General features: G+C 52.2%; 104 protein-coding genes and 1 tRNA gene (1 of these 105 only partly in view). 47 read left to right on the top strand and 58 right to left on the bottom strand.

The window, feature by feature from the left end; translation table 11 throughout:
- The first annotated feature begins 165 nt into the window (after positions 1-165).
- The gene (locus BD749_RS07510; protein WP_101443794.1) at positions 166-2,676 is read left to right on the top strand and encodes a S9 family peptidase; all 2,511 of its coding nucleotides are present in this window, start codon (positions 166-168) and stop codon (positions 2,674-2,676) included.
- 333 nt (positions 2,677-3,009) lie between these two features.
- Here BD749_RS07510 and BD749_RS07515 read toward each other — a convergent pair whose 3' ends face one another.
- A complete protein-coding gene (locus tag BD749_RS07515; RefSeq protein WP_101443795.1) occupies positions 3,010-3,246 on the bottom strand; it encodes a hypothetical protein in 237 nt (78 codons plus the stop codon).
- Positions 3,247-3,818: 572 nt separating this feature from the next.
- Here BD749_RS07515 and BD749_RS07520 point away from each other — a divergent pair.
- The 6 genes from BD749_RS07520 (at position 3,819) to BD749_RS07545 (ending at position 8,281) form a co-directional block, all read left to right on the top strand.
- Positions 3,819-3,891: transfer RNA gene (locus BD749_RS07520), tRNA-Gln, on the top strand.
- 161 nt (positions 3,892-4,052) lie between these two features.
- Positions 4,053-4,982, top strand: a complete 930-nt coding sequence (locus BD749_RS07525) for a ribose-phosphate pyrophosphokinase (RefSeq protein ID WP_101443796.1) — start codon at positions 4,053-4,055, stop codon at positions 4,980-4,982.
- Between the two features lie 206 nt (positions 4,983-5,188).
- The gene (locus BD749_RS07530; protein WP_101443797.1) at positions 5,189-5,776 is read left to right on the top strand and encodes a 50S ribosomal protein L25/general stress protein Ctc; all 588 of its coding nucleotides are present in this window, start codon (positions 5,189-5,191) and stop codon (positions 5,774-5,776) included.
- Positions 5,777-6,048: 272 nt separating this feature from the next.
- Entirely contained in the window at positions 6,049-6,612 is a 564-nt protein-coding gene (gene pth / locus BD749_RS07535; protein WP_101443798.1) for an aminoacyl-tRNA hydrolase, read from the top strand.
- A 9-nt stretch (positions 6,613-6,621) separates the two neighbouring features.
- Complete coding sequence (locus BD749_RS07540; RefSeq protein WP_101443799.1) at positions 6,622-6,927, top strand: hypothetical protein; 306 nt, start codon at positions 6,622-6,624, stop codon at positions 6,925-6,927.
- Between the two features lie 70 nt (positions 6,928-6,997).
- Positions 6,998-8,281, top strand: coding sequence for an MFS transporter (locus BD749_RS07545; RefSeq protein ID WP_101443800.1), 1,284 nt, complete (start codon positions 6,998-7,000; stop codon positions 8,279-8,281).
- A 121-nt stretch (positions 8,282-8,402) separates the two neighbouring features.
- On the opposite strand, the gene metG is transcribed toward BD749_RS07545, so the two are convergent.
- Positions 8,403-10,442, bottom strand: a complete 2,040-nt coding sequence (gene metG, locus BD749_RS07550) for a methionine--tRNA ligase (RefSeq protein WP_101443801.1) — start codon at positions 10,440-10,442, stop codon at positions 8,403-8,405.
- A 282-nt stretch (positions 10,443-10,724) separates the two neighbouring features.
- Between metG and BD749_RS07555 the strand changes: the two genes are divergently transcribed.
- Positions 10,725-10,979 (top strand): hypothetical protein, encoded by a 255-nt coding sequence (locus tag BD749_RS07555; protein WP_101443802.1) that lies wholly within the window; start codon positions 10,725-10,727, stop codon positions 10,977-10,979.
- A 43-nt stretch (positions 10,980-11,022) separates the two neighbouring features.
- On the opposite strand, the gene BD749_RS07560 is transcribed toward BD749_RS07555, so the two are convergent.
- The 3 genes from BD749_RS07560 to msrB all read right to left on the bottom strand — a co-directional run bounded on the left by BD749_RS07560 (position 11,023) and on the right by msrB (position 12,497).
- Positions 11,023-11,355, bottom strand: a complete 333-nt coding sequence (locus tag BD749_RS07560; RefSeq protein WP_143741242.1) for a hypothetical protein — start codon at positions 11,353-11,355, stop codon at positions 11,023-11,025.
- 89 nt (positions 11,356-11,444) lie between these two features.
- A complete protein-coding gene (locus tag BD749_RS07565; RefSeq protein ID WP_245868908.1) occupies positions 11,445-11,708 on the bottom strand; it encodes a hypothetical protein in 264 nt (87 codons plus the stop codon).
- Positions 11,709-11,948: 240 nt separating this feature from the next.
- Positions 11,949-12,497, bottom strand: coding sequence for a peptide-methionine (R)-S-oxide reductase MsrB (gene msrB / locus BD749_RS07570; RefSeq protein WP_101443804.1), 549 nt, complete (start codon positions 12,495-12,497; stop codon positions 11,949-11,951).
- 213 nt (positions 12,498-12,710) lie between these two features.
- Here msrB and typA point away from each other — a divergent pair, with 213 nt between their 5' ends.
- The 5 genes from typA (at position 12,711) to BD749_RS07595 (ending at position 20,728) form a co-directional block, all read left to right on the top strand.
- A complete protein-coding gene (typA, locus tag BD749_RS07575; protein ID WP_101443805.1) occupies positions 12,711-14,522 on the top strand; it encodes a translational GTPase TypA in 1,812 nt (603 codons plus the stop codon).
- A 385-nt stretch (positions 14,523-14,907) separates the two neighbouring features.
- Entirely contained in the window at positions 14,908-15,591 is a 684-nt protein-coding gene (locus BD749_RS07580) for a DUF4349 domain-containing protein (protein WP_180336348.1), read from the top strand.
- Positions 15,592-16,007: 416 nt separating this feature from the next.
- Positions 16,008-17,222, top strand: a complete 1,215-nt coding sequence (locus tag BD749_RS07585; protein WP_101443807.1) for an OmpA family protein — start codon at positions 16,008-16,010, stop codon at positions 17,220-17,222.
- Between the two features lie 241 nt (positions 17,223-17,463).
- Positions 17,464-19,062 (top strand): hypothetical protein, encoded by a 1,599-nt coding sequence (locus BD749_RS07590; RefSeq protein ID WP_101443808.1) that lies wholly within the window; start codon positions 17,464-17,466, stop codon positions 19,060-19,062.
- A gap of 40 nt (positions 19,063-19,102) precedes the next feature.
- Positions 19,103-20,728 carry a hypothetical protein gene (locus tag BD749_RS07595; protein ID WP_101443809.1) on the top strand — a complete coding sequence of 542 codons (1,626 nt, stop codon included), beginning with the start codon at positions 19,103-19,105 and terminating at the stop codon, positions 20,726-20,728.
- 73 nt (positions 20,729-20,801) lie between these two features.
- Here the strand turns inward: BD749_RS07595 and BD749_RS07600 are convergent, their stop codons facing one another.
- The 5 genes from BD749_RS07600 to BD749_RS07620 form a co-directional block, all read right to left on the bottom strand.
- On the bottom strand, positions 20,802-21,020 hold the full coding sequence (locus tag BD749_RS07600; RefSeq protein WP_101443810.1) for a hypothetical protein: 219 nt from the start codon (positions 21,018-21,020) through the stop codon (positions 20,802-20,804).
- A gap of 97 nt (positions 21,021-21,117) precedes the next feature.
- The gene (locus tag BD749_RS07605) at positions 21,118-21,870 is read right to left on the bottom strand and encodes an SDR family NAD(P)-dependent oxidoreductase (RefSeq protein WP_101443811.1); all 753 of its coding nucleotides are present in this window, start codon (positions 21,868-21,870) and stop codon (positions 21,118-21,120) included.
- 1 nt (position 21,871) lies between these two features.
- Positions 21,872-22,630 (bottom strand): type IX secretion/gliding motility protein PorT/SprT, encoded by a 759-nt coding sequence (gene porT, locus BD749_RS07610; protein ID WP_101443812.1) that lies wholly within the window; start codon positions 22,628-22,630, stop codon positions 21,872-21,874.
- Positions 22,579-23,301 (bottom strand): bifunctional demethylmenaquinone methyltransferase/2-methoxy-6-polyprenyl-1,4-benzoquinol methylase UbiE, encoded by a 723-nt coding sequence (gene ubiE, locus BD749_RS07615; RefSeq protein WP_101443813.1) that lies wholly within the window; start codon positions 23,299-23,301, stop codon positions 22,579-22,581. The genes porT and ubiE overlap by 52 nt, the downstream gene beginning before the upstream one ends.
- A gap of 136 nt (positions 23,302-23,437) precedes the next feature.
- Complete coding sequence (locus BD749_RS07620; protein WP_101443814.1) at positions 23,438-25,450, bottom strand: OmpA family protein; 2,013 nt, start codon at positions 25,448-25,450, stop codon at positions 23,438-23,440.
- 492 nt (positions 25,451-25,942) lie between these two features.
- Between BD749_RS07620 and yihA the strand changes: the two genes are divergently transcribed.
- From yihA to BD749_RS07640, 4 genes are all read left to right on the top strand, one after another.
- Positions 25,943-26,545 carry a ribosome biogenesis GTP-binding protein YihA/YsxC gene (gene yihA / locus BD749_RS07625; protein ID WP_101443815.1) on the top strand — a complete coding sequence of 201 codons (603 nt, stop codon included), beginning with the start codon at positions 25,943-25,945 and terminating at the stop codon, positions 26,543-26,545.
- Between the two features lie 74 nt (positions 26,546-26,619).
- Complete coding sequence (locus BD749_RS07630; RefSeq protein WP_101443816.1) at positions 26,620-27,018, top strand: energy transducer TonB; 399 nt, start codon at positions 26,620-26,622, stop codon at positions 27,016-27,018.
- A gap of 22 nt (positions 27,019-27,040) precedes the next feature.
- Entirely contained in the window at positions 27,041-27,520 is a 480-nt protein-coding gene (locus tag BD749_RS07635; RefSeq protein ID WP_101443817.1) for a DUF5606 family protein, read from the top strand.
- A 70-nt stretch (positions 27,521-27,590) separates the two neighbouring features.
- Complete coding sequence (locus BD749_RS07640) at positions 27,591-27,899, top strand: hypothetical protein (protein WP_101443818.1); 309 nt, start codon at positions 27,591-27,593, stop codon at positions 27,897-27,899.
- On the opposite strand, the gene fbp is transcribed toward BD749_RS07640, so the two are convergent.
- Complete coding sequence (gene fbp, locus BD749_RS07645) at positions 27,896-28,921, bottom strand: class 1 fructose-bisphosphatase (RefSeq protein WP_101443819.1); 1,026 nt, start codon at positions 28,919-28,921, stop codon at positions 27,896-27,898. The genes BD749_RS07640 and fbp overlap by 4 nt on opposite strands.
- Before the next feature lie 92 nt (positions 28,922-29,013).
- Between fbp and BD749_RS07650 the strand changes: the two genes are divergently transcribed.
- The 4 genes from BD749_RS07650 (at position 29,014) to BD749_RS07665 (ending at position 32,761) form a co-directional block, all read left to right on the top strand.
- Positions 29,014-30,279: an aspartate kinase gene (locus BD749_RS07650; RefSeq protein WP_101443820.1), complete on the top strand. Its 1,266-nt coding sequence runs from the start codon at positions 29,014-29,016 to the stop codon at positions 30,277-30,279.
- A 69-nt stretch (positions 30,280-30,348) separates the two neighbouring features.
- Positions 30,349-31,122: an enoyl-CoA hydratase-related protein gene (locus BD749_RS07655; RefSeq protein WP_101443821.1), complete on the top strand. Its 774-nt coding sequence runs from the start codon at positions 30,349-30,351 to the stop codon at positions 31,120-31,122.
- 513 nt (positions 31,123-31,635) lie between these two features.
- The gene (locus tag BD749_RS07660; RefSeq protein ID WP_101443822.1) at positions 31,636-32,100 is read left to right on the top strand and encodes a Fur family transcriptional regulator; all 465 of its coding nucleotides are present in this window, start codon (positions 31,636-31,638) and stop codon (positions 32,098-32,100) included.
- A gap of 31 nt (positions 32,101-32,131) precedes the next feature.
- Entirely contained in the window at positions 32,132-32,761 is a 630-nt protein-coding gene (locus BD749_RS07665) for a peroxiredoxin (protein ID WP_101443823.1), read from the top strand.
- A 78-nt stretch (positions 32,762-32,839) separates the two neighbouring features.
- Here BD749_RS07665 and BD749_RS07670 read toward each other — a convergent pair whose 3' ends face one another.
- Positions 32,840-33,751, bottom strand: a complete 912-nt coding sequence (locus tag BD749_RS07670) for a ClpXP adapter SpxH family protein (protein ID WP_101443824.1) — start codon at positions 33,749-33,751, stop codon at positions 32,840-32,842.
- A 122-nt stretch (positions 33,752-33,873) separates the two neighbouring features.
- Between BD749_RS07670 and BD749_RS07675 the strand changes: the two genes are divergently transcribed.
- Complete coding sequence (locus tag BD749_RS07675; protein WP_101443825.1) at positions 33,874-34,188, top strand: winged helix-turn-helix transcriptional regulator; 315 nt, start codon at positions 33,874-33,876, stop codon at positions 34,186-34,188.
- 64 nt (positions 34,189-34,252) lie between these two features.
- On the opposite strand, the gene crcB is transcribed toward BD749_RS07675, so the two are convergent.
- From crcB to BD749_RS07705, 6 genes are all read right to left on the bottom strand, one after another.
- The gene (gene crcB, locus BD749_RS07680) at positions 34,253-34,624 is read right to left on the bottom strand and encodes a fluoride efflux transporter CrcB (protein WP_101443826.1); all 372 of its coding nucleotides are present in this window, start codon (positions 34,622-34,624) and stop codon (positions 34,253-34,255) included.
- Between the two features lie 70 nt (positions 34,625-34,694).
- Positions 34,695-35,078 (bottom strand): VOC family protein, encoded by a 384-nt coding sequence (locus BD749_RS07685; RefSeq protein WP_317046349.1) that lies wholly within the window; start codon positions 35,076-35,078, stop codon positions 34,695-34,697.
- Positions 35,079-35,191: 113 nt separating this feature from the next.
- On the bottom strand, positions 35,192-35,818 hold the full coding sequence (locus BD749_RS07690) for an HAD-IB family phosphatase (RefSeq protein ID WP_101443827.1): 627 nt from the start codon (positions 35,816-35,818) through the stop codon (positions 35,192-35,194).
- 166 nt (positions 35,819-35,984) lie between these two features.
- Entirely contained in the window at positions 35,985-36,611 is a 627-nt protein-coding gene (locus BD749_RS07695; RefSeq protein ID WP_101443828.1) for a class I SAM-dependent DNA methyltransferase, read from the bottom strand.
- Positions 36,608-37,090, bottom strand: coding sequence for a GNAT family N-acetyltransferase (locus tag BD749_RS07700; RefSeq protein WP_101443829.1), 483 nt, complete (start codon positions 37,088-37,090; stop codon positions 36,608-36,610). The genes BD749_RS07695 and BD749_RS07700 overlap by 4 nt, the downstream gene beginning before the upstream one ends.
- Before the next feature lie 133 nt (positions 37,091-37,223).
- Positions 37,224-37,808: a hypothetical protein gene (locus tag BD749_RS07705; RefSeq protein WP_180336349.1), complete on the bottom strand. Its 585-nt coding sequence runs from the start codon at positions 37,806-37,808 to the stop codon at positions 37,224-37,226.
- A 225-nt stretch (positions 37,809-38,033) separates the two neighbouring features.
- On the opposite strand from BD749_RS07705, the gene BD749_RS07710 reads away from it, so the two are divergent.
- The 3 genes from BD749_RS07710 (at position 38,034) to BD749_RS07725 (ending at position 41,602) form a co-directional block, all read left to right on the top strand.
- Entirely contained in the window at positions 38,034-39,275 is a 1,242-nt protein-coding gene (locus tag BD749_RS07710; protein ID WP_101443830.1) for a 3-deoxy-D-manno-octulosonic acid transferase, read from the top strand.
- 5 nt (positions 39,276-39,280) lie between these two features.
- On the top strand, positions 39,281-40,204 hold the full coding sequence (gene rsgA, locus BD749_RS07715) for a ribosome small subunit-dependent GTPase A (protein ID WP_101443831.1): 924 nt from the start codon (positions 39,281-39,283) through the stop codon (positions 40,202-40,204).
- Between the two features lie 696 nt (positions 40,205-40,900).
- Complete coding sequence (locus BD749_RS07725; RefSeq protein WP_101443833.1) at positions 40,901-41,602, top strand: SDR family oxidoreductase; 702 nt, start codon at positions 40,901-40,903, stop codon at positions 41,600-41,602.
- Position 41,603: 1 nt separating this feature from the next.
- Here the strand turns inward: BD749_RS07725 and BD749_RS07730 are convergent, their stop codons facing one another.
- Positions 41,604-42,233, bottom strand: a complete 630-nt coding sequence (locus tag BD749_RS07730) for a fasciclin domain-containing protein (protein ID WP_101443834.1) — start codon at positions 42,231-42,233, stop codon at positions 41,604-41,606.
- 191 nt (positions 42,234-42,424) lie between these two features.
- On the opposite strand from BD749_RS07730, the gene BD749_RS07735 reads away from it, so the two are divergent.
- The 8 genes from BD749_RS07735 to BD749_RS07770 all read left to right on the top strand — a co-directional run bounded on the left by BD749_RS07735 (position 42,425) and on the right by BD749_RS07770 (position 49,251).
- Positions 42,425-42,883: a peptidylprolyl isomerase gene (locus tag BD749_RS07735; RefSeq protein WP_101443835.1), complete on the top strand. Its 459-nt coding sequence runs from the start codon at positions 42,425-42,427 to the stop codon at positions 42,881-42,883.
- A gap of 268 nt (positions 42,884-43,151) precedes the next feature.
- Positions 43,152-44,465 carry a dicarboxylate/amino acid:cation symporter gene (locus BD749_RS07740; RefSeq protein WP_101443836.1) on the top strand — a complete coding sequence of 438 codons (1,314 nt, stop codon included), beginning with the start codon at positions 43,152-43,154 and terminating at the stop codon, positions 44,463-44,465.
- A gap of 123 nt (positions 44,466-44,588) precedes the next feature.
- Positions 44,589-45,323 carry a 5-oxoprolinase subunit PxpB gene (gene pxpB, locus BD749_RS07745; protein WP_101443837.1) on the top strand — a complete coding sequence of 245 codons (735 nt, stop codon included), beginning with the start codon at positions 44,589-44,591 and terminating at the stop codon, positions 45,321-45,323.
- Positions 45,313-46,320 (top strand): 5-oxoprolinase subunit C family protein, encoded by a 1,008-nt coding sequence (locus tag BD749_RS07750; RefSeq protein ID WP_101443838.1) that lies wholly within the window; start codon positions 45,313-45,315, stop codon positions 46,318-46,320. The genes pxpB and BD749_RS07750 overlap by 11 nt, the downstream gene beginning before the upstream one ends.
- A complete protein-coding gene (gene pxpA, locus BD749_RS07755; protein WP_101443839.1) occupies positions 46,317-47,096 on the top strand; it encodes a 5-oxoprolinase subunit PxpA in 780 nt (259 codons plus the stop codon). The genes BD749_RS07750 and pxpA overlap by 4 nt, the downstream gene beginning before the upstream one ends.
- Complete coding sequence (locus BD749_RS07760; protein WP_101443840.1) at positions 47,093-48,283, top strand: NRAMP family divalent metal transporter; 1,191 nt, start codon at positions 47,093-47,095, stop codon at positions 48,281-48,283. Before pxpA ends, BD749_RS07760 begins: the two co-directional genes overlap by 4 nt.
- Positions 48,284-48,319: 36 nt before the next feature.
- Positions 48,320-48,904, top strand: a complete 585-nt coding sequence (locus BD749_RS07765; RefSeq protein ID WP_101443841.1) for a hypothetical protein — start codon at positions 48,320-48,322, stop codon at positions 48,902-48,904.
- Positions 48,905-48,960: 56 nt separating this feature from the next.
- Positions 48,961-49,251, top strand: a complete 291-nt coding sequence (locus tag BD749_RS07770) for a hypothetical protein (protein ID WP_101443842.1) — start codon at positions 48,961-48,963, stop codon at positions 49,249-49,251.
- A 109-nt stretch (positions 49,252-49,360) separates the two neighbouring features.
- On the opposite strand, the gene BD749_RS07775 is transcribed toward BD749_RS07770, so the two are convergent.
- From BD749_RS07775 to BD749_RS07800, 6 genes are all read right to left on the bottom strand, one after another.
- Positions 49,361-50,881: a sigma 54-interacting transcriptional regulator gene (locus BD749_RS07775; protein ID WP_101443843.1), complete on the bottom strand. Its 1,521-nt coding sequence runs from the start codon at positions 50,879-50,881 to the stop codon at positions 49,361-49,363.
- Positions 50,882-51,587: 706 nt separating this feature from the next.
- Positions 51,588-52,688, bottom strand: a complete 1,101-nt coding sequence (locus tag BD749_RS07780; RefSeq protein WP_101443844.1) for a vWA domain-containing protein — start codon at positions 52,686-52,688, stop codon at positions 51,588-51,590.
- A 195-nt stretch (positions 52,689-52,883) separates the two neighbouring features.
- Positions 52,884-53,861, bottom strand: a complete 978-nt coding sequence (locus BD749_RS07785) for an acyl-ACP desaturase (protein ID WP_101443845.1) — start codon at positions 53,859-53,861, stop codon at positions 52,884-52,886.
- Between the two features lie 250 nt (positions 53,862-54,111).
- Positions 54,112-55,080, bottom strand: a complete 969-nt coding sequence (locus BD749_RS07790) for a glycosyltransferase (protein WP_101443846.1) — start codon at positions 55,078-55,080, stop codon at positions 54,112-54,114.
- Positions 55,073-56,194, bottom strand: coding sequence for a DegT/DnrJ/EryC1/StrS family aminotransferase (locus BD749_RS07795; RefSeq protein WP_101443847.1), 1,122 nt, complete (start codon positions 56,192-56,194; stop codon positions 55,073-55,075). Before BD749_RS07795 ends, BD749_RS07790 begins: the two co-directional genes overlap by 8 nt.
- A 13-nt stretch (positions 56,195-56,207) precedes the next feature.
- Complete coding sequence (locus tag BD749_RS07800; protein WP_101443848.1) at positions 56,208-56,621, bottom strand: sugar 3,4-ketoisomerase; 414 nt, start codon at positions 56,619-56,621, stop codon at positions 56,208-56,210.
- A gap of 183 nt (positions 56,622-56,804) precedes the next feature.
- Here BD749_RS07800 and BD749_RS07805 point away from each other — a divergent pair, with 183 nt between their 5' ends.
- Entirely contained in the window at positions 56,805-57,404 is a 600-nt protein-coding gene (locus BD749_RS07805) for an IMPACT family protein (protein WP_101444693.1), read from the top strand.
- A 502-nt stretch (positions 57,405-57,906) separates the two neighbouring features.
- A complete protein-coding gene (gene corA, locus BD749_RS07810) occupies positions 57,907-59,034 on the top strand; it encodes a magnesium/cobalt transporter CorA (RefSeq protein ID WP_101443849.1) in 1,128 nt (375 codons plus the stop codon).
- Here corA and BD749_RS07815 read toward each other — a convergent pair.
- On the bottom strand, positions 59,031-61,745 hold the full coding sequence (locus tag BD749_RS07815) for a PQQ-like beta-propeller repeat protein (RefSeq protein WP_101443850.1): 2,715 nt from the start codon (positions 61,743-61,745) through the stop codon (positions 59,031-59,033). The genes corA and BD749_RS07815 overlap by 4 nt on opposite strands.
- Positions 61,746-61,918: 173 nt before the next feature.
- On the opposite strand from BD749_RS07815, the gene BD749_RS07820 reads away from it, so the two are divergent.
- Positions 61,919-62,794 (top strand): universal stress protein, encoded by an 876-nt coding sequence (locus BD749_RS07820; protein ID WP_101443851.1) that lies wholly within the window; start codon positions 61,919-61,921, stop codon positions 62,792-62,794.
- 1 nt (position 62,795) lies between these two features.
- Here BD749_RS07820 and BD749_RS07825 read toward each other — a convergent pair whose 3' ends face one another.
- Entirely contained in the window at positions 62,796-63,695 is a 900-nt protein-coding gene (locus BD749_RS07825; protein ID WP_245868911.1) for an ATP-grasp domain-containing protein, read from the bottom strand.
- Between the two features lie 138 nt (positions 63,696-63,833).
- On the opposite strand from BD749_RS07825, the gene BD749_RS07830 reads away from it, so the two are divergent.
- The 4 genes from BD749_RS07830 to BD749_RS07845 all read left to right on the top strand — a co-directional run bounded on the left by BD749_RS07830 (position 63,834) and on the right by BD749_RS07845 (position 66,365).
- Positions 63,834-64,481 (top strand): hypothetical protein, encoded by a 648-nt coding sequence (locus tag BD749_RS07830; RefSeq protein ID WP_101443853.1) that lies wholly within the window; start codon positions 63,834-63,836, stop codon positions 64,479-64,481.
- A gap of 68 nt (positions 64,482-64,549) precedes the next feature.
- Positions 64,550-65,002: a D-aminoacyl-tRNA deacylase gene (dtd, locus tag BD749_RS07835; RefSeq protein WP_101443854.1), complete on the top strand. Its 453-nt coding sequence runs from the start codon at positions 64,550-64,552 to the stop codon at positions 65,000-65,002.
- A gap of 92 nt (positions 65,003-65,094) precedes the next feature.
- Positions 65,095-66,021 carry a hypothetical protein gene (locus BD749_RS07840; protein WP_101443855.1) on the top strand — a complete coding sequence of 309 codons (927 nt, stop codon included), beginning with the start codon at positions 65,095-65,097 and terminating at the stop codon, positions 66,019-66,021.
- A 17-nt stretch (positions 66,022-66,038) separates the two neighbouring features.
- Positions 66,039-66,365, top strand: coding sequence for a nucleotide pyrophosphohydrolase (locus BD749_RS07845; RefSeq protein ID WP_101443856.1), 327 nt, complete (start codon positions 66,039-66,041; stop codon positions 66,363-66,365).
- 164 nt (positions 66,366-66,529) lie between these two features.
- On the opposite strand, the gene BD749_RS07850 is transcribed toward BD749_RS07845, so the two are convergent.
- Positions 66,530-67,258, bottom strand: coding sequence for a 2-phosphosulfolactate phosphatase (locus tag BD749_RS07850; RefSeq protein ID WP_101443857.1), 729 nt, complete (start codon positions 67,256-67,258; stop codon positions 66,530-66,532).
- A gap of 87 nt (positions 67,259-67,345) precedes the next feature.
- Entirely contained in the window at positions 67,346-68,434 is a 1,089-nt protein-coding gene (gene gcvT, locus BD749_RS07855) for a glycine cleavage system aminomethyltransferase GcvT (RefSeq protein WP_101443858.1), read from the bottom strand.
- 407 nt (positions 68,435-68,841) lie between these two features.
- On the opposite strand from gcvT, the gene BD749_RS07860 reads away from it, so the two are divergent.
- Together BD749_RS07860 and BD749_RS07865 are read left to right on the top strand one after the other, a co-directional pair.
- Positions 68,842-70,311: a sensor histidine kinase gene (locus BD749_RS07860; RefSeq protein WP_101443859.1), complete on the top strand. Its 1,470-nt coding sequence runs from the start codon at positions 68,842-68,844 to the stop codon at positions 70,309-70,311.
- Between the two features lie 46 nt (positions 70,312-70,357).
- The gene (locus BD749_RS07865; protein WP_101443860.1) at positions 70,358-70,792 is read left to right on the top strand and encodes a response regulator; all 435 of its coding nucleotides are present in this window, start codon (positions 70,358-70,360) and stop codon (positions 70,790-70,792) included.
- Between the two features lie 6 nt (positions 70,793-70,798).
- Here BD749_RS07865 and BD749_RS07870 read toward each other — a convergent pair whose 3' ends face one another.
- The 3 genes from BD749_RS07870 to BD749_RS07880 all read right to left on the bottom strand — a co-directional run bounded on the left by BD749_RS07870 (position 70,799) and on the right by BD749_RS07880 (position 76,235).
- Positions 70,799-71,416, bottom strand: a complete 618-nt coding sequence (locus tag BD749_RS07870) for a ribonuclease HII (protein ID WP_101443861.1) — start codon at positions 71,414-71,416, stop codon at positions 70,799-70,801.
- 94 nt (positions 71,417-71,510) lie between these two features.
- The gene (locus BD749_RS07875; RefSeq protein ID WP_180336350.1) at positions 71,511-73,091 is read right to left on the bottom strand and encodes a RagB/SusD family nutrient uptake outer membrane protein; all 1,581 of its coding nucleotides are present in this window, start codon (positions 73,089-73,091) and stop codon (positions 71,511-71,513) included.
- 18 nt (positions 73,092-73,109) lie between these two features.
- Positions 73,110-76,235 carry a SusC/RagA family TonB-linked outer membrane protein gene (locus BD749_RS07880; protein ID WP_245868914.1) on the bottom strand — a complete coding sequence of 1,042 codons (3,126 nt, stop codon included), beginning with the start codon at positions 76,233-76,235 and terminating at the stop codon, positions 73,110-73,112.
- A 1,045-nt stretch (positions 76,236-77,280) separates the two neighbouring features.
- Here BD749_RS07880 and BD749_RS07885 point away from each other — a divergent pair.
- Genes BD749_RS07885 through BD749_RS07895 form a run of 3 tightly spaced genes read left to right on the top strand, consistent with a single transcriptional unit; the run spans position 77,281 to position 82,623 of the window.
- Positions 77,281-80,442, top strand: coding sequence for a SusC/RagA family TonB-linked outer membrane protein (locus BD749_RS07885; RefSeq protein ID WP_101443862.1), 3,162 nt, complete (start codon positions 77,281-77,283; stop codon positions 80,440-80,442).
- Positions 80,443-80,460: 18 nt separating this feature from the next.
- On the top strand, positions 80,461-81,960 hold the full coding sequence (locus tag BD749_RS07890; RefSeq protein ID WP_101443863.1) for a SusD/RagB family nutrient-binding outer membrane lipoprotein: 1,500 nt from the start codon (positions 80,461-80,463) through the stop codon (positions 81,958-81,960).
- A gap of 27 nt (positions 81,961-81,987) precedes the next feature.
- The gene (locus tag BD749_RS07895) at positions 81,988-82,623 is read left to right on the top strand and encodes a hypothetical protein (protein WP_101443864.1); all 636 of its coding nucleotides are present in this window, start codon (positions 81,988-81,990) and stop codon (positions 82,621-82,623) included.
- Between the two features lie 79 nt (positions 82,624-82,702).
- Here BD749_RS07895 and prfB read toward each other — a convergent pair.
- From prfB to BD749_RS08020, 24 genes are all read right to left on the bottom strand, one after another.
- A protein-coding gene (prfB, locus tag BD749_RS07900) for a peptide chain release factor 2 (RefSeq protein WP_101443865.1) occupies positions 82,703-83,780 on the bottom strand; the annotation gives its coding sequence in 2 pieces (ribosomal slippage) (positions 82,703-83,719 and positions 83,721-83,780; 1,077 coding nt in all).
- A gap of 85 nt (positions 83,781-83,865) precedes the next feature.
- A complete protein-coding gene (locus BD749_RS07905; RefSeq protein ID WP_101443866.1) occupies positions 83,866-84,939 on the bottom strand; it encodes a branched-chain amino acid aminotransferase in 1,074 nt (357 codons plus the stop codon).
- Positions 84,940-84,971: 32 nt separating this feature from the next.
- The gene (locus BD749_RS07910; RefSeq protein ID WP_101443867.1) at positions 84,972-85,523 is read right to left on the bottom strand and encodes a cob(I)yrinic acid a,c-diamide adenosyltransferase; all 552 of its coding nucleotides are present in this window, start codon (positions 85,521-85,523) and stop codon (positions 84,972-84,974) included.
- 3 nt (positions 85,524-85,526) lie between these two features.
- Positions 85,527-86,252 (bottom strand): ABC transporter ATP-binding protein, encoded by a 726-nt coding sequence (locus BD749_RS07915; RefSeq protein WP_101443868.1) that lies wholly within the window; start codon positions 86,250-86,252, stop codon positions 85,527-85,529.
- Positions 86,253-86,262: 10 nt separating this feature from the next.
- A complete protein-coding gene (locus BD749_RS07920) occupies positions 86,263-89,307 on the bottom strand; it encodes a tetratricopeptide repeat protein (RefSeq protein WP_101443869.1) in 3,045 nt (1,014 codons plus the stop codon).
- Positions 89,308-89,322: 15 nt separating this feature from the next.
- The gene (gene gatC, locus BD749_RS07925) at positions 89,323-89,610 is read right to left on the bottom strand and encodes an Asp-tRNA(Asn)/Glu-tRNA(Gln) amidotransferase subunit GatC (protein WP_101443870.1); all 288 of its coding nucleotides are present in this window, start codon (positions 89,608-89,610) and stop codon (positions 89,323-89,325) included.
- Positions 89,585-90,358, bottom strand: a complete 774-nt coding sequence (locus BD749_RS07930; protein WP_245868915.1) for a lysophospholipid acyltransferase family protein — start codon at positions 90,356-90,358, stop codon at positions 89,585-89,587. The genes gatC and BD749_RS07930 overlap by 26 nt, the downstream gene beginning before the upstream one ends.
- Positions 90,359-90,428: 70 nt before the next feature.
- Positions 90,429-90,986 carry an NUDIX domain-containing protein gene (locus BD749_RS07935; protein WP_101443872.1) on the bottom strand — a complete coding sequence of 186 codons (558 nt, stop codon included), beginning with the start codon at positions 90,984-90,986 and terminating at the stop codon, positions 90,429-90,431.
- 240 nt (positions 90,987-91,226) lie between these two features.
- The gene (locus tag BD749_RS07940; RefSeq protein ID WP_101443873.1) at positions 91,227-91,829 is read right to left on the bottom strand and encodes a hypothetical protein; all 603 of its coding nucleotides are present in this window, start codon (positions 91,827-91,829) and stop codon (positions 91,227-91,229) included.
- Between the two features lie 11 nt (positions 91,830-91,840).
- Positions 91,841-92,044, bottom strand: a complete 204-nt coding sequence (locus tag BD749_RS07945; RefSeq protein ID WP_101443874.1) for a hypothetical protein — start codon at positions 92,042-92,044, stop codon at positions 91,841-91,843.
- A gap of 100 nt (positions 92,045-92,144) precedes the next feature.
- The gene (locus tag BD749_RS07950; protein ID WP_180336351.1) at positions 92,145-92,966 is read right to left on the bottom strand and encodes a retropepsin-like aspartic protease; all 822 of its coding nucleotides are present in this window, start codon (positions 92,964-92,966) and stop codon (positions 92,145-92,147) included.
- A 105-nt stretch (positions 92,967-93,071) separates the two neighbouring features.
- On the bottom strand, positions 93,072-93,590 hold the full coding sequence (locus tag BD749_RS07955) for a 2'-5' RNA ligase family protein (RefSeq protein ID WP_101443876.1): 519 nt from the start codon (positions 93,588-93,590) through the stop codon (positions 93,072-93,074).
- A gap of 195 nt (positions 93,591-93,785) precedes the next feature.
- Positions 93,786-94,481 carry a 3'-5' exonuclease gene (locus BD749_RS07965; protein WP_101443878.1) on the bottom strand — a complete coding sequence of 232 codons (696 nt, stop codon included), beginning with the start codon at positions 94,479-94,481 and terminating at the stop codon, positions 93,786-93,788.
- A complete protein-coding gene (locus tag BD749_RS07970) occupies positions 94,481-96,418 on the bottom strand; it encodes a DUF294 nucleotidyltransferase-like domain-containing protein (protein ID WP_101443879.1) in 1,938 nt (645 codons plus the stop codon). Before BD749_RS07970 ends, BD749_RS07965 begins: the two co-directional genes overlap by 1 nt.
- 127 nt (positions 96,419-96,545) lie before the next feature.
- Positions 96,546-98,444, bottom strand: a complete 1,899-nt coding sequence (gene acs / locus BD749_RS07975; protein WP_101443880.1) for an acetate--CoA ligase — start codon at positions 98,442-98,444, stop codon at positions 96,546-96,548.
- Positions 98,445-98,533: 89 nt separating this feature from the next.
- Complete coding sequence (locus BD749_RS07980; protein WP_101443881.1) at positions 98,534-100,456, bottom strand: propionyl-CoA synthetase; 1,923 nt, start codon at positions 100,454-100,456, stop codon at positions 98,534-98,536.
- Between the two features lie 135 nt (positions 100,457-100,591).
- Entirely contained in the window at positions 100,592-100,972 is a 381-nt protein-coding gene (locus tag BD749_RS07985; RefSeq protein WP_101443882.1) for a response regulator transcription factor, read from the bottom strand.
- A gap of 4 nt (positions 100,973-100,976) precedes the next feature.
- Positions 100,977-103,703, bottom strand: a complete 2,727-nt coding sequence (locus tag BD749_RS07990) for a sensor histidine kinase (protein ID WP_101443883.1) — start codon at positions 103,701-103,703, stop codon at positions 100,977-100,979.
- 3 nt (positions 103,704-103,706) lie between these two features.
- On the bottom strand, positions 103,707-103,919 hold the full coding sequence (locus BD749_RS07995) for a hypothetical protein (RefSeq protein WP_101443884.1): 213 nt from the start codon (positions 103,917-103,919) through the stop codon (positions 103,707-103,709).
- A gap of 147 nt (positions 103,920-104,066) precedes the next feature.
- Positions 104,067-105,755: a sodium:solute symporter family protein gene (locus BD749_RS08000; protein ID WP_101443885.1), complete on the bottom strand. Its 1,689-nt coding sequence runs from the start codon at positions 105,753-105,755 to the stop codon at positions 104,067-104,069.
- Positions 105,756-105,781: 26 nt separating this feature from the next.
- Complete coding sequence (locus BD749_RS08005) at positions 105,782-106,045, bottom strand: DUF4212 domain-containing protein (RefSeq protein ID WP_101443886.1); 264 nt, start codon at positions 106,043-106,045, stop codon at positions 105,782-105,784.
- 30 nt (positions 106,046-106,075) lie between these two features.
- The gene (locus tag BD749_RS08010; protein WP_101443887.1) at positions 106,076-107,416 is read right to left on the bottom strand and encodes a hypothetical protein; all 1,341 of its coding nucleotides are present in this window, start codon (positions 107,414-107,416) and stop codon (positions 106,076-106,078) included.
- Positions 107,417-107,538: 122 nt separating this feature from the next.
- Positions 107,539-107,958, bottom strand: coding sequence for an IS1/IS1595 family N-terminal zinc-binding domain-containing protein (locus BD749_RS08015; RefSeq protein WP_101443888.1), 420 nt, complete (start codon positions 107,956-107,958; stop codon positions 107,539-107,541).
- Positions 107,959-108,166: 208 nt separating this feature from the next.
- Entirely contained in the window at positions 108,167-108,895 is a 729-nt protein-coding gene (locus BD749_RS08020; protein WP_101443889.1) for an SDR family NAD(P)-dependent oxidoreductase, read from the bottom strand.
- A gap of 62 nt (positions 108,896-108,957) precedes the next feature.
- Between BD749_RS08020 and BD749_RS19675 the strand changes: the two genes are divergently transcribed.
- On the top strand, positions 108,958-109,083 hold the full coding sequence (locus BD749_RS19675; RefSeq protein ID WP_262502991.1) for a hypothetical protein: 126 nt from the start codon (positions 108,958-108,960) through the stop codon (positions 109,081-109,083).
- Positions 109,084-109,208: 125 nt separating this feature from the next.
- Here the strand turns inward: BD749_RS19675 and hslU are convergent, their stop codons facing one another.
- Both hslU and lon read right to left on the bottom strand, forming a co-directional pair.
- Complete coding sequence (hslU, locus tag BD749_RS08025; protein ID WP_101443890.1) at positions 109,209-110,600, bottom strand: ATP-dependent protease ATPase subunit HslU; 1,392 nt, start codon at positions 110,598-110,600, stop codon at positions 109,209-109,211.
- 53 nt (positions 110,601-110,653) lie between these two features.
- Positions 110,654-113,140 carry an endopeptidase La gene (gene lon / locus BD749_RS08030; protein WP_101444696.1) on the bottom strand — a complete coding sequence of 829 codons (2,487 nt, stop codon included), beginning with the start codon at positions 113,138-113,140 and terminating at the stop codon, positions 110,654-110,656.
- 226 nt (positions 113,141-113,366) lie between these two features.
- Here lon and BD749_RS08035 point away from each other — a divergent pair, with 226 nt between their 5' ends.
- On the top strand, positions 113,367-115,343 hold the 5' portion of the coding sequence (locus BD749_RS08035) for an OmpA family protein (RefSeq protein ID WP_101444697.1). The gene runs 9 nt beyond the window's last position; the window shows 1,977 of its 1,986 coding nt (coding positions 1-1,977); it begins with the start codon at positions 113,367-113,369; its stop codon lies beyond the right edge, outside the window.

Here is a 115,343-nt window from a genome sequence, read left to right on the forward strand (position 1 = left end):
AGGGCCAGCAGTAACCACCAGGCTCTTTGCTACTCCAATATGGCAGCTAGCAGCTATCGCTATTTTAGTATAACACTTTTTAAACTATCACACTCTTTCATAGTCTATACCTACCGAGCGGCTTATACCTGTTCACCTGATCTATTCAACCAAACTAACCTTTTCATGAAGAAAATTTACCTTCTCGCTATGCTGCTGCTAGTGGGGATTGGTGTACAGGCACAGCAGCCTGCCACTCCGACAAAGGGAAACTACCAGCTGGCTTCCCGCTTCTCACCCAAAAAGCTGGAGAAACTTATTTTCACCACCAACCTCGACCCGCACTGGCTCAAAAACTCCGACCGCTTCTGGTACGAGTACGAGACGAGCAATGGCAAGAACTGGTACATTGTTGACCCGGCCACTAAGTCAAAAAAGCTGCTGTTCGATAATGCCAGGGTAGCCTCTGCTGTGACCATGGTCGTGCAGGATCCTTTTGATGCACAGAACCTGCCTATCCAGAACCTGAAATTCACCGAAGACGAGAAGAGCGTGCAGTTCGAGATCAAGAGCTCAATCGACCAGGTGAAGAAAGACCGCCTCGACAAGAAAGCAGCCGACTCGCTCGAGAAGAAAACATTCTATTTCCGTTACAATCTGTCTACCGGGCAAGTAGTGGAGCTGAAGGATTTCGAAAAGCCGAAGTCCAAGCCACGCTGGGCCTCGATCTCGCCTGACCAGCAGGTGGTGATTTTCGCAAAGGAGCACAACCTCTACTGGATGGACCGCGCCAACTACGAAAAGGCCCTCAAGAACGAGAAAGACACGACCATAGTCGAACACAAGCTCACCACCGACGGCGTAGAGTACTATACCTATGGCGACTCCCGCGGCGAGACCAACGTGGAACGTGAGAAAAACAAGAAGAACCGCAAGCCGGCCTTCGTTCTGTGGTCACCGGACTCGAAGCAGTTTGCCATGATCCGTACGGACGAGCGCAAGGTGAAAGACCTGTGGGTGCTGCACCACACCGCCCAGGGCAGACCAGCGCTGGAAACCTATAAGTACCAGATGCCAGGCGAGAAGGAAGCCCCGAAAAGAGAGCTGCTGATCTTTGACTTCGCCAACAAAACGCAAAAGCGCATCAACACGGCCGCTTTCAAAGACCAGGAACTTTCGCTGTGGTCTGCGCCGGCCTTGCAGAAGCAGCGCGACGACGAGCACCGCCCGATTACGTGGCATGGCACCAAAGACAAGCTGTACTTCACCCGCACCAGCCGTGACCTGAAAAAGATCGACGTGTGCGAACTGGATATCGCCTCTGGCAAAGTAACACCTGTGATTGAAGAGCGCTTCAACACCTACATCGACATGAACCGCATTGGCCTGGTAGGCGGCGGCAAGGAGATCATCCACTGGTCGGAGCGCGACGGCTGGGGCCACTTTTACCTGTACGACGGCAAAGGCAATCTGAAAAACCGCATTACCAGCGGTTCTTTCCACACCGAGGATCTGGTAGGTATAGATGAGAAGAACCGCGTGCTTTACTTCACAGCCAATGGCCGCGAAAATGGCGAAGACCCGTACCTGATGCACCTGTACCGCGTGAACTTCGACGGCAGCGGCCTGACCTTGCTCAACAAAGGAAACTTTGACAATAGCATCAGCCTGAACGACAACAACACCTACTTTGTGAACACGGCATCGCGCGTGAACACAGTGCCGGTATCGGTGCTGTACGACACAAAAGGACGCAAAGTGATGGACCTGGAGAAAGCCGATCTGGGCCGCCTGATGACAACGGGTTATAAATTCCCGGAGCCGTTCACTGTAAAGGCTGACGATGGCATTACCGACCTGTATGGTGTAATGTACAAGCCTTTTGACTTCGACTCGACCAAGACATATCCGGTCATCGCCTATGTATACCCTGGCCCGCAGACCGAAGCTGTAAACAAATCATTCGGCCGCAGCATGGACCGCATCGACCGTCTTTCGCAGTTGGGTTTTGTGGTGATAACGGTAGGTAACCGCGGCGGCCACCCGGCACGCTCGAAGTGGTACCATACCTATGGCTACGGCAACCTCCGCGACTACGGCCTGGCCGACAAGAAAGCCGCTATTGAGCAGTTGGCCGATCGCCACCGCTTCATCGACATCGACCGTGTAGGTATAACGGGGCACTCTGGTGGTGGCTTTATGTCCACGGCAGCCATGCTCGTATACCCTGATTTCTTTAAAGTAGCCGTATCTGGCGCCGGTAACCACGAGAACAACATCTACAACCGTTGGTGGAGCGAGAAGCACCATGGCGTGAAGGAAGTGATCTCGCCAAAAGGAGACACCTCTTTTGTGTATGCCATTGAGAAAAATCCGGACCTGGCCCGTAACCTGAAAGGGCACCTGCTACTGGCCACCGGCGACGTAGACAACAATGTGCACCCAGCCGGCACCATCCGCATGGCCCAGGCGCTCATCAAAGCCAACAAGCGCTTCGATTTTGTGATGCTGCCTGGCCAGCGCCACGCCTTCGGCGACATGACCGAGTATTTCTTCTGGACGATGGGCGATTATTTTGTGAAGCACCTGTTAGGCGATTTCTCCCAGCCAGTAGATATTAAAGAAATGAACCGGGAGGTTGAAAACGTGGGCAACAAGCGTCGCAGTGGCGCAGTTACAGCCCCCGAAGAAGACTAGGTATAAACCATCCTGAAACACACAGAACATCCGCAGTGAGACGCCTCTCGCTGCGGCCGTTCTGTTTATGGGCTATACCATGCTCCAGGCAGAGCTACACCTAAGATAACAGATCGATGCGGGGCACAAGGCTAAAAACAATCTCCGCCATGCGCAGCTTGCTAACAAACGGTGCACGGCGGAGACAGCCCTTTATTTTGAAGTGGTTATTTAGATTAGAGAATCTGAGCCCAGATGGCCCGGAATAAGCGGAAGGCTAAAAATTTGAACATAATTGTAAGCGTAATCTTAAATTATAATGTACTTCTTAGAACCCTGTATTCGAGACGAAGGCTATAAATGTTTCAGCATTTCGATCTGCTCGTCGTTGAGCAGGATGTAGCGGTTATTAAAAGGATTGGCATAGAACTTCTCTGCAATCACATATTCCCCGGTGTCCATTTTGTGGATGTTGTAACTAAAAAGGCTGTTGGAACGCTCAATAACCAGTTCCGTTCGGCTTAGATCAAGCTCGCGACCACAGGTCGTCGTAATGATGTCAGTGTTGGCCGTCATGGCAGATGCATACATAATTGGAAGATTTAGCAAAGTTCTTTACGCAGTACTTGCCAGATAGTGACACAGATAAGCCATAAAAATCAGTTAAACTTTTCCACATTATCCCCCAAAGCCTTGAGCTATACCTCAGCCCCGGTTAAAAGCACATTCTAAATAAAGATGATCAGGCACACACCCAAGGCCTAGAGCTGCGTGAACACCAAAATCCACTGCTATTTTTTTGTTTAGGCGGGCCTCCTGCCCTATTCTTTTTCAGATTAACACAGAGCATCCTTCTTTTTTTCATCCAGCTGCAATCTTTTTCTCGCATTCGGTCGCATTATAAAAAGTGGCCTTGTTCCGAAAAACAGGTTCAGAATAAGGCGATGAATTTCACTCGGTTATACTCAAAAACACCCTGCTTCCTTGCCCAGTTTGGCCACCTTTTGCATCATCAAAAAGCACGAGGGAATGGCCCTAAAGCAGATTTTGGACGAATATTTTCAAAAAAATTTGAGGCAAATGTTTGCAGTTTAAAATAGCCTCCCTATCTTTGCATCACTGAACGACGAAGGGGCTTCCACTCTGAAATCTAGTAGGTAGCTTGTCCGATGGTGTAACTGGCAACACGTCTGATTTTGGTTCAGAAGAGTCCAGGTTCGAAACCTGGTCGGACAACGTAAAAAGGCAACCCACAGCAATGCGGGTTGCCTTTTTTGCTTTTCACCCTCCTCCCTAACTAATTAAAAATCAGAAATATCAGGTAGCATATTTGCGGAATTTCGTAGCTTTGCAGGCATAATAACCTAAACCAAACCCTACTAACATTTAGCATTATTATGCCACAGGTAAAAATTTTCGCTGGCTCCGCCTCCAAGTACTTAGCCGAAAAGATAGCCGCCGCATACGGCACGCAACTCGGCGACCTTGAGCTTCTACGTTTTAGCGACGGGGAGATGGCACCACACTTCAACGAGTCAGTTCGCGGCGCAGAGGTATTTCTGGTGCAGTCCACGTTTCCGCCAGCCGACAACCTGATGGAACTGATGCTGATGGTAGACGCTGCCAAGCGTGCCTCAGCCCACAAAGTAATTGTAGTGATGCCTTACTACGGTTATGCCCGCCAGGACAGAAAAGACAAGCCACGTGTTTCCATCGGCTCTAAAGTGGTAGCCAATGCCATCCAGTCGGTAGGCGCTGACCGCCTCATGACCTGCGACCTGCATGCCGGCCAGATTCAGGGCTTCTTCGACATTCCAGTGGATCATCTGGATGGTTCGGCCATATTTGTACCCTACCTGCGCAGCCTCAACCTAGGCAACGACCTCATCTTCGCATCACCTGACGTGGGGGGCGTGGTACGTACAAGAGCCTTCGCCAAAAACTTCGGTGCTGAAATGGTTGTCTGCGACAAACACCGCAAACGTGCTAATGAGATTGCCTCGATGCAGGTGATCGGTGACGTGGAGGGTATGGACGTGGTACTGGTGGACGACATGGTAGACACAGCCGGTACAATCACACAGGCTGCCAAACTTTTGAAAGACAAAGGTGCCAAGACAGTAAGAGCCATCGCAACGCACCCTGTGTTGTCGGGCCCGGCCTACGAGCGCATCGAGAACTCCGTGCTGGAAGAACTGGTAGTATCTGACACCATTCCATTGCGCCAGGAGTGCTCCAAAATCAAGGTGCTTTCCTTCTCCGAGCTGTTTGCCCGCGCCATTAACAACGTGGTAACGCACGAGTCAATCAGCTCGCTGTTTATATAATTGATGGTTAATTGATGGTTGTTAATTGTTGTTCGCAGTAATTAACAACCAGCAATTCGCTATAACAAAAAGAAAGACCTAGGAGGTAGTTGAGAGGTTGATTTTTGAATTGGTTGTATAATACAAGAAAAAAACAATCAACAATTTAACAATCAACAATTAAATACATACCTTTGTGCCTTCAAAAATTTAACAAATTCATTTTTATGAAAACTTTAGAGATTATAGGGTTTAAAAGAGCAAATCTCGGTAAAGCACAGACGAAAGAGCTGCGCAATGAGTCTTATGTACCAGGAGTACTTTATGGCGGCGCTGAGCAGGTTCACTTCTACGCTCCAGCCATCCTGTTCAGAGACTTAGTTTATTCTCCAGAAGTATACGAAGTTGATCTGAATATCGAAGGTACGCACTACAGAGCGATCCTTCAGGACGTACAGTTCCACCCAGTAAACGAAATGCTGTTGCACGTTGACTTCCTGGAGCTGCAGGAAGACAAAGAAGTGAAGATCGAGGTTCCTGTTAAGTTTGTAGGTAACTCACCTGGTGTAATGGTAGGTGGTAAGCTTGTGACAAAACTGCGTAAGCTGAAGATCAAAGCCCTTCCAGCTAACCTGCCAGACTACATCGAGGTAAACATATCTGATCTGGAACTTGGTAAGTCAATCAAAGTAAGCAAGATTGCGAAAGGTGACTACGAGATCCTGACCAACCCGCTTGCTCCGGTTGCAACCGTTACTATTCCACGTGCTCTTAAGAGTGCGCAGGCTGAAGAAGCTCGCGGCGGTAAGAAATAATTATCGTTGCTTTCATAGCATCCAAGATCCTGTCCTGCTCCGAGCGGGGCAGGATTTTTTGTTTCCACTTGAAGGTTAAATTGATTAATGGTTAAATTGATACATTGTTGAATTGTTATACAATTATCAAAAATGATTTTCCGGATTTGCAATTGATCCATTCAACAATTTAACCACCTATCAGACCACCATTGAGCAATTCAATAATAGATAAGCTAAAACACTGGCTGGGGTTTATACCTGAAACTTCGGCTATACCTGAAGATACGAGCATGAAATACCTGATCGTGGGCCTTGGCAACATTGGCCCGGAGTACGCAGAGACGCGTCATAATATTGGTTTTATGGTGCTGGACTACCTGGCCCAGAAGTTTGACGCGAAGTTTGACACAGGCCGACATTCCTTTGTGACCGAGATCAAAAGCAAAGGGCGCACCTATGTGCTGGTAAAACCCACCACCTACATGAACCTGAGCGGCAAGGCCGTGAGCCACTGGCTGGGCAGCCTGAAGCTGACACCGGACCAGATGATGGTGATCACCGATGATATCGCCCTGCCCTTCGGGAAGCTGCGCATCCGGGCCAAGGGCAGCGCCGGCGGGCACAATGGCCTCAAGCACATCGAGCAGACGTTGGGCCACAACAACTACCCTCGCCTGCGCTTCGGTGTCGGCGACTCTTTCCACAAAGGCAAGCAGGTGGACTACGTGCTGAGCACGTTTAGCGACGACGAGAAAATAGACCTGCCCGGCATTATTGAAAAGGCAGCTGACTCTGTGATCGCCTTTGGCAGCATTGGTTTGGAGCGCACCATGAACCAGTACAATACCAAATAAGCCCACCACATGGTCGACTTCCTGCTCAGCCGCAAAACTGACTTTTACTTCTGGACAGGTATAGCCATGGGCCTGGCTGTGACAGGAAATTTCGGGCTGGGGTATGCAGCGATATGGTATACGGAATCGTTTTTCCCGTTTAGCACCGTTCTGCTGTTGCTGCTCACCGGACTTCTGGCTTTTGGCTACTTCCAGAGCCAAAGCAAGGCCGAGAGTAAACTGGAGGCTGGCTGCTTTGGTGGAATCACTTCCATGATTGTCCTCTTCAATGCCGGGTATAGCTTTATCCTGGTTCTTTTACTTTTAATGGCTTAGGCCCGGCTTCTTTGCCAGAGCTTCTCTAGCGACTAATTAGCTTCATAACTTATCAAATTAACTCCGTGAAATGAAACGCCTGTTCCTGCTATACCGCAACGCTTTTGGAGGGCTCTCCCGCCCTGCCTGGATGCTTTCGCTGGTGATGTTCATCAACCGAAGCGGCGCTATGGTGATCCCATTTTTGGGCGTGTACCTGACAGAGGCGCTTGGGTTTAGCTTGAAAGAAGCAGGTATCATTCTGAGCATTTACGGGCTTGGTGCCGTGTGCGGCGGCTTTTTGGGCGGTTGGCTTACGGATAAGATCGGGCATTTCAAGGTACAGTCGTTTAGCCTGACGGTGGGCGGCAGTCTATACCTGATGTTCCTGTTTTTGGAGAAGTTTGAGCACATCGCGGTTGGTGTGTTTATATTGAGTCTGGTCAACGACATGCTGCGCCCTGCCAACTCAGCTTCCATCGCGCATTATGCCAAACCCGAAAACGTGACCAGAGCCTTCTCACTCAACCGCATGGCGCTGAACCTGGGCTTCTCGATCGGTCCGGCGCTGGGCGGTATGGTAGCGGCTATTTCCTATAAATTCCTGTTTATAGGCGATGCGCTGGGCTGTACGATGGCCGGTGTGTTCTTCTACATTTACTTCCGGAAAAAGCAAGGGCACCGACCAAAGCAGAAAGCCAAGGCAGAGGCAATCTCGCCTGAAGCCAAAATTGAAACAACCGAGAAAGTCCGCTCCCCCTATACCGATAAGCTATACCTGCTGTTTGTGGTGCTGAACGCGGGTTTTGCCATGCTGTTCTTCCAGCTCCTCTCCACCTTGCCGCTGTATTACCGACAGGTATATGCGCTGCCGGAGCAGGGCATTGGTGGACTATTGGCACTGAACGGCCTTATTGTGTTTATGATCGAGATGATCTTTGTATACCTGATCGGGGATAAAGTGAAGAAATCGTGGCTGATACCGACGGGTATTCTGATACTGGGCTTTTCCTTTGTGATCCTGAACCTGGGGCACCACCTTTTCCTGCTCTACATTGCGATGACACTGCTGAGTTTCTCGGAGATCCTGGTGATGCCTTTTATGGCCACAATTTCGGTGGAGCGCTCCAACAACAGCAACCGAGGCTCTTACATGGGCTTGTATACTATTTCGTATGCCGCTGCCCATGTGGTAGCGCCCTATATGGGCACCACCATTGCCGCCCGCCATGGCTTTGACACCCTGTGGTGGGTACTCGGCGCTTTTGCTGTTGTGGTAAGTATCGGGCTATACTTTGTGGTAAAGAAAATAGACGTTGCTGCGCCCAAAATGTCTGTAGCAGCAGGAGAGGCCAAAGGTATAGCTGCGGGCTAAGCTGCAGAATAACCCGGGCAACCGGACTCCTACTTATACCTGTCTCAGAAGCCACCGTCTAACAAAAAGCCCTTGCCTATCGAAACAGGCAAGGGCTTTTTATATAGTTGGCAGGTATAGCTTATCGTACACCTCCGCCGTTCTTGATCGGCTTGCTCGGTTGCACGAAGGCCAGTGATCCATCCGGATTCTCCGCCATCAGAATCATGCCCTGGCTGGTGATGCCTTTGATCTCACGTGGCGCCAGGTTCACCAGAATGCTCACCTGCTGCCCGATTATCTCCTCTGGGTTGAAGAACTCGGCGATGCCGCTCACCACGGTGCGCTGGTCTATACCTGTGTCGATCTTCAGCTTCAGGAGCTTCTTGGTCTTGGCCACTTTTTCGGCTTCTATGATGGTACCAATGCGGATGTCCATTTTAGAGAAGTCCTCAAAAGAGATGTTCTCCTTGGCTGGCTCTACCACAGCATTGGCCGCTTCATTTGCTTTCTTAGTGTCAAGCAGTTTTTGTACCTGCGCTTCTACGGCAGCGTCTTCAACCTTCTCAAACATGAGCTCTGGCGTACCGATCACATGGCCTACTGGCAGCAAGTCCGCGGCACCGGCCTCTGCCCAGGTACCTACTGACTTGTTGAGCATAGCGGCCAATTTTTGGGCAGAAGTCGGCAGGAACGGCTCCATCAGGATGCTTAGACTAGCTGATATCTGCAGCGCAATATTCATGATGGTTTTCACACGCTCCTCGTCCGTCTTGATCAGTTTCCAGGGCTCAGTATCGGCCAGGTACTTGTTCCCCAGTCGGGCCAGGTTCATGAGTTCGCTCAGGGCATCGCGGAAACGGTAGCGCTCAATGTAAGTGGCGATCACCATTGGCATACCTTCCAGCACACCCAGTACCTCCTTATCGTAGTCCTGCAGCTCGCCACGGGCCGGCACTTCGCCGTTGTAGTACTTCTGGGTGAGCACCACCGCACGGTTTATGAAGTTACCCAGAATGGCCAGCAACTCGTTGTTATTGCGGGCCTGGTAGTCTTTCCACGTGAAATCGTTATCCTTGCTCTCCGGTGCGTTGGCGCACAAGGTATAGCGCAGCACATCGCCTTTGCCCGGGAACTCCTCGAGGTACTCGTGCAGCCACACCGCCCAGTTGCGGGAAGTTGAGATCTTGTCGCCCTCCAGGTTCAGGAACTCGTTGGCCGGCACATTGTCTGGAAGCACGTAATCGCCGTGCGCCTTGAGCATGCTCGGGAAAATAATGCAGTGGAAAACGATGTTGTCTTTGCCGATGAAGTGCACCAGCTTCGACTCCGGATCTTTCCAGTAGGTTTCCCAGTCCGGCGTGAGGTCTTTGGTGGCGGAGATATAGCCGATCGGCGCATCAAACCACACATAGAGCACCTTGCCTTCTGCGCCTTCTACCGGCACTGGCACGCCCCAGTCGAGGTCGCGGGTAACGGCACGCGGCTGCAGCCCCTGGTCGATCCAGCTCTTGCACTGGCCGTACACGTTGGGCTTCCAGTCGCCTTTGTGCCCTTCCACAATCCACTCGCGCAGCCATGCCTCGTACTCGTTCAGCGGCAGGTACCAGTGCTTGGTCTCACGCATTACCGGCACGGCGCCGCTCAGCGTGCTTTTCGGGTTGATCAGGTCGGTTGCATTTAGGGAAGTACCGCAGCTCTCGCACTGGTCGCCGTAAGCGTTCTCGTTGCCGCACTTGGGGCAGGTGCCCACGATGTAGCGGTCGGCCAGGAATTGCTGGGCCTTCTCGTCGTAGTACTGCTGCGTGGTCTGCTCAATAAACTTACCGTCGTTGTAGAGTTTCAGGAAGAAGTCAGAAGCCGTTTCGTGGTGCGTTTGTGACGAGGTGCGCGAATAAATGTCAAAGGACACGTTGAAGTCCTCGAACGACTTCTTGATCAGTTCGTGGTACTTGTCCACGGCCTGCTGCGGTGTGATGCCCTCTTTCTTGGCGCGGATGGTGATCGGCACGCCGTGCTCGTCGGAGCCACAGATAAATTTCACGTCCCTGCCCTGTGAGCGCAGGTAGCGCACGTAAATATCGGCAGGCAGGTATACGCCCGCTAGGTGCCCAATGTGCACGGGTCCGTTGGCGTAAGGCAATGCCGCCGTTACAGTATATCGTTTATAGTTTTCAGCCATAGTTCTCGTAAAAACGCAAATATACGAATAGCCGTTGGATTGAGCGTCTATACGTTTCCCATTCAGAAAAAATGGCAGGTATAAGCTGACCTGGCCGCAGCTTTTCCGTAAACGGTAGACCGGTTATGCAGCTAAGGCAAAGGCAGCAGAGTATCAGTTTGACTAAACGATAGGTATAGCAAAGATTGAAAACCTCCCTGGTATAGCTAATCTGTGGCCTGCGTATACCTGAAACCAAGGTATGCTATACCTGAATCATCAAGAACCCAATCATCTGACAATATGAAGCAAAAAGATAATTTCCACGAGAAGAAGAGCGAGAGCGGCCACTTGGGTAAAGAAGGCGAAAAGAAAAAAATCAGTGACAAGCCTTCGCCCAAAAGCGCCGACCGCGAATCGGATACCACCCCACCCGACCATGAAGTGTATGTAGACCTCGAGCCGGATGAACTGCACATCGGCGACGAAGAGATCGAAATTGAAGACGTAAGCGACTTGCGCGAAAAGGACGAAACGAAAAACAAGAAGAAAAAATAAAAGAGAAGCGCTACCTGAAAGGGTAGCGCTTCTCTTTTATGCCTTAATTGTTCCCAACTGGTGGTTTGGTGGGAAGTATACGCAACACGCGGTGCCTTGTAGAGTCTACCGGAGCGTTGGGCAGCTGTTGTGGCCGCACTTCGGGTGGCAGGTTAACGGGCGCATTGCGGTCATACTCCTCAATGTTGCGCTTGCGGTTTATGTCGCTTGCCTGCTCATACATACGGTTGCGCACCTGGTTGCCATCTCTATACCTGACTCGCTGCGTATGATCCGGGTTGGGTGGCAATGTACCTCCTCCGCCCTCGGACAGCGAGGTGCAACCCAACATCCCCAGCAGCAGCAGTCCCCCCATCCGGTTTATATACCTTTTCATCTTGCTTCATCTTAAAATAGTAAAATCAAGGCCCTGAATAAGATGCCTTATACCATGTATACGGATGAAAAAGTATAAAAGCACATGTTCTAGTCCTCGGTCTTCATGTTTTCTTGCCCTACCTGCGTCAGCATCAGGCCTTCCGGCGCTGGGGTCACCCAAGCTAACTTGGCCAAGTGATGCTCCGCCTCTTTCTGCACATCCTTATACTTCGGGTAGCGCTCCTGCAGGTAAGGGTATAGCTCCTGATAGGCTAACACCTCCCCTGCCTGTAAATTGTTCTCCTTAAAGGCACCCATGATGCACTGCGCCACATTTTCTATATTCTCTGCTTCGGAGTGTAGTTCGTTCATGTCTGTTTTCTCGTTAGTGTTGGATAGGAAATACGGGGATAGAAGTTTGGGAGTTTAGGAGTTGGGGAGTTTAAGAGTTGAGGAATGGTTAAATGGTTAAATGGTTAAATGGTTAATATGTTTGGAATATGAAAAAGAAATTCAAGGTATAGGTCGGGCCCCATCCGACACGTGTACCCAGCATCTGTCCAATCGTGGACGAGCAACAATTTAACAATTCAACCATCAGCAGTTTAAAGGCTACTCCCTTTTCTTAAACCCAAGCGCTACGGAGTTAAGGCAATAGCGCAGGCCGGTCGGTTTAGGTCCGTCATCGAAAACGTGGCCCAGGTGACCGCCGCAGCGTCCGCACACAACTTCAGTACGCACCATACCCATGCTTCGGTCGGTCAGTTCTCTCACCTGCTTGCTGGAAATGGGCTTGAAGTAGCTGGGCCAGCCGGTGCCCGAGTCAAACTTGGTGTCGGAAGCGAACAGTTCGTTGCCACATGCGGCACAGGTATAGACGCCCTTCTCTTTATGATCATTGTACTTGCCGCTAAAGGCAGGTTCGGTTCCTTTCTGGCGCAGCACATAGTACTGCTCTGGTGTGAGCTGCCTTTTCCACTCAGCATCCGTCTTGGTGATCTCGTAGGATTGCTTTGATTTATTGGTATTGCCGTTCTGGGTGGCTTCTACCCCGGCCGAGGTCAACATTGTGCCGTCGGCTTCGGTGGTGGGCTGGTCCTGCTGGCCGCAGGCGGGCAAACTCAGCAACACCAGCAAGGTATAGACATAAAACATTTTCATACAGTTGTTTACGAAATTATAGAACAAAAAACAGGCCTCCTTTGATTATTTTATACCTCATTGAACAAAGGACGGCTGTATAATGTTTGCCACATAACCTGAGCCATTGTGCTGAGAGAGAAGAATTAATCATTACCTAACCTGTTTATTTCGAGCGGACTACTAAAAATACGAAGGCTTTTTCTTACCTTTGCACCTCGAAAAATCTATTCAATGCAAAATATTCGAAATATCGCGATTATCGCACACGTAGACCACGGCAAAACAACGCTCGTGGACAAGATCATCCACGCTTCAAAGCTATTCGCTGATCACCAGCAGTTTGACGACCTTATTCTCGACAACAACGACCTGGAACGCGAGCGCGGTATCACGATCGTTTCCAAGAACGTATCGGTTCGTTACAAAGGCGTTAAAATTAACGTGATCGACACCCCTGGTCACGCCGACTTCGGTGGTGAGGTAGAGCGTGTACTGAAAATGGCCGACGGTGTACTCCTGCTGGTGGATGCCTTCGAAGGTGCCATGCCACAGACCCGTTTCGTACTGGGCAAAGCGATTCAGCTGGGCCTGAAACCGATCGTAGTAGTAAACAAAGTAGACAAAGAAAACTGCCGTCCGGATGAGGTACACGAGCAGGTGTTCGACCTGATGTTCAACCTCGAGGCCACTGAAGACCAGCTGGACTTCACCACGCTTTACGGTTCTTCTAAGCAAGGTTGGATGAGCACCGACTGGACGCAGCCAACGACAGATATTACCCCACTTTTAGACGCCATCATTGATGTGATCCCTGCTGCTCCGTTCCGTGAAGGTACACCGCAAATGCAGATCACGTCGCTTGACTATTCTTCTTTCGTGGGTCGTATCGCCATCGGTCGTGTGCACCGTGGTACCCTCAAAGAAGGTATGCCAATCAGCTTGATGAAAGCCGACGGTTCTGTAAAGAAAGGTCGCATCAAGGAGCTTCAGGTATTCGAAGGCCTTGGCAAGAAAACGGTACAGGAAGTATCTGCCGGCGAAATCTGCGCTGTGACCGGTATTGAAGGCTTCGACATCGGCGATACGATTGCCGACGCGGAGAACCCGGAGGCAATGGAGCGTATCTCTATCGACGAGCCAACCATGAACATGCTCTTCACGATCAACAACTCTCCTTTCTTCGGCAAAGAGGGCAAGTTCGTGACGTCACGTCACCTGCGTGACCGCCTGTTCAAAGAAACTGAGAAAAACCTGGCCCTGCGCGTACAGGAGACCGACCGTGAAGATACTTTCCTGGTATTCGGTCGTGGTATCCTGCACTTGTCAGTTCTGATCGAGACGATGCGTCGCGAAGGTTACGAACTGCAGGTAGGTCAGCCACAGGTAATCTATAAAGAAATCGACGGCCAGCGCCATGAGCCAATCGAGCACCTGGTAGTGGACGTGCCGGAAGAGACTGCCGGTAAGGTTATCGAGCTGGTATCGATGCGTAAAGGCGAACTGACGATCATGGAGCCGAAAGGCGACCTGCAGCACCTGGAGTTCAACATCCCAGCCCGCGGTCTGATCGGTCTGCGTAACAACGTACTGACTGCCACTGCCGGTGAGGCGATCATGAACCACCGCTTCCTGGCCTACGAGCCATACAAAGGCGCTATACCTGGCCGTAACAACGGTTCTATCATTTCGATGGAAACAGGTCCGGGCACAGCTTACTCGATTGACAAGCTGCAGGATCGTGGCGTGTTCTTCGTTGATCCGGGTGTAGATGTGTATATGGGTCAGGTAATCGGTGAGCACAACCGCCAGAACGATATCACGGTGAACATCCAGAAGGGCAAGAAGCTGACGAACATGCGTGCTTCCGGTTCTGATGACAACACTAAGATCGCACCGGCCAAGAACTTCTCGCTGGAAGAAGCCATGGAATACATCCAGAAGGATGAATACCTGGAAGTGACGCCAAAGAGCCTGCGTATGCGCAAGATCTACCTCGACGAGAACGAGCGTAACCGCATGAGCAAGAAAGAAGAAGTAGCGTAAGCTATACCTCTATAAAGTAAAAATCCCTGGCTGGTGAAAACTGGCCGGGGATTTTTGTTTATGGAAGTTGGCTAGGCACATCTTTTCACACCTCCCATTTTCTCAGAAGAAACTCAAATTATTTTCGGGAGGCTCGTGTGGAATTTAGGGGTTAGCTGTATCTATAAATTGCCATAAGGCTCGGCTTTAATGATTCGCCATGTCCCGAAAAACTTTCTTACAAGACGGTTTGCTTCCAGCCGTTTGCCACGTTTATAAACTGGCAACAGGAGAAACCCAATCCCCCCTGCCAGTCATTGCCCTTATTATTGCATTCTCATTGCTATTTACTATTTCCGGTTGTCAGTCCCGAAATAGGGGCGCTGAATACGAAGCGGCTGAATTGATGATGGCACCACCGCCACCTGATGCGCCGGCCATAGAACCGCAGCGCAAGCTGATCAAAGAAGGCAGGGTGGAATACGAGACGGCCCGGATTGAAGAAACCCGTCAGAAAGTATTTGCTGCAGTAGAAAAGCACAAAGGGTATATATCTTCTGACGAGGAGTATACTGCACCAGGAAGGACCAGCAACACACTTATCATCAGGGTGCCTGCCGACAACTTCGATAACTTGCTGCGGGAAGCCACTACAGGCGTGAAAAAGTTTGACGCCCGGGAAATTAACGTGAAGGATGTCACAGAGGAGTTTCTTGACGTGAAAGCTCGCCTGAAGACTAAAAAGGAGCTTGAAGCCCGGTTTCTGCAGCTATTGAAACAGGCAAAAAATGTAACAGAGGTACTGGAAATCGAAAAACAGCTTGCCACGCTGCGTTACGACATTGAATCAGTTGAAGGACGCCTGAAATACCTGGAAAGCCAAGTGGCACTTTCTATCCTGACCATGACATTTTACGAGACCACACCCGTTTACACCGGGTTCTCTGGTGAATTTAAAAACGGCTTCCAAAACGGCTGGGACAACCTGATCCGGTTTTTTGTGCTACTTACGAACATCTGGCCATTCCTCCTTTTTGGTCTTCTGCTTGTAGTCGGACTAAGCAGGTATAGGAGGCGAAAAATTAAATAATGCCTTATTGCTAGTTCAATAAAATCTGAGAACTATTTAATATCATAATGCTGCTCAGTCAAAGAGCAAAGTCAACTGAGACAGCGTGCCGATAACCTAAACACTACTCTTGGTAGCATCTAAAGATGATATTGATTGAAGCATGGCAGAACCCAAATACAACGGAATTGTACCGGATGTATAAATCAGCTTGTCTTCTGAACATTTCAAGACCAGCAAAGACATTGCGTTACAGCGGGCCATTAAGACCGTCGAAAAGTAAACCGGCGCTTTAGGTATAGCAAAATAGCTGATGTTCACCCTTTTAGATAGCATGTTTACCCACAACTAAAATACCTTTGTCAAAAATATAACTATACGCATTTAAAATATAATTATTAACTATACCTTTCTTATAGTACCAAACTAATTGTATTATGAGAACACGCGCTTTCTTTACCGGACTTCTTGCACTGGTTCTGTTGAGTTTTACACCAGTTGCTGCACAGATCAACGTGGGTAAAAACCTTAGGAATAAGATTAACAGCAAGATAAACCAGAAAGTAGACCAACAGGTTGACAAGTCGATTGACGAAACGCTGGAGGGCAAAAAAGAGGCTTCGGCTGATAATAGCGACTCCAAACGCAGCAATGCCAAGGCGAGCAGTACAGGATCTGAGGAAGTAAAAATGAAAGCCTGGAGCAAGTACGATTTCGTGCCAGGGGACAAAGTACTGTTTTCAGATAATCTTGCCGGTGAAGAGAACGGCGAATTTCCATCGCGCTGGGACCTGAACAAGGGGAACGCCGAAGTAGCCGATTTTGGTGGCGAACCTGTCATCAACCTGGTGGCTTCCGGCACGAGCATCAAGCCGCTGATGAAACGGGAAAACTGGCTGCCCGAAACATTCACCATCGAAATGGACCTGTACTTTGACAGTGATAACGGGAATGTTGCCTATGACATATTCCTGGTGGACGACATAAAGGATTACAAGGAGGCGGTTAACGGCCATTTCTGGGACCCCATCGATGTACGGGCCAATGGTGTGAGGTTCAAGACCTATGGTTCGGAGTCGCAGGAACTGAAGGAGAAGGGCGTAAACAATCAGTGGCGCCACCTCTCCATCGCCTTCAACAAACGCAGCATGAAGGTATACCTGGACGAAGAGCGCCTGATCAACATCCCGAATGTAACCGGTACGCCAACCGGCCTGCGCATAGAGGTTGACAAGCGCATTGATGCCAACACCATGGTGAAAAATGTGCTGATAGCCGAAGGCGGCAAGAAACTGTACGATCAGATAACGGCCGACGGCAAAATAGTAACCTACGGCATCAAGTTCGATGTAAACAAAGCCGATATCCGTCCTGAGTCGGCAGGTACGCTGCAAAGTATTGCCAAACTTATGCAAGAGCAGCCAAACCTCAGGTTCACTGTAGAAGGCCACACCGACAGCGACGGTGACGAAAATGTCAACCTGAAACTCAGTCAGCAACGGGCCGAATCTGTAAGAACATACCTGGTGGGACAGGGAATTGCGGCCGATCGCCTGGAGCCCAAGGGCTGGGGGGAATCCAAACCGATAGACAAGAACCCCACCGCCCAGGCCAAGTCCAACAACCGGCGGGTAGAATTTGTGAAAAGATAATAAAGGAGATATACCTGCCTGCCATGAAAGGGCGGCCGTAACACACGGCCGCCCTTTTTCATTAAAACCCAAACCCACAGTATAGGTATAGCCCCCTCCGCTCCACGCTACACTTAAACTGCCTGCTGTGTACTGCCAAGCTGTGCCTTTAGGACCGAAAATACAATAGACCAAAGCTCCCTTGTAAACATTAACGCTGATTTACGTTAGATAGGCAGATAAAATTGATAACACACTTTGCATGAAAAGCTACCACCTGCACGTCCTATCACTCGCGTGCGTCCTGCTATTTTCTTCGGGTTGCGCCCGCAAGAATTTCTACTCCAAAACCCCCGTAGTTGACCAATCACGCTATCAGCAGCTAAAAACCGCCTCACCTGCCGAGGTAGACAGTGTTACCGTAATGGCTGGCCAGCATTATAAACGTACCGGTTTCCATAACCTCTTCTGGGGAAAGCATTACCGCGATATATGGGCCACAGCCGTTACAGTTGGCGTATTTGACATGAAAACGGCAAAGGGCGGACTGTCGGTCGAGAAGCTGGGGGGAGGTATGCAGACCACTAGCCTCACCCTGATCGACGGGAACGGCTTTACCTACGCGCTGCGATCCATTGACAAAGACCCGGCCGGTATACTGCCCAAATTCTGGCGCAACACCTTTGTGGCCGATGTGCTCCGCGACCAGACCTCGGCCATCAACCCATACGGTGCTTTCGTGCTGCCCCCCATGGCCGCAGCAGCAGGTATACCACACTCAAAACCCGAGCTGGTATATGTGCTTCCTTCAGACACCACCTTCGGGGAGTATAGCGACAGGTTTCAGGACCGTGTATTCATGATCGAGGAGAAATACAACGACGACCGTACCCTCACCCCCATGCTGGGCAATGCCGTGGATATCGCCAGCTCCAAGAAAATGCTCAAGAAACGCTTTGGAGACGATGACCACTTCATCGACCAGCGCGAGTTCGCCCGCGCCCGCCTCTTCGACCTCTTCATAAATGACTGGGACCGCCACGAGGGCCAGTGGGAATGGGCTGTGTATGACGACGGCGAAAACAAGCTCTACCGGGCTATACCCAAAGACCGCGACAACGTCTTCTATAAGTTCGATGATGGCCTTATCCCTTGGCTCTTCAGCCGCAAATGGGCCATCCGGAAATTCGAGACCTTCGGCCCCAGGTATAAGGATGTGTACGCCCTGATGATGAACGCCAGCTTTATTGACCAGCGCGCGCTCACAGAACTCACCGCCCAGGACTACCAGCAACTGGCCAAGGAACTGCAGGCGGCGCTGACTGATGATGTCATCGAACAGGCTATCCGGCAGTTTCCGCCTAAGGTATATGACCAGCTGGGTGAGCAGACCATCCGTTTACTGAAAAGCCGTCGCGATCTGTTGCCGCAGGCCGCACAGGAGTTTTACCTGCACCTGGCCAAAAACCCGCTGGTGATAGGCACTGATCTGGAGGAACGATTTGAGGTAGAGCGCCTGAACGATGAGGAAACTGCTGTGAAAGTGATCCGACTGTCTGACAACAAACAGGTATACCACCGGGTGTTCAAACGCAGCGAAACCAAGCAGATTACCCTACACGGCCTGGCCGAAGACGATGAATTTGAGATTAGCGGGGAAGTGGGTAAAGGTATACGCGTTGTGATTGTAGGCGGGCGTGGCGAGGACGAGATCAAAGACAGCTCAAAAGTGAAAGGCTGGCGCCGTAAAACCGTGGTATACGACACGAAGCGTGGTACCGAAATTAAGGCCGGCCCCGAAACCATTGACAAGACGTCCCATAACGTAAAAGTACACGCTTTCGACAGGGAGGGCTACTAGCTAGCTTCCACATAAAAACACCAACCAACACCACCATACCATGTTCCGCACCCACTCCTGCCTAAGCTCCCTTGTCCTTTTGCTGATTTTATTCCTGACAGGGTGCATCGGCAACAAATACACGCATAGCCTGCAACAGGTGTCAACGCCACCTCAGTCTGCCCTCGCTAATGCTTCCTACAGCGACAGCACCATCACAGTAGCCGTTGGCGAGCACTACGGACGTAGCAGGCTGCACACGTTCTTCTATGGCAAACACTACCGCACCGCCTGGACCACACCCGTTGCGTTCAGGGTGCTCGATCTGGGCACACAAAAAGGAGGCCTGAAGCCAACCCAGCAGGGCGGCAGCCGTCAGACGATGAACCTGCGTCTGGAAGATGCCGAAGGCAAGGAATACGTGCTGCGCTCGGTTGACAAAGATCCCGCCACGGCATTGCCTGAGAAATGGCAACAAAGCTATGCAGCCAACATCATACGCGATGCAACATCAGCCACACACCCATATGCAGCCCTGGTACTGCCTACTATGGCCGAAGCCATTGGCGTTCACCACACCAAACCAGAGCTTGTTTACATTCCCCACGACCCGCGCCTGGGAAACTACCTGGCGGATTTTGGAGGCATGGTTGCCCTGCTGGAGATCAGGCCAAACGATGACCTGTCCGATGAGCCCGGCATGGGCAGCTCTGAGAACATCAAAAGCACCCGCGCCATGCTCAAGGACAGGTTCTTCGAAAACGACAGTCACATAGATGCCCGCTACTACTTGCGCGCCCGCTTGTTCGATATGCTGATTGGTGACTGGAGCCGGCACGAAGACAACTGGCGCTGGGCGCAGTACAAGCAGAACAGCGTGAAGGTATATCAGGCTGTGCCGCGTGACCGTGACAATGTTTTCTACAAACTCAACGATGCCATCATTCCCTGGCTCTTCATGCGCACCGGACTAAAGAAGCACTTCCAGACCTACAGCGACAACCTATCGAACCTGGAGGACCTGAACAGAAGCGGCCGCAACCTGGACGAAACCATACTTGTCGGCCTAACCTTTCAGGATTGGACCGAAGTAGCGGACAGTGTCAGCAAAGCCCTCACCAATGACGTGATCGAACAGTCTTTCCGCCAAATGCCTGACAATATTTACCAACTCACAGCCTCCCCTATTATGAACCAGCTGAAGTCCCGGCGTGACAAACTGGGCAGATCCATTCAAAAATACTATAAGAATCTAATGCGGGAAGCGGTCGTGGTAGGATCAGAAAAGCACGAGCGATTTGAAGTTGAAGTGCTGTCGGCAAACGAGGTGCGGGTGCAGGTATACAAGATCAATAAGGACGGTGAAGAGAGAAGACAGCTTTTTGACCGGGTATTCCAGGCGGCCGATACAAAGGAGATTCACCTCTATGGCCTGAACGGAGGCGATGAGTTTGTAGTGAAGGGAGAAGACCGGCCAAAGATCCGCATCAGGATATGGGGCGGGGCAGGCGAAGACAGCTATACTGTAAAAGGACCTAAGCCAATGGCCCGGCGCATCCGGATAGAAGACACCGAATACCGTAACACGTATGACCTGAGTAAGGGTACCCGCCAAAAAACCGAACAGAGCCCAAAGGCCAACCAGTTTGACGCAGAGGGCTGGTTGTTGCACTACTACCTGGATTAGGTAACTTAATTACATAAAAAAGAGAGAGCCGGCTACTGTAGTCAACTCTCTCTTTTTTATGTAGGTATACAGACTATTTGTTTTTGCCCTGATCATTGGAGTCTTTTGCTCTCCAGGAGCCTTGTCCTTGCTGTTGGCTGGCGGTTGCTTTTGTCCCCTCTGTGCCTAGGTCTGTAGCACCTTTGTGATTTGCCTCATTTGAGTAGTTCTCAGGCATGGGCTGTGAGTTTGCGCCCTTCTCAGGTTTTTGTCTGTTCTTGTTCTCTTCTGAATTTTGCTTGTTAGTAGCCATATCGTTGATTTTTTAGATCGTCCCAGGTCCGCAATTGTTACGGACGTTCCCCCTTAGGTACGGCCAGCCCAAAGGGTGGGTTGTCAGCAAAGACTGGCTATACCTGCTTGTTCACTACAGTTGACGAAGCTTGCGCGGCCGGCAGAATCATCACTTCCGCAATGTTAACGTGGGCAGGACGCGTCACCATAAAGGCAATCAGATCCGCTATGTCTTCTGCCCGCAACGGCTCATAGCCCTTGTAAACAGTAGCGGCGCGTTCCTTGTCGCCCTTAAAGCGCACTTCCGAGAATTCTGTCTCCACCAGGCCCGGGTTCACTTCCGACACTTTTATACCTTCCTGCACCAGGTCGATGCGCATACCTTTGGAGAGGGCGTCCACTGCAAACTTGGAGGCGCAGTACACGTTGCCATTGGCGTATACCTCTTTGCCAGCAATGGAGCCAATGTTGATGATGTGGCCCTTCTTGCGGCGGAGCATCAGCGGGAGCACGGCATGTGTCACGTACAGTAACCCTTTCACATTGATGTCCAGCATAGCATCCCAGTCGTTCAGGTTGCCGCTTTGCACCGGCGCCAGGCCATGGGCGTTTCCCGCGTTATTCACCAGCACGTCTATACCTTGCCACTCCTCAGGCAGGCTGCTGATGGCTGCCTGCACGGCTTCCCGGTCACGCACATCAAAAGCCAGCGTATGCACCGGCACTTCTGTTATCTGCTGCTGCAATTCCTGCAGGCGCTCCAACCTGCGCCCGGTAGCAATGATCTGATAACCTGCTTTGGCCAGGGCAAATGCCGTGGCGCGGCCTATCCCTGAAGTGGCTCCTGTTACAAGTGCAATGCGTGCCATATTATTCAAAATGGAAGATTAACGATAGGTTGCGGGTAGTCATTCTGTCGATCAGCGGGCTGTACTCGCCTCCGGAATGGCTTTTCTGGTTCGTCAGCCCGTGTGAGAAGCGTAGCTCCGGCGCAAACTTGAAGTACGGGTAAAAGATGTCCAGCCCGACGCCGTACTCTATCGACAAGTCGTTGCGATTAATGCGCAGCAGGTCGCGGTTTTGCGTGTGGGTCGTGTTACCCAGCACCCGGCTTGCCTTCACACCGCCTACCATGTACATCCTGAAGTTGCCACGGCGCTTTGCTCTGTACTTTAGCAGCACAGGCAATTCAATCACCGGGGAAGCAAAGGTCGTGTTGTCAAAGCTTCCGCCTTCCCCTTCAGGCGTATCATTTCTTTCAAAGTCGATGCTTCGTCCATAAAAGCCCACGCCAGGCACAAAGCGGGCATCCAGGTATTCCAGCAGACGCACGTTCAATACCAGACCCGGGTAAAAGCCCAGCTCGTTCATGGTGTTCACCTGTGTACCAGTGGCTGCCTGGTCTGCATAGGCCTGAGAGTGCTCAATGTGGTACTTGGAGTACGACATACCCAGGTAGAAGCCGTAGTGAATGCGCTTTTCGTCGTAGCCTGGTTTATTCTCGGCTTTAACTTTCTGCGTCTGGGCCTGTACCTGCACGGCGCTTGCCAGAAAAATCAGGAAAAATACCGCAAAGCCTATTTTTTGCCGGTGTAGATAGAGCTGATGCCAAATGTGAGTGAATGCCATTTTGTTTGTTTAAAGCCAACTTCTTCAAAGATGTTCAGGAAGTCCCTGCCGTCCGGGAACGCCTGCACCGACTCGGGCAGGTAGGTATAGGCAGCACGGTCCTTTGAAACGAATTTACCTACCATCGGTAGTATATTCTTAAAATAAAATTGATACAGCTGCTTCATCGGGAAGCTCTGCGGTTTGGAGAACTCCAGTACCACGGCTGTGCCGCCCGGCTTAAGTACACGGCGCATTTCGGATAGGCCCTGCTTCAGGTTCTCGAAGTTGCGCACCCCGAAAGCCACTGTAATGGCGTCAAAGCTATTGTCCTCAAAAGGCAGTTTCTCCGAATCGCCATACCTGAGCTCAATCTTATGGCTCAGCCCTTTGCGCTTCAGCTTTTCACGACCCACTGCCAGCATCCCTTCCGAAATGTCAACGCCCGTGATCTTATCGGGGTTGAGACTTAGGGCCTCGATGGCAAAGTCTGCGGTGCCGGTGGCTATGTCGAGCATTTGCTTTGGCTTTTCGGCTTTGAGCAGGCTTACCGCCTTCTTGCGCCAAATGATGTCAATACCGGCGCTCAGGAAGTGGTTGAGAAAGTCGTATTTGCCTGCAATGTTGTCGAACATCTGCGCAACCTGCGATTTCTTATCGTTATTCTGGTCTTTGTAGGGTACTACCGCCATGGGTTATGCTTTTGTAATAAAAGAACAAAAATACTCTACCTGTAACTATTATGCACAGTATATGTTCCATTATTATAAAAAAACAGGCTGAGCGAATGCCCAGCCTGTTTTTATTTATACAATGTGGTCAGGCGACTTATTTTACAGGTACTTCCTGCTGCGTGTCCTGACGCTGAATAATCTTAAACTCTGTTCTTCTGTTCAACTGCATGTTAGCAGCGGAGTTGTTCGTAGCAACCGGACGACGCTCGCCGTAGCTTACAGTTACCAGTCTGCGTGGAGAGATGCCCTGCTGCACCAGATAGTCGTAGGCAGCATTAGCGCGGTTCTCACCCAGTGTCATGTTGTACTGCTCGCTGGCGCGTGAGTCGGTGTGGCCTTCGATGCTCACGTTCACGTTCGGGTTGGCTTTCATGTAAGCAGCCACAGCATCCAGCTCACGGATCGACTCAGCACGTAGCTCGTACTTGTCGGTATCGTAGTAGATGTTTTTGAACTCCATGGTGGCTGCACCCTTGTCTCTAGGCTTACCGTCAGCAGCCAGCACTGGCGCGGTAGTTACGCGGGTTGGGTCATCACCGAAGTCGATGTAGAAGTTCTGCTCTACAGTGGTCGTGTCGTTGAGAACCATAGGCATCTCGAAAGACTCCGTCGTCAACACCTGACCGTCTTTTGTGATCTCCACCTGGTAAGTACGGCCAGACAGGATGCGCAGGTCATACAGACCGTCTTCCTGCTTGGTCACGTCACGGTAAGAGATCGGGCGCTTGTCAGCTTGCTGACCGTTGAAAACCAACTCCAGGCCAGGTATAGCCAGGCTATCGTTTGTTGCAAACACACGACCCATTACACGGGCTGCGCGGATGTAGTTGATCGTGTAGATATCTTTCTCGCCGTAGCCACCGATGCGGTAAGAAGACAGGTAAGCGTAGCTTCCGTCCGGGCTCAGGCGGTAGTATGTGTCGTCGTCTGGCGTGTTAACCGGGTAGCCCAGGTTTTCAGGACGGGCGAAACGCTTAGCCACTGAATCGTATCTGGCCACGAAAATGTCGTAACCACCCATCGTGTTGTGACCGCGTGAGGCAAAGTACAGCGAACCGTCAGCCGCCATGTATGGGCTATCGTCGTCAAACTTGGTGTTGATAGCGGCACCTACGCTGCGAGGCTTACCCCACTCACCGTTACGCTGACGCTGCGATACGTAAATATCCAGGTCGCCGTCTTCGGAGTAGTGGCTGGTAGAGAAATACAGGCGCTGGTTGTCTGGGGTAATAAAGGCATCAGACTCGAAATCGGCTGTGTTAATGTTTGAACCAATGCTCTTGGCATCGCCCCACGAACCGTCGGCCTGACGCTCAGAGTACATGATGTCACCGTTGTTCACAGAGCGGTACAACAGCATCTTGGTATCGTTGTCGAACAGCTGGATAGAGGCGTCGTGGCCAGAGCTCTTCAGGTTACCGGCAATAGAGCGCGGCTGCTCCCACTCGTCGCCCTGGATGCGGCGTGTCTCGTAGATATCTTCGAAATACTCACCGTCAGCGGCTTTAGAGCTGTTTTGGTTGTTACCGGCACTGCGCGAAGTAAATAGCAGGTAATTATCGTCAGACGAAATTACCGGGCTGTGCTCCGAATACTCCGTGTTTACCACGCCACCCAGGTTCTTCACGAAAATATCTTTCGGGTTGGCTACTTCCTTCTGGGCGTTGCGGCTATGCTGGATCAGCATGGCTACCTCCTCACGGCGCCAGTCGTCACGCTTGCGCACATTTGGAATATACGCCTGGTAGTGCTTGATAGCGTCATCGAAGCGGTAGTTGATGTGATTGATACGGCCCAGCCAGTATTCGATATCACGGTCTACGTTAGGCTTTACAGACTGTGCTTTGTTGATGTACTCTGCTGCTTTCTCTTTATCAAAAGTCATGTAGCTGATACCCGCAAAGTAGAGGGCTTCAGCGTTGTTTGGGTCATTGGCCAGCACCTGCTCGTAGTAAGGCAGGGCAGCGCGGTAGTTTTCACGGTCAAAAAATTTGTTTCCAGTCCGTACCAGCTTTCTGTTGCTCTGCGCGTCTGCTGTGTAGGCACTCACACAGGTAACCGCCAGCGCTAAGGAAAGCCGTGAAAATAATTTGGCTAAATTATTCATGCTGTAAAGGGTTTGTTATACTTATTGTTTGTATGGAAATATGTGTTAATTCTTTTTGAAGAGTTCTATCCGCCTATCGACAAGGTATACTGTCACCCGACGTCTCACTCCTGCTGTTATGCACTAGTCCTTCCCTACTTCCAACAACATCCCCCTTACGTTTACAAGGCAGCAATAGATACACAAATACCTATTTTTATATACTACTGTTGCAACCCAACTTCAGCTCAGAAAGCAAATATATTAAAATATACATATAAACTATATAGGATTATGGATTATTTAGTAAAACATTTTTGATATTTCAAAATAGAATCACCTTCAGCCCAACTTGCCCTCCCTGTAGTTTAATCAAACCATGTTTGCTAAAATAATAGTAATTTTGACAAATCGGCTGCAAGCTCCTGTCTTAGGGCGCAGCACATACCGTAAATATTAAAATACCACACCAACACAGGCTGCCGGCCTGGTGGTTTAAGCTAGCGACAGCACATGGTGATCAAAGAAGCAAAATTCTTAGTAAGTAACACCCGGGTAGACCTGTGCCCGGAACCGAACAAACCAGAGTATGCCTTCATCGGCCGCTCCAACGTGGGCAAGTCCTCGCTCATCAACATGCTTACCGAGCAGAAAGGCCTGGCCAAGACCTCACAGTCTCCGGGCAAGACACAGCTTATCAACCATTTCCTGATAAACGACCAATGGTATCTGGTTGACTTGCCGGGCTACGGCTACGCAAAGGTGAGCAAGGAGTCGCGGGAGCAGTGGCGCAAGATGATTAACTACTACATGCAGAAACGTGAGAACCTGACCTGTGTGTTTGTCCTCATCGACTCACGGCACGAGCCCATGAAGGTGGATCTCGACTTTATACACTATCTGGGCAATCTGGGCGTTCCATTTGTGATCGTGTTCACCAAAACCGACAAGCAGTCGGCCGCCAAGACCGACTCAACCATAGCCGCCTACTCCCGTAAGATGCAGGAAACCTGGGACGAACTACCCCGCATGTTCAAAACCTCCGCTGTAGACAGAGCCGGGCGCGACGAGATCCTCCGATTTATAGACGAGGTAAACGCACAGGCGCAGTACTAACAGGCACAGGGTTTGCGGTTTAGGTGGTAGAGGTACCAGGTGTGCACCAACATAAACTTAAATTGTTTACCCTTATGAAAAGTAAAATCTCGTTTTTGTTTCTTTTATTTGCCTTTGTGAGCTTTGTCGCCACTGCTCAGTCAGCTGATACGGCTAAGGAGAAAGAGGTATGGATGCCGTCGAAGTCTATTGCGGTAGCGGAGTACTACAAAGGTGGCCAGGAGGCCATGTACCAGTTTATCGACAAACAGATTAAGTATCCGGCGCTGGCTCGCCGCAACCGGGTACAGGGCGAGTGCATCGTCAGCTTCACGCTGAACGAGGACGGCTCTACCTCGGGCTTCAAAGTACTCAAAAACGCAGGGGCGGGTACCGGAGAGGAGGCCTTGCGAATTGCCAAGTTACTGAAATTCAAAGCACCCGGGCCTGGCTTCGGCATGGTGGCCAGCGTGCCAATAATGTTCAAACTATAACCAACAGTTTTTATACCTGATTATGCCTATTGATTTAAGACAAGTTTCAGCCATTGCCGGCATGAGCGGACTTTACCGCATTGTAAAGCCTACACGCAATGGCGTGATCGTAGAGAGCCTTTCGGACAAACCTACCCGTATGGTAGCCCAGGCGCGCCACCGCATGTCGCTGCTGGACGAGATCTCGATCTACACCACCGACGAGGAAGCAACCGTGCCACTGGCCGACGTAATGGACCGCATTCACCAAAAATACAACGGTGAGCTGCCTTTCGGCGAGAAGCCTTCTGATGAAGAGCTCAAAAGCTTTATGGCGGATGTGCTGCCTGACTACGACGAGGACCGCGTGTATGTATCGGACATGCGCAAACTGGCCAGCTGGTACAGCATCGTGAACAAGCACGTTGGCTTCACAGCAGGCGAAGAGGCTGCCCCGGAAGAGAAAGTGGAAGAAGGCTCCGAAGAAAAGGCCGAATCAAAGGCAAAGAAAGCCAAGAAATAAGAAACTGCCCTATAGAAAAGCCCTCCGGACAGGAGGGCTTTTTTTATCGCTATACCTTACGCTTATACCTATGACTTACTCCCCTGCCCTTCTGTCCAGCGTTGCGCGGCAGCTCCAGCGGGTTTTTGAGGCCGACCATCAGCTACCCTCTGATCAGGAGGAACTGATAAGGCAGGTGGCACGCATGGTCCTATACCTGCTACGGCACAACATGAATCAGTTCCTGCATATCCTCTACCGCATCGATGTGGAGGAGCACAAAGTAAAACGGGCCATGCTTGCGGCCTCCGAAGAAGAGGTGGCCGACAACATAGCCCGTTTGATTGTGGAGCGGGAACTGCTTAAAGCGCAGATCCGCTTCCGGTATAGTCAGAATTAGTTGGCTGCAACCGCCGCCGCTTCTTTCACTTCAGCTTTCATAAACTCCTCTACCTTGTCCACCATTTCGGCGGAACCGATGATGAGCGGGGAGCGCTGGTGCAGTTCAGTAGGCTCCATTTCCATGATGCGGCCTTTTCCGTTAGAGGCCTTACCACCAGCCTGCTCCGCAATAAAGGCCAGCGCGTTGCACTCATACAGCAGGCGCAGCTTGCCATTTGGCGCTTTGGCCGTAGCCGGGTAGATGTATACCCCGCCTTTGATCAGGTTACGGTGGAAATCAGATACCAGCGAACCGATGTAGCGGCCTGAGTAGCCATTCTCTTTGCAATAGCTCAGATAATCTTTGATACCCTGCGGGAAGCTGTTGTAGCCACCTTCGTTGCAAGAGTAGATCGTGCCTGTTTTTGGGGTACACATGTTTGGGTGAGAAAGGAAAAACTCGCCCAGCGATGGTTCATACGTAAAGCCGTTCACACCGTGGCCCGTGGTATACACAAGCATGGTCGAAGAGCCGTACACCACATAGCCGGCTGCGATCTGGTGCGTGCCGTTCTGCATGCAGTCCTCCAGCGTACCTTCAGTGCCTGCCTCAGACACGCGGCGGTAAATCGAGAAAATAGTGCCGATCGATACGTTCACATCAATGTTGGAAGAACCGTCGAGGGGGTCGATGGCCACAATGTATTTGCCTTTCAGGTTGCCTGTCTGGATAATCTCGTCTTCTTCCTCTGAGATGATGGCACACACCTCGCCTCCGTTACGAAGGGCGCGTATGAAGCGGATGTTGGCGATCACGTCGAGTTTCTGTTGTTCTTCTCCCTGCACGTTCTGCTGACCGTAGGCTCCGGTCACATCAATCAGGCCGGCACGGTTGATTTCGCGGTTCACGATCTTGGCTGCCAGGGCGATATCACGCAGCAACTGCGATAGTTCTCCGGTTGCAAAGGGGAAGTCCTCCTGCTTTCTCATGATAAACCTGTCAAGCGTAGTACCGACAGGAAGCGCTAGTTTGTCATTCATTATGGTGAAATTTAAATATATAGCTACAAAAATATGACATTTTGAAACATAACCGAAGGATACTTACATTTACGCAGCAATAGCCTTAATTGATGAAAGTATTTAAGTTTGGCGGCGCCTCCGTGAAGGACGCCAGCGCACTGCAGAATCTGTCGCAAATCGTTTCCGCGCAAGGCGGCAATAAAGAATTGCTCCTGGTGGTATCGGCCATGGGCAAAACGACCAATGCCCTCGAACAGGTATACGACCTGGCTACCGCCGGGCAAGATTTCAGCGAAGCCCTGCAGCAGAGCCGCCAGTATCATTTAGCTATTGTTCATGAGCTTTTCCCGAACCGGGAACACCCTGTATACGAACGCCTCGAACATCTGTTCGCCCAATTACAGCAAGTGTTACAAACCTCTAAAAGTCAGTTAATTACTAATCACGATAGAGGCTACGACCAGGTCGTAAGCTTTGGCGAGCTGCTGTCTTCTGTTATTGTGCACTATTTTCTGCAGGAGCAAGGTATAGCCAATGCATGGGTCGATAGCCGCAAGTACATCCAAACCGATACTACCTGGCGCGAGGCCCGCGTAGACTGGGCCTGGACCGAGCGGGTGATTAAACGCGACCTGCCTGCCTTACTGGAAAACCAGCTAATTGTAACGCAAGGCTTCCTGGGCGGCACCAACAATGGCCTCACCACCACGCTGGGCCGCGAGGGCTCCGACTTCAGTGCGGCCATCTTCGCCTACTGCCTCGATGCCAAGGGGCTTTATATCTGGAAAGACGTAGCCGGCCTGCTCAACGCAGACCCGAAGCGCTTTGCCCACACCGTGCGCTACCGCGAGTTGGATTACCAGGAAACGGTAGAGATGGCCTACTACGGCGCCTCCGTGATTCACCCGAAGACGATCAAGCCACTAGCCAATAAATCGATTCCGCTTTATGTAAAGTCGTTTCTGGACCCAACCGCCGAGGGCACCAAGATCTGCGACTGCCGCTTCGAGAAACTGAGTCCGGCCTATATCGTGAAGGATAACCAGTGCCTGGTGTCGTTCAGCGCCAAGGACTTTACTTTCATCAGCGAGAAGAACCTGGGCACCATCTTCAATGCCTTGTCGGAGCTGCGGCTCAAGATCAACCTGATGCAGAATTCGGCCATCTCCTTTTCGATCTGTACTGACTATAATGAAGAACGCCTTCAGAAGCTGCTTGATACTTTGAAGGATCAGTTTACGATCCACTACAACACCGCTTTGCAGCTTTTCACGATCAAGAACTACGACAACGAAAGTATACAGGAGATTACCAAAGGCAAAGAATTATTGCTGGAGCAGCGGACCAGAACGACCTTTCAGGTAGTGTGCCGTTGACCTTCCTCCTGCCTTTTTCCCAATTCCTGCAAAAGCCGTAACTTAGTCCGAAACTAATTCGACTAAACTATGGAATTTATACTCGTTACCCCACAGGCCCGTCCGCACGTGGCCCTGATCCAACTTAACCGCCCGAAAGAACTCAACGCCCTGAACCTGCAGCTGATGGGCGAACTGCGCGACGCCCTGAAAGAGCTAGACGAGAATGACGAGGTGCGGGCCATCATCATCACGGGCAACGAACGTGCCTTTGCCGCGGGTGCCGACATCAAGCAAATGGCTGGCAAAACAGCCATCGACATGCTTAACATCGACCAGTTTTCCACTTGGGACCAGATCCGAAAGACCAAGAAGCCAATCATAGCAGCCGTATCAGGTTTTGCACTGGGCGGCGGCTGCGAACTGGCCATGACCTGCGACATGATCGTGGCTTCGGAGACAGCACAGTTCGGTCAGCCGGAAATTAAGATTGGGGTGATGCCGGGTGCGGGTGGTACGCAGCGCCTCACCAAAGCCATTGGCAAAGCCAAAGCTATGGAAATGGTGCTGACCGGCAAATTCATGAGCGCCGACGAAGCTGAGAAACATGGCTTAATCAACCGTGTGGTGCCGGTGGAGCTATACCTGGAAGAAGCCTTTAAACTGGCCGGCGATGTGGCTCAAATGTCGCCAGTAGCTGCCAAGTTGGCTAAAGAATCTGTGAACCGCTCTTTTGAGACCAACCTGGATGAGGGTCTGCACTTCGAGCGCAAAAACTTCTACCTCTGCTTCGCCTCCGAAGATCAAACAGAAGGTATGAACGCCTTTGTAGAGAAGCGTAAGCCGGAGTTTAAAGGGCGGTAGAGTTAAGTTTAGGAGTTTAGGAGTTTGAAAGTTTAGGATCGAAACTCCACTTGTCATTTCGAACGCAGTAAGAAATCTGATAAAGCATCGACACACTTCAGATTTCTCTGAGCTACGCTTGCCCCCTTCGACTCACGTTTCGGGCGTGTTCGAAATGACAATTTCATTGCTCTCACTCTCATCCTGGAAGCATGCGTGATTTGGTGAGGTGCCAGTGGTACGAACACCAGCAGCCAGTCTCAGATCCTGAACGCTTTCGGAAAGTTCGCCCTATAGCTCACACTCGCGAGACGCGAGCGAGGAACAGGTATAGCCTGTGCACGATTCGGACAGGTCGCGACCTGTCCCTACCATCATACCTCCCAAACTCTTTAACTCCTCAACTCTCTAACTTCCTCCACCCCCAAAGTTCCCCCATTCACGCACAACTTTTATTGCTTCACTTTTTATTCTTAGCAAGAAGCTTTACCTTTGCGGAACTATTCCTAGTTAAGAATCATTCTTATCTGAAGTATGCAATACCTGACCCGAGACGAGATACGACAAAGCCTGACGGAGTGCGGCCTGAAAGCCACGCACCAGCGCATTGTGGTGCTCGAAGCGGTGGCGGAGTTGCATGGCTCGCACCCCACGGCAGAGGATGTTTTTCAGCGCTTAAAACCTGCTAATCCAACCATTTCACTCGGCACGGTTTACAAGACCCTCGATACCTTTACCGAAACAGGTATGCTGCGGCGGGTGGTGTCGGAAGGAGGCAGCAAGCGTTACGACGCCAATACCATGACGCACAGCCACATCTACTGCAGCAAAACGAAGGAGATCGTTGATTTTGAGGATAAGGAGCTGGAGCAGTTGCTGCTCAATTTCTTTAGCAAGCGAAAGCTGGAAAACTTCGAGATCAAAGGCTTCTCGATACAGCTGACTGGTTGTAAAGTGGAGCCCGATAAAAAAATAAGCATTACAAGAGTTTCTAAATAGATTATTTCAAAACCCAATAAAACAAAACAAAATGGCAGTATTAGTAGGTAAAAAAGCACCTTCTTTCAAAGCTACAGCTGTAGTAAACGGCGAATTCGTAGAGAACTTCTCTCTTGACCAGTACATCGGCAAGAAGCACGTGATTTTCTATTTCTACCCAATGGACTTCACTTTCGTTTGCCCTACCGAGATCATCGCGTTCCAGGACAGAATGGAAGAGTTTGACCGTAAGAACGTAGCCGTAGTTGGTTGCTCTACCGACACGCATTTTTCTCACTTTGCCTGGTTGAACACACCACGCAACCAGGGCGGTATCGAGGGTGTTGAGTACCCGCTGGTAGCTGACGCTGCCAAGACAATCGCGCAGAACTTCGACGTGCTGGCTGGTCACTACGACTACAACGAAGAAGGCGAAGCGATCTTCGTAGGTGAGCCGGTTGCTTACCGCGGTCTGTTCCTGATCGACAAAGAAGGCGTGGTTCGTCACCAGGTGGTAAACGATCTTCCGCTTGGCCGCTCTATCGACGAGGCCCTGCGCATGGTAGACGCCCTGCAGTATTTCGAGCAGAAAGGTGAAGTTTGCCCAGCCAACTGGTCTGAAGGCAAAGAAGCCATGAGCGCTACAAAAGAAGGCGTATCGAACTACCTGGCAAAGCACTAAGCTACACCTAGCTTAAAGCATAGAAAAAGCCCCGGCATATGCCGGGGCTTTTTGTTTTTTATGAAATGGGCTATCCACTTAAAAACTCTTCCAAAGGGGACCGTTCTTGGAAGCATAATTTCCGATCTTGCCCTGCGCCTGCAGTTGCTGCAGGTGGGCTTCGGCCTCAGTGGTTTTCATACCTGAAAGCACCGCGAACTCTTTTGTAGTCAGTGTGCTATACTTACCGAAAAGCGAGGTATAGCTAGTATCATACTGCTGCTTAGCGGCTTCAGGGTGCAGTTGGAGCAGTGCCTGCTCGTACTGCGCATATGGGCGGGAGCCGTAAACCAGGATGCGGTTATCTTTTTCGTCTGTCACAAAGATAGTCGGGAAGCCGCGCACGCCCAGTTGCCGCCCCAGCGTCAGGTCCTGCTGGAACAACTCGACGGCTTTGCCTTCGAAGTCGGCCTTGAGCTGGGCCACATCCAGGCCTGTCTGCTCAGCAGCCAGCGCCAGGTTATCCCAGCGGGCAATGTTTTTCTTCTCCAGGAAGATCATCTCCTTTATCCTTCTCAGGAAGGCTCCAGCCTTCTCCTCGCCCTGCAGCTGGGCTGCCTTAAAGGCAATGGACGGAGGGTAAGAGGATGGCAGCGGGTCTTCCAGCCACAGGTCGCCGTCGATCGGCATCTCGTAGTGGGCGCCGGCCTCTTCCCAGTGCTGGGCCACGCTGGCAGGTCCGTTCACGTCGCGGCCGCCGTAGGCTTCCCAGCTTGGCAGCAGGCCGCCCATGCGGTACTCTACTTCAAAGTAGGGCCCGTACTCCAGCGCCAGTTTCTTCAGTTGCGGATCGATGCCCCAGCACGACGAGCAGATCGGGTCGGTGAAATAGAGCAGCTTGATTGGTTTCTGGGCTGCGGCAATGTTCGTATCTTCTGTCGTGGCCTGCGCTCCCGGAATTTCGCACATACCGGTCTCAATATCGCAAAGCATCGTTGGTTTCGTCTCCATAATCTTTTATCTTGTATTAAACTTTATAAAATCAACTTGTTAACCAGTAATCAGCAGGCTTTGCTGAACTACTGATACAAAGGTCGGACTAAACCTTTGGAGAGTCAATTAGTCAAAAAAACATGACTACCAACAATTTACCACAAGAGGAAGCGAGCTGCCCTGCCGAAAGTATATTGAAGCAGTTGTCCGGAAAATGGAAGCCGCAGATTTTCCGGCTGGCCCTGGACGGACCAGTGCGTTTTAACGGTCTGCTGCGTCAGCTGCCGGGCTCCAACAAGCAGTCGGTGGCAACGGCGCTCAAAGAGATGGAGGAGGCGGAGATCTTGGTGAAGACTGTGGTACAGGAAAAGCCCCTGCACATAGAGTATACCTTATCAGAGAAAGGCCAGGCGATGGTATCAGTTTTCAGAAGTATGGAAGGCTTCCTGAGCTAAACCATAACAAAAAAGTCCTGGTTACCGCCAGGACTTTTTTGTATCTCCGCTTTCATGGTATAGACTACACCAGCTTCGCGAGCCAGAAACCAAGAAAGGTGGCCAATAAGCCCAGCAGCACGCTTGCCAGCACATAAGCCATGGCACTGCTCATTTGCCCGTTTTGCAGCATATGCACTGTTTCGTAGGAGAAAGCTGAAAACGTGGTGAATCCGCCTAGTATACCTGTTGCCAGGAATAAACGCCACTCCGGGGTTATTCCACCTTTAGCGCCGAGGCCAAACACTAGCCCGATCAGCAGGCAACCGATAATATTTATGGTCAGCGTAGCAAAAGGAAACGGAATAGTCGACCTTGCCTGGATAAACTGTGACAACAGATACCTGCAAGTACCGCCAATAAAACTGCCAGCTCCTATTGCTAAAAGTATCTTCATGTACCAGAATTCAGAATAATATTAGTGCTTCTGCTCGTAGTCGTAGTTCACCATCCACTGGATGCCAAACTTATCGGTGAACATGCCAAACAGCGCCCCCCCAGAAAGTTTTGTTCAGCGGCATGGTTACCTTACCGCCTTCCGACAAGCCATCGAACAGGCGCTTGGCTTCGTCTTCATTCTCGGCGTTGATGGAGATGGAAAAGTTATTGCCCATCACCGTCGCGTGACCAAAGGCCTCCGAAGAGTCGCTGCCCATCAGGGTCGTTTCCTTGCTGATTGGCAGGGATATGTGCATGATCTTATTTCTTTCTGATTCCGGAAGCGGGTTTTCGGAGGGCATGTCTTTAAAACGGCCCACGTACGGGAAATCGCCGCCGAAAACAGATCTGTAAAAGTTGAACGCTTCTTCGCAGTTGCCTGCGAAAGTGAGGTAAGGGCTAATGGATGCCATTTCTGCTAATTTTTGATGGATGCCAGATAAATTCCCTCTAATATAGTATAAAGAGCATATAAGTCGGGTATCGATGCTTAAAGTTTACAGGCTTTGTTACTGGCATACCTGGCTTAGTTTTCGTATGGCACCAACTTACCGCTGTCCTTTACCAGCCAGGCCCTTTCAGCATGGTCCAGTATGTCTTCTTTTGCGTCCGAAAAAGCTTCAACAATCTTGTAGGACTTGCCTTTGAAATGCTTGTCGAGCCGCTTTATCTTTTCTTCGTCTTTGCAGGCCTTGCCTTCCACGATGTAGGTCGTGCCGTTATACCTGGCCTGTGTGCCGAAAACCGTATCGATCGGGTATAGCTCGAACAAGGGTTTCACATATACCTCCAGCGCGCCTGTGGCGCAGATCACCTGCACGCCCTCCTGCCTGTACCTGTCCAGCTTGGCCTTAACCGCTTCGTTAAACTGCTCCGGGAACTCCTCTTTCCAGAACGCACGGGCATATTTTTCTACTTGTTCGGGCGGTATATTGTCGAGGTAGTTGAAGAAGTTCTCCTTGAACTCGGTCATCCGGATCTGGTTCATTTTGAGGAGCGCCTTGTAGTAGAGCATCTGGAAATAATAACCCAGCTTATGCGGTTTCTTTTTGCTGATGAACTTGAAAAACTCCTCTTTAGAGCTCTTGGTATAGAACGTTCCATTCAGGTCGAACACGACAACTTTTATTTCCTCTTGTTTATTTTCCGTCATACGTTGGTGCTTTATACCTGCCGTGGCAGGTATGGAGTTTACGGAAAACGGGTGGGTTGCGCTGATTAAAACAAGAGAGAAATACGCCAAGCCTTCACACCCTTCTGATTCTTTCAGGAAGCTATTATCAGCGCCGTCTACTTTTCAGAGTTAGTACTCACTAAGGCTATATCTTCTGCAAGAGCAAGGTCAGGATGCGCGGTATACCTGACTTCTCGGGGTCATCAAAAAATTCGTTCAGGTCGACGAGCTTCAGGCCATATTGTTTGGCCGTCTGCACAAACTCGGACACATGATGGGTATAGCACTCTACCTCCTGCCTGCCTTCTTCGGTGTCGAAGCGGGCTTTGGTACCCGTGTACTGCTTGAAAGGATGCAGCTCGCCGATGTAGACGTAGCCTCCCGTTTTGAGAGCGGCTGCGGCCTGTTCAAAGATGAAGTCCAGTTGTTGAATATGCTCCAGCACCAGGCTGAAGGTAACGAGGTCGTATCCTTGTGTTGTAAATTGCCAGGGCTGGGTGATATCGGCCTGCAGGAAGGCAGCCTTGTTCGAGCTCACTTTCTTGCGGGCCCGCTCCAGCATCTCCCCTGACAAATCCACAGCGGTCACGTGCATGGCTTTGCGCACAAGCCACTCGGTGTTCTTGCCCGTGCCACAGCCAATTTCCAGACACGTCTCGAAAGGCACATCGGCTAGTGTGGTGCGCAAGGCTGTGGCTTCCTGGTCGCGGGTTCGGTTCTTGTTGGTGTCGTATTGCGCGGCCCAACTGTTATAGGCTTCTTCTACGGTCATAGGTCTTTCAGCATCCAGATGTTGCAGGCGTAGTGGCCTGAGTTTCCCAGCGCATGCGGTATGGGCCTGAAGCCTGCTTTCTCATACATCGATACGGCTTTGGCCAGTTCGGGGAACGACTCCAGGTATAGCTGGGTATAGCCGAACTCTCGGGCTGCCGCTATACTCTGCTGCATCAGTTGGTTGCCAATTCCCATGCCTCTGGCTTCGGCGGCCAGGTAGAATTTCACTAGCTCCGCGCAGCCTTCGGGCAGGCCTTCGGTTGGGTATACGCCGCAGCCACCCAGGATGGTACCATTTTCCTCTGCCACAAAGTAGGCGCTGCGCGGCTGACGGAAGAGTTCGTACAAGGCGTCGGTTGTCGGGTCGGTATACACGGTGCCGGGCTTGTCGATCTTGAACTCCCGGAAAACCTTTCGGATTAAAGTCGCCAGTGGCTCGGTATCGGAAGGTTGGATGGGGCGGATGGTGAGGGGCATAGGCTAATTTGTTGTACTCATATTAAACGTACATAATTTACTACTCTTAAGGCTTACTAGGTAAAGCGAATCTCCTTTGCTCAGCTTTTTAAAAAGTGGCTTTGGCTGACAATATCAGCTTATAGCAAGGATATTATTGTGCATGAGGAGCTACTGTATCTTTCTTTTTAGAAAACAGGTGGTTTTTGACCAAAATAACCACTAGTACGAGCAAGAACACATAGTACAAGGAAGTGGCTGCACTTTTAATCACCGAAAAACCAGAGGCTATGCTAACGCTATTTGCTATGATGGCAGGATATGACTTTAGGAAGTAAATGATAAAGAGATTCTCCACATAGTCCGCTGCTCCCGCAAGGAGAGGCAGGTAAGAAACATAAAAGTACTTCGTATCGAGTTTATTGATTTTTTTGAGCAAGTAAGCGAAGAGTAAAGAATAGGTAATGGCAAAGAAAGCCGGGTATAAAAAATCAAGTGGTAGCTGCCTTGTCAGGTAGTAATCCCGGCCACTCACACCAAGCTTGCTTAAAAGCGCGATGACGTATTCCGGGTTATAGCCCAGAGGCAACATGTCCAGGGGTTTATACCCATCTGCCAGAAAAACTAGGTGCTCTATTGTAAAGAAGAGCATAGTTATGTAGATGGCAGAAGCCAGGATAAAAAATATAGCTATTTTTTTACCAGACAGATTATTGATAATCAGCTTCTTTACTGTCATTTTTCTTATCAGAAGAATTTTAAATGTAGTTACTGTTCACCCTTTCCCAATCAACAACCAAATATACCAGATCGGCACAACCACACAAGCAATTCTCTTACCTTTCACAAAGTAAGGCCCCTTTACCACTATCCCTTCAGAATACCCTATATTTGCAGCTTGAAACCAATGCCATGATACTCATAGGTATAAAATACAGTGAGGTCATTGTCAGCACTACAGATTTTGAAACTACTCTACGATATCGGACTGAAAGCTTACCAGGCGGCAATTGCGGTAACGGCGCCTTTTCACCAGAAGGCGAAGCTGATGCAGACTGGCCGTGAAAGGCAGTTCGAGCGGATGGCGCAGCAGCTGCAGGGCAACACAGCGCCAGTGGTGTGGTTTCATTGCGCCTCGCTGGGGGAGTTTGAACAAGGGCGACCGGTTATCGAAGCTTTCAAACAGGTGTTTCCAGGGTATAAGGTGGTGCTGACCTTCTTCTCCCCTTCGGGCTACGAGGTGCGCAAAAACTATACGGGTGCCGATTACATTTTCTACCTGCCACTCGACAGCCACAGCAATGCCAACCGCTTTCTGGACATCGTACAGCCTAAGCTGGCGGTGTTTGTGAAGTACGAGTTCTGGCACTACTACCTGCAGGCACTGCAGGAACGGGCTATACCTGTGCTCTCCATCTCTGCCATCTTCCGCCCCGACCAGGTGTTCTTCAAACCCTACGGCGGCTTCAACCGGAGCATGCTGCAGCGCTTCACGCATATCTATACCCAAAACGAGGCTTCCCTAAAGCTCCTGCAAGGTATAGGCATCACCAAAGCCAGCATTGCCGGCGACACCCGCTTCGACCGTGTGTTACAGACAGCTGCCAGCGTGAAGGCTATACCTGTGGTGGAGGCCTTTGCGCTGGGCAAGGAGGTGTTTATGGTCGGCAGCAGCTGGCCCGCGGATATCGAGGTGCTATTGCCGCTGATTCAGAAGCACCGCCAATGTATACCCTTCATCATCGCCCCGCACGAAATACACGAAAGCGGCATCAGCCAACTCATGCAACAGCTGGGCGAGGGCGCGGTACGGTTCTCGCAGGTAAGCGAGGCGGAGGCAGGCAGGTATAACGTGCTGGTGATCGACAACATTGGCATGCTTTCGTCGCTCTACAGCTATGGCACTTATGCTTACATCGGAGGGGCTTTCGGCAAGGGGCTGCACAACACATTAGAGGCAGCGGTGTTTGGGCTGCCGCTGTTCTTCGGGCCGAAGTTTGAGAAGTTTCAGGAAGCGAAGGATCTGGTACAGCTGGGTTGCGCCTTCCCGATAAACAATGCAGAGGAGCTGATGCAGGCATTTGAGCGGGTGCATACCACGCCCGGACTGCGCCAGGGTATAACCGACAAAGAAAAAACTTACGTACACGAACAGGCAGGTGCCACAGCCAAGATCATGGCCGATGTGCGCCAACTGTTGAAATAAAGCGAATGAAAGGAGTTGTAGTAAAATCGACGGGGTCGTGGTACCTGGTGCGCGACGGGGAAGGCAAGTTGCACCGGGCCCGTCTGCGTGGCAAGTTCAAGCTCAAGGGCATGAAGGTAAGCAACCCGCTTGCCGTGGGCGACCGTGTAGAGTTCGATGTGGAAACGACCGGCGAAGACACGGCCGTGATTCACAAGATCGAAGACCGCGAAAACTACATCATCCGGAAATCCACACACAAGGCCGAGCACGCCCACATCATCGCCGCCAACCTCGACCAGGCATTGCTCATTGCTACGCTGGTATCGCCCCGCACCTCTTTCGGCTTTATCGACCGCTTCCTTGTAACGGCCGAGGCCTACGGTATACCTACCGTTATCGTGTACAACAAAACGGACCTCTACGACGAGGATATGCAGGAATACCAGCGGCAGATCGCTTACCTGTATGAGCGCATCGGCTACAAAGTGTTGGGCGTTTCGGCACACGCCAACGAAGGTATAGACACGCTGAAAGAATTGCTGCACGGTAAAACCACTCTATTCTCAGGTCATTCAGGCGTAGGCAAATCTACGCTTATCAACCTCATCGTGCCCGATCTCGACCTAAAAACCTCCGAAATCTCTGATTTCTCTGACAAAGGCGTGCACACCACCACTTTCGCCGAGATGTTCGAGATCGATCCCGAGACCTTCATCATCGACACGCCCGGCATCAAAGAGCTCGGCATCGTCGATATCCCGAAACAAGAGCTCGGCCACTTCTTCCCCGAAATGCGCGAGCGCCTCAACCAGTGCCGCTTCAACAATTGCTCCCACTTCAATGAACCCGGCTGCGCCGTAGTAGACGCCGTACGCAAGAACGAAATCGCCCTGACCCGGTACGAGAGCTACCTGAGCATGCTGCAGGGGGAGGATAACAGGAAATGAGTGAGTTAGTGAATGGTGAGGTTTGTAGTGAAAGGTCGTGACCTGTTCGAATCGTGCACCTATATAACCTGTCTGAATCAGGATTTAATGATTTACAGGATTCTCTTGCACGATTAACATCCCCCTGCCCCCTTCGAAGGGGGACTTTTCTGCTACTGCTACTTTACAGGTATAGCTTCTTAGTTGCGGCAGTACCTTTGCAGGCCCGAATCCAACTACCCCTAACCCCTCCTTATCCAAGGCGGGGAGACTGTAATTGCCATTCCAAGGTACAAGCGTTGTGGCACACATTCCTGGCAGGTATAGCAAGACTTACTTGCACGTGAACTACAAAGCAAATTTCCTCTGCCAGGTGCACTTTTCGGCGCTCCACTGTTGGGGGTGAAGGGGTCCCCCTGTCAAGAGCGTTCAGCGAGTGGGGGTAGGGGCCCTCGATTTGTGTCAAGACAAAAAGTGAGTGCCCGCCGCACAGGCGAAAAGCCAACTATGAAATAGCAAAACCGCTATACCTGTAACAGCCGTAGCTATATCTATACCTGGGCCAGATGCACCACCATAGCAATCACGATCGAGGACGCTCGCGCCATTAAACTATACCTGCAAACCAGCCCCGCCGGCCAGGCGAAAAGCCAGAAGCAACCTCAACTACAAGCTCCCCCACCCCGTTATGAAAGAATGAACCTCACCACGACCACTATGAAAATTGAAAACGCAAACATTCTGATCACAGGCGGCACACTTGGCATCGGGTACGCCACCGCCAGAATACTCATAGAGCACGGCGCTAACGTAGCCATAACAGGCCGCGACGAGAAACGGACACACAAAGCGGCAAGAGAACTGGGCGCCCTGCCCATTACGGCAGACGTGGCCAACCCGGAGGACGTGAAGCGCACCTTTCAGCTATTCATGGAAGAATATGGCCGGCTTGATGCGCTGATCAATAATGCAGGAATAGGATTCTCAAAAAAACTGGAGGAGGTGAAGCTAGAGGATTTTCAGCAGATCTACAGTGTAAATGTGTTTGGGGCAGCGCTAATGGGAAAGCGGGCAGCAGAAATTTTCAAAAAGCAGAACTACGGCAACATCATCAACATCGGCTCCACAGCGGCGACTAAAGGCTATGAAGGCGGAACGGTATACGCTTCGTCAAAGTTTGCTTTGCGCGGCATGACGCAGTGCTGGCAGGCCGAACTCCGGAAGTACAATGTGCGGGTGATGTTGCTCAACCCAAGTGAAGTGACCACCGCCTTTGGCCGCGAAGAAAGAGAAGAACGCGACAGCCAGCCAAACAAACTGCGTGGCCGCGAAATTGCGCGGGCAATAAAAGGCGCACTGGAGCTGGATGACCGGGGTTTTATACCTGAGATGGCCGTATGGGCAACTAACCCGTTTTAAATTAAAGCGCCGTTTCCTTTACAGGAACCAACACCCTGTTCACAACATGCAGCACGCCGTTGCCGCACATTACATCGGGGTCCTCTATCAGAGCATTCCCGATCTGTACCTTGTCGTTGTGCTTTGCCACCTTCAGCTGGTGTCCGGCCACTGTCTTCAGGATAGCTCCGTCCTGCAGGTCGCTTGTGGTTAATTTGCCTGCAATGATGTGGTTGTTGAGCAGTTGCTGCAGCAGATCACGGTTCTCAGCACTCTCAAGATGATCGCGCAGGCTGTCGGGCAATGCCTGGAAAGCGGCCTGCGAGGGGGCCAGCACAGTATAGGGCCCGGTGCCGCGCAGATTTTTAGCAATGCCCGCTTTTTTTAGCATTTCATTGAACGTACTCAGATCGTCGTTGCTGGCTATATTCTCCAGCAGGCTACGGGAGGAGACACTGGCTGCGTCGGCACTGCCCGAAAGCTGGCGTTCGGTGCTGGCTTGTGGCGCAACACTGCCATTTGTCTGTAAGGCATTCACCCCCTCCTGCAGTGCAGCCTCGTTGCTGGTTTGGGTAGTTTCAGGCTGGTCGCAGGCAGTGAGCAGCAGGGTAGTAAGTCCAACCAAAGTCAGGTAGTAGGGCAGCGTTTTCATAGTGGCTCAGATTTATTCTGTTTCGAGTGTCGTGCTATAATACAATTACTGTTTTGGAGCGCCACAAGTTTTGGCAAATACCGGGCCAGTTGCCGGCTCCATCAAATCGCGGTGCCGGTGCCTGGCTGTCAATTAATATTTTGCGTACTTTTGTACTTGTTCGTATTACGTTATACCAAACAATTAAAATTATGAGAACCGCAGAAATCCATACCGGAAAAGGCGTCATGAAAGTAGAGTTCTATGAAAAAGACGCGCCAAAGACGGTAGAAAATTTTATAAAGCTTGCCAAAGAGGGCTTTTACGATGGCCTGACCTTCCACCGCGTTATTCCTGACTTCGTAATTCAGGGCGGGTGCCCGAACACCCGCGAGGGCGCCAAGGGCGTGCCAGGCACTGGCGGACCAGGCTACAAAATCGACTGCGAGCTGACCGGTGAAAACCAGTACCATGACCGCGGTGTGCTGAGCATGGCGCATGCCGGCCGTAACACAGGTGGGTCACAGTTCTTTATCGTGCACAATCGTAAAAACACTGCCCACCTCGACCGTAACCATACCTGCTTCGGCAAAGTGGTAGAAGGGGTAGATGTGATCGACCAGATCAGGGCCAACGACAGAATCGAGAAAATTGTGGTGAACGAGGAATAAACTCTCCATACCCAGCATGTTGGAAAGACCGCACCTGTTGCGGTCTTTTTGCTTTATACCCTGCCTCAACAGGGTTCATAGCGCTTTTCATAGCAGAATTAGGATATCCTCCTTTATTCTAAAGGATTTTGTTTAATTTTACCTGACGCGGGCATGCTTTCCGGACTCATTGGCAGCGCCATACCTGGTTCTTTGCCTGCACCTCGTAAATCTAAACCTTACACCAAACACCGGCGGCCGATGCGTTGCGCCCGCCACACACCTGTTTATGAAGAAATTAGCTCTGCACTGGCAGATCCTGATCGGTCTGACCCTTGGGGTAGTCTGGGGATTTGTAGCCAGCTCTTACGGTCTGATCGAATTCACCACCGATTGGATCAAACCATTCGGCACCATCTTTATCAACCTGCTCAAACTGATCGCGGTGCCGCTGGTGTTCGTATCGCTTATAACAGGTGTGGCCAGTCTGAGTGATGTAAGCAAACTCTCCCGCATTGGCACCAAAACCATCGGCTTATACCTGATGACCACCGTGCTGGCTGTGGTATTGGGCTTGGTGATCGTAAATGTGGTGGAGCCGGGCAAGGCCTTTTCCCCAGAGAAGCGTGAGGAATTCAAATCGCAGTTTGCAGCCACCACCGAGCAGCGGTCATCGGCCGCAGCCGCCGTTGATCAGCAGGGCCCGCTACAGGCGCTCATCGATATTGTGCCGGACAACATCTTCGGAGCCATGACCAGCAACAGCAGTATGCTGCAGGTCATTTTCTTTGCGCTGTTATTCGGCATTGCCCTGATCATGATTCCGAAAGACAAATCCTCCCCGGTCAATGCCTTTTTTGAGGGCGTCAACCTTGTTGTGCTCAAAATGGTGGACATCATCATGATGGCGGCTCCATATGGTGTGTTCGCCCTGCTGGCCGGCCTGGTAGTTGACTTTGCCGGCGACGACCCGGCCGCGGCCGTGGAACTACTCCTGGTGCTGGGCTACTATGGCATTGTCGTGACGGCAGGCCTGGCCATTATGATGCTGGTTGTTTACCCAATCCTCGTGACCACTATCGGCAAGACCAAATACACCGACTTCTTCAAAGGTATATTTCCGGCGCAGATGCTGGCGCTTTCCACCTCTTCGAGTGCGGCCACACTGCCTGTTACCATGGAGCGCTGCGAAGAGCGACTGGGCATCAACCGCGAGATCACCAGTTTTGTGCTGCCGCTGGGCGCCACCATCAACATGGACGGCACCAGCCTGTACCAGTCCGTGGCTGCCGTATTTATTGCGCAAGCCTACGGCATGGACCTGGACCTGATGACGCAGCTCGGGATTGTGATGACAGCAACACTGGCCTCCATCGGGGCAGCTGCCGTGCCGGGTGCCGGCGTGGTAATGCTTGTAATCGTGCTGCAGCAGGCAGGTATACCGATCGAAGGCATCGCCCTCATCCTGGCGCCTGACCGTATTCTGGATATGTTCCGCACCGTGGTGAACGTAACCGGCGATGCGACCGTGGCCATGGTGGTAGCCCAAACCGAAGGGCAACTGCACCCACCTGTGCTGGAAGACGTCGGTTTGCACGACTAATTAATTCTGATAATTCAAGCAAAACACAAGGCTGCTTCCCTGCGGTCTTGTGTTTTTTTATGTACCTTGGTTAACTATACCTGCTACCCACAGGTATACAGAGTCACACTAGTCAGCGCAGGTATGAAGCAAAAAGACATGCAGCTATTCCGGCTATACCCACTCGGCGACAGCGCCATTACGGTGCAGTTCGGCGACAGCATCGACAAAGCGACCCATACAAAAGTGCGCGCCTTCAGTGCCTACCTCGACCGCCATCCATTCACCGGATTCGTAGAGCAGGTGCCTGCCTTCAATTCTGTAACCGTCTATTACGACCCCTGGCAGGCAAGTGAGCAAGGCTTCTACAACCCCTATACCCACGTAACTGAGCAGCTGCAGTATATGCTCAAAGTGGCCCGCGAGAACGACAAAGCCGCTGCTCCCCGCATAGTGGAGATTCCGGTTTGTTACAACGGCTCTTTTGGGCCCGACCTGGAGTATGTGGCCCGGCATACCAAACTCAGTCCGCAGGAGGTTATAGCCAGTCACACGCGCGGCAAGTACCAGGTATACATGATCGGTTTTGCGCCCGGCTTCCCCTACCTGGGTGGCATGGCCAAGAAGCTGGCTACCCCCCGCAAGCAAAACCCAAGGCCTGCTATACCTGCCGGCTCGGTAGGTATAGCAGGCAACCAGACAGGCATCTACCCCATTGAGACGCCTGGTGGCTGGCAATTGATCGGCCGTACGCCGCTTCGCCTTTTTGACCCAAACCGGGAGCAGCCCAGCCTGTTACAGGCCGGCGACCAGATCAGGTTCGTGGCTATTTCAGAAAAGGAATACTGGAAGTTAAAGGACAAGGCGCATGGGGCTTGAGATCGTAAAACCGGGCCTGCTGACCACCTTGCAGGACAGGGGCAGGTATGGCCATCAGAAAGAAGGCATCATCACCAGCGGCGCCATGGATGCTTTTGCCTACCGCGTAGCCAACATGCTGGCAGGAAATAATGAAGAGGAAGCCGCCCTGGAAATAACCCTGATCGGACCCACTATCCATTTTACCGAAGATCAGCTAATCGCCCTGACCGGAGCTGATCTGTCAGCGGAGCTTAACGGAGAGAAAGTCCGGCTATGGCGGCCCGTTTTTGTGAAGAGCGGAAGTACATTAACCTTTGGAGCTCCTATATCAGGCTGCCGTGCTTACCTGGCAGTATCAGGAGGCTTTGCGATACCGCAGGTGATGGGTAGTTACGCCACTTACCTGCAGGCAGGTATAGGTGGGTACCAGGGCAGGGCGTTGCAGGCCGGCGACTTTATACCTTGCCCTGGTCCATCGGATACAGGTATAGCGCTGTTCGCACAGGCATCAGCCAACACCGAGGGCCACGACTACACTGTCGCCAGTTGGACTCCCGACCCGCAGTATTTTCCCACCTATGCCCCCAATCCGATCCTTCGGGCTATCAAAGGCCCTGAGTTCGAACTCTTTTCGGAAACCAGCAGAGAGCAGGTATGGACAGAGCGCTTTCAGGTATCGGCACAGTCGGACCGTATGGGCTACCGGCTGCAGGGCGTTTCGCTGTACCTGAGTGAGCCGACCGAGCTTATCTCGACTGCCGTTACGTTTGGCACCGTGCAGGTACCACCCGAAGGCAAGCCGATCGTGCTGATGGCCGACCACCAGACCACCGGCGGCTATCCGCGCATGCTGCAGGTTGTTAGCGTCGATTTGCCTATCTTGGCGCAGGTCGTGCCGGGCCAGACGATCTCGTTTGAGGAAGTGTCGCTGGAAGAAGCGCAACAGCTCTACATCCGGCAGGAGCAAAATCTGTCGCAGCTGGCACATGCCATTCACCTAAAACACACCCAATGAAAAAACCCCTTTCTGTTGACCTGAACTGCGATCTGGGCGAGAGTTTTGGCGCCTATCGTATGGGAAACGACGAGCAGATCCTCCCTTTTGTCACCTCGGCCAACATTGCCTGCGGGTTTCATGCCGGCGACCCGGGCGTGATGCGCAGGACCGTACAGCTTTGCCTGCAGCACCACGTGGCCATCGGCGCTCACCCCGGCCTGCCCGATCTAGTGGGCTTTGGCCGGCGCAACATGGCTGTTTCGGCGGAGGAGGTATGCGACATGGTGGTGTATCAAATTGGCGCACTGCAGGCTTTCGTGCAGGCTGAGGGCAGCACGCTGCACCACGTGAAACCGCATGGGGCGCTCTACAACATGGCCGCTACCGATACCAATCTGGCCGAAGCCATCGCTGAGGCAATTTATAAGGTAAACCCTGAAGCGCTGCTGTACGGCCTGGCTGGAAGTGAGCTGATCAAAGCTGCCAACCGGCTTCAACTAGGAGCTGCTCACGAAGTGTTTGCGGACCGCACCTACCAGCATGATGGCACGCTCACCTCCCGCCGCCAACCTGATGCGCTCATTCCTGACCCGGACAAAGCGGCTAGCCAGGTGCTGCGCATGGTGCGCGAAGGCAAGGTGCAGTCGCAGCAGGGAGTTGAGGTAGGTATAGAGGCTGATACGGTTTGCATACACGGCGATGGCCCGCATGCCCTGGAATTTGCCCGCCACATCAACGAAACTCTGCAACGGGAAGGTATAGCACTCGCCCCACCAAACAAGCTCCGCACATGAAGCAGAAACGCAACTGGAGCGTGCTGCTCGGGGCCGCCTTTCTGATGGCAACTTCGGCCGTCGGCCCGGGCTTCCTTACCCAAACTACTGTCTTCACGCAATCGTTGGCGGCGAGCTTTGGCTTTGTCATTCTGGCCTCCATCATCCTCGACATTGGCGTGCAGCTGAATGTGTGGCGGGTGATTGCCGTGTCGGAGAAGCGGGCGCAGGACATTGCCAACCTGGTGCTGCCCGGCCTAGGCCTGTTTGTGGCGGTACTGATCGTGCTCGGCGGTTTTGCCTTTAACATCGGCAATGTGGGTGGCGCCGGACTCGGCTTTAATGTGCTTTTCGGGATTACGCCAGAACTAGGGGCCATTATAGCAGCGGCCGTTGCCATAGGCATTTTCCTGGTGCGGGAGGCCAAGAAAGTGATGGACCGCTTCGCCCAGTTCATGGGGCTGCTCATGATTTTGCTGATCGTTTATGTAGCCATCACCTCCTCTCCTCCCCTGGCTGAGGCAGCGGTCAAAACCTTCGTGCCAGATCAGATCGATCTCATTGCCATCATCACCCTGGTGGGTGGCACCGTGGGCGGCTACATTACCTTTGCGGGCGGCCACCGGCTACTCGATGCTGGCGTGAAAGGGGAAGCAGCTCTACCAGAAGTGAACGCCAGCGCGGTGTCAGGTATAACCGTGGCTTCCATTATCCGCATTTTCCTTTTTCTGGCGGCGCTGGGTGTGGTTAGCAAGGGATTGATTCTGGACGAAAGCAATCCGCCTGCCTCCGTGTTCCAACTGGCGGCCGGAAATATCGGGTATAAGCTGTTTGGCATTGTAATGGTGTCGGCAGCCATTACCTCGGTGATCGGCTCGGCCTATACCTCGGTTTCCTTTATCAAATCGTTTCACAAGAGCATCGAGCAACACGAGAACTGGTTCATCATCGGTTTTATCGCCATCTCCACAGTCATTTTTGTAACCATCGGCCGACCGGTGCACCTGCTCATCCTGGCGGGCGCCCTCAACGGACTCATCCTCCCGATCACACTTGGCACCATCCTGATTGCTGCCCATAAAACAAAGATCATCGGCAGGTATAAGCACCCGCTGTGGCTGACGATTTTTGGCATACTGGTGGTGCTGGTGATGGCGTGGATGGGTGGCTATACCTTGGTGAAGCAGTTGCCGGTTTTGTTTGGGTAAGTTGCTTTTAAAAAACTAAACGCTTTAGCTAAGCAAATGAAAATACAAAACCCGAGTGTCAACCTCTATGCATACCTCCTGGTACTTACATTAACTTTATCCTATGCGCTTTATCTCATTGAGGTAAGTGACATTTTGCTATTATATGAAATATTTATTTCCATACCCATTGCTATTACACTGATCTGGAGCATTGGCCTGGTCGTTTTAATCGTAATCAAAATAAAGGAGACCGGGCAACAGCCTAGCTGGTTGCCTGTGCTTTTGTCTGTGACTGTTTTACTTGCTTACTCGCTGCACTTTGGCTCCCGAAATGGCCTTTTCGATGGCGAGAAAGTTTTAGATGGCGCTTTCCTTGACGATAGGAGCAGAATGGATTTAACTCTGTACAGCAATGGGAAGTATACAATTTACTCGAACTGGCTGTTTGGAGAAGAGAGGTTAGAAGGACAGTACGAGCTGAAGGGAGACACCATCCTTTTTAAAAACTATCCTGTAGTTGGGACTGACTTTATAGCCCAGAAGATTATCATTAACAAAGAGGAAGGCAGAATATACTTCCGGAAATTATCTGATGGGACCTATGATAAGGATTTCTATTTTTCTCGGATTGGTTTTTAAGTTCAACACAGTCACTTGATTCACAACTGATAACAAACGCTAAACTGGTTGAACCCATGAACCTCCCCACCTTCAAAGCCAGTCTCGCAGTTGATGCACCTCCACCAAAGGCGTCGGTATACCTGCAGGCGCTGTGGCACGAAGCGAAAGGCGACTGGGACAAGGCGCATGTGCTCATACAGGACCTGCCGGATAAAACCGCTGCCTGGATTCACGCCTACTTGCACCGCCAGGAAGGCGACAACTGGAACGCAGACTACTGGTATAGCCGGGCCGGTAAAAAGCGGCCTAATACATCGCTTGAGGATGAGTGGGAAAGCCTCGTCACTACCTTGCTTCAGGTATAGCTTATCCTAAAGTCCATATCCTTCCTTCTTCCAAGAAAACAAAAAGCCAGAAGCGATATATGCACCGCTTCTGGCTTTTTCACTTTCTACCTTCTCAACTTTCTAACTCCTAAAAATCGTCTTCGTCCTCTTCCTCACCAAAACTTGGCATGGTAAACATACCGCTGAGGAGGTCTTTGAACTGCAGGCCGGTGCTGAGTCGGTTTTTGCTGAGCTGACTGTGCTCGGCCAAACCATGCAGGGCAAATTCCATCAAGAAAAGCTTCTCCTCTCCTTTCGCATCAGAACGGAATTTCTCGACCAGCTCGCTCAGGCCAGGTATAGCCTGCAGGGCTTTTTTGTATTCCGAAGCGGTGGCGTCATTCAGAATATCCACCGTGTTGCCGTCTCCGAACCAGTCGGTTACTTTCTTATAAGGGTTGCCTTCTTTCGACTTTTTGGCTTTGTCGGGGTCAGGGAAATACTTGAGGAACTGGGCACGGATGGCCTTGCCCATGAGCACCTGTGCCACGTGCCCGGCTCCTTCCTGCTCGCCCTCGTACACCAGTTCTACTTTGCCCGTCACGGCAGGTATGGTGTTCAGAAAATCCGATACCCGCACGTAGGTTTTGTTCTCGCCATTCAGCAAAGCCCGACGTTCGGCGGCACTCAGCAGGTTCTCAAAAGCCGAAATAGTCAGGCGGGCCGATACGCCGCTCTTTGCATCCACATACTCACTCTCCCGCGCCTCAAACGCTACTTGCTCAATCAGGTCGCTGATGATGTCGTTGGTCGTTACGAGCTGCTCCTGCTCGTCTTTGACGTGCGCCTCCTGCTGCGTGATCTTCTTGCCAATCTCGATGGACTTCGGATAGTGCGTGATGATCTGGGAGTCGATGCGGTCTTTGAGCGGCGTTACAATAGAGCCTCGGTTGGTATAATCCTCAGGGTTGGCCGTGAACACAAACTGAATGTCGAGTGGCAAGCGCACCTTAAAACCCCGGATCTGGATGTCGCCTTCCTGCAGAATGTTGAACAGCGCCACCTGGATGCGTGCCTGCAAATCGGGTAATTCGTTTATGACAAAAATGCCACGATGAGAACGCGGAATCAGACCGAAGTGAATCACCCGCTCATCTGAGTAAGGCAGTTTCAGCGTTGCGGCTTTGATCGGGTCGGCATCACCTATGAGATCAGCTACCGACACGTCGGGTGTGGCCAGCTTCTCGGTATACCTATCGGACCGGTGCAGCCAGCTGATGGGCGTGTCGTCGCCGTTCTCGTGCACCAGGTCTTTGGCGTAGCGTGAAAGCGGCTGCAGCGGATCATCGTTCAGCTCGGAGCCCTGCACCATCGGTATGTACTCGTCCAGCAGGTCCACCATCAGGCGGGCAATCCGTGTCTTGGCCTGTCCGCGCAAACCGAGCAGGTTAATATGATGCATGGAAAGGATGGCACGCTGCAGGTCCGGCACCACCGTTTCTTCGTAGCCCCATATACCTGGAAACACCTGCTCTTTGCTCTGTAGCTTCCGGATCAGGTTCCGGCGCAGTTCCTGCTTTACAGTCTGCGGCTCGTACCCGGCCGCACGCAACTGGCCCAGGGTTTTTATCTTCAGTAAGTTCTCTGCTTTAATGTCTTCGTATTGCATTCTATTTCGGTTGAATGACTGTTAAACGGTTAAATTTTCGGAGATCATTTCGAAAAAAGTATCTTGGTTTTACAAGAAAGATCCCGCTCTATAAACAATTGGAAATCATTGGCCTATTTCTGTTTTGGTCGCCTTCGTTTCCAGCATATATTTTGAACTGAGCACTACCTACTACTATACTGCCTTGGGAGCCTTGCTCCTTTTGTTTCTGTATGTTTGTTCATTTAAAAAAACAGTCGTAAGTGATTTCAACTGGTGCCAATTTCGGCTGGTATGTCTTTATCGTTCATTCCTGCTAGATCGAATTCTAACTGAAATATTTACAGTGTGATTTGTTTTTCTTTGTTAAAACTATATATTTAGTTCATGAAAAAACCAACACTGTATACCTTGCTTTTAATTTTTTCGCTGCTTATTGCTGTCGGAACATTTATCTTAAGAATTTCCCATGTAATCAGTTCGCACCTAGCCTATCTGCTATTTGCCCTGGTGATCATTCTGCACTTTGTAGCAAACAGATCTAAGGCCCGGCAGAAGAACTGAAATGCTAAAACGGATGCTCTATCGCCTTTAATTCTTTTACAACGCAAGTTCTTTCGGTGCACGATTCGGACAGGTCGCGACCTGTTCCTACAATGAAACGATCATGCTGCATAGTACCCCGACATTACAACTTTCTACCTTTCTACTTTCCAAACTTTCCAACTTAAAAGCTTTTCTTCCGGTTGCGGCCGTAGTCGCGGAACACCAGGTGCCCTAAGCCTTTCAGCGAGCTGTAGTAGGCCTGGCCATTGTTCACTTTGGTAAACTCGTCTACGAATTGCTGCAGGTATGGGTCGGATGCGATCATAAAGGTGGTAATCGGAATTTTAAGGCGTCGGCACGCAGCAGCCAGGTTCAGGGTTTTGTTGACTACTTTGCGATCCAGCCCGAAGCTGTTCTTGTAGTAGTGAACCCCTTCTTTCAGGCAGGTTGGTTTGCCATCGGTGATCATGAAAATCTGCTTGTTCGGCGTCTTGCGCTTCCGCAGGATGTCCATCGCCAACTCCAACCCGGCCACCGTGTTGGTGTGGTACGGCCCCACCTCTAGGTAGGGCAAATCCTTTATTTCGATCTGCCAGGCGTCGTTTCCAAACACGATCACATCCAGTGTATCTTTCGGGTATTTCTGCTTTACTAACTCGGCCAGCGCCATCGCTACTTTTTTGGCCGGCGTAATGCGGTCTTCGCCGTACAGGATCATGGAGTGCGAAATGTCGATCATCAGCACGGTGGAAGACTGCGTTTTGTGCTCCGTTTCCGTGATCTCGAGGTCCTGCTCGGTCAGGCGGAAGTCGGAAAGACCGTGGTTGATCTGGGCATTGCGGATGGAGTCGGTCATGGAGATCTGCTCCAGCGCATCACCGAAACGGTATTCGCGGCGATCGGTGCTGGTTTCGTCTCCTATACCTGTCTGGGGTGTGGCATGGCTACCTTTGCCGCCTTTCTTCAGCTTGCCAAATATCTCCTCGAGCGCGCTCTTCCGAATGTTCTGTTCACTTTTGGCAGTGAGTTTCAGAACGCCCTCTTCCTGCGGATTTTCGTCGATGTAGCCCTTCTTTTTAAGGTCTTCAATAAAATCGCCGATGCCATAATCATCGCCCGTGAGACCATACTGCTTATCAAGCGAACTCAACCAAGACAAGGCTTCTGCCACATCACCGGACGTGATCATAACCAACTGCAAAAAGATCTTCAGCAAGGATTCGAATCCCTGCTTGTCGTCCTGCGGCGGTATGTACTCTGCAAATCTATACCCTATACTCATATCTCTCTCCTGATTTATAACCTAACAACGCAGCGCAGCCGTTTGTTCTTGCACAACGGTTCTTATACGGGTTTAATAGCTGGTAGCTTCAAAATGCAGAGTACCGCTATACCCACCCTATCGATACCAGCCAAACAAAAAGGGCAGGCTGCTTTCGCAACCTGCCCCCTATTCTATAAAAATAGCTTCTGCTACTTAGTCAATCCAACGGAACTTATACTCCAGTTGTGGTGCTCTCATACGCTCCGCTACTCTCTTCAAACGATCTGGCAAGGCTACCAGGTAGTCGCGGGCACGCTCGCCGGCATCGTTCAAACCAGAAACAGTTTCGAGCTTCCACTCTTTTACCAGATCGCGCAAGATGTCGGTATAATCGAGGGCGGTGTATACGTTGATGCGTTGGGCAGCATCGGTGAAATGGCCGAAGGTTTTGCCCATATCCACACCCAGTTCACGCATGTAGTGCGCCGGCATCACGATCTTCTTGCGCATCATGTCCTCAAAGGCCAGCATCATCTCGTTCGGATCAGCTTCGAATATTTTGCCCACAAAGGCCTTATACGCTTTGGCGTGTCGTGCCTCGTCAGAAGCCACGTAGCCACACAGTTTTGCCAGCATGCCATCGCCTTGTTTCTTGGCGATCTGGGCTACGCGGCGGTGCGACAGGTTAGTAGCGGTTTCCTGGAATGAGGTATACACGAAAGCGCGGTACGGGTCGTTATCGGTCTGAAGGTCAAAGCCATCGGCAATCAGGTATTGCGTGGACGCCTCCATTTCACGCATGTTGATACGGCCAGTCAGGTATAGGTACTTGTTCAGCAGGTCGCCGTGGCGGTTTTCTTCCGCTGTCCAGGCACGGTTCCACTTCATCCAAGGGCTGTCCTCGTTGCTTGGCACGTCCTTGATCGACATCAGCCAACTTTCATAAGTCGGGAGTGCTTCTTCGGTAATGGTATCTCCTACCAGCACGGCCAGCAGGTCATAACTCAGGTCGCGGGCACGTTCCTGCAGGTTTTTAATTTCTTCAAAGAAATTCTCCATGCGGGCATCTGGCAGCAGGTCAGCTGGCTGCCAACTGTCTTCCACAGATTTCAAAAACTCTGTCATCTTTTCCTGGACAAAGCTTTCCATCCATTTCATGACTTCTACACGGGAGGCAATGGCTGTAATCATGGTGTTGTTTTAGGCGATTGAACTTCAAATATAGGTAATTATGCTCTAATAGTCATTGGCAGCTTAACATTAAGTTAACTAACTGCTAAAAAAGGAGTTCGAATTCAGGAGTGCACTCCAACTTTGTACTGCCACTCAGCAAGCACGAAACCGTTAAAACACGCCTGGGATAACCTATTCTTACGCAGAAATATAAAACAGTTTACATGTTTGGTTACAATCTATAGCAAGTCCATGACAGAGTGCAATTTCAGCGATTTAAAATGCTGTGATACAGCACTCTAAGGAACCGCAAATCTACTTTAAGCTTGTTGAGAAGGTGGAGGGTGCGGTATACGGGGCCTAGCCCGGCATGCTGCCGCAGCAGGCTCAGAAATTGCTCGGCCTGCTGGTAATGGCCCGTCAGGAAGGCATGGCGGGCTTCATACTTTAACCGACGGGTCAGGGCGTCTCTCTCTTCCGGATTTTGCACCAGCTGCAGTGCTTTCTCACAAACCAACACCGTCGAAGCCAACTGCTTGTCGCCGGGCTTGTACAATTGTTGCGAAAGTGAGCTGCCGTGCAGGCGGCGTTTGGTGGTAAGTGCATCCAGAAAAAAGTACTTATAGCTGCGCGCGGAGCGCACCCAGAAGTCGAAGTCCTCATAGGCCAGCGCTTCGTCGTAGCCACCCAAGTCCTGCAACACTTGCCGCTTCATCATCATAGTGGGCGGGCAAATGAAGTAGCGCCCCAGCAGGTGGTGAAAAATGTTGCCGGAAGGAGCAAATGAAATAACTTCGCCTGCCTGGTTGCGCTGGCAATGAAAGCGCACATGCCTGCCGTTATCGTCGATGTATTCGGCATCTGAGTAAACGACACCGTATGTTTTGTCCAGCTGCTGGAAGGCTGCAACCTGTTGCGCTACCTGCTCGGGAAGCAACACATCGTCGGTAGCAAAATCGATGATGTATTCGCCTTTGGAGGCTCGCCAGGCCAAGTTGAAGGCCTTTGTGTTGCCCTGGTTGGTGCCTGTGCTCAGGAAGGTGAGCTGCGGGTATTTCAGGCAATATTCTTTTATAATGGCCACACTGTTATCGGTACTGCAGTCATCCATGATGATGATTTCCAGATGGGGATAAGTCTGGGCCAGCACCGAATCCAATGCCTCCGCAATGAAACGCCCGTGGTTATAGCACAGGCAGATAACCGACACCAACGGCAATGAGGCTGTCTCAACCATGGCGCTCAAAATATGTGTGAATGGCAGTGATAACCGCCTCCTGCTCAGCTTCGGTCATACCCGGGTAAAGCGGCAGACTCAGGCTTGTTTCAGCCAGTTCTTCTGTCACCGGCAGACTGCCTCTTTCATACTTCAGCCAGGTATAAGCTTCCTGCAAATGCACCGGCACCGGATAGTGAATAGCCGTTTGTATGCCTTGCTCCGACAGGTATAGCTGCAGCCTGTCACGCTGCGCTGTGCGGATATTGAAGATGTGGTATACATGGGTGCAGTCCGGGGATGTGACGGGCAGTTTGATATCGCCTATACCTGGCAGGGCGCTCAGGTATACCTGTGCCAGGCGTTGCCGCTCGCTATTGAGTTCGTCGAGGTGTTGCAGTTTGATGCGCAACACGGCAGCCTGTAGGGTGTCGAGGCGGGAGTTAATGCCTACGATCTGGTTATGGTATTTCTGCCGCTGCCCATAGTTGCAGTACATGCGGGCATAAGCCGCCAATGCAGGGTCGGAAGTAACGACAGCTCCCCCATCGCCGAGGGCGCCCAGGTTTTTGGTCGGGTAAAAACTGGTGGCGCTTACGCGACCGAAACTCCCGACCGGGCGACCTCTGTAGCGGGCTCCTTGTGCCTGGGCAAAATCTTCTACGATAGTCAGTTGACACTGCGCGGCCAGTTGCATAAACCCGTCCATCTCACAAGCCTGACCATATAGATGCACCGGTATAATGGCTTTGGTACGGGTTGTAATGTGCCGCGCTGCTACAGCGGCCGTTAGGTTACAGGTATACGGATCGGGCTCGGCCAGCACAGGTATAGCCCCCACGGCAACCACCGCATTTACTGTCGCAATGAAGGTATTGGCGGGCACGATCACTTCATCACCGGGGCCTATACCCAGGATTTTCAGGGCCACCACCAGTGCGTCGTAGCCATTGCCTACTCCGATGGCCGCACCCGCTTGCAGGTAGTTGGCAAATTCGCCTTCGAAAGCTTCTACCTCCTGGCCCAGAATATACTGCTGCCCGCGCAGCGCACGCAATAGTGCCAGCTCTACCTGCTGGTCTATACCTGCCGGAAAATGTCGGAAAGCAAAATAAGGGACTGGCGTGGTGAGCATAGGTCTAAGCAGTTTACAAGGCCAGATGCGCAGCCATTCTTTGAAAGGTGGCGTAGTCGCGGATGTAGTCGGACTCCTCGAAATCGGTGGATGTGAGGCAGACGGCGACCGTGCCCGAAGCGAAGTGCAGATCGGTCCAGCACATGGCGGGTAGGTATAGCCCCTCCGACGGATCATTTAGCTCGAAAGTTTGCTTGCTTTTCCCGTTGTCGGTCTCTACCCGGATGCTGCCAGTTACAGCTACCAGCACCTCTTCTGTGGCTTTATTGGCATGCTGCCCGCGTAGCACACCGGCCGGGGTGCCGTAGGTCCAGAACACCCGCTTGATGGCAAAAGGTATGTTCTGAGCCAGTTGCGTAGAGGCGATAAAGCCTATGGCGGGGCTACCGGTTTCGGTAAAGCGGATCAGGTATGGCGTGGCAGACAAAAGGTAAAATTTAGTGCAGCCACAAATTAAAACAATTTCAGTTAATGTGCCTATAAAAGGGGCTTGCTTGGCGCTTGCCCAGGCTTGTGTTACCTTTGCAAGACAGCATCCGGGCCTGTGCTGGCTGTGTTGGCGCCAGCCCTGCACTTGCGCCATGAGAAGTTGCCACGCCCCCTTACGTTTATGGAAGATACCTACCGCACCATCGAAGCCCCCTCCGAAGGCCTCTACAAAGAAAAAGGCAGTAAGTTTATTGCACTGGCCTACCCGGTGTACTCAGAAGATGAAGTGAAGGAGGTCCTCACCGATCTTCGCAAGCAATATTACGACGCCCGTCACCATTGCTACGCCTACAGCCTGGGGGCCGACAAGAGCCGTTACCGCGCTAACGACGACGGTGAGCCCAACCACTCCGCCGGCGACCCCATTCTGGGCCAAATCCGTTCCTTCGACCTAAGCAATGTGCTGGTGGTAGTAGTGCGCTACTTTGGCGGCACCAAACTCGGCGTCAGCGGCCTGATCAACGCCTACAAAACATCCACTGCCGAAGCCCTGAGCAACGCCACCATCATCGAAAGACACGAAACCTCGCTGCTGCAGGTACACTTCGCTTACCCACAGATGAATGATGTGATGAGTTTGATAAAAGAGTACGAACTCGGCGTAAAAAACCAGCAGTTCGAGCTCGACTGTCGCCTGACTTTGGAGGTGCGCAAGAAGCTGCAGCAGGAAGTAACAGGGAAGCTGGAAGGTATAGACGGAGTTGCTGTAGAGGTTGTGTGAGTCTTTTCATGGGGCCCTATCCCAAATTTCGTGCACGATTAACATCCCCCTGCTCCTTCTTTGTCGAGGGCCCCTACACCCAAGGGGGACTTTATGTAGCTGTCATTCTAAGGAAAAAGCGCTGTAGCACATGCCCCCTGGCAGGTATAACAAGACTAACTATCAGCTAGTTATGAAACAATTAGCTGTCTCAGATGCGCCTTTGACGATTAAAAGCCAGCTACGCAGTAGCATTGTTGCTATACCTGCAAAGCAGCCGCTACGCCAGTTACAAACTTACCCCTTATGCAACGACAAGTTGCGCTGACGCTAAACTTGCGGTAATACCTATACCTGGGCCAGCCTGTCCCGAGCACAGTCTCGGGGAGGTACAACGATACCAGTCTCGAGCGCGGACGCTCGCGCCATACCTGCAACTGCACTCCCACCAGCTACAAACTTACCCAAAGGCAAAACCTAATTTTTATTACCTTGTACAACAGCAGCACACCCAAGCACCCTTATGGCCAAAAAGAAACGACACCGCTCCCGACATAAAATCCTGGACCGCAAACTCGGCATTAGCCCGGGCTCCCTTTTTATACCTGCAGAGGCACATGCCCCACGCTACCTCCTGATGTCGTTTAACGAGCAGTTTTTCAAAGAGCAGGAGCTGGTATCGTATGCCGAACTTGTGCAGCAGGTAAAAGCCCGGCCCGACGCAACACACTGGATCGACATTCGGGGCTACGCCGACCTCACCATGCTGGAGCTGCTCAAACAGGACTTCGGCATCCACTCGCTGCAAATGGAAGACGTGATCAACGATTACCAACGCCCTAAGGTAGACGAGCTTGATGACCGCCTCTTCATCATCACCCGCATGCTGCGCTGGCACGCAGAGCACCACACGCTCGAAGATGTGCAGCTCTCTGTTTTCTCAGGGCCTAATTATGTCCTTACACTGCAGAGCGATTACGAAGACTGCCTTGACCCGCTTCGCGAGCGCATCCGCGTTGGCAAGGGCATCATCCGGCAACGCCCACCCATGTACCTTGTCTATGCCATTCTGGATGTGGTGCTCGACTATTATTTCCCGGTGATGGGTGCCATTGGTGTTTACATCGAGGAGTTGGAGCAGAAGATTCTGGACAAACCCTCGAAGCAGACCCTGCGGGAAATCCTGGATCTGAAAAACGAGCTGATAAAGCTGCGGCGCATCGCCTGGCCGGAGCGTGACAAAATGAACGAGCTGCTACGCATGGACGCCGACATAATACCCGACAACCTCAAAGTATACTTCCGCGACGCCTACGACCACACCATCCAGCTCATCGACCTCATTGACAGCCACAAGGAAATGTCGACGAGCTTGGTGGAGTTGTACATGTCTACGGTGAGCAACCGCATGAACGAGATCATGAAAGTGCTTACCATCATCTCGAGTATCTTCATCCCGCTCAGCTTCATTGCAGGGGTTTACGGCATGAACTTCTCGCGCGAAGACCCGGAAACAGGTGAGGTTTTCCATCTGAGCATGCCCGAGCTATACCTGCCCTACAGCTACCCGATCCTGATCATCCTGATGACCACGCTGGTGGTAGTGCAGCTATACCTGTTTTACAAGAAAGGTTGGTTCAAGAGTTTTTAATTCGGTAGCTTAAAATTCAACTTCTGAAGCTCATTGCGGAACACTTTGTAGACCGAGTAGTTGTTGCCCACCTCGTTATAGTGAATGCTCACAGCCTGGTTGCTTTCCAGGGATCGTCCGCCAATCAGGCGGGCATCAGGGCCGTATAGGTAGGTTTTTTGCGGGCCGGTCTCTGTAATGGCGTATACCTGATTGCCCCCTCCGAAGTTAAAGTACTGCACGGTCTTGGGTGCTGAGGTTACATAGCGTTTCTCAAACAGCTCTTTCAGGTCCTGGTCGAAAGCCGTAACCTTGCCCTGGTCCTGGCGCACAATAATGAAGGAACGGCCACTGGCATCGGGCAACAGATCGAACATGGCGCTTTTGCTCGGGCGCGGCAGTTGCTCCCGCTTTACCACCTGGCCCTGCAGGTTAAACTCTACCACCTCGCCGTAGCGCGTCACGACCGTCACCACAGAGCGGCGCAGGTCGGCACCTGCCCGTATCACCCCCTCCGAGGTTATCGGAACGCGCAAGCTGAACGGAAAGCCCGGGTAGGTGTCTCCTTTTGTGTTGAGAGCGTAGATGTAGCCGTTTTCGAGCAGCACTAAAATCACATCGCGGCCACCTACGCGCACGTGCTGCGGCGTGGCAGCCAGGCGGTAGTCCATGCGGCGGGGCTGCCAGCCAGGTATAGCGTTGCCGCGTGTGTCGAACATGTAGAGATTGCCCAAGGCATCATCCACCAAAAATCGGTAGTCGCGGTTCTTCTGGAAGTCGAACACAGCCAGGCGTTGAAGGCGCAGCGTGTCGCCCACGTTAAACGGAAAATGCTCCAGGTTGCGGCCCAGGTTGTCGATGGCCTGTATGCGGGTGGCGGTGGCAAAAACGTAGCGCAAACGTTTGTCGCTACCGAGCTCTACCTGCTGCAGGCCACCCCGCACCTGGGTCTGGAGTGTGTCGGTCCAGCCTCGGCTGCCGGTAGCGGTAATGTTGTGCAGCACTTGCATCGAGTCCTGCACCGCCACTTCACGGCTGCGGTCTATGGCGTTCTGGATCGGATAGGGCGGAGAAATAAGGCGGCTCGCAAACGGAATGGTCAGCTCTTCTTCAAAGCCCTCCTGGCCACCCTCGGTGTGGCGCTCTTGTCTCCGGAACAGTACACTTGTATAGTACTGGTTCTCGGCGCGGGCAAATTGCACGCTCACCTGGTTAAACCGCCGGATCAGGCTGGAGTGCTGCAGCAAGTCCTCGCGGTTTTCTTCCTGCACATAGCGGTTGAGGATGTACCAGGCATTCACGGTGTTCATGTATAGGCTAAAATTCCCCTCCTGCAGCGTTTCCTCCAGAAAGGATTTCTGAGCCACAGAGCGCCCCCATACCTCGCCGGCATTGATGTCATCGATGAGGGCGCGCAGGCTGGCAATCTCCGGCGAGAAGATCATGTAGTTATCGAGCTGCAGGACGTAGCTTTGCTCAAAACCGGCGAACAGACTGCCGAACAAACGACCGGGCAGGTTCTCCATATCCAGCAGTTGCAAGGTATAGTTGCCGTACTTTTCGGTATAGATCTTTTCGTTCCGGGCCTTGCTGAGTTGCTCTGCCAGGGCTTGTAGCCGGGCACCGGTTCTGCCACTGCTCTCCATGCGGGCAATCACCAGCTTGTCGGGGCTCGTGTTCATGTTGTACGACTCCATGTAGGCCAGTGCAATCTCCTGGCTGAAGGAGCCTGCCAGGCTGTCGATGGAGGGGCTGAAGGCGTCGGTCTCCGCCTTGCCGTCGCGCAGGCGGGCCACCTCCCCTACCCCGAAGTGCATGAGCACCGCCGTACGGGTTGGCAGCAGCAGTTTGATGTCGAGCGGACGCGGTTTGGCGGGCTGCAATTGCGTCTGGAAAGAGCCCTCTAAGGTTTCCGGGTTAGAGAAGCCGTTCAGGAAAATCTTGTTCTGGTCAAGCTTGAGCTCCAGCATGGCGTTGCGGCAAAAGCTGCTCAGGTAGCGTACCTGTGGCATCAGGTCATCCTGCACGAAAAGGCCAAACAGGTCAGGCAGGGCGCGGTAATTCACAAACACGTTGGCGTACACATCAGCCTGGCTCAGGTAGTTCACCTTGGCATAGTCTGCGGCTATGGAGCTGAGCTTGCCCCGGTTGATACGGCGCACGATCTCCTCCACCAGCACAGGAGAGGCGCTCAGGATGAGGTTGTTGTGATAAGAGAAAAAGGTAAAGCTGTTGCCCAGTTGGGTATTGGTGACATCGGTGAGCAGCATGCCCTGGTACTCACGCGTGTTCTCCTTGAACATGGGGTTCTTCACGATGTTCTCGGTGAGCGTGCGCAGAAAACGGTGCTCGCCAACGGATACCACCGGAATGTAGTACACGAACTCCACGTCGGTTTTACCAAGCACATGCACCGACGTCAGGATATGCTTCTTGTCCAGAAAACGGTCGAGGCGTTGGTTACCGGGCGCCACGCTGTCGAGCATGGCCATGTTCTCCTGAAAGCGCTGCACCACGGGCAGACCCGAAAGGCTTTCCCACAGCGAGGTCTCCTCCAGGTGTTTCTTCAGGTCGTTGTGGTTGTTGGTCTCTACCACAAAAGCCGCCGTTTCGGGCACCAGTGTCCAGAGGTCCACCTTCTGCTGTGCATCCTGCCACCTGCTGAAGCCATAGTAGACCAGGGAGGCCAGTGTTACGAATGCGATGAAGAAAAAGACAATGCGTTTCGGCATAGCGGGGTGTATGAGGCTACAAATTAACCGAAAAAATTAGAAACCACCCGAACCTGTCTGCTTCTGTCCCATTTCATACAGAAAATATCCTGATGCTATACCTGTTTGGCGGCTCTGGCTTATACCTGGCAGGGCTATGTACGTATATATGGGCCAACCCATAACTCCCAAACATGTTTCGGATACTCACTCCCGTCGATTTTTCGGAAGGCTCCACCAAGGCCAGCCATTACGCGCTACAACTGGCGGCAAAGGTGCCCGGAGCCAAGTTGCTGCTGCTCCACTGCTTTCAGGATTACCTGGCCGATGCCGACCCGGTGCCTGCCAGCGCCGCTCACCTGAACCCCTCGGAGCAACTGGCTGAGCGCGTGCTGCACCGAAACGAGACGGAGGCACTCGAGCAACTGGAGGCGCTCTACGAGGAGTTGCAGCACAAAGCCCGAAGCATGGGCAGCAGCCTTTACATCGAGCGGACTTTTATTCACGGTTTGCCCGAAGAGGAAATACCTGAGCAGGCAGAGCGCTTCCGTCCGGCTCTGGTGGTTATGAGCACAAAGGGCGAGGCTAGCTTCGGGCGGGCTGTGTTTGGCACGGTGTCTACAAAGGTGATCGAAGAGGCACGCGTGCCTGTGCTGACAGTGCCGAATCAATTCAATGGTGCTATACCTGGCCGCATTCTGTACGCCACCGATTTCGGGAAGACCGACGTGGCCGACATAGACCGTATCCGGCAGCTGTTTGGCCACCTGCAGCCCATGATCTACTGCGTGCACATTTCCGACGACCCGGAGGAAGACCGCGAAAAACTGCTGGAGTTGCAGCAGAACCTTCAGCACGGCGCCCCTGAAAACGACATCCGCTACGCCCTGCTGGAGGGCAGCGACGTAGCCGAAGCCTTGCAGGACTTTGCCCGCAGCGAAGCCATCGACCTGCTGGCCCTCACCACCCAGGAGCGTAGCACCTTCGACTCACTTTTCAACCCAAGTCTGGCCAAGAAAATGGTACTGCACGCGCCGCTGCCTGTACTCGTTTTTAAGGGCAAGGTTTAAGCTATACCTTCTCTGCCAGCTGTCCTGCCAACGACAGGAAAGCTTCATGGTAGCGTTCCAAAGCCCCTTCGCTGGTGCTCAGGAACAGGAAGGGCTCGATCAGTTCAAGTTCCATCAGCACCAGGTCGCCATCGAGCTCCACGCCATCAACGCGGGCGTAGAGGCAGTCCTGGGCAAACTGCTCCACAATAGCGGTAGCAGTTTGCAGCAGGCGGGCAGGCGGCGCCGGCGTATGCACGCTCCCACCAAAAAAGTGCTGCACCCGGAAATCGCCTGACTTGGCTTTTTTGAGCACGGCATGGCTATACCTGCCACCAAAGAAAATAAAAGACCATTCGCCCTGCGTTTTGATCTCCTCCAGAAACGGCTGTGCCAAAAAGGGCTCGTCCTGCAGCAAGCCATTGATGCGGGCTGTGAAACTGCCGGCCTCGGCTCTGCTGATGGCCAGGGTGTTCTTGGCGCCTCCGCTAACACGGGGCTTCACAATGACCTTCTCCCGCCCGATCGCCTCAAACACACTGTCTGGATCGAACGTGGCGCCCTGTTCCAGCCACACGGTGGGCACAATCTTAACACCTTGCGTTTGCATGTCCTTGAAGTATATCTTGTCGGCGTTCCAGCGCAGTGTTTTCACCGGGTTGAGCACCCGGCAACCCAGGGCCTCCAGTTTGTCGAGCCAGGTATAGAAGGCCTCTATTTTGTCGAAGTAATCCCAGGGTGACTTGATGATGATGGCGTCGAAAGCAGTCCAGTCCACCTGCTCATCATCCCATACCTGAAAAGAAATTTGATGGCCTTTTTCGGCCAAAAAACGGTACAGGCGCTCGTCTTCGCTATCAGCGTTGGCGGTGTAGTTGCCCAGGCTCTGGCAAGTGACCAAAGCTATTTGTTGTAATGACATAAATGTGGATATTTGCCGCAAAATTATACTTTATACCCCGCAGAATCTACAGAATAAATTTCCAAATAAACAAAACTTTAAGAACGTCTGTTCTCGTATGAAAAGTATAATTTGCTTTCCCGCTTTTTAACCTACACCATGTTACATCTTCTCAGCTTCAGCTTACGACACAGGTACAGCCTTTCTGTACGCCTGTTGGTCCTGCTATTGCTGATCAGTACCACGGCGGCCGCCTGCCGGCCAGAGGACACGCTCGAGGAGCAAAAAGAAGAACCGCGGGAACGCAACCAGCACACCGAACCAGACACCCTGCTGGCCCGGCGCCAGCCAGCGGGTCCGGCGGCCACTATCGATTTTCTGGGCAATCCCTTCCTGTCGGATTACCGACAGAGCAAAAAGCTGGACGCTTACTTTGCCCGCATCAACACAGACTTCACCCTTGATGCCGACCCCGTGGAGAACATGCACCGCCCCGCCGTTACGGACACGATCTATACCATCCGCTTCGGTGAGTCGGTGATTGAGCTATACGCTCCTTCCCAAACCGGCGACTTGCTGCTGCAGGTGGCCGACATCCGCAATGGGGGCATCGCCCTGCGCAACAACATGAAGGTAGGCATGGGACAGCCCGAGCTGATGACCAAGCTCAAAAACTTCGATGTGCGCATTCTGCAGACCAACTCCGAAATTGTGGCCACCACTGTGGAGGGTGCTCCTATCTCGCTGCGCTTTTTCCTGAAAAACGGCAAAGTAAACCGCATCCGGTATGAGGGTTATGTGGACTAAGCGCCCCTCAGCCCAGGTATAAATACACCAGAAACCCTACCTTTGCAGCTGAACCAAAGGTATACCTCATGCGCATCGTTATCCAACGCGTCACCCAGGCATCTGTCACCATCAACCACCAGGTAAAAGGCGAGATCGGCCTTGGCTTGCTGTTACTCGCCGGCTTTACGACAGACGACACAGAAGAAGATTTGAGATGGATGGCCAACAAAGTGGTGCAGCTTCGCATCTTCAGCGATGCTGATGACAAAATGAACCTGAGTGTGCAGGATGTGCAGGGTGATCTGCTGGTGATCAGTCAGTTTACGCTCTATGCCCTTACCAAAAAAGGTAACCGGCCTTCTTACATCCAGGCGGCTCCGCCTGCTGTGGCCATACCTCTATATGAGCGTTTTGTCGCGCTTCTGGCGGAGGCGCTGGGCAAGCAGGTACAGACCGGCGAATTTGGGGCCGACATGAAAGTAGCGCTTCTTAACGACGGGCCCGTCACCATCACCATCGACTCTAAAAACAGGGAATAAACCGCCTCGAAATTTTGAGACGCACTTGAAAAATAAAAGGATTAATTTATATATTTTTACGTATATAAGTTATACCTTATCGGACGGGTTTTATGAAAGCCATATCTAATCAGGCAGTACGTCTGCCTCAACTCCTCGCCCGGCTGATGCTGTGCGCCCTATTTTTAACAGGTATAGCTTTTGGCGCTCGGGCCCAGACCGACACTACGCTCACCAAGAGCGTAATTGGCAAGCGCTGGATCGTGGAAACACGCGACGGCTCTGTCATCCAGGGTATCTATCTAGGACAGACCGAGGGCGGCATACGGCTCCAAACCGATAGCGCCGGAGAGGTCTTGATTCCCCATACCCAGATCAAAAGCACCAAAATCATAGAAGACAGCCGGATACGCGACGGTGCCTACTGGTTCGAAAACCCCAATGCCACCCGCTACCTGTTCTCTCCCTCGGCATTTAGCCTCAAGAAAGGCGAAGCCTATTTCCAAAACACCTACCTGGTGCTCAACTCGTTTCATTTCGGCATTACCGATAACTTTACGATGGGCGGTGGCTTCGAGCTGATCTCCACTTTTTCGGGCACCCCGGCTTTTTACATCGCGCCCAAAGCCAGCTTCGAGATAAATGACAAATGGCGGGCAGGCGGTGGTTTGCTTTACATGAATGTGGTTGGAGTGGAGGAAGACTTCTCCGGACTAGGCATTGGCTACGGCATCGCAACGTACGGCAACACCGACGACAACGTAACCCTGGGCTTGGGTTATGGCTTTGTGGACAGCGAGTTCTCTCAAAAGCCATTTATCAACCTAAGCGGCATGAAACGCATCAGTCGGAGGGTAGGCTTGGTGTCGGAGAACTGGCTGGTGCCCAGCGACGGTTATTATGGCCTGATCTCGTACGGCCTGCGGTTTATGAGCGAGCGTATAACTGTTGATCTGGCCTTTATCAACAATGGCGATATTGCAGCAACGGTCCCGATCGGGGTGCCTTACGTGGATTTTGTGATTAAATTTGGCAAATAACCAAAAGCCTTATACCAATGACCATTGCCGAAGCCCAAAGCATTGTAGATTCTTGGATCAAAGAAAACGGTGTTCGTTACTTCAACGAGCTCACCAACATGGCCATCCTGACGGAAGAGGTGGGTGAAGTGGCCCGCATCATGGCACGGCAGTATGGTGAGCAGTCGTTCAAGAAAAGCGATGAGGGCAAACAACTTTCCGACGAACTGGCCGACGTGCTTTTCGTGCTCATCTGCATCGCCAACCAAACAGGTATAGACCTGACCGAAGCCCTCCGCAAAAACCTCGACAAAAAAACCTCCCGCGACAGCGAAAGGCATAAGCAGAACGAGAAACTGAAGTAAGTTAAAGAGTTGGGGAGTTTAAGAGTGATAAAGGAAAGAGTTAAAATAAAAACAGAGCAGGGACCCCATTAAGATGGTCCCTGCTCTGTTTTTATAGATTTTAATTTTCCGGATAGAGTACTTCTTTTAAGAGAGTACTTCTGATTTCTTAAACTCTCTAACTCCTAAACTCCTAAACTTTTAAATTCCCTCAGGTTTACCAACCTATCTCCTTTCCAAACAGGCAGCACGCTGTATGTGTCGTGCTGGAGGCAGAACTCGATGTCTTTGTGGATCTCCAGGTTTTCGAGGCGGCGCACGTGGGAGGACTGGCGGAGGAAGGTAACCATGTCGCTTTTGGCGGCGTGGTACAGGTATAGCGAGGCCAGGGTGGCGTCGTTCTCGAATGCAAACTCCCCGTGTAGCCGCTCAGCCAGGGCCCCGGCAAAGAGCGTGTCTTCGAGGTTAAACTTACCTTTCCAGCCGGCGCATACTACCAGTACATCCAGTTGCAGATCGCGCAGGTGCTGCGCCACAGCCTCCAGGTTCAGGAAAGCACCCACCACAATCTCGGCCGCGGCTTCGGATAGACGGATGGCCCGGGTGCCGTTGGTAGTCGTAATGGCCACCGTGCGGCCCTGTACCTGCCCGTTCATGTAGGCAAAGGGCGAGTTACCCAGATCGAAGCCTTCAGCCTTAATGCCATTGCGCTCCGCCGCCGTCAGACAGCCCTGCTCGGCGTAACTGCGGCACTCCTCGAGTTGCATAACAGGTATAATATCAGTGGCTCCGTGCGCAAAGGCTGTCACCATAGTAGAGGTCGCCCGCAGAATATCCACAGCCACCACCGCCTTTCCCTCCAGTTCGTACAGGTGCAGCAGCTCGGGGCTGTAGCACACATCTATGCTTGGCATGTATTAATTGTTGATAGTTATATTGTTGATTGTTGATCATTAAAAATGTCCGGTCCTGCGAACAACAATTAACAATCAACAATCAAGCTATTTTTTCACAAACGGCAGCTTCACTACCTGGCCTTTCATGTCTTTGTTGCGCACGCGTACGAACACTTCGGTACCCGGCTTGCTGTGTTCTGTTTGCACGTAGCCCATGCCGATGCCTTTGCCCAAAGATGGCGACATAGTGCCTGACGTCACCTCGCCTATCTTCTCGCCCTCGGCGTTCACGATCTCGTAGTGCGATCTAGGTATAGCTTTCTCCAGCATCTCAAAACCAACCAGCTTTTTGGTTACGCCAGCCGCCTTCTGCTCTTTCAGGCTCTCGGCGTTCACAAAGTCCTTGTCGAACTTGGTGATCCAGCCCAGGCCGGCCTCCAGTGGCGAAGTGCTATCGTCGATGTCGTTGCCGTAGAGGCAGAAGCCCATCTCCAGACGCAGCGTGTCGCGGGCACCCAAACCGATTGGCTTAATGCCCTGCTCCTTGCCGGCTTCCATGATGGCATGGAATACCTTCTCAGCATCCTCGTTCTTCACATAAATCTCGAATCCACCGGAACCGGTATAGCCTGTGGCAGAGAGTATAACATCAGGCACACCGGCAAACTCACCTTTCTCGAAGGTATAGTACACCATGCTGGCCAGGTCTACGGAAGTGAGTGACTGTAGCGCTTCCACCGTCTTAGGTCCCTGCACGGCAAACAGCGACATTTCATCCGAAATGTTTTGCAGCTCCGCACCTTTGGTGTTGTACTTGTTCACCCAGGCCCAGTCTTTGTCGATGTTTGAGGCGTTCACCACCAGCATGTACTCGTTTTCGGCCATGCAGTAAACCAGCAGATCGTCCACAATGCCGCCCTCCTCGTTGGGGAAGCAGGAGTACTGAATTTTGCCGGGGGTCAGCTTAGAGGCATCGTTCGTAGTGATGCGCTGGATCAGGTCTAGCGCCTCAGGGCCTTTCACCAGGAATTCGCCCATGTGCGACACGTCAAATATACCTACCGCATTGCGCACGGTGTTGTGCTCCTCCAGATCAGATGAGTAGCGCACCGGCATGTTATACCCTGCAAAAGGCACCATCTTCGCTCCCAGCGACTCGTGCACATCATTCAAAGCTATTTTCTTCAGTTCCATATCAGATTTGATTGCTAATAAAGTAGATGCCCAAAATTAAGTAAAATAAAACCGCTTCCTAAATTTATGTCAGAACAAGATTGGCGTTGGCGCCCCATGTTTTACCGGCAGGTTTTACAGGTGCTGACCAGCGTCAGATTTTTATCCACACTCTGGTGTGCATAACCTTGCAGAGGCCGGTGCGTAAACCAACCCGTCACTTTTTTAGCCAAAAGGATCCCATGCCATTTTTCACTTTTAACTGCTTCGCGCACCAAAATCGTGTGCCTGCCTATTGTTTGCCCAAGTCGCCGGGTACCACGTCTTTTGTCCTGGAATTTACTGGGCTTCGCGGCATTTTTACTATCTTAGCAGGATATCGTCTGCCATTTCAAAAACTCTCTTCGGCGCGCACCAGATAATATTCCATGAAGCTATCAACCAAGCTTTTTATCGGGTTTGTCCTGATTTCCCTGCTTTTTACCACGGTCGCTATTGTCAACTTCAGGCTGTCGGAGGACGTGATCGAGAACATGCGCTGGGTAAGCCGCTCTCAGATCGTTGTTCGAAACTCGGCCTCGCTGCAGCGTAACATCATCGACATGGAGTCGGGTTTGCGCGGCTACCTGCTGAATGGAAACGAAGTGTTTCTGGAGCCCTACCATGAGGCCAAACGCATCCTCCCCAGGCTGCGCGACGACGTGAGGAGCTATACCGCCTCAGAAAGCCAGCAGCAGAAACTCGATAAGATCATCAGTACGCACGATTACTGGATAGAGCAGTACGCCGAGCCACTCATTCAGATGAAGAGAAGCGACACCCTCGACTACTCCTCCCGCGCCTTCGACATGAAACTCGACACCCTGGTACTGGGCGAAAAAGTGTTGATGGACACCATCCGAACAGACTTCCGGGTGTTTAACGCGCACGAGTATACCTTGCGCGGAGAAAGAAATGATCGCCTCAACACCAGTATCAATACTACAAGGCAGGTGTCCACCGTTCTTACCATACTGTCGGTGCTGCTGGGGCTTGGCTGGGCCTTATACATTACCCGTATCATCTCCAACCGCATCATGAAAATGGTGACGCTGGCCGATAAGATATCAAAAGGCGAGTACCAGACGCAGATCGTCGATACCTCCAAAGACGAACTGAGCCAGCTGTCGTACTCCCTGAACCGCATGTCGGCCACCATTGACGAGACGTTTACGGAGCTGGACCGCAAGAACAAAGAGCTCGACCAGTTTGCCTATGTGGTGTCCCATGACCTGAAGGCGCCGCTGAGAGGTATAGAAGTGGCATCGCGCTGGGTGAAGGAAGACATGGGCCAGAACCTGCCCGACAACATAAAAGAGTATCTGATGATGATGCGCGTGCGCGTGCATCGGATGGAGAACCTGATAAACGGTATACTGGCCTTGGCCCGCGTGGACCGCAACAGCTACGTACAGGAAATGGTGGATGTGCACCAACTGCTGACCGAGGTGACGGACATGGCCTCGCCGCCAGAGGGCTTTACCATTACCATCGGCGCAGGCATGCCCCAGATCTATACCGAACGTGTGCATTTACACCAGGTATTCCTGAACCTGATCTCAAATGCCATTAAGTACCACAACCGCAAGGATGGCCGCATCGACATCACCTGCCAGGAGGCTGAGAACTTCTATACCTTCTCGGTGTCAGATGATGGGCCAGGTATAGAACCAGAGTACCACGAGCGCATTTTCGTGATTTTCCAGACGCTACAGGAGCGCGATGCCGTGGAGAGTACAGGCGTGGGACTAGCCATCGTGAAAAAGATTGTGGAGCACCATGGCGGCAACATTTGGGTAGCCTCCAGCCCTGGCCAAGGGGCAACATTCAGTTTTACTTGGCCTAAAAATCAGGCATAATTGAAATAATTATACTAATTTTGATTATCGACTTTCAAGAAGTGCTATGATAAATAAAGACGTTAATATCCTTTTAGTAGAAGATGACTATCTGGATATTATGAATGTAGAACGCGAACTTAAGAAAATAGGCATTACACACCCGACACACGTAGCCCGCAACGGCCGTGAGGCGCTTGACATGCTGCGCGGAAGCGGCGTGCCTAAAATATCCCCTGCTCCCAGTGTCATCCTGCTTGATATCAACATGCCGCGCATGAACGGGCTGGAGTTTTTGGCCGAACTGCGCCACGAGCCGGAATTCAGCCACATCCCGGTTTTTATCATGACCACCTCCAACGAAGAGACAGACCGGATGGCTGCTCAGAAACTGAACGTAGCGGGCTACATCGTGAAGCCTATGAGCTTTGATAACTTCGAAGCCAGTCCGTCTTCCCTCGACAACTTCACGCTTTTCCTGGACCTCATCAAACTGAAATAGGCTTCCCTATTTATTTTTTTCAGGAAACAACGACAACTGCTCCTCTGACAGCAGCCTGAACGACAGGCGGTGGTGTTGCGTGGTTCCGTACTGCGCAATGCTGTTGCGGTGCTCCTTGGTGGGGTACCCTGCGTTTCGCTCCCAGCCGTAAGCACTGTGTTCTCTGGCCAGCGCACACATCAGTTCATCGCGGTGGGTTTTAGCCAGTACCGAGGCTGCCGCTATTGACAGGTACTTCCCATCCCCCTTCACGATACAGGTATGGCCTAGCTCTCCGTATCCCTTAAAACGGTTACCATCTACGATCAGGTACTCCGGTACCACACCAAGGCCGGCTATGGCACGGTGCATGGCCAGGTAAGTCGCCTGCAAAATGTTGATCTGATCAATTTCAGCAGGGCTTGCCTCTCCTATGGCCCAGGCAACAGCATCACGCACTATGTCTACCCGCAATTGCAGTCTTTGCTTGTGGTTTAGCTGCTTAGAGTCGTTCAGTAAAGTATGGCTATAGTCTGGCGGCAGTATAACGGCTGCGGCCACAACGGGGCCTGCCAGGCAGCCGCGGCCCGCCTCGTCTATACCTGCTTCCAGGGTATAGCCGCTGTAGTTGGGGAGTAGGTTCATGATATGAAGCGAAGTTCAGCGCATCAAAAGTAAAACAAAAAGCCCTGCCAGCATTAGCTGGCAGGGCTTTTTTAATCTATACTAGCCGCTGGGCTTAATATCCAGGGTTCTGCTGTGCAGCTAACACAGGGTTAGAAGCAACCTCAGAAACCGGAATTGGCCAGATGAAGCGGAAGTCGTCGTAAGGAATGAAAGGTATAGTAGCAGCCGGGAACGTACCGCTTGCCGCATTGTACTGCGGAATGTGGTTAGACGTAGAGGCTACCTTAGCAGGTATACCAGCCGGGCCAAACTTACCTTCTTTTGCCAGACGGTGGATGTCTTTCCAACGCATACCTTCGCCCAGGAACTCAATACGGCGCTCGTTTACGATGGCCTGAGTTAAAGCGTCGCCAGAAAGGCCACTGTAGGTTTGGTCAGTAGAACGGCCACGAACTGCATTAAGCAGGTCCAGCGCTCTGCCGCTGTTGCCTAGTCTTGACTCAGCCTCCGCTACGTTCAGCAACACCTCAGCATAACGAATGATTGGTGACCAGTCCGTCTGCGTTTGAGGGTCTCTGTACTTTCTGGTGAAGATCGCACGTGAAGTAGTGGTGATGATCTGACGGCGGGCGTCGTTTGCTGGCCAGAAAGCTGCGTTCCAGATAAGCGGGCTGATAGCTACCAGACCACGACCACCTGTACCTGCAAAATACATCTGTCCTAAAGAGCCGTTCACACTGGCGTTGTCGTTAGCCGTGTTCATGAACGAGAAGATAGACTCAGAGTTGCTGGAGTTGCTGGCCCAAGGAGCATCCGGAGAAGCTGTAAGAGCGTAGCCACCGATTGGACTTGTGAAAGTCGTAGTACCAGTGATCAGCTTGTTGCCTTCTGTCACTACGCCTTGCCAGTCACGCATGTGCAATTTCACGCGCGACTTAAGCGCAATAGCAGCACCTTTTGTAGCTCTGGAAATTTTAGCACCAGCTGCACGGGTCTCCGGCAGGTTAGTCTCAGCATAATCCAGGTCAGCCAGGATGGCATCATATCCTTCTTTCACTGTATTTCTACCTTGCTGTCTTGCCTCTTCTACACGAGCCGGAGTGTTTACCGGAATCGTTCTGATCGGAACACCAGGGTGAGAAGCGTCGGCAGTGTGATTGTAAGGTCGCGCAAAGTGCACCAACAACTCGTGGTTAGAAAGGGCACGCAGCATACGAACTTCACCCAGGTAAGCATTGCCTACTTCAGGCGTAATCAATCCGTCCGCCACGGCTTTCTCCACACCCTCAATTACAATGTTTGCCTTGTTGATAACTGAGTAAAGTGTTTCGAAGTGGTACACGTTGTTGGCAGATGCCGCGTTGTAAGTAGAACCGTACGTGATAGCGTAGAACGCCTCCAGGTTCAGCATGTCCTCACCACGGTTATCGCCTTGCTCTACGTGCGCAGCGCCAAACGGATAACCACGCACAGCACCACCAGCATAAAAGCCAGATTGGGCAGCATCGTACACACCGGCTACAGCCAGTTCTACACGCTCAGGAGTTGTAAAAGCACTTGCTTCAGTCAGACGGTCAAATGGATCCAGCTCCACTACGTCTTTCTCGCACGAAGTCAGCATCAGGGAGAAGCACACCGCAGGGGCGAGCAACGCTAACTTCAGTTTATTTTTGATGAATGATCTATTTTTCATTTTAAGGGAATTAAGAAATTAGAAGCCAAGGTTTAAACCAACTGTGAATACACGCTGCTGCGGCTGTCCGTTGAAGTCAACACCCAGGTTGTTGTTGTTCAGGTTAGTGTAAGTTTCTGGATCAAGACCTGAGTAATCAGTGATCACGAATGCGTTCTGTACCTGAGCGTAAATTCTCAGACGGTCAACGCTAATGCGGTCAGACAGTGTCTTAGGCAGTGTGTAACCAAGTGACAGGTTGCTCACCTTCAGGAAGTTACCGCTCTCAACGAAACGTGAAGAAGCTTCACCGTTTGTGTTCATGAAGTTACCATAGTTGGCACCAGCAGCCAGTTTTGGCGTCTGGCCATCACCAGGGTTCTCAGGAGACTGCCATCTGCCCAGAATCTCGCGGCCGTTGTTTTCGAACGCCATTGTCAAAAGGTCCTGACGCGTACGGTTCATGATCTTGTTGCCGCCAGAGAAACGAACAAACACGTTAGCGTCGAAGTTACCCAGCTTGAAGGTGTTGTCGAAACCACCGAACCACTTAGGAAGTGTAGTACCCAGGATCACTTTGTCAGCAGATGACAGAGAAGACTGAGCACCCAGTGCGTTCGGGTTAGCTGGATCATAACCGTAGTATACGTTAGCAGAACCACCGTTACCAGAGATGTTACCTTGTACCAGTGAGCCATCGGCTTTGCGGTAGATTGGGTTACCGTTTGCTCTGTTTACGCCTTCGAACTGGTAGCCATAGATTGAGTTGATAGACTCACCTTCACGGTGGATCGTGTATTCAAATACGATGTCCTGACCGTCCACCAGTCCTTTTACTTCGTTGTTCTGCGTAGAGAAGTTGAAGTTAGAGTTCCAGCTGAAGTTAGACTTGTCGATTACTGTACCAGAGATACCAATCTCGATACCGTCGTTGTCAACGCGACCGATGTTACGTGTGATGAAGTTGTTAGGCACACCCAGTGATGGAGGAGTTGGAGCCTGCAACACGATGTCAGAGTTGTTCTTCTTCCAGTAAGCCAGTTCTACGTTCAGGCGACCGTCGAACAAGCCCAGGTCAATACCAAAGTCAGTGATTTTCTGAGCTTCCCAACGCAGATCAGGGTTACCTGTGTTGTTGAAGGCGATACCGTTGAATGTACCGTACTGAGCAGCACCGAATGAACCCAGGTATGGATAGTTGCCAGGGATACCGATGTTACCTACCTCAGCCCAGCTACCACGCAGTCTCAGGTCAGAAATTACGCTAAGAGCAGATGAGTTCTTGAAGAATTCTTCTTCAGAGATTCTCCAGGCGGCAGACACGCCAGGGAAGTAACCCCAGCGGTTGTCTTCAGACAGCTTAGAAAGACCGTCAGCACGCATAGAAGCACCAATGTAGTACTTGCCAGCATAGTTATAGTTGAAACGACCCAGGTAAGAGGCAAGACCGTTTTCACTGATACCACCGAAAGCAAACTGGTTAGCGAAAGCACCTGACACCAGGTTTTCGTTGAAGAAACGGTCAGAAAGACCTGTACCCTGTGCCTGGAAGAAGCTTGATCTTGTCTTGTTGTATTCCTGTACAGCAGTCACGTCCAGGTTATGCACCTCGTTGAATGACTTGTTGTAGCTCAGGATGTTCTGCCAGTTCCATGCTTTGATTGGAGAGTAAGCCTGTGAAACGATACCATTAGAACCCTGGCCGTCACCATGACGTGGATCGTTGAACAGGAAGTCATCTACCAATGTCAAGTCAGCACCCAACTGAGTTCTGAAACGCAGGTTGTCAACCAGTTTGAAATCCAGGAACACGTTACCCAGACCACGGTAAGTAGTTGCCTTACGTACGTTGTTATCCAACACGAAACGGATGTTTGGAATACCGTTGGCAATTGTACCTAAGTTTGGACCACGGCCAAGTGATCTTGGGTTGTCATTGTCGATGTTATAACCTGTTGGGTCGTTTGGATCAAGAGCAGGCACGTTAGGGTGCATACGGATCACACCGAAGATGTTACCAGACAGGTTGTTAGAACCAGTAAGCGGACCAGAGTTGATCTGGTTTGTTAAACCGGCCTGCAAACCGAAATCAAGGAAGCTGGTTACTTTTGTCTGCAGGTTTGTGCGAACTGAGTAACGCTCCAGGCTGTTGGCACGGCCAATACCTTCCTGGTTTGAATAACCAAGAGAGAAGTAGTAGTTCGTCTTGTCGGTACCACCGCTGGCAGAGAAAGCGTGGCTGTGCTGGAAAGCAGTACGGAATACTTCTTTGTTCCAGTCAGTGTCTACATCACCCAAAACAGCCGGAGAAGACTGGCCCAGGTTTGCATACTTTTCGTTTGTGATGTCAACGAACTCACGTGCGTTCAGCAGGTCGTGCAGCTCAATCGCTTTTGCAGAACCGGCCCAGCCGTCGTAAGAGAACTTAGCCTGGCCTGATTTACCACGCTTGGTTGTGATCAGGATAACACCGTTAGAGGCACGTGAACCGTAAACCGCTGTAGCAGCACCGTCCTTCAGGATCTCGAATGACTCGATATCGTTCGGGTTGATGTCAGCAAGGGCGTTAGAAGGCGTAAAGCCACCCAGGTTACCTGAGGTAGCAGGCACACCGTCGATTACGATAAGTGGCTGCGTGTTAGAAGAAATAGAGTTTACACCGCGGATGTTGATCTTTGGAGGCGCACCCAGGATACCGGATGGCTGCGTGATCTGAACACCAGAAGCACGACCGGCCAGCTGCTGGTCAAAAGATGGCGTTGCCAAATTGGCAATAGTCTCACCCTTTACCTGTGCAATAGAGCTGGTCACGTCTTTTTTCTGCTGTGTACCATAACCAACCACCACAACTTCGTCAAGTTGTCTCTGGTCGATCTCCAGTGTTACGTTAATAGTAGCTGCCGTACCGATAGCACGCTCAGTCGTTCTGTAACCCAGGAAGCGGAATACAAGTGTGTTGCCATCAGCCGGTACATTAATAGAATAGGTACCGTCTGCACCGGTAGCCGTACCGGTGCTAGTGCCCTTTACAAGCACTGCAACACCAGGAAGGCCTTGGCCAGTCGACTGGTCTGTCACAGTACCCGTAACAGTTCTGCCCTGCGCCAATGCCTGTTGAAGCACGACGAATACCAGCGCAAAACTCAATAGTAGTAGTTTTTTCATTGGTCTGTTAATTGAGGTGAAAGATAAATAGTAGTTAAGATTTAGGTTTAAGGTTTATAAAAAGCAAAGTCTAAAAGCTAGTATAAACACAAAGTCTGTATAGCGGTTCTTAACAGACCGGACACAGTGTCAATACCAACAATCATACATTAATTATATAAGCTTATTTAGTATTTAAATAAACTCTCTGGATAATTTGATTGCTCCAAACTAAGCATAGTTTCTAATATATACAAAACTGCTATTTAAAAATTATCGCCTCTATCCCTTTCTTAATCAAAGCTTTAAACATCCATCTTGTGTTATTGCAAATCTAAACTAAATAACTGGAGGGATTTTCAACTAACAACATCCTGATAATGAATAACAACCCAAAACAACACTCCATATCATCGCATAAATATATTACAAGAACACGATTTAAATACAACATTTCATGTTTTGTAACTAACTCTAATTCAGTGTTATAACATATACCAAATAAAGTACCGTCACAGTCCCTTAGCAGCAGTTTAGCTGCTTTAAGGGCTGCTTGTTGCAGCAATGCTCCCGGCAAATAAAATGGCCCTTGCCACCATTTGAGAAATAGGTAGCAGATGCTGTTTTAAGCATTTGAATTCTATGCCGCGCCAAGTAGTTTTCAGGAAAAAAAGGTACTCCTATTGCTTAAAATACATGTGTCAACTTAGCTCCAGCACCTCCAACCGACCTGCTACCCCTTCTGGTACAAACAGCCATTCATACCTCAAATAATATAAATATATAAATAGTTTGCATTAAGCATAATACTAGTTTTTTTTAGTTAAAATACTATAAATCAGACTCCAATCAATTTTTAAGACGTATAATGTTATTGTTGTTTAATTGAACTATAACATTAAACAATATATAGGTCACTATATTAGGTGTTTAAACATTAACTATAAATACTATTGTAGCAAACCAGCTACCAGAGTATACTTTGCTTCGCTTGTGAGTGCCCCCTCGTGGCACTTTTAAAACTGATCTTCACTAGCTCACCATCAATCTGAAACCTTTTGGGACCATGAAAAGACTACTACTAAGTTTTATTCTGGCGCTCGTCTTTCTGCAACAAGGCATGGCACAGACTAGAACAGTTACAGGTACGGTAACAGACCAGGAAACCGGGCAGGGACTGCCTGGTGTTGCGGTACTTGTGCAGGGCACCACGGTCGGCACTGCTACTGGGGCAAGCGGCGAATACACGATCAATGTGCCGGAAGGCTCTAACACGCTCGTCTTCCGCTTCATAGGCTACACCACCGTTACGCGAAATATCGGCAACGAAACAACCATCAATGTGACCATGAGCGTAGATACCCGGCAACTGCAGGAGGTGGTGGTAACGGCCGTAGGTATAGAGCGAACCGAGCGCTCATTGGGTTATGCTGTGCAGAATGTGGGCGGAGAGCAGTTAGCGCAGCGCTCTGAGCCAAACGTGGTGAATGCCTTGCAGGGCAAGGTGGCCGGTGTGGAGATCATCTCCTCGAGCGGTTTGCCAGGTGCCGGTACACAGGTGTTCATCAGGGGTATCTCGTCTGCCACCGGTAACAACCAGCCGCTTTTTGTGGTGGACGGCATACCGATCGATAACTCTACCAATTTCACCTCCGCGCCAACGGTGGGTGGCGCCGCCTATTCTAACCGCGGCCTCGACATCAACCCGAACGACATCGAATCGATGACGGTACTGAAAGGCCCGGCTGCGGCGGCGCTTTACGGATCCAGGGCGGCGAACGGTGCCATCATCATCACAACAAAAAAAGGGCAGGCGGGTGATGCGAACAAAAAATTTGAGGTGACCGTGACCTCATCCTTCAACCTACAGAACGTGTATGGCCTGCCTGAGTACCAGAATGATTACGGGGCGGGAACAAACTTCCGCTACAGCCCGAACGTGACCGATAGCTGGGGCCCCAGGTTTGGCACACCAGGCATAACCACCGTGCCCAACGTACCCGGCAACCCGCAGGAAACACTGGAGTACAGAGCCTACCCCGACAATGTGAAAGACTTTTTTGAGACAGGCACGATCTTCGACAATGGTTTGCAACTGGCAGGCGCAGGTGCTAACACCAGGTATATCTTTAGCGCCAACAGCACAAACCAGTCCGGTATCATCCCGAACAGCGGGCTCGACCGATTCTCGCTCCGGGCTGCCGGCACAGCGGAGCTCTCCTATGGCATTTCGGTCGACGCCTCTATTATTTATGCCAACACCGAGCAAGAGGGCTCTTTGCAGGGTAACTCCGGTACCAGCCCCTGGTTCACGCTTCCTTTTATACCCAGGAGCTTCGACGTGAACAATGTACCCTACAAGATAGGCCCCGGCCAACAGGCACCTACCCTGTTCACACAACTTGCCCGCGATAACCCGCGGTGGAGCGTCAACGAAAACTTCTACGAAAGCGAGGTTAACAGAACCATTACAAGTGCCACCCTCAACTGGAAACCCCAGTTTTTTCAGGACCTGAGCTTTACCTACCGCGTAGGTCTGGACCAGTACTCGGACAGACGACGCGAAGCAATCGCTTTCGGCTCGATCAACTCGAACGGTAACACAGCACTCAACCGCCGGGGCTCCCAGATTTACGACGACATTTTCTACCGTCAGTTCAACCAGGATGTGTTCGGTGTCTATACTAAGGACCTGAATGAGGATATCAGCCTGCGATTCCTGCTCGGAAACCAGATCAACACGATCAACACAGATAACCGAAACATCAGAGCAGAGGACCTGATCACGCCGGAGTTCTACAACCTGATCAACCACACGAATACCAATATCTTCCCAACGAACACTGAAACGCGTCGTAGATTGGTGGGGCTCTACTCGCAGCTCGGCCTTTCTTACAGAAACTGGCTGTTTCTGGAGTTGCAGGGGCGAAATGACTGGTCGTCTACCCTGGCGCTCGACAACAACAGCTACTTCTACCCTGCTGCCAGCCTTGGCTTTGTGTTTACGGATGCCTTCGACATCGCCAACCCCATCCTCAGCTACGGTAAGCTAAGAGGCAGCTACGCCCGTGTAGGTAACGACGCCGGCGTATACCTGACCAACACCGTGTTTGTGAACCAGGGCTTTGGTAACAACGTGGCTGGTATTTCTTTCCCTTTCAATGGCACGGTGGCGGCGGTAACGCGCAGCAACAGACGGGGCAACCTGGATCTGAACCCCGAGTTCACCACCTCATACGAAGCAGGTGTTGAGTTGGGCCTGTTCGATGGAAGAACCTCGCTCGATGTGAACTACTTCTTCAACAAAACCACTGACCAGATCTTCAACGTGGACGTACCGGGCTCTACTGGCTTCACTACCTTTACCCAAAACGCGGGTGAGATCCAGAACAAAGGCTGGGAGATCTCGGCAACCGGTTCGCCCTTCACCTCTGAGGACGGCTTCCGCTGGGATGTTAACGTGAACTTTACGGACATAAAGTCTAAGGTGGTGTCGCTGGCACCCGGCCTGAACCAGTTTACTTTGCTGACCGGTGCCGGTACCGGCGCCTTCACAGGTCTCAGTCCGGTGCTTATACCTGGCCAACCCTTCGGCGTGATCCAGTCGTCTGCTTTCCTTCGCGACGACCAGGGCCGCTTCATCATCAACCCCAACACGGGTGTGCCGGTGGTGGACCAGAACCCACAGATTATTGCCGACCCGAACGCCGACTGGTGGGGAAGCCTGGGCAACAACTTCAGCTACAAAGGATTTAACCTGAACGTGCTGCTACAATACGTGCATGGAGGGGATTTCTACTCCCGCCAAACCCAGATTGCCCGATTGCGCGGTGTGCTCGAAGAGCAGACAGACCGCGAGCGCCCTTACATGTTTGAGGGTGTGATCCTCAATGCAGACGGAACTTCCCGACCAAACACGACCCAAATATCGGCGCAGGAGTACTGGGTTGCATTGAATGCCGCGAACGAATTTGCTGTGTTCGATGCATCAGTGTTCCGATTGCGGGAGGTAACACTCGGTTATGAGTTGCCTGCCTCGATTCTGGAGCGCACGCCTTTCGGGGCGGCCAGCATCTCCATAACCGGCCGCAACCTGTTCTTCTATGCACCAAATCTGCCACACGCCGACCCAGAGTCGAACCAGCTTGGCGGTAATACCAGGGGCTTTGAGTTCAACTCTCCCCCAGCTGTCAGAAACTACGGTGTAAACCTCCGTTTCACTTTCTAATTCTAGACACCAAAGCATATGAAAAAGATAACAAATATAATAGGTGTGGTGCTGACGGTTGTGTTGGCAATCGCCAGCTCCTGTGACGATTACCTGGATGTGAACGTGAGCCCAAACAACCTGCCCAACGCCTCGGTGCAAAGCTTGCTGCCGGGCGCACAGATAGGCACGGGCTTTTTCGTGGGGAACACCGCTCAGATCATCAGCTCGCTCTGGATGCAGCAGATGGCCGGCACCGGTACGCAAACAGACCCCTACGACAGGTATAATGTTTCTCCGGAAAACAACGAGTGGAATGCCATCTACGCCACCCTGCTGGATGACCTGGAGCAGATCGTGCAGCAAGGCCGGGAAGAAGGAAATTTCCACTACGCCGGTATGGCCCGCATTCAACAGGCTTATGTATACCTGGTCGCGACGGACCTTTGGGGCGATATTCCCTTCTCGCAGGCATTGAACTATGAGGAGTTCCCCAGACCAGTCTACGATCCGCAGGAACAGGTATACGCCGGGGTGGTGCAGTTGCTGGATGAGGGTCTGGCCGACCTCGACAGGACCACAGTCATTGCAGCATCAGTCGGGGACCAGATTTACCAGGGCGATCTGGCCAAGTGGCGTAAGGCCGCCAACTCGATCAAGCTGAAGCTATACCTGCAAAGCCGCAAGGCAAACCCAAACTCGGCAAGCGCCATTACACAGCTGGTTACGGAAGGCAACCTGATCTCTTCTAACGCAGAAAACTTCAACGTCAACTTCTTCCCCTCATCCGGGTCGTTCAACCCTATTTACATGTACCAGCACCAGACCCGTATCAACGACATGATCCTGAGCCAGCGCTTCTACGATTCGCTCTCGGCGCTCAACGACCCCAGGTTGCCCGTGTTCTTCACCCGAACCAACGGCAGCTATGTCACATACGACAACGGGGTGTTCACGGCAGTTCCATTCACAAGTCCGAACAGATCGCGCTGGGGCGTTTACGTGGTAGGCAACGGCACTCAGAATGCGAATGGCACTATTACGAATGGTGGAGGCGCGCCGATCCGCCTTATTACGCTCACCATGGTGAACTTCTGGCTTGCTGAGGCCGCTCTTACCCTGGGCACGCCCGGCGACCCGGCTGAGTACTTCAGGCAAGCGCTCCGGGCCCAATTTGACGACATCGCCGCCTTTGTAGGGGCTGGCAACCTGCCGGCCAACTTCCAGACAGATGCTACCGCTTACATCGATAGGCGAGTGGCAGCTTTTCAGGCGGCCAGTTCTACCGAGGGCAAACTGAACATCCTGATCCGGGACAAGTGGGCCTCTTCGGTGGGCAATGCCTACGAAGCCTACAACGATTACAGGCGCACAGGATACCCCAGGCTTGAACTGACCCAGAACCCACAGGTGGGTGTTACCAGGATCCCTACCCGCTGGCCATACGCATTGGGAGAAATTCAAGGTAACTCGCAAAATGTGCCGCTGCAGGACTACCCGTCGGGCTTGCTGGTGCCGGTTTGGTGGATGAGCGAATAGTGTATTTGACTTTAAAGCGATTTAAAAATGAAGATCCAGAATTTAATAGTTAAGTACACAGCCATTGCTATGTTGTGCTTAACACTGATCAGCTGTGAAAAGGATGATTTTGATGGCCTGCTCAATACCGATCCGGTGCCCGAAGCGGCAATTACATTTCCACAGTCTGTTGGTCCAAATGGCATTCCACTGCTAGACGAAAGTGCTTTTATCGTTTATCAGGATGCCATTGCGAATGGTAATATAAGTGTTGACGTGAGGGTGCCTGAAGGCAAGCAGATCACTGCGATCTCGGTAGCTGCCCAGCGGTTTAGGAATGGCGCCGCCACGCAGCCCAACCTCAGCCCTACCCTGCCAACAGGTACAACAAACGTGGACCGCGTAAAGCGGGCTCCATCAGTTGTCATCACCAGAAACACAGCTCCAAACGTTGCCGTTAACCAGGCCGTTACCCCAGGCAGCACCGTTACCTTTACGATACCTGCCAATGCTATACCTGATGTGCTATCCAACACCACCATCGTGCAGCCCGATGGCACCCTGGCCCCAGGCCCGCCGCTTGGCCCGCTTCAGGTAAATGATGTGATCCGCATGTTCTTCCGGGTGAGGATAGACGGTATTGAGCACCGTGCCATGGAGGTACGCGTCATCGTGACAGGCTAAGCTTCCAGGCATCTCCTCAAACAAAAAAAGGCTTCCTTTTCAGGAAGCCTTTTTTTGTTGCCTATATCTTACTTAGCTCTTATGCCTGCATCAGGTATGCTTTGATGTATTCGTCCAGGTCGCCATCCAGCACATTCTGCACATCTGACCGCTCTACGCCTGTCCGGATGTCCTTTACCAGCTTATAAGGGTGCAGCACGTAGTTGCGGATCTGGGAGCCAAAGTCGATGCGCTTTTTGGTGCTCTCGATGCGGTCACGCTCCTCGTTGCGCTTCTCCATCTCGATCTGGTAGAGGCGTGAGCGCAGCATGCGCAGGGCATGTTCCTTGTTCATGAGCTGCGAACGTTCGATCTGGCACTCGATCACGATGCCGGTTGGCTTGTGTTTCAGACGCACCGCTGTCTCTACCTTGTTCACGTTCTGGCCACCAGCGCCGCCAGAGCGGAAGGTATCCCACTCAATGTCGCCGGGGTTTACTTCGATGTTGATCGTATCGTCAACCACCGGATAAGCGAAAACAGAGGCAAATGAGGTATGGCGGCGGCCGCCCGAGTCGAATGGCGAAATGCGCACGAGACGGTGCACCCCGATCTCAGACTTGAGGTAGCCATAGGCAAAATCGCCGGTGATCTCCAGTGTGGCCGATTTTATACCTGCGCCCTCCCCCGGATTGTAATTGACCTGCTTTACGCCAAAGTCGTGCGACTCAGCCCACATGATGTACATGCGCATCAGCATTTCGGCCCAGTCCTGGCTCTCGGTGCCTCCCGCCCCTGGGTTGATCTCCAGTATGGCGCTTAACTGGTCTTCCTCGCCGCTGAGCATGCGCTTGAACTCCAGTCCCTCGATGGCCTCCTCCGCCTTATTGGCTTCCGCCTTGATGTCTTCTTCCGACACATCGCCCTCCTTGTAAAAATCAAAGAGCACCTCCAGGTCCGACAGCGTCTTTTCCACTTCTTCGTAGTGGTCTGTCCATACCTTCAGCGATTTCACCTCTTTGAGTATTTTCTCGGCTTCCTTCGGGTCGTCCCAAAAATCAGGCGCAAGGGTCTGCTGCTCGGTTTCGGCTATCTGTTCTTTTTTGGCATCGTAGTCAAAGATACCTCCTCAAGGCTTCAACGCGAGCCTTTAATTCCTTCATCTGTTCTGAAGTCATGCTTTCTGTTTTGTTTATGAAATGCTAAAGTGCTGGGCCGCAAGCAACATACGCTTCCAACCCAGCACTTACCAATACTTTTTGCTTATAGGCTGATCTTATAAATCCAGTTGTGCAGGTCAGTTGCCTGGCCGGTTTTAATGCGGTCCAGCTCCGCCGCAATGCTGTTGGATATCTCGCGGCCTTCCAGCGCCGGAAGGTCCAGGTCTTCGCCGTTGCAATGGATGGTGGCGATCTGAGCAATGGTGGCCGCTGTACCTGTGCCAAAGGCTTCCCGCAGCTTGCCTGCCTTATGCGCTTCCACTATCTCGCTCACGGCCACTTTGCGCTCCTCCACCGGTATACCTTTGTCGCGAGCTATCTGCAACACACTGGCGCGGGTAATGCCTGAGAGAATCGTTGTGCTCACGGCCGGTGTTACCAGCTTGCCGTCGATCACAAACATCACGTTCATGGTACCGGATTCTTCTATGTACTTGTGCTCACGGGCGTCGGTCCAGATCAACTGATGGTAACCCCGCTCCTGCATTTTGCGGGCAGGGTAAAGCGCTGCGCCGTAGTTACCGGCTGCCTTGGCATAGCCCGCTCCACCTTCGGCTGAGCGCACATAATTTGGCTCAATGGCAACACGCAGTGGCTGACCATAATAGGCGCCTACCGGGCAGCTAAACACCACAAAACGGTAGTTGGAAGATGGACGAACGCCAATAAAATCGTCGGTGGCGAAGATGAATGGACGGATGTACAGGGCACAGCCCGCTGTTGGCGGCACCCAGGCCGCGTCGAGGCGCAGCAGTTGCTCCAGCCCCTGCATAAAGATCTCTTCCGGCAGCTCGGGTATGCACATGCGGTCTGCGGAGATGTTGAGTCGCTTTAAGTTATCGAGTGGCCTGAAGAGCAGGATGTCGCCCTCGGCGCTTTTGTAGGCTTTCATGCCTTCAAAAATGGCCTGCCCGTAGTGCAGGGCCGAGGTAGCCGGGCTGAGCGACATGTTGCCGTAGGGCATGATTTCGGGGATCTGCCAGGCGCCGTCTTTGTAGTCGGCTACCAACATGTGGTCGGCGAAAATCTTCCCGAACTCAATATTATTGAAGTCCAGCTCAGCAATGCGGCTCTGCGAAACCGTCTGAGTAGGTATAGTTAGGGTATCAACTGACATAAATAAAGGGGATTATAAGTTGAACAATGCAATCAGACGCGTGGCTTCCAGGCGATTTCCTCAGCCTGTAACTCATACGTCATTTTACGGCAAAGAGCGAACAGATAATCAGACAGGCGGTTGAGGTATACAATCACCAGATCGTCGACAGGCGACTCTTCCTGCAGGCGGATGGCCAGGCGCTCGGCGCGGCGGCACACGCAGCGGGCCAGGTGCCCAAACGAAACCGATTGATGACCGCCCGGAAGCACAAATGAGCGCAGTGGAGGCACTTCGGCCGTCATCTTATCGATTTCCTGCTCCAGCAGGGTTACATCCTCCGGGTGGAGGTCGGGGGTCACCATTTTGGTGTTCTTGTCGGGGTCGGTGGCCAGTGTAGAGCCAATGGTGAAGAGGCGGTCCTGTATCTCTTTCAGGATGTCGGCGCGGCTCTTGTTCACTTCCTGGTCGCGTACCAGTCCGATGTATGAGTTAAGTTCGTCTACGGTACCGTAGGCTTCAATGCGAAGGTGCGACTTGGCTACGCGGGTACCACCTATCAGGGAGGTAGTGCCTTTATCGCCGGTCTTGGTGTATATTTTCATGCGTTAGTGCTGCGCAGCGTTTATACCTGCGTGCGAAGTAACATCGTGGTTCATCTCGTCTGATTCTACTAGTCCGTCGCGGAGGCGCACAATGCGGTGGGCATACTTGGCGATGTCTTCTTCGTGTGTCACCATGATGATGGTATTGCCTTTGGCGTGCAGGTTCTCAAACAGCTCCATGATCTCGTAAGAGGTTTTGGTGTCGAGGTTACCGGTCGGTTCGTCTGCCAGGATGATGCTGGGGTCGTTGATGAGGGCACGGGCAATGGCCACACGCTGGCGCTGACCGCCTGACAGTTCGTTTGGCTTGTGCTTGCCGCGGTTGCCCAGGCCCACACTCTCCAGCGCTTTCTGTGCCTTCTCCTCGCGCGCCGATTTGTTATACCCGGCGTAGATCAGCGGCAGGGCCACATTTTCGAGCGAGGTTTGGCGCGGCAGCAGGTTAAAGGTCTGGAATACGAAACCGATCTCCTTGTTGCGCACCTCTGCCAGCTCGTTGTCGGTCATGTTGCTCACATCCTGGCCATTTAGGATGTACTGCCCTCCTGTTGGTGTATCGAGACAGCCGATAATGTTCATGAGCGTTGACTTACCGGAACCTGACGGCCCCATAAACGCCACATACTCCCCACGCTCTATCCGGATAGACACAGACTTGAGTGCATGTATCGTTTCGCTGCCCATGCGGTATACCTTCGAAATATCGTTTGTCTCGATGATGGTGCTCATAGAACCTGTTTTAGAGTTGCCATTGGTCCGCCTCTGCCTCCTTAGCTTGGCGCTGTTTATCAAATTTCTCTTTAAAAGTACTATATTCCAAAGCAGGAAGCAAGCTGCGCAGCGAAACAAGCGCCTGATCTGCGTAACTGCTCAAACCCCTGTTTACACTCTCCAGCGCGTAGGCTTTGTAGAGTCTGGCAGAGTATGGGTTGTAGGTAATTCCGTCCAGCAGAATGTCGTAGGACTGCATTCCGGTCGGGCTATACCTGGCGAAGAACGCAGCGGCATCCTCTACCACCTGTTCATCAAACAGGAGCATCTTCAGTGCCTGGCTATAGCGTTCGGCTGCTTCGCGGTCACGGCCCTTTATCTCTGCTATTTTCGCCCGGAAGTATAGCTTGTGCCGTTTGTCCTTCGGTGTCAGGTATAGGTTGTCCATGCGCTTCACCAGCACATCCTGGTTTTTCGTGTTCAGCCACAGGCGCATTTGCTGCAGGTTGAGCCTGGAACGCAACTCACCTTCCGGCTGCAGCTCAGCGGCGGCCTCTTTGATGGCTTCGTTTGCCAGTTTCCACTGGCGTTTGCCCATGTAGTAGTCTACCTTAGCTACCAGCGCCTCGCGGCGCAGGTCTTTCTCCTGCACACTCTTCACGATGCGGTCGATGTCCGCCGGCAACAAGTCCGGTAAGTAGGCGATCAGGTACTGCACCTTGTCGCGGTCGGGGGCATTGGTAATGATAGTGGATGGCGGCTGCTCCAACACCTGCTCCAGGGCCTGCGCCACGGCCACTGCCGACTCAATTTCAGTAAAGGCTACATCGCGCAGGGCCACCACAGCTTCATCGGACTGGTGATTAAGCGCCAGCGCATAGGCATGCGACAGGAAAGCCTGCGTAAAGCCTCTGTCTTTTGCCTCCTTGAAATAATGAGCGGCGGCACCGTAGTTCTCTTCTTCCATCATCCAGTGTCCGAGTGCGTTATAATAATAGCCACTGCGTTCGCCTGCGGCCAGCGCCAGGTTCTCTACCACGCTGCGCGCCTCTTTCGGTCGGCCATCGTAGTGGTGCACCAGCCCTTTCAGGTATAGCAGGTCCTCCATAAAGAGCCTGTTCTCCTGCGAGGCCAGGTAGCGGTTGATGGGTTTTAACAGCGATGTGTCGCCTTTGTTTACGCTGGCAATGGTTTTGTTGTAGAACAATGTCAGGTCTTCCACCTGCTCCAGCGAATCCGCCACAAAATCGTCTTCTTTGATATCGGAGGTTCGGCCAAGCAATTGGTTCAGCGCGGCCATGTTGCTGCGCAGCGGTTTGTATTTGGTGGAGCGTATTTCGGTGATCAGTTCTTTAGCCTCTTCGGGCATGGCCTGGCGGGTATAGTAGGCCATCCGGTTGCTGCGCACCACGTCTTTGTTCTCGGCGTGTTGCTGGGCCAGATCGAAGTAGTAGGTCACGCTGTCGCGCACGCTGGTCTGGGCATAGAGCAGGGCCAGGTTGTTGTAGATCTCACCGTTCTCCGGGAAGGCCTCGGCCCCTTGCTGCAGCACATACAGCTTCTCGAAGAAGTACTGCTTGCGGTCGTAGAGATTGGCCAGACGGATGTAGAGCTTCGGATTCGGACGGCGCTCCAAGGCTTCCTGCAGCGTCAGTATCTCTTTGTTGCGCTCGTTCTGCGCCCGGTACATGGCCGATAAACTGTAGCTGGCCTTCGTGTTGTGGTTATCAAACAGATCGCTCTCTTTGTAGAAACGCTCCGCCAGGATAGCGTTATCCGTACCCTGGTACAGATCGCCCAGGTAACTGTAGTAGCCGGCGTAGGCATTGAAGTAGACCCTGAACTGCGTGCGCATCACCAGGATGACCAGCAGAATGGCGCCCATGGTATAGATGGTATACACCGGCAGCTTTTTGGGTTGGTACACGACCTTGTGAACAGCCAGTCGCTGGCTGATCAGCTCTCCAAAGTTCACCAGCACATACACAAAAAAGAAGGCCCCAAAGGCCAGATGCGTGTACACGATCAGGTTGTGAAAGACTGCAATGGCGGAGTCGTTGGCGGTGGCGTAGGCAAAGCCAATGCTCAGGAACGTGATCGTGGCAAAAACAAGGTATACGATGGCGCCGGTGGGCCTGAAAGGAAAAAGCCTGCCATACAGTACCTCGCGCTGGCGCATGCCCCAAAAGCCCGCAATAGCCGAAAACAGCAGGATAACGAAGGCATTGATGTAGAAAAAGTCTCCTTTGAGGTAACCGACATGGCGCAGGTATAGCAACACCAGGTTCACCAGGTATAGCACGCTCACCAGCACAAACTGCCAGACACTGAAGCGGCGTTCCGGCCTGGCCGCCTGCGTATTCACCCAAAGCAGGGCATTGATGTTCTCATAGCCCACCCAGATCATAAACAGAAGCGAAGCCACCATCAGCGCCAGCGAACTGTAACTGGCCAGGTGCAGCGTGGTCATCAGCGGCGTGAAATCGGACTCCATGTAAATGAAGGAGCCCAACAAGCTTATCAGGGCTACCATAACCATGATCCGCACACTGAAGGGAACCTGCTGGTAGAAAGCCTGAAAGGCATAGGTCGCCAAAGCAAAAAACACGATTGACACCAGGAGCGTGGTTTGCCCGGTGTTGTTTCCGATCACGCCCAGCAGATCGAGGTTAAAAGAGGCGAGCAGCATCATGAGCAGCAGCATACCCGCAAAGTAAGGGATGCGCTTCATGGTGGTGATCGCCGCTGCATAGAAAGCCAGGCAAAGCGCCAGTAGTAGCATCAGTGCGACTGCGGCAAATTTATTGAGGGCAGGCACCGCCACATCATACTGCTCCGTGATCAGGTAGCCATCAACATTCAAGGTAAATGTCTCCAGCAGCCGCGAAAATTCATGCACGGGCACCTGCACCACCTGCAGCTCAGGCAGCTTGTCCCAGGCCAGGAAGTTGCTCTCGCCGGTAAAGTAGTGGTACACGCCCAGCATGAGCGCCAGCACTGCCACGATCAGCAAAAACAGAAAGGGATACCTGGTGTCGGCATCCCAACTGTTCCAAAACTTGATTTTGTTCATAGACAACCTTTCGGACTATTCGAGCACTTTCGGCACCCTGAAATAATCGGAGTCTTTTCTTGGGGCGTTTTTCAGGGCTTCGTCGTGCGATACGGTGTTCTGTGCATGGTCCTCGCGCATCACGTTCACTTCCTCTGACATGTGGATGAGGGGCTCTACACTTTCGGTATCGAGTTCGCGGAGCTGGTCTACCCAGTTCAGGATCTTGTTCAGGTCCTGCAGCATTTCCTGCTCTTTCTCTTCGTTAAACTCCAGCCTTGCCAGGTGCGCGATCTTTCTAATGGTTTGTATATCGGTTGACATCTATTGAATTGTGTTTCTTGAGTTCTTCTTGTATGATCGTAAATACTTTCTCTTTCAGGGCGGGCAAGTCCTGCAGCGTCATGCCCTTGGTTTCGATCGGCTCGTGTATAATGATCTTGAGCGGATGCCAGCGCACTTTCAGTTTACCGTCCAGGTCGGGCAGAAACTTGTGGTTGTAGGGCATGGTAACCGGCACCACGGGCAATTGCTTCTCAATGGCCAGTCGGAAAGGCCCGTCTTTAAAGGCCAGCAGCTCCTCCCCGGCTGTGGGTGGAATAGTACCCTCCGGAAAGATGACCAGATTGCGCCCCTGCTCTAGCGTACGCACCGACTGAATGTAGCTCTTGGCACTGCTGATGGCGCTTTTGCGGTCTACGGGTATGTACAGCTTTTCGTATACCTTGCCCCACAGCGGCACTTTGGTAAGCGAGCTTTTGCCTACAAAGTTAAGAAAACCCGGAATGGCATGCAGCAATAGCGGGATATCGAGGTATGAGCTGTGGTTTGGGGTAAAAATATACTGCTTGCTGCGGTCGAAGCGCATGCGCCACTCAACCTGCAGCGGTGCCAGAAACATGCGCAGGGCCGATGAGGACCAGAAACGGTTGATGTTATGCACTCGCGGGTACCAGCGCTGCCTGCGAATAAGCACTGCCTGAAACGGATACGTGACCACAAACGGCATCACAAACCAGGTAACGCACCAGGTTGTATAGATTCGATGGGACAGGTATTTAAGCGCTTTCATGCCTTCAAATGTAAGAATAATCCACCAGTTATCAATCGGAGCCCTCGGGCTGGTCTGCGGCAAAAATTCTTTACTGGTTCTGCTGCAGCAGGATGGCCGCTTTGAGTATACCTGCCACGCTGATAGCGTCGGTGATCTCGTTGTCCATGACCATACGCACGGCCTCCTCAAAGTGCACGCGCCGGATGTGGAGCTCCTCTGTCTCTTCAAAAGCGGTTTCGCCGGCCTTTAGTTCCTGCGCCAGAAAAACGAAGCCCTCCTCGTCCGTGACTGAGTTAGAGGTATGCAGGCGGGCAATGTTGGTCCATTTTTCGGCCGTAAAGCCGGTCTCCTCCTGTAGCTCCCGCTTCGCTGACTCCAGGATGTCGTTCTCAATCAGGCCACCGCCCATCGGTATCTCCCAGCTGTACTCGTTGAGCGCGTAGCGGTACTGCCCCACCAGGTAGGTATAGCCCTCATCATCGACCGGTATAATACCGATCGCTTTGTTCTTGAAACTCACCACGCCGTAAATGCCCTCACCTCCTTTGGGGTTAAGCACCTGGTCCTCGCGCACTTTTATCCAGGGGTTTTGGTATATCTCTCTGCTGGAAAGGGTAGTCCAGGGGTTATGCTTCTCGTCAATCATGTTTTCAGTTCTTGGGAATTATACAGTTAGCTGCCATATCGGTTGCCGTGCGGCAGAAGGCACAGGTATAGCAGCGGCATTGGCCAGTGTACCCTGTTGCCAGGTATGGCCCGGGCTGTGGGGCAAAGATACAAAAACGGTATTCCCTTGCGATAAATGACACAGCAACCCACAAAAAAAGCCTGCCGCAGGTATACATCCCCAAGGGTTATACCTGCGGCAGGCTTGCTGTTGCCATCCTTAATTCTGAACTCCTATCTTCGCTCTTCCTGCCTTTACCCGCTCCTCCAGCACGCGCACAGCGGTCTCGGCACGCTCTATGGCGGCTCGGCGCTCGTCCAGTTCAGCGTCGGACAATTTTTTGTCCCTGCGGTTTTTCTCCAGTTCGTCTTTGGCTTTGGCGATGCGCTCTCTGGCCTCACGCACTTTTTCGTCGCCGGCCTCTACTGTGTTAGCCAGCTCGGCTCTGCGCTGCTCACCTGTCATGCGGGCTTCAGCAGCTCTGTTCTGGCCAAACTCGCGGCCACTCATACCTTCCTTGTCCCGACCATAGGCATTGCCTTTGTCCGGGTTGGCGGTTTGGGGGGCGTTCTGCTTTGCCTGCTGCTGTGCGCGGTCGCGCTGCTCCCGTTCCTGTTTATCTTTGGCTCGGTTTTCTTTCTGGTTGTCCTTGTTGTCTCGGGCATTATGATTTCTCTCGCGGGCCTCCTGCTCTTCCCTGGCCTCTGTAGCCTGCTTGTTTGCGTTGCCTTTGCCTTGTTGGGCCACTACCGATTCAGTAACGGTTACTGACAGACCGAGCGCCATGCTCAGCCCGATGGTTCTGATAAGATGCTTCTTCATGCGTTGCTTGCTTATAGTTCGTTTAGCGATGAGTCCACTTCAGCAGCAGCCTCTTCAATTTCCACCCTGGTATTGTCCATCTCCACGCCAGCCGTGTCGGCAGGTGCCGTTTCCGGATCGATTTCAGTTACTGTGGTTTCTTCGGTATCGGGCGTGCTGTTACAGCTGGCCATTAAAAATGCGCTCAGGGCAAAGAGTAAAAGGTGTTTTTTCATAAGATCAGGGTTATAGGTTTAAGTTGATTTAATCTTCTGGGAACTGTCATTAAGCAATATACACAATGGGCGCTCTAAGCGAGTCAGGAAAGCGGTATTTTTAGTGCATCCATACCTCCTTGGTCGTGAAGTCGATCGTGAACCTGGCCTGGCTGATGAGACTGTAATTAAGCACTCCGTCGTAGAGGATGCTTTCAGCGGCTGCCCGGCTTACCAACTTCCGGTTGCCTAGCTGAATGGCAATGGGGTTAAGTGCGATGCGCTGCGAAGTTGTGTCGTTCTGCAGTCCCCACTCTGCTGCCGTGTGGTGCGACAGGAGCAATTCGCTGATGTTGCCTGTATCGAACAAAAACCAGTATGAGCGCCCTTGCCGCAACACTTCCAGAAATACCGAGAGCTCGTTTCCGTCGAGCCCGCTGGCAAAGCGGCTTTTCAGAGGAGTGAGTTTGTTGCGCTGCCTTCTGAGCGAGGTAGACGTCTCCAGTTTCAGCTGATTATTAGCCAGGTCGATGGTGAGCATTTTGCCCTGAAAAGACTTGAGGGAAAGCACACCGTCTACTTTGGGGAGCTCGCCCGGCAAAACACGCATCACATCCCATACTCCCACTGTGGTTTGAGGAAAAGAAACCTTGCCCACGGTAAGACGGACTGAATCCATTTTCTGATAGCTGAACCGCTCCCCGCTCATGCGGTACGCCACACCGCGGCCATAAGGGGTATAGCCAAGCTCTCGCGCCACTTCAGGCGAAATAAAGGTTTCGCCTCCGCCTGTGTCGAACAGGAAATTATACGTTTGCCCCTGTATGGTCACTTCCACCTGTTTTAAGTCCCGAAAATATTCTTTCAGCGGGATCGTCTCCTGAGCATGGGTCCCGAAAACAAAAGTGCAACTTAGAAACAGGCAAAGGAGGAGTGCTTTCATACTGATTAGGCTTCGTGCTGACACATCAATCATTCTTGCATCAACGTCATTTAGTGCACCTCTGTTTAGAATTGACTTCTTGGTAGGGCATCAAGCCTAATCGAATTAATTGTGAATAGGAAACTCATGGATTTTCTCCACCCTACCGTGGCGCTGGTACCAATCGTTGTGCACCAATTCCAGATCCTCGACCTGACTGGTGCCGAAGTCATGTTCTCTGTACCTGTCCAGCACCTCTACAAAGGCTTTCGTATTGATCAGTGGCTCACGAAAGCGTACCACTGTGCAGTGCGCGGTTTGCAGTGTATACCGTGTATCGATACTTTGCGCTAGCCCCGATGCCCTGAAGCTCTGGCGCAGCGCTTCTCGGGTTTGCTTCAGAAAAGGGCCTTTTGGAAAGCCCTGCACCATTATACCCGCAGGTGAAGCACTAATGCCTCGAAAGCTTAGTTCAAAGTCTCGCTGGGCTGGCATATTTTTTGGGATCAGCTCCACATATGCCGGCAGCGAAATGGTTTTTAAATCGAAATTCTGGTAGCAAGAGATGATTGATAGCACCGTAACATGGATATCGGTGCCCGGGTAATAGTACTGCTTTGGATCGATGGTTTTCAACTCCTCCAAAACCCGTGTATTTGGGTCTTCAGCGATTCGCTTGGGCGAAACAACAAGGTAAGGCCAAGGCGCCTATCCGTGGGGTCATCGATACACTTATCTAAGGTATAGGCATTTGTGAGCAGGAGTTGCCTGGCGTTCTGATACAGTTCATCATAGTGCCCTTGCAAAGCAGGTAGTTCATCTTTTTCCATGTCCGGGGATTTATTTTATCAACTCCCCCACTGTCGCAACACCCCGTTTTTTAGCCAGCGACAACAACTTGAGCAACAGCAAAGCTGTTGCAAAGGCATCGCCTGAGGCGGTGTGGCGGTCGTCGGTGGGTAGGTTATACCTGTCGCAGAGGGCGTCGAGGCTGTATTCGGCTGTTTTTAAGGTATGGCTGTCGGCGTGGCGGCGCTCCAGCCGGATGGCCAGATGGGCGGTATCGACGGAGCGGTTGCGGAGCTTGCCCCGTATACCTTGCCGCTGCAGCATTTGGTTGACCATGGCGATATCGAAGGCCACGTGCTGCCCAACCAGGATGGCGTTGCCGATAAACTCTACAAAGCCCTCTACCGCCTCCCCCTCAGGTATACCTTGCTCCAGCTGTTTGGATAGCAGGCCATGCACCTCGGCGCTTTTGGTGGCCGCAGCGCCCTCCTGCTGCACCAGGCATTCGAAGGTATCCGACACCAGCACCTGCAGCCCACGCACTTTTATCGCCCCAATGGAAAGCACTTTGTCCTGTCGCTGGTCCAGGCCCGTGGTTTCGGTGTCGAACACCACAAACTCGGCCTCGGCCAGGGGAGTATCTTTCGGGAGCTGCTCTTTCAAGGCGGCGCTATACCTTTGCCAGAACGCCGGGGCATCCTGATCAGCTGGTTTGAGCTGGTGCATCAGTTCTTTCAGCCACTCCATCAGCCGAGGTAATTAAGTTGGAAGCGCACCTGCAGGAGCTCCTGAATGTCACTGATGGGTTTGAAGGTGCTGCGCAGCGTCTGCCGCTCCAGCTTGTTAAGCTGATTGGGGTTGAGGTAGCGGCCGGAGTTTTTGTTGCGCAGTCCGTTGAGCGCCCTAAAGCGCATCATGATCTCGTAGGCCATAGCCGCCTCCCGGTAAAGCTCGGCATTCTGCGGCTCCAGCTCCGCCAGCTTCTCAAAACGCTTAAAGGTATTGTTCTCGCCCGCTATGCGGTTATCCAGGGTGAGCACCCGGGCGGCATCCACGAGCGGCGTCATAGCCCGTAGTTTGATATCGAACTGGTCTTTGTGCTCCCCACCCCGCTCCACAATAAAGTTGCGGAAAAAGCTCAGCGGCGGCGGACTCTGTAGGGCATGTTTGGCCAGGAAAGGCAGAAAAATACGCTCCTGCTGGATGTTCTCGTAGATGTAGTCGGTTAGCTGCCGGCTCAAACTGAGGTCGCCGTATACAGGGCGATAATCGTAGAAGATGGAGGTATGCATGAGCGCCTCCTCGGTGGGTTCGTGTATCCAGTTGTAGAAGTACTGTTTCCAGGTATGGAGCGGCTGGCACCATTTGGGGTTGCTGGCCATCATGTCGGCAGGGCACTTTTCGAAACCACATTGTAACAGAATATCCCGTACGATGGCACCAAGTTTCAGGAAATAGGCCTGATGCTCTTTCTCCAGCGCCGCATTTTTGTCTTCAAACACCAGGGCATTGTCCTGGTCGGTGCGCAGGAGCTGCTCTTCGCGCCCTTCGCTGCCCAGCGACAGCCAACAGTAGCGCACAGGCGGCTCGCCCAGCTCCTTCTCGGCATGCTGCAGCGCCCGCACAATAATGGCATCATTGATCTCGGTGATGATGTTGGCGATGAAGGAAATGCTTACCTCCTGCTCCAGGTACTTCAGCAAAAGCTCCTCGGCACGGTCGCGTATACCTGGCAGTGAGGCAATGTCGCGGGTCTGGCGGATTTCGGAGATAAGCACGGCGGGGTTGTTGCCCTGCGCCAGCAAGAGATCATGCTCGGTGAGTACGCCCAGCGCCCGTGAATTAACAGTGCCATCGGTGGTTACGCACAGGTGCTTCACCTTGTGCCGGATCATGTGGATCAGCGCATCAGCCATGGGCGGGTTGGGCACGGTTGTGATCACCGGTGCTGACATGATCACCTCCACTGGGTCGTCGATAGCGACATGCCCTGCCACTACCTGCCGGCGCAGGTCGGTGTCGGTGAGGATACCCAATGGCCTTTGCCCGCTGTCGACTACCATCATAAAGCTGGAGTCTTTGTCGCTCATCATCTGGGCAGCCAGTCTAATGGAAGTATCAGGCGGACAGGCGACCAGATTCTTGGCTGTGTCAATTTTCAGGGCATCTTCAAGGTGCAGCGGTATGGATGTGGGAGCGATGGTGCTCAGCCCAACCCGAGCCCGCTGGGCATCGCGCAAAGTTGGGTTTCGCACGGGCTGCCCCGCCGCAAAACCGGCCGCGAAGTAGAGCGCCACCTGCGGGTTTTCGGTGAGAATGGGCTCGAAGGCCACGATAGGTATAGCGTATACCAGCGACTCTTCGGCGGAGGTTGCAGTGGAAGAGTAGTTTTTCTTCGCGATCAGTGCCCGCACCCCGAATACGTCTCCCTCATCGCAAACGTCGAGTAGTTTCGGGTTACCACCTTCTGTTGCTTGCTCCAGCCGCACCGAGCCCTGCCTAACCACATAAAAGTGCTCATGTGCGGTATCGCCCTGCGCAAAAAGCACCTGCTCTGGCTCCAGGTATAAAACCCGCACCTGCCGCGCCAAAGCCCGCAGTTTCTCCGGGTCGATCAGGTTGAAGGGCGGATAGGTGTTCAGAAACTCGTGTACGCGTTCCTGTATGACGTTGGAGGGTTTCATAGCTTAGGGTTATACCTGTTGAAGATACGGGTTTGGGGAGAGGTTTGCAATAACCTGTAACGCAAAAGTCCTGCAACAAACGCTGCAGGACTTTACGCATTCAACTAAACTTATCAAACTAAAAAAATTATAAAGCCCCTGCTTTAATTTCATCCACTACATCCGGATCGAGCAAGGTAGAAGTATCGCCTAAATTAGACGTATCACCCTCGGCTACTTTGCGCAGAATGCGGCGCATGATCTTACCTGAGCGGGTCTTTGGCAGGCCGCTCACGATCTGTATCTTGTCCGGCTTGGCGATCTTACCGATTTTCTCCACCACCGTCTCAATGATCTCGGCACGCAGCCACTCTTCACGCTCTGGCACGTCTTTGCAGATCACGAAGGCATAGATGCCCTGCCCTTTCACGTCGTGCGGATAGCCCACCACAGCCGATTCCACGACATGGGAGTTGTGGTTGATAGCTTCTTCGATCTCGGCTGTTCCGAAGCGGTGACCTGATACGTTGATCACGTCGTCGACACGGCCGATGATGCGGTACAGACCGTCTTTGTCGCGCTTGGCACCGTCGCCCGTGAAGTAGAGGCCTTTGTAGGTGGAGAAGTAACTTAGGCGGCAACGCTCGTGATCGCCATAAGTGGTGCGGATGATGCTTGGCCATGGGAACTTCATGCAGAGATATCCTTCCACTTCGTTGTTGGTGATCTCTTTGCCTTCTGCGTCTACCAAGATCGGTTGTATACCTGGCAGCGGCAGTGCGGCGTGGCTTGGCTTCATGGGGGTAACACCAGCAATGGTCGAGATCATGATACCGCCCGTCTCGGTTTGCCACCAGGTATCTACCAGCGGGCAGCGCTCCTTGCCGACGTGGGTGTGGTACCAATGCCATGCCTCTTCGTTAATTGGCTCGCCCACCGATCCCAGCACTTTGAGTGAATCAAGGCTGTAGGACAGTACATCATCGATGTCACCGCCCATCAGCGAACGAATGGCTGTCGGCGCGGTATAGAAGATGTTCACGCCAAATTTATCGACTACCTGCCAGAAACGGCCCATGTCCGGGAAGGTCGGTACACCTTCGAACATCAGCGATGTAGCACCCGATAAGAGTGGCCCGTAGAGCAAATAGGTATGGCCGGTGATCCAGCCGATATCGGCGGTACACCAGTAGATATCGTTTTCTTGAACTTGAAACACATTTTCAAAGCTGTACTGGGCGTAAACCATGTAGCCACCACAGGTATGCACCACGCCTTTTGGCTTGCCCGTGGAGCCAGAGGTATAGAGAATGAAGAGCATGTCTTCCGCGTCCATTATTTCGGCAGGGCAGTCTTTGCTCACGCCTTGCACTTCATCGTGGTACCACACGTCGCGGCCTTCCACCATGTTCACGGCCCAGCCCAGACGCTCCACCACAATCACTTTCTGCACCGAATCGCAGCGCTCCAACGCCTCGTCTACCACACGTTTCACTGGGATCTGCTTGGCACCACGGTTCAGACCATCCGAGGTGAGCACCACGCTCGCCTGCGCGTCGTTAATACGGTCAGCCATGGCCACAGCCGAGAAACCCGCGAAAATAACCGAATGGATGGCACCAATGCGGGCGCAGGCCAGTGTGGCAAAGGCCAGCTCCGGGATCATCGGCATGTAAATGCACACGCGGTCGCCTTTCTTCACGCCGTTCTTTTTAAGCACATTCGCAAACTGGCATACCTTCTCGTGGAGTTCGCGGTAGGTATAGCGCACAAATCGTTCTTTCGGATCGTTGGGCTCCCAGATCAAAGCCAGCTTATTGCCACGGGTTTTAAGGTGACGGTCGAGGCAGTTTTCGGTGATATTGAGCTTACCGCCCTTGAACCACTTCACATTCGGCTCCTCGAAATTCCATTCCAAAGTGGTGTTCCATTTCTTTTGCCAGGTAAAGGTGCTCGCTATATCGGACCAGAATCCTTCCGGGTCTTCCACGCTGCGCTTGTAAGCTTGCTCGTATTCCTGATAAGTTTTGATTTGAATGTTGGACATGGTTTCAGATTAGTTATGGTGTTCTAAGGTTTCGTTCAGTTGTTAAGGGTGCACGATTCGGACAGGTTGCGACCTGTTCTTGCTAGAGTTTACACAAACGCATTCCCAATCTTTCGCTCTTTCAGGTCGTCATGAATCTCCGTCAGAATAGCAGGATCGTCTATGGTGGAAGGTATGGCGTAATGTACCCCATCGGCGATGTTGCGGAGGATCTTGCGGAGAATCTTACCGGAGCGGGTCTTGGGCAGACGCTTCACGATCATAGCGTTGCGGAAGTAAGCCACGGCGCCGATCTTCTCCCGAATCAGGGCGATCAGCTCTTGCTCCAGTTGTGCTTCGCTGATGGTCTGGCCGTCTTTGAGCACCACCAGCCCGATGGGGCGCTGGCCGCGCAGGTCGTCGGCTATACCTACCACGGCACACTCGGCTACTGCTGGGTGTGAGGCAACCATCTCCTCCATCTCGCCGGTTGAGAGGCGGTGGCCGGACACGTTGATCACATCGTCTATGCGACCCATGATATAAATATAGCCATCTTCATCCATATAGCCCCCATCTCCGGTCATATAATAGCCCGGGAAGCGGTCGAGATAGGACTTGTAGAAGCGTTCATTGTCTTCCCACAAGGTGGGCAGGCAACCGGGAGGCAGCGGCAGCTTCACGGCCACGTAACCCTCCTGCGCAGGTATAAGCTCCTGCCCTTCCTCGCCCAAGATTTCTACTTTATACCCACACACCGGCAAACCTGCAGAACCCGGTTTGGCTGGCTTCAAACCATAGCCCACCATATTCGCCACCATCGGCCAGCCCGATTCGGTCTGCCACCAGTGATCCACCACAGGTATGCGCAGCAAATCTTTGGCCCAGTAGTAAGTGGCAGGGTCGCAGCGCTCGCCCGCTAAAAACAGGTACTTGAGCGAGGGCAAGTCGTACTTAATCTTCTCGATCCCGTCGGGATCTTCTTTTTTGATGGCGCGGATGGCGGTTGGGGCCGTAAAGAGCACTTTTACGTCGTGCTGCATGATGACGCGCCAAAACGTTCCGGCATCGGGCGTGCGCACGGGTTTGCCTTCGAACAGCACCGTGGTGCAACCGTGAATCAGCGGGGCGTATACCAGGTAGGAGTGCCCCACGGCCCAGCCCACATCGGAGGCAGCCCAGAACACATCGCCCGGGTCCACGCCATACACGGCTTTCATGCTGAACTTGAGCGCCACGGCATGACCTCCATTATCGCGCACGATGCCTTTAGGTTTGCCCGTAGTGCCGGAGGTATAGAGGATGTACAGCGGGTCGTGCGCGTCTACTGGTACGCAGTCGGCTGGCTGGGCTTTCTGTAGCACATCCATGTAATCCAGGTCGCGGCCCGGTTGCATGTCGGCCTCCACGTAAGGGCGCTGCAGGATGATGGTATGATCTGGCTTGTGCTTGCTGTCGTTCAGGGCTTTGTCGAGCAACGGTTTATAGGGAATGTACTTATCGAACTCAATCCCGCAGGAAGCGGAAATGACCACTTTCGGGCGGGCATCGTCGATGCGCACTGTGAGTTCGTGCGGCGCAAAGCCCCCGAAAACCACTGAGTGGATGGCGCCTAATCTAGCACAAGCCAGCATGGCAACTACGGCCTCCGGTATAACGGGCATGTAAATGACCACGGTATCGCCTTTGCCTACACCCAAACCTCTCAGCGCACCAGCAAAACGGGCCACCATGTCGCGGAACTCGTGGTAGCTGTACTTGCGGATGGTGTTGGTTACCGGTGAGTCGTAGATCAGGGCAGTCTGGTCGGCACGGCCGTTCTCCACGTGGTAGTCCAGCGCCAGATAGGCCGTGTTAAGCTTGCCACCGGCAAACCAGCGGTAGAAGCCGTTCTCGTCAGTAGTCAGGACTTGCTTTGGCTCCTCGAACCAGGCAATCTGCCGTGCCTGTTCGCCCCAGAAGCCCTCGGGGTCCCGTATACTTTTTTCGTAGGCCTCGGCGTACGAGCTGTAAGTTTGAGTTACTGTTTTCATATCTCCAGTTCTTTTTTACCAGCTATCATTATTTGCTTGCTACACTAAACCACGTTCATCTCACAACTTCAAAACAAAGGCTATACAAGCCCTAAAAGTCTATTGTTCTTTGCCAAACTTTCTACAATCCGAGTCTCAACTCTGCGTCAGCTCTTTGATTTTCTCTATCAGGAATCTTGTTGAAAAGGGCTTCGGGATGTACAGGTCGGCCCCTACATCGTAGCCTTTCTTGATGTCGGCGTCTTTGGTCTTGGCGCTCATGAAGATGACCTTGGCCCCATTCATCGCCTCACTCTCCCGAATGTGGCGGCACACCTCGTAACCGTCCACGTCGGGCATCATGATATCGAGCAACACCACGTTGGGCTGCTCTTTGTCCACACTCTCCATGGCCTCGGTGCCGTTGCGGGCAATGTATACCTGATAGCCGTTCTTGCGCATCAAAAACTCCAGCGGCATCAGTATGCTGGGTTCATCATCTACGACCAACACCTTCAATTTCTCTTTCCCTTTCATAGTCTTATACGTTTGCGGGCACATTTACTCTCACGGGCAGCACGAACGAAAACCTGGCACCTTTGCCCAATTCGCTCTCCACCCAAATGCGCCCCTGGTGCGATTCAATTATCTTTTTGCTGATAGGCAGCCCCAGCCCGCTGCCCTCTGGTTTGCGGATGTTTTGGTTCTGCGCCTGGTAAAACTTATCGAAGATCTGCTTGTGGAACTCTGGGTCTATACCTTTGCCGTTGTCCACCACATTTACTTTAATATCGCCGTCGATGTAGTAACCCGACACGATAATACGGCCGTGCTCAGGGTTACAGAACTTGATGGCGTTAGACACGAGGTTGACCAGCACCTGCATCAGGCGGTCTCTGTCGCCTTGAATAGTAGGCAGGTTGTGCTGCACGTCCACCACCAGGTCGATGTTCTTTTCCTGTACCAGTTGCTCAAGCGTCTGCACCGATTCGCGCACCACTTCCTCTATCTGCACTGGCCCGAGGTTAAGCTTTTGCTTTCCCGACTCAAAGCGCTCCAGATCCAGCACGTGTGTAATCAATCGCGTCAGTCGTTCCGATTCCTTTACAATAGTCTGCAGGAAATGCTCCTGGTCCTCACGCTCCATCTCGGGGTTGTCGTACAGGATCTCAGAGAGCGCCCGAATCGAAGTCAGCGGCGTGCGTAACTCGTGCGTCACCGTCGAAAGGAACTCGTCTTTGAGCTCATCGAGTTGCTTGAGGCGTTCGTTGGCGCTGCGAAGTTGCTCCGTAGCGCGGCGAAGCTCCATGGACTTCCGGCGCAGTTCGTTGTTGATCGAGATCAGTTGCTGGGACTCTTTCAGAATGTTGAGCACCTCATCAATGCTGATTTCCTCTTCTTTCACCACCGACGACACCATGATGCGGGCCGACGAAGAGCCAATCACACCAGCCAGTAATTTCTCGGCATAGGTTACCAGTTTCGGGTCCGCCTTACCTGATTCGTCTTCAGGCTCGGGATATTTGCGCTTGTAGGCTTTCATGGCCACCTCCGCTTTTTTCTCCCCCAGGAAGTTGACGAGCAAGGACTTGATGTCCGGTATATAAGCCGTGCCTTTCCAGACGATGGAGCTTTCAAACACCGTGGAGTATTTGAAGATATCCACGAACACCTCCGCCTGGTTGCGCTCCTGTGAGGTTTGTTTGCTTAAAAGCGACACCCCAATGTAAAGCCCCACATTCAGGAACATGCTCCAGAACATGGCGTGGGAGATATAGTCCATGCCTTGCAGACCGAACAATTCAAAGGGTTTGAGCAAGGCCATACCCAACGGACCGTTCTCCAGAATCGAATTCGGCAGCATGCCCACCCCCACCATCGACGGCACCACCAAGGTATAGAACCAGACGATGGAGCCGACCACGATACCTGCCAGCGCCCCGTTTTTGGTGCCCTCTTTCCAGAAAATGCCTCCGATAATGGCCGGTGCAAACTGCGCCACGGCTGCAAACGACACCAGCCCGACTTCCACCAGCGAGTAGTATTCAGCCACACCCTTGTAATACAGGTAAGCCAGTAAGAGGATCACCAGAATGCCCAGTCGGCGGCTGAAGAGCAGGATTTTGGTCAGTTGGTTCTGGTAGTTGTTTTTGACCGCAGGTATAGCCACCAGTAGTGGCATCACAATGTTGTTGCTCACCATCACGCTTAGGGCAATAGTCGCCACAATGACCATACTCGTTGCCGCCGAGTAACCGCCCAGGTATACCAGCAAAGCCAGTATCGATTTTCCCTCGCTCAAAGGTATAGCGAGCACAAACATGTCGGCGTCCACGTTGGCGCCATTAAATATCAGGTCGCCGCCAAAAGCAATGGGCAGCACGAAGATGTTGATGGCGAACAGGTAGAGCGGGAACAACCACATGGCCTTGTTCAGGTGCTGTTCGTTCACGTTCTCCACCACGGCCACCTGGAACTGGCGTGGTAGAAACAGAATGGCCAGCATGGAGAGCACCACCATCCAGAACCACTGCGAAAAACCGCTCTCGTTGTCAAAGGTCATCAGCCGCTCAAAGTCGGGCAGCTGCGTGGCCTTTTGCATGATGTCGCCGAAGCCGTTGAACACGCCATAGGTCACGAAAACACCCGCCACAATGAAGATGACCAGCTTGAAAAGCGACTCAAAGGCAATAGCCGTCACCATGCCCTCGTGGCGCTCGGTGGCCTCCACGTGCCGCGTGCCATATACGATGGTAAACAGACCAAGACCCAGCGCGATGAAGAAAGACGTGTCCCCGAAAAGCGGACTGCGGCCCACTTCGTTCACACCGGTGAGAATATCCAGACTACTGGCAATGGCCTTGAGCTGGATGGAGATATACGGTATAATGCCGAGCACGCAGACAATAGTGACAATGCTGCCCAGCGTGATGTTCTTGCCGTAACGCGACGAGATAAAATCGGCAATAGTAGTAATGCGCTGCACCTTGCAGATGCGAATGATCTTGCGCAGTACCACCCACCAGAGCGGCGCCATCAGCGTCGGACCGATGTAAATCGCCAGATAGCCTAAACCAGTTGTGGCAGCTCTTCCCACCGAACCGTAATAGGTCCAGGCAGTGCAGTACACGGCCATGGAAAGGGCATAGATGTAGGGATTGCCCACGAAACTCCTGCCCGCAGCCGAACGCCTCTCTGCCCACGAAGCCAGCCCGAAGAGCAAAGCCAGGTAGCAAAACGACACACCGATGACAAGCCAGTAGTTCATGGGTTATTTCTTCTGTTTCCGTGGGTCCTGTCGGTTAATGAAAAACGCAATCGCCACAATACACACGAGCCACACCACCGTCAGGTACAGGTATAGCACCGGCACGCCGCTCACCGTTGCCCCCGAGTTGAAGATCGAGAGCACCGGAAAATTCAACAGCACCATGAACAGGGCACTGATGAAAAAGAGTCGTCTGCCTTTCGCTATGTCACGCATGTTTTAAGTTAGAAAGTTTGGAAGTTAAAAGGTTAGAAAGTTGGGGTAATGCCGAATGGCTGACTGGCGAAAAGCACCAGATCAACCTCCAACAATTTAACCATCCGTCCCCTCAAGCAATCAACAATTAACAGTCAACAATTCCCACTAATGCGCCACGGCCTCGTCAGCACCTCTCGGGATACGGATATCCTCGATCAACTCCTGAATGTGGGCTGGTGGGGCTGGGGTGAAACGGGACACGATGAATGATACAACGAAGTTAAGTACCATACCTACCGTACCGATGCCTTCCGGAGAGATCTCCATAAACCAGTTTTCTGGCAGGTTGGCAGCCGGATTGATGAACTTAAAGTAGGAGATGTAGCTGATCGTAAACACCAGACCTGTGATCATCCCCCAGATAGCACCCTGCTTGTTCATGCGCTTCGAGAAGATACCCATGATGATAATAGGGAAGAATGAAGCAGCTGCCAGACCGAAGGCGAAAGCCACTACCTCGGCCACAAATCCTGGAGGGTTTATGCCGAAATAACCAGCCACCACTACTGCAAAGGTCGCTGCAATGCGGGCCGAAATCAGCTCCTGCTTCTCGGATATACCTGGCATCACCGATTTCTTGAGCAAGTCGTGGGCAATGGAGGTAGAGATAACCAGCAAGAGACCAGCCGCTGTAGAAAGGGCCGCCGCCAGACCACCTGCCGCTACCAGGGCAATCACCCAGTTAGGCAGCTGTGCAATTTCCGGGTTCGCCAGCACCATAATGTCTTTGTCGATCTTGAGTTCGTTCACTGCTGGGTCTTTCACATACTGAATGCGACCGTCGCCATTCTTGTCATCCACGCCGATCAGACCAGTTTTCTCCCAGTTGTTCACCCATTGCGGCATGGCTGCTATTTCCTGGTTACTGGTGGTCTGTAGCATGTTGTACATACCGAAAGCACCCACCGCAGGAGCAGCTGTATACAGGATGGCAATGAACACCAAGGCATAACCTGCTGACTTACGGGCGTCTTTTACTTTTGGCACCGTGAAGAAGCGTACAATCACGTGCGGCAAACCGGCTGTACCTACCATCAGAGCCGCCGTGATAAAGAACACGTCAATTGTTGCTTTGCTGCCATCGGTATAGGCCGTGAAACCAAGCTCCGGAAGCAAGCCATCAAGCTTATCTAACAGGTAGGTACCATCGGCCAATGTGCCACCTAAACCAAGCTGTGGAATCGGGTTGCCAGTCAGCATCAGCGATATAAAGATGGCTGGCACCATGTAAGCGAAGATCAGCACGCAGTACTGGGCCACCTGGGTATAAGTGATGCCTTTCATACCGCCGAGCACAGCATAGAACAGCACGATGATCATACCGATGATCACACCTGTTTCAATCTGTACTTCCAGGAAGCGGGAGAACACGATACCCACACCACGCATCTGGCCGGCCACGTAGGTGAACGACACGAAGATGGCGCAGACTACGGCCACCAATCGGGCAGTTTTGGAGTAGTAGCGGTCGCCCACGAAATCAGGCACGGTGAACTTACCAAACTTGCGCAGGTATGGGGCGAGCAACAGGGCCAAAAGCACATAGCCGCCGGTCCAGCCCATCAGGTATACCGAGCCGTCGTAGCCCATAAACGAGATCAGGCCCGCCATGGAAATGAACGAGGCAGCCGACATCCAGTCAGCGGCCGTTGCCATGCCATTGGCCAGCGGCGACACGCCACCGCCCGCCACGTAGAATTCTTTCGTAGAGCCTGCCCGCGACCAGATCGCGATGCCGATGTAGAGGGCGAACGTGAGGCCCACGATGATGTATGTCCAGGTTAAGATATCCATTGTCTTAAGTGTTTTGTGGTGAGTGATTAATCTTCGTGCACGTCAAATTCGCGGTCGAGCTTGTTCATCAGCCACACATAGATGAAGATGATGATCACAAACACATAAATGGAGCCTTGCTGCGCAAACCAGAAGCCCAGTTTGAAGCCACCCAGCCGGAACTGGTTCAGTTCGTCGACCAGCAAAATGCCGAAGACATAGGACACGGCGAACCAAAGGCCCAATAGCGTCAGGAGGATGCGCACGTTGCGCTGCCAGTACTCCTGCATTCTGTTCTTGTTATTTTCCATGGGTATAGCGATTAGTTTTTTAAGGTTCTGTTATAAGTAAATCATGGCCTGCAGCGTGATTTCCGGGCGGTACTTCAGGTTATCCGGATTCGTGAAATCAGGTCGGTTACGGTAATTGAGCGTGAGTTTGGAGTGATGGCCCTCCAGCAAGAGGTTGGCTCCCAGGTCGAGCACTTTCACAGGCACTTTGCTACCGTTGCTGTTCTGCGCACCATCCAAACTTCCGTAGCTGTAGGCCGCGTATGGCTGGAACCGGGCCTTCTCGGTCAACAGGTCTTTTGGCAGTAGGTAGCCTACCTGCCCGTACAAAATATCGCCCGTACCAATGGTTGGGAAGGCATTGCCGCGGAGTGCGCCACCACCCTGCGCTGGATTCATGATCCCGATGTTGCGCACATTATCTTTACCGAAATCGTAATTGTAGTAGGCTCCGTAGGCAGTCAGGGCTGCGTTGGTTTCAGTGTCTAGGGGAAGGTCCAGGAAGGCATCTACTCCGAACAGATTGATGTTTTCTTTCACGGTCTGCGTGCCGGCCACAGTGTTCTCTTCACGCCACATGCCGTCTTTGTTGTGCAGGAAACCCGCCCCGATGTTGAACACTCTTTTAGTGCCAAGGTAGGTGCCTACCATGAATGGCAATAGGTTCGACTCCTGGTCCAGGAACTGCCAGTTGAAATAGCCTTGGTATACCTTGTTGTTGTTTAGCGGATTGTAATTGGCTGCCGGACCGATGGCCTGTGCGGTGTTGGTCAGAAAGGGATCGTTCACGGCCATGCGGTAGTCGAGTTTGCCGAGCTTGCCTTTGGCGTACACGCCGAGCATACGGGCGAACTGGTCGGCGGCGTCGATGGTGGCCCAGTTAAAGATCGGCGCATCGATGGTCATGAAGTTGAGCGTACTGGCGTTCGACATGCGTGAAATGCCGTTCCAGTAGTGCAGTCCCGCCCCTATCGAGAGCGCCTTGTCAAACACCTTATACTCCGTCCAGGCATCGTGAATGAAGATCTGTGGTTTCTTGCCGTCCAATCCTGGGTTTACGCCACCGCTCACAGCGTTCTGGTTGTTGATACCAAAGTGCAGGAGCACCAAAAAGCGCGGTGAGATCTGGGAGTAAGTTAGGAAACGGGAACGGCGAAGGCCGAAGTCCAGGGTGTTGTCCACGGGCTCGCCGTTGCGAATGGTACCGGAGTTATGCTCGTTGTAGCGCACCCATACCTGGTGCCAGGTAATGAAGCGGATGTACTTGGTGCCATCTTCGTTGATGGGCAGTTTGATGCCTGCGCCATACTCCGTAGAGCCTTGAGCGGACGCACTCCCTCCTGTGCAGCAAAGCAATAGCCCTGCCGCTACATATAGTAACAGTTTTTTCATGATGAAATACTAAATGTTAAGGTGAAGAGAGGTCAGCTGTTTCCCCGAATTCTTTAATCTATTTTAAGGAAGATTTTCGAGAAAGGGTAAAGGGGTGTATATTTTTGGTAAGTTGGTATACATCAATCCTTAAATCGCTTCCATTTGATCATCATGTACTTGTCGCCGAGTTCGGTGATCATCATGCCGGCCCCTTTCAGGTTGGCTCCATTTTTCATGTGCTCTACCAGTTCGGCGTGGTTCAGGATTTTGTAGGTTGGATGGTACTCGGTCTGTTCAGGCGCTTTGATCTTGTATTTGCGTACCCAGTTCATGATGGAGACGTGGCTTACGCCCAAAATGCGCTCGATCTCACGATAGCTGATGCCCTCGATGTAGAGTTGCAGCGCTTTGGTCACGTAATAACTGTCAATACCCTTCCCGAGCTTGTTTACCGTGAAGTAGTAACCGCACGTTTTACAACGGTAGCGCTGTCTGTCGTTAATAATGCCACTTTTCACGACTTCCATGGCACTGCATTTCGGGCAGATGGGGTTCTTCATATCTTACACAGGTATAGGGAGATTCGATCAGGTATAGTAATTTAGCATAACTATAACAAATTAGCAACAAACCTGAAAAAACTATTTACACTAAGTCTCAGCGGCTTATAATGTGCAAACTTTAATAACCTGCATTAATTTGATATAGAAAAGCCCTGCTGCGTAAGCAAGGCTTTTCTATACCAAAGTTGTGAACAACAGACCTAAGTTACATATCGCGTACCGATACCAGTACCTCGCTAAAGTTATCCGTGTTGTTCAGGAACCAGACGATCTTGCGTCCCACTTCTTCCGGTGAAGCAAGCTCTCCCTGGGCTTTGTAATCTCTGAAGCGCTGCACGTTGCTGAATTTCTCCTCATCACACTCGCGTATATGCTCCTGCATGGCCGTGTCCACCACACCTGGCGACAGCGCGAAAACCCGAACGCCCGAACCCCGCACGTCCTGTTCCTGCTGTATCGTCTGCGAAAGCATATCAATAGCAGCCTTGGAAGCGCAATAGCTGGCCCAACCATCCACTGGGTACTTACCGGCACCGGAGCTGATGTTCACGATCACTTTCGGCACCTGCAGCGGCTGGTATACCTGCAGAAAAGAGTTCATCAGCATGGCCGGTACGATCACGTTCACGTCGAACACAAACTCGAAGCGCTCGTTCGGCATACCCTCCCCCACATAGCCAATATCACCCAGCACCCCCGCGTTGTTGATCAGCACCAGGCGCTCGGCATCTTTGTAAGGAACAAACACCTTGTGCAGGTTGTGCTCCACAGCAGGTATATCCGAAAAATCAAGGGGCTGGTGTCGGTAGTTCTTGTGCTGGATGGTGCTGTTGCGGCACACGCCGATCACAAAATTGTTAGCGTCCTGCAGCAGTTCCTCCGCAATGGCCTTGCCTATACCTTTGCTGGTTCCGGTGATGAAGTAGTAGTTCATGGAAGTTTAGGAGTTTGAGAATTTAGGAGTTTAAGCGTGATCTTTGCTAACCTAAAGTACGAATGAGTTTTAAGATTTGGTTATACCTATACCTGAACGCAGAGGTTTCCATGAACAAGAAAGCCGGTGCCTCTGCCTTCACAGATACACCGGCTTTTCCATTTCGCGAGTCACAGACTCGCTTTTAAATAAGGCCACAGAAATGAATCCAGTGCCAGTTAATTCTGCTACCTGCCAAGAGTAAAGCTATACCTGAGTGAAAGCTCCAATAACTTTCTAACTCTTAAATTCCCCAACTCCTAAACTTCTAAACTTACAGAATGTACTGACTCAGATCCCGGTTCTTCACCATGTCCGACAGTCTTTCGAGCACCATTTCGCGGGTAATGACGATGCGGGCGTTGGCACCGATCTTATCCGGCACGTCGAATAGGATGTCGTTAAGCAAGCGGCTCATGATAGTCTGCAGACGACGGGCACCGATGTTCTCGACTTCGGCATTTACCTCATAAGCCAGGCTGGCGATCTCGTCAAGGGCTTCGTCGGCAAAACTCAACTCTACGTTTTCAGCTCTCAGCAAGGCTTCGTACTGCTTGGTCAGGGCGTTTTTTGGGAACTTCAGGATTTGGTAAAAATCTTCCTTAGTCAGGCTCTGCAGCTCTACACGAATTGGGAAGCGGCCCTGCAACTCCGGTATAAGGTCCGATGGTTTGGCTACGTGGAAGGCTCCCGCAGCGATGAACAGGATGTGATCGGTGTTGATCACGCCGTATTTCGTGTTCACGGTTGAGCCTTCTACGATCGGTAGCAAGTCGCGCTGCACGCCTTCGCGGCTCACGTCGGGGCCGCTGCCTTTGCTGCTCGAGCTGGCTACTTTGTCGATCTCGTCAATAAAAATCACACCCGAGTTCTCTGCCTTAAAAATCGCCTCTTCCTTCACCTCGTCCATGTCGATCAGCTTGGCAGCTTCTTCGTCCAGCAAGATCTTGCGGGCTTCGGCTATGGTTACTTTGCGCTTCTTGGTCTTTTTGGGCATCATGCCGCTGATCATCTCCTGGATGTTCATCATGGAAGCCTCGTCCATACCTGGTCCCATAGCCCCTATACCTGGCATAGCACTCTGCTGTACCCGAATCTCAATCTTTCGGTCTTCCAGCTCGCCGTTGCGAATCTTGTCTCTGAATTTCTCGCGCGTGCGCTCGTTCAGTTCGTAGTCGTTGTCGGGCATTACGCCTGGTTCTGTGGTGCTATAGCCCGGTGTGCTGCGGCCACCCTGTATCGGCGGAATCAGTGCATCAAGGATGATGTCTTCTACGGCCTCAGCGGCTTTCTGATTCACCTCTTCTTTTTTCTTCGTTTTCACCATGTTCACAGCCTGCTCCACCAGGTCGCGCACCATGCTCTCCACGTCGCGGCCCACGTAGCCCACCTCCGTAAATTTAGAAGCCTCCACCTTCGTGAAAGGCGCATCGGCGATCTTGGCCAGGCGGCGGGCGATTTCGGTTTTACCCACGCCGGTTGCCCCGATCATCAAAATGTTGTTGGGCACGATCTCGCGACGGATGCTCTCGTCGGCGTTCATGCGGCGCCAGCGGTTGCGCAGCGCGATGGCCACGTTGCGTTTGGCGTCTTTCTGCCCGATGATATATTTATCCAGCTCCTCTACAATCTGGGCCGGCGTTAAATGCTCTATTGATTCTAACATCTTCTCTGCTTAAAATTTTAAAAAGTCTGCTGACCAAAGTTTACCAGCAACCGTTACTCCTCACTTTTCCCATTCTCAGTCACCACCAACTTAAGCGGGTGCTTCACCTTTTGCTTGAGCAGCGCGATCTGCACTACCTCGTCCACTCTGTCTACGTAGTGAATCTGTAGACCTTTGATGTACTGCTCCGGTATTTCAGTGATGTCTTTACGGTTTTTCTGGCAAAGAATCACATCGGTTATACCTGCCCGCTTGGCCGCCAGAATTTTCTCCTTTATACCTCCTACCGGCAACACTTTACCACGCAGCGTGATCTCACCGGTCATGGCCAGGCGCGACTTTACTTTGCGCTGCGTAAACACCGAGGCGATGGATGTAAAGATGGCTATACCTGCCGATGGTCCGTCTTTCGGCACGGCACCCTCCGGGAAGTGGATGTGCAGGTCGTACTGGTCGAACAGGCGGTAGTCGATGTCGAGCAGTTCGGCATGGGCTTTCAGGTATGAGATGGCCGTCATGGCAGACTCCTTCATTACATCACCTAACTGACCTGATAGCGTGAGCTTTCCTTTGCCTTTGCTCAGGATAGACTCGATAAACAGGATATCGCCGCCCACTGAGGTCCAGGCCAGGCCTGTCACCACACCGGCTGTGTCGATGTCCTGGTAAATCTCTTTGTCGAAGGTCTCCGGACCGAGGATCTTCACCACGTCCTCCGGTTTGATGGACGGGGTATACTTCTCCTCCATCGCCTTTTGCTTGGCCGTGTTGCGCACTACCTGCCCGATCTTGCGCTCCAGGCTTCGCACACCCGACTCACGGGTATAGTCATCAATGATCTTCTGAATCGTAGCTCGCGACATTTTCACGTCTACCTCCTCCAGGCCATGCTCACTTACCTGCTTCGGCACGAGGTGGCGCTTCGCAATTTCGGTCTTCTCCTCCAGGGTATAGCCCGTCAGCTCGATGATCTCCATACGGTCGCGCAGCGCAGGTTGAATAGTGTCAAGCGAGTTGGCCGTGGCGATGAAAAGCACCTTGGAAAGGTCGTACTCCACATCCAGGTAGTTATCCATGAAAGTATGGTTCTGCTCCGGGTCCAACACCTCCAGCAAAGCCGAAGACGGGTCGCCGCGGAAATCAGAGGCCAGTTTATCGATCTCGTCAAGGATGATGACCGGGTTAGAGGAGCCCACTTTTTTGATCTGGCTGATGATCTTGCCCGGCATGGCGCCCACGTAGGTACGGCGGTGGCCGCGGATCTCCGCTTCGTCGCGCACGCCCCCCAGTGACATTCTGACATATTTGCGACCCAAAGCCGTAGCAATCGAACGGCCTAGTGAGGTCTTACCCACACCCGGAGGTCCATAAAGGCACAGGATCGGCGCCTTCATGTCGTTTTTCAATTTGAGCACGGCCAGGTATTCAATGATGCGCTCCTTCACCTTCTCCAGCCCATAGTGGTCAGCGTCGAGTATCTTCTTGGTGCGCTTCAGGTTGAAGTTATCCTTGGTGGTTTCGTTCCAGGGCAGATCGAGCAAGAACTCCAGGTAATTAACCGCTACCGGGTACTCGGCTGCCTGCGGGTTCAGTCGGGCCAGTCGCTCGATCTCTTTGTTGAAATGCTTGGCTACCTGCTCCGGCCATTTCTTTTTGAGGGCACGCTCGCGGAAGCGCTCAATTTCCTGATCAGGCCCCTCTTGCCCCAGCTCGTCCTGCAGCACTTTGATCTGCTGGCGCAGAAAATAGTCGCGCTGCTGCTGGTCGATGTCGGTGTGTACCTTGGTGTGGATTTCCTGCTTCAGTTCCAGCAACTGAATCTCGCGGAGCATGATCTCGAGTAGTTGCGTGCCGCGCTCTACGCCGTCGTTCACTTCGAGCAGTTTCTGCTTCTGGGCCACATCCACGTTCAGGTTGCTCGACAGGAAGTGCGTCAGGAAACTTGGGCTGTCAATATTATCGAGGGCCACCTGGGCCTCCTGTGGTATCTCGGGGTTAAGCTTCAGCATTTTGGCAGCCGCGTCTTTCAGCGAGTGCACCAGTGCTTTTACTTCTTTGCTCTTTTTGTTCGGGAAGGTGTCTTTGCAATAGCTCACCTTGGCCGACAGGTAAGGGTCTTCCTGGGTTACTTCGTCTATTTGGAAACGGCTCTGTCCCTGTATGATGATGGTGGTGTTGCCATCCGGCAGTACCAGCATTTTCAGGATCTTGGCCATGGTGCCGATGCTGTACAGATCCTCGGCAGACGGATCGTCGCTGTTGGTGTTGCGCTGCGCCACCACCCCGATGATCTTGTCGCCTTTGTGGGCCTTGCGCACCAGCCGCACCGATTTTTTACGGCTTACGGTAATAGGCAATACCACACCCGGAAACAACACTGTGTTGCGCACCGCCAGCAGAGGCAGTTCGTCCGGCATGTCCTCCGGCAGCATTTCTTCGTCAGGGTCTGTGGTGATTACCGGAATCAGATCGTCGCTATCATCTACCGACATGTTTCCGATTAAAAGTTGGTTAAGGAAGTTCTTCAGTGTATAGTTCATAGGTTGTATCAGTGCCATATTGACATAAAGATAACGGAAATTCCGCTTTATGCCTGTGGCGTGTAGTAGTGTCAAGAGCTGTGCCAAGTGCAGCCGTGTGTTTAAATTGTCGCATTAATAGCCGTGTTGGCACTTCCCTCCAAAATATAAGGGAATATTAATAAATCGTTTCAGAACATAGGCTAAAAAATAATATCTTTGGTTTCAGGTATCATGCCCTGTGCCGATGAAACGACTTAAGACCCCTTTTTTCTTCTTGCTGCTATTGCTGGCTCCGCTCCTGGGTATGGCTCAGCTGAAGCACGCGCCCCTGCAGGACGGACCTGATGTGAAGGTAAAGAAAAAGGCCCCGAACCAGGAGATGCACCTGGACTTCCCCAACATCAACCGGATCGCCCATTACAAGGATTCCAGGAAGCTCTCTGAAATACAACGCCTGGAGAGACGCAAGCAATATGGGCAGGCTCTTAAACTACTCGAGGCCTACGTGCGCAACTTTGGCATCCAGAACTTCTACAAAGACACCAACCTGCTTTGGCGCCTGGGCCAGCTCTATGAGCGCCAGGGCATGATGAACCAGGCCATGGAGGTATACCGCCTCGTGCTCAAGCACCACCGCAGCGATGTGCGCCAGGTGCAGTCTTACTACGACTCGCTGGAGCAGAATACCAAAGACTACTATGTGCCGCTGAGCTACTACTACGAGCTGGTGGAGTATCGTAAGTCCATCTCCACGTACCAACCGCCGCGTGGGGTATACCTGAACATGGGCAACACCATCAACTCCATTTACGAAGACTACGGCCCTACCCTCAGTGCGGATAACAACACGCTTATCTTTACCTCCAAGCGCACTTTTCAGGGTATACGGAGCAAGCCAAACGAGGACCTGTACTATTCCCATAACAGCAACGGCTACTGGAGCGAGGCGCAGTCGTTTGGCAAGCCCATCAACAGCATTTACAACGAAGGCTCCGCCACGCTCACCCGCGACGGAAAAACGCTCTACTTTGCCCGCTGCGAGTCGCCGGACGGGTTTGGCAACTGCGACCTGTACAAAGCAAGTCTGCAACCCGACGGTAGCTGGCACGAGATCGAGAACCTGGGGCCTAATGTGAATAGCCCGTCCTGGGACTCACAGCCGACGCTATCGCCAAACGAAGACACGCTCTACTTCGCCTCCGACCGCCTGGGTGGCTTTGGCTTGTCTGACATTTATTTCACCTATAAACTGAAAAACGGACAGTGGGCAAAGGCGCAGAACATGGGTCCGATCATCAACACGCGCCAGAGCGAGGTGAGTCCTTTCTACCATCCTAAGTACAAGGTGCTTTACTTCAGTTCGCGTGGGCAGCTGTTCAACTTCGGTGATTTCGACATTTACAAGACTTACCTGGTAGGAGGTAAATGGCAGGAACCGCGCAACATCGGCCCCCTCGTAAATGGCCGTGGCAGCGAGTACTACTTCACCATCGATTCGCAGTCGCAGAACCTCTACTACGCCCGCTCCGAGGAGAGCGACCTCAAGAACCTGGACCTTTTCTCCTTTCCGCTGCCCATGGAGGCCCATCCGCTGGCCGTGACCAAAGTAGAAGGCGTCTTGCGCGACTCGGTGTCTAACAAACCGCTTTCGGGCATCATCTCCATCATTGACTTGGATAACGGCATCGAGATCTCCTCGAAGTACATTCGGCCGGACGGCTCCTTTGCGTTCAATCTGATCGACAACTCCAGGTATATGATGATCATCCAAAGTCCCGATTTCTTTACGATTGAACGGGAATTGGCGCTGCAGCAGGACACTTCGCTGCAGATCATGGCCAAGGTGATCGACCACAATATTCCGATCGTGTTCAAAAACATTGAGTTTGAGCAGAACGAGTCGAATATCACAGCAGAAATGGAGCCCATACTGGATGAAGTGGCCTATTTCCTGGTGGAGAATCCGGGGTTCCGGCTGGAGATAGCAGGCCACACAGACAGCGCCGGCGACCCTGAGTTCAACCAGATCCTGTCGAAAGACCGCGCCGACGCCATTTTGCAGTACATCCAGCATAAAGTGCGGTTGGAGGACGGTCGTATCGATGCCTATGGCTACGGAAGCAGTAAACCCCTGCGCGAAGAACGAACTGAAGAAGACCGCCGCATCAACCGCCGGGTAGAATTCCGTTTGATTAAACCGCTGCCCCAAGGCCGGGGTATA

Source organism: Pontibacter ramchanderi (assembly GCF_002846395.1).
Classification (GTDB): domain Bacteria; phylum Bacteroidota; class Bacteroidia; order Cytophagales; family Hymenobacteraceae; genus Pontibacter; species Pontibacter ramchanderi.

Coding starts and splice junctions, on each gene's coding strand:
- BD749_RS07510 (WP_101443794.1), top strand. CDS start 166: ATGAAGAAAATTTACCTTCTCGCTATGCTGCTGCTAGTGGGGATTGGT.
- BD749_RS07515 (WP_101443795.1), bottom strand. CDS start 3,246: ATGTATGCATCTGCCATGACGGCCAACACTGACATCATTACGACGACC.
- BD749_RS07525 (WP_101443796.1), top strand. CDS start 4,053: ATGCCACAGGTAAAAATTTTCGCTGGCTCCGCCTCCAAGTACTTAGCC.
- BD749_RS07530 (WP_101443797.1), top strand. CDS start 5,189: ATGAAAACTTTAGAGATTATAGGGTTTAAAAGAGCAAATCTCGGTAAA.
- pth (WP_101443798.1), top strand. CDS start 6,049: ATGAAATACCTGATCGTGGGCCTTGGCAACATTGGCCCGGAGTACGCA.
- BD749_RS07540 (WP_101443799.1), top strand. CDS start 6,622: ATGGTCGACTTCCTGCTCAGCCGCAAAACTGACTTTTACTTCTGGACA.
- BD749_RS07545 (WP_101443800.1), top strand. CDS start 6,998: ATGAAACGCCTGTTCCTGCTATACCGCAACGCTTTTGGAGGGCTCTCC.
- metG (WP_101443801.1), bottom strand. CDS start 10,442: ATGGCTGAAAACTATAAACGATATACTGTAACGGCGGCATTGCCTTAC.
- BD749_RS07555 (WP_101443802.1), top strand. CDS start 10,725: ATGAAGCAAAAAGATAATTTCCACGAGAAGAAGAGCGAGAGCGGCCAC.
- BD749_RS07560 (WP_143741242.1), bottom strand. CDS start 11,355: ATGAAAAGGTATATAAACCGGATGGGGGGACTGCTGCTGCTGGGGATG.
- BD749_RS07565 (WP_245868908.1), bottom strand. CDS start 11,708: ATGAACGAACTACACTCCGAAGCAGAGAATATAGAAAATGTGGCGCAG.
- msrB (WP_101443804.1), bottom strand. CDS start 12,497: ATGAAAATGTTTTATGTCTATACCTTGCTGGTGTTGCTGAGTTTGCCC.
- typA (WP_101443805.1), top strand. CDS start 12,711: ATGCAAAATATTCGAAATATCGCGATTATCGCACACGTAGACCACGGC.
- BD749_RS07580 (WP_180336348.1), top strand. CDS start 14,908: ATGATGGCACCACCGCCACCTGATGCGCCGGCCATAGAACCGCAGCGC.
- BD749_RS07585 (WP_101443807.1), top strand. CDS start 16,008: ATGAGAACACGCGCTTTCTTTACCGGACTTCTTGCACTGGTTCTGTTG.
- BD749_RS07590 (WP_101443808.1), top strand. CDS start 17,464: ATGAAAAGCTACCACCTGCACGTCCTATCACTCGCGTGCGTCCTGCTA.
- BD749_RS07595 (WP_101443809.1), top strand. CDS start 19,103: ATGTTCCGCACCCACTCCTGCCTAAGCTCCCTTGTCCTTTTGCTGATT.
- BD749_RS07600 (WP_101443810.1), bottom strand. CDS start 21,020: ATGGCTACTAACAAGCAAAATTCAGAAGAGAACAAGAACAGACAAAAA.
- BD749_RS07605 (WP_101443811.1), bottom strand. CDS start 21,870: ATGGCACGCATTGCACTTGTAACAGGAGCCACTTCAGGGATAGGCCGC.
- porT (WP_101443812.1), bottom strand. CDS start 22,630: ATGGCATTCACTCACATTTGGCATCAGCTCTATCTACACCGGCAAAAA.
- ubiE (WP_101443813.1), bottom strand. CDS start 23,301: ATGGCGGTAGTACCCTACAAAGACCAGAATAACGATAAGAAATCGCAG.
- BD749_RS07620 (WP_101443814.1), bottom strand. CDS start 25,450: ATGAATAATTTAGCCAAATTATTTTCACGGCTTTCCTTAGCGCTGGCG.
- yihA (WP_101443815.1), top strand. CDS start 25,943: ATGGTGATCAAAGAAGCAAAATTCTTAGTAAGTAACACCCGGGTAGAC.
- BD749_RS07630 (WP_101443816.1), top strand. CDS start 26,620: ATGAAAAGTAAAATCTCGTTTTTGTTTCTTTTATTTGCCTTTGTGAGC.
- BD749_RS07635 (WP_101443817.1), top strand. CDS start 27,041: ATGCCTATTGATTTAAGACAAGTTTCAGCCATTGCCGGCATGAGCGGA.
- BD749_RS07640 (WP_101443818.1), top strand. CDS start 27,591: ATGACTTACTCCCCTGCCCTTCTGTCCAGCGTTGCGCGGCAGCTCCAG.
- fbp (WP_101443819.1), bottom strand. CDS start 28,921: ATGAATGACAAACTAGCGCTTCCTGTCGGTACTACGCTTGACAGGTTT.
- BD749_RS07650 (WP_101443820.1), top strand. CDS start 29,014: ATGAAAGTATTTAAGTTTGGCGGCGCCTCCGTGAAGGACGCCAGCGCA.
- BD749_RS07655 (WP_101443821.1), top strand. CDS start 30,349: ATGGAATTTATACTCGTTACCCCACAGGCCCGTCCGCACGTGGCCCTG.
- BD749_RS07660 (WP_101443822.1), top strand. CDS start 31,636: ATGCAATACCTGACCCGAGACGAGATACGACAAAGCCTGACGGAGTGC.
- BD749_RS07665 (WP_101443823.1), top strand. CDS start 32,132: ATGGCAGTATTAGTAGGTAAAAAAGCACCTTCTTTCAAAGCTACAGCT.
- BD749_RS07670 (WP_101443824.1), bottom strand. CDS start 33,751: ATGGAGACGAAACCAACGATGCTTTGCGATATTGAGACCGGTATGTGC.
- BD749_RS07675 (WP_101443825.1), top strand. CDS start 33,874: ATGACTACCAACAATTTACCACAAGAGGAAGCGAGCTGCCCTGCCGAA.
- crcB (WP_101443826.1), bottom strand. CDS start 34,624: ATGAAGATACTTTTAGCAATAGGAGCTGGCAGTTTTATTGGCGGTACT.
- BD749_RS07685 (WP_317046349.1), bottom strand. CDS start 35,078: ATGGCATCCATTAGCCCTTACCTCACTTTCGCAGGCAACTGCGAAGAA.
- BD749_RS07690 (WP_101443827.1), bottom strand. CDS start 35,818: ATGACGGAAAATAAACAAGAGGAAATAAAAGTTGTCGTGTTCGACCTG.
- BD749_RS07695 (WP_101443828.1), bottom strand. CDS start 36,611: ATGACCGTAGAAGAAGCCTATAACAGTTGGGCCGCGCAATACGACACC.
- BD749_RS07700 (WP_101443829.1), bottom strand. CDS start 37,090: ATGCCCCTCACCATCCGCCCCATCCAACCTTCCGATACCGAGCCACTG.
- BD749_RS07705 (WP_180336349.1), bottom strand. CDS start 37,808: ATGACAGTAAAGAAGCTGATTATCAATAATCTGTCTGGTAAAAAAATA.
- rsgA (WP_101443831.1), top strand. CDS start 39,281: ATGAAAGGAGTTGTAGTAAAATCGACGGGGTCGTGGTACCTGGTGCGC.
- BD749_RS07725 (WP_101443833.1), top strand. CDS start 40,901: ATGAAAATTGAAAACGCAAACATTCTGATCACAGGCGGCACACTTGGC.
- BD749_RS07730 (WP_101443834.1), bottom strand. CDS start 42,233: ATGAAAACGCTGCCCTACTACCTGACTTTGGTTGGACTTACTACCCTG.
- BD749_RS07735 (WP_101443835.1), top strand. CDS start 42,425: ATGAGAACCGCAGAAATCCATACCGGAAAAGGCGTCATGAAAGTAGAG.
- BD749_RS07740 (WP_101443836.1), top strand. CDS start 43,152: ATGAAGAAATTAGCTCTGCACTGGCAGATCCTGATCGGTCTGACCCTT.
- pxpB (WP_101443837.1), top strand. CDS start 44,589: ATGAAGCAAAAAGACATGCAGCTATTCCGGCTATACCCACTCGGCGAC.
- BD749_RS07750 (WP_101443838.1), top strand. CDS start 45,313: ATGGGGCTTGAGATCGTAAAACCGGGCCTGCTGACCACCTTGCAGGAC.
- pxpA (WP_101443839.1), top strand. CDS start 46,317: ATGAAAAAACCCCTTTCTGTTGACCTGAACTGCGATCTGGGCGAGAGT.
- BD749_RS07760 (WP_101443840.1), top strand. CDS start 47,093: ATGAAGCAGAAACGCAACTGGAGCGTGCTGCTCGGGGCCGCCTTTCTG.
- BD749_RS07765 (WP_101443841.1), top strand. CDS start 48,320: ATGAAAATACAAAACCCGAGTGTCAACCTCTATGCATACCTCCTGGTA.
- BD749_RS07770 (WP_101443842.1), top strand. CDS start 48,961: ATGAACCTCCCCACCTTCAAAGCCAGTCTCGCAGTTGATGCACCTCCA.
- BD749_RS07775 (WP_101443843.1), bottom strand. CDS start 50,881: ATGCAATACGAAGACATTAAAGCAGAGAACTTACTGAAGATAAAAACC.
- BD749_RS07780 (WP_101443844.1), bottom strand. CDS start 52,688: ATGAGTATAGGGTATAGATTTGCAGAGTACATACCGCCGCAGGACGAC.
- BD749_RS07785 (WP_101443845.1), bottom strand. CDS start 53,861: ATGATTACAGCCATTGCCTCCCGTGTAGAAGTCATGAAATGGATGGAA.
- BD749_RS07790 (WP_101443846.1), bottom strand. CDS start 55,080: ATGGTTGAGACAGCCTCATTGCCGTTGGTGTCGGTTATCTGCCTGTGC.
- BD749_RS07795 (WP_101443847.1), bottom strand. CDS start 56,194: ATGCTCACCACGCCAGTCCCTTATTTTGCTTTCCGACATTTTCCGGCA.
- BD749_RS07805 (WP_101444693.1), top strand. CDS start 56,805: ATGGAAGATACCTACCGCACCATCGAAGCCCCCTCCGAAGGCCTCTAC.
- corA (WP_101443849.1), top strand. CDS start 57,907: ATGGCCAAAAAGAAACGACACCGCTCCCGACATAAAATCCTGGACCGC.
- BD749_RS07815 (WP_101443850.1), bottom strand. CDS start 61,745: ATGCCGAAACGCATTGTCTTTTTCTTCATCGCATTCGTAACACTGGCC.
- BD749_RS07820 (WP_101443851.1), top strand. CDS start 61,919: ATGTTTCGGATACTCACTCCCGTCGATTTTTCGGAAGGCTCCACCAAG.
- BD749_RS07825 (WP_245868911.1), bottom strand. CDS start 63,695: ATGTCATTACAACAAATAGCTTTGGTCACTTGCCAGAGCCTGGGCAAC.
- BD749_RS07830 (WP_101443853.1), top strand. CDS start 63,834: ATGTTACATCTTCTCAGCTTCAGCTTACGACACAGGTACAGCCTTTCT.
- dtd (WP_101443854.1), top strand. CDS start 64,550: ATGCGCATCGTTATCCAACGCGTCACCCAGGCATCTGTCACCATCAAC.
- BD749_RS07840 (WP_101443855.1), top strand. CDS start 65,095: ATGAAAGCCATATCTAATCAGGCAGTACGTCTGCCTCAACTCCTCGCC.
- BD749_RS07845 (WP_101443856.1), top strand. CDS start 66,039: ATGACCATTGCCGAAGCCCAAAGCATTGTAGATTCTTGGATCAAAGAA.
- BD749_RS07850 (WP_101443857.1), bottom strand. CDS start 67,258: ATGCCAAGCATAGATGTGTGCTACAGCCCCGAGCTGCTGCACCTGTAC.
- gcvT (WP_101443858.1), bottom strand. CDS start 68,434: ATGGAACTGAAGAAAATAGCTTTGAATGATGTGCACGAGTCGCTGGGA.
- BD749_RS07860 (WP_101443859.1), top strand. CDS start 68,842: ATGAAGCTATCAACCAAGCTTTTTATCGGGTTTGTCCTGATTTCCCTG.
- BD749_RS07865 (WP_101443860.1), top strand. CDS start 70,358: ATGATAAATAAAGACGTTAATATCCTTTTAGTAGAAGATGACTATCTG.
- BD749_RS07870 (WP_101443861.1), bottom strand. CDS start 71,416: ATGAACCTACTCCCCAACTACAGCGGCTATACCCTGGAAGCAGGTATA.
- BD749_RS07875 (WP_180336350.1), bottom strand. CDS start 73,091: ATGAAAAATAGATCATTCATCAAAAATAAACTGAAGTTAGCGTTGCTC.
- BD749_RS07880 (WP_245868914.1), bottom strand. CDS start 76,235: ATGAAAAAACTACTACTATTGAGTTTTGCGCTGGTATTCGTCGTGCTT.
- BD749_RS07885 (WP_101443862.1), top strand. CDS start 77,281: ATGAAAAGACTACTACTAAGTTTTATTCTGGCGCTCGTCTTTCTGCAA.
- BD749_RS07890 (WP_101443863.1), top strand. CDS start 80,461: ATGAAAAAGATAACAAATATAATAGGTGTGGTGCTGACGGTTGTGTTG.
- BD749_RS07895 (WP_101443864.1), top strand. CDS start 81,988: ATGAAGATCCAGAATTTAATAGTTAAGTACACAGCCATTGCTATGTTG.
- BD749_RS07905 (WP_101443866.1), bottom strand. CDS start 84,939: ATGTCAGTTGATACCCTAACTATACCTACTCAGACGGTTTCGCAGAGC.
- BD749_RS07910 (WP_101443867.1), bottom strand. CDS start 85,523: ATGAAAATATACACCAAGACCGGCGATAAAGGCACTACCTCCCTGATA.
- BD749_RS07915 (WP_101443868.1), bottom strand. CDS start 86,252: ATGAGCACCATCATCGAGACAAACGATATTTCGAAGGTATACCGCATG.
- BD749_RS07920 (WP_101443869.1), bottom strand. CDS start 89,307: ATGAACAAAATCAAGTTTTGGAACAGTTGGGATGCCGACACCAGGTAT.
- gatC (WP_101443870.1), bottom strand. CDS start 89,610: ATGTCAACCGATATACAAACCATTAGAAAGATCGCGCACCTGGCAAGG.
- BD749_RS07930 (WP_245868915.1), bottom strand. CDS start 90,358: ATGAAAGCGCTTAAATACCTGTCCCATCGAATCTATACAACCTGGTGC.
- BD749_RS07935 (WP_101443872.1), bottom strand. CDS start 90,986: ATGATTGACGAGAAGCATAACCCCTGGACTACCCTTTCCAGCAGAGAG.
- BD749_RS07940 (WP_101443873.1), bottom strand. CDS start 91,829: ATGAAGAAGCATCTTATCAGAACCATCGGGCTGAGCATGGCGCTCGGT.
- BD749_RS07945 (WP_101443874.1), bottom strand. CDS start 92,044: ATGAAAAAACACCTTTTACTCTTTGCCCTGAGCGCATTTTTAATGGCC.
- BD749_RS07950 (WP_180336351.1), bottom strand. CDS start 92,966: ATGAAAGCACTCCTCCTTTGCCTGTTTCTAAGTTGCACTTTTGTTTTC.
- BD749_RS07965 (WP_101443878.1), bottom strand. CDS start 94,481: ATGGAGTGGCTGAAAGAACTGATGCACCAGCTCAAACCAGCTGATCAG.
- BD749_RS07970 (WP_101443879.1), bottom strand. CDS start 96,418: ATGAAACCCTCCAACGTCATACAGGAACGCGTACACGAGTTTCTGAAC.
- acs (WP_101443880.1), bottom strand. CDS start 98,444: ATGTCCAACATTCAAATCAAAACTTATCAGGAATACGAGCAAGCTTAC.
- BD749_RS07980 (WP_101443881.1), bottom strand. CDS start 100,456: ATGAAAACAGTAACTCAAACTTACAGCTCGTACGCCGAGGCCTACGAA.
- BD749_RS07985 (WP_101443882.1), bottom strand. CDS start 100,972: ATGAAAGGGAAAGAGAAATTGAAGGTGTTGGTCGTAGATGATGAACCC.
- BD749_RS07990 (WP_101443883.1), bottom strand. CDS start 103,703: ATGAACTACTGGCTTGTCATCGGTGTGTCGTTTTGCTACCTGGCTTTG.
- BD749_RS07995 (WP_101443884.1), bottom strand. CDS start 103,919: ATGCGTGACATAGCGAAAGGCAGACGACTCTTTTTCATCAGTGCCCTG.
- BD749_RS08000 (WP_101443885.1), bottom strand. CDS start 105,755: ATGGATATCTTAACCTGGACATACATCATCGTGGGCCTCACGTTCGCC.
- BD749_RS08005 (WP_101443886.1), bottom strand. CDS start 106,045: ATGGAAAATAACAAGAACAGAATGCAGGAGTACTGGCAGCGCAACGTG.
- BD749_RS08010 (WP_101443887.1), bottom strand. CDS start 107,416: ATGAAAAAACTGTTACTATATGTAGCGGCAGGGCTATTGCTTTGCTGC.
- BD749_RS08015 (WP_101443888.1), bottom strand. CDS start 107,958: ATGAAGAACCCCATCTGCCCGAAATGCAGTGCCATGGAAGTCGTGAAA.
- BD749_RS08020 (WP_101443889.1), bottom strand. CDS start 108,895: ATGAACTACTACTTCATCACCGGAACCAGCAAAGGTATAGGCAAGGCC.
- BD749_RS19675 (WP_262502991.1), top strand. CDS start 108,958: ATGAGTTTTAAGATTTGGTTATACCTATACCTGAACGCAGAGGTTTCC.
- hslU (WP_101443890.1), bottom strand. CDS start 110,600: ATGTTAGAATCAATAGAGCATTTAACGCCGGCCCAGATTGTAGAGGAG.
- lon (WP_101444696.1), bottom strand. CDS start 113,140: ATGAACTATACACTGAAGAACTTCCTTAACCAACTTTTAATCGGAAAC.